The organism is Oerskovia sp. Root918 (assembly GCF_001428945.1).
Lineage (GTDB): Bacteria > Actinomycetota > Actinomycetes > Actinomycetales > Cellulomonadaceae > Oerskovia > Oerskovia enterophila.
The window spans coordinates 1-115047 of the sequence record NZ_LMJG01000002.1 but is presented as its reverse complement, the minus strand read 5'-3'; the positions used below and the strand labels follow the sequence as shown (position 1 = coordinate 115047).

The following is a 115047-nucleotide window of genomic DNA, read 5'->3' as shown; positions in this document are numbered from 1 at the left end:
TCGCGCCCGCGGTCGAGCGCACGGTCGGCAATCTCCTGCCCGACGGCGCCGCACCCGCCGAGCACGTCGCGTCCGGTCGTGCGGGCCCCGGGCGCGCGACGCCGTCGAGAGACGCACTGCCCGGGGGAGGGGCGCCGTCGGGCACGGACCGGCCGTCGGACGCGGACCGACGAGACGCTCCCGGGCTCGTCGACCGGTTCGGGCGCCGCCACCGCGACCTGCGGATCTCGCTGACCGACCGCTGCTCGCTCCGCTGCACCTACTGCATGCCCGCCGAGGGCATGCCGTGGCTGCCCTCCGACGAGCTTCTCACCGTCGCCGAGATGACACGGGTCGCGGCCGTGGCGTTGCGCCACGGGATCGAGGAGATCCGCCTCACGGGCGGCGAACCGCTGCTGCGGCCCGACATCGTCGAGATCGTGGCCGGGCTGGCCGCGCTCCCGGGGGCGCCCGAGATCTCGATGACCACCAACGGGCTGCGCCTCGCGGCGCTCGCGGAGCCGCTCCGCGCGGCGGGGCTCGGCCGCCTCAACATGTCGCTCGACACCCTGCGCCCCGAGCGGTACGCGCGGCTGACCCGCCGGGACCGGCTCGGGCGGGCCCTCGACGGGCTCGCGGCGGCCGACCGGGCAGGCTTCACGGGCACCAAGCTCAACGCCGTGCTCGTGCGAGGGGTCAACGACGACGAGACGGTCGACCTCCTGCGGTTCGCGCTCGAGCGCGGCTACGAGCTGCGCTTCATCGAGCAGATGCCGCTCGACGCGGGCCGGACCTGGACCCGCGAGGGCATGGTCACGGCCGACGAGGTGCTCGCCTCGCTCACCGGGGAGTTCGACCTGGTCCCGGTGCCGACGCGCGGCGCCGCGCCCGCCGAGCGCTGGCGGGTCGACGGGACCGACGCCGTCGTGGGGATCGTGGCGTCGGTGACGCGGCCCTTCTGCGGGGCGTGCGACCGGATCCGGCTCACGGCCGACGGCCAGCTCCGCAACTGTCTGTTCGCCCGTGACGAGACCGACCTGCGCACGATCCTGCGCACGGGCGGCGACGACGAACGGATCGCGCAGGCCCTCGGCCTCGCGGTCCGGGCCAAGGCTGCCGGCCACACCGTCGGCACCGCCGGCTTCGAGCAGCCCGCCCGCGGCATGTCCGCGATCGGCGGCTGACCCACCCTTCCCCCGACCCGCCCACGAGAAGGAGCACCGAGATGCCCGCCATCACCCTGCGCTACTACGCCGCGGCCCGCGCCGCAGCGAACGGCCTGGACGAGGAGGTGATCGAGACCGAGAGCCCGGCCGCCGCCCTCCGCGCGAGCGCGCGACGCCACGGCGAGGCGATGCGCCGGGTGCAGGTCGTCTCGTCCTACCTCCAGGACGGGCGCGCGCTGCGCCCGGAGTCCGCCGCCACCCCCGTCGCCGAGCCCGTGACGATCGACGTGCTCCCGCCGTTCGCGGGTGGGTGAGCCGACGTGCAGAGCGCTCCGACGCACGAGCGCTTCCCGCCGCTCGACGCGCCGGCCGCGACGTTCGTGCCGTGCGGTCACCGGCGCGGGGGGCTCCACGGCCCGGTCACGAGCGGGTGGCTGCTCGCGGCGAGCGTGAGCCAGCTCGCCGTGGCCGTCGTGGTCCTGTGGTGCGGGCTCCGCGCCCACCCGGTCCTGACGGTCCCGGCGGCCGTGAGCATCGCCGCGGTGCTGCTCACGGCCCCCTGGCTCGTCTCGGTCGTCGTCCTGGCGCTCGGGCGAGCGCGGTTCCGGCGCCTCGAGCGGCGCTACGTCGCGTGGCTCGACGGGCTCACGGCCGAACGGAGGGAACTGCACTGCCAGCAGGTCCAGGCCAGGCTCCTGGAGCACGAGGCGGCGCCGCGGCACTGGGTCGTGCCCGCCGACTGGTAGCCGGACGGGCGCCCGACGGATCCTGACCGGCGGTCAGCCGAGCTCGGCGACGAGCCGCGAGGTGAGCGGGACCGCGACCCCGAGGCGGCTCGCCGCGCGCACGACCGCGCCGCCGATCGCGTCGACCTCGAGGGGACGCCCCGCCTGGGCGTCGCGCTCCATCGAGGACCGCGCGCCCGCGGGGAACCTGTCGTAGAGGGCCAGCGAAGCAGCGGGGTCCGCGGGAGCGCCTGAGGCCGCCGCCACGGCCGCGACCTCGGCGACGAGCGTCTCGAGCTCGGACCGGTGGGTCGTGCGCACCTCGCCGATGGTCGCCGCGTACCGCGTGGTGAGCAGGGCGAGCGGGGCCAGGAAGGAGAGCTTGGCCCAGACGAGCGCCGGCTCGTCGGCACGCACGGTCGTCGTGATGCCCGCGCCCGCGAGCAGGGCACGCACCGACTCGACCGCCTCGACGGGCACGTCGCCCGCCGCGAGGTCGATCTCGACGAACGGGCTGCCGTGCACGATCTCTCCCGGGGCGATGCGCGTCGACTCGACCCGGATCGTCGCAGGCACGACGCGCTCGGAGCCGTAGCGGGCTCGCAGCACGTCCAGGTGCTCGACGCCGTTGAGGAGCGGCACGACGACCCCGTCCCCGAGGACCTCCCGGGGGACGAGGTCCAGGGCGTCCGCCAGGCCGGTCTGCTTGACCGCGACGAGAAGCACGTCGACGGGGGAACCGAGGTGCGTCGTCGCCCGGACGGGGACGTCGAAGTCCCCGAGCAGCCCGCTCCGGACCCGGAGGCCGTGCTCGTTCAGCGACTCGGCCGTCGTCTCACGAGCGACGAACCGCACGTCGTCGCCCGCACGGCTCAGCAGCGCGCCGACGAGCCCTCCGACCCCACCGGCGCCCAGGACCGCGACGCTCGTCCGGTCCGTGCTCTCCGCCTCGTCCACGATCCCTGCCACGTCCTGTCCCACCACGGTCTCCCTCGTCCTGACGATCGAGGTCCCAGGAGAACACGCCGGGGCGTCTCATTGGCGCGAGGCGCGGTCCCTGGGGGAGTGAGGGTCGTCACGACCCGGCGCCGGCGCGCTCGGCGCGGTCACCCGGCGCTGGCGTCACGGCGTGGACGGACGGGTCGGGCGTGCGCCGCGTGAACGGACCAGCCGGCGCGCACCGTGTGGGCGGGGCCGGGCGGCGTGTCGGTGGAACGATCCGTGCGGGTGCCTCGTTGGTGCCTACACGACAGCCCGTGGGCGCATACCGGTGCGCAGGTATCGACGCGTGCCCGGGACGGACGACGTGCGGACGACGCACAGCGAGGGACGTGAGCGATGCAGGAGAACCGGACCGAGACCATCCGCCCATGGACGTTCGACGCGCGCTCGGCTGCGGTCTACGGTCTCGTGACGGCCGCGTGGTACAGCGTGCCCGACCTCGTCGAGCGGCGCAGCACCCGGGCCCTGCTCAAGACCGTGTGCGGGGTGTCCGGGATCGCCCTGCTGCTGCGGACCGAGGAAGGCCGGCAGGCGCTCGAGGGCGTCCGGCGGCTGCGCGACACGGTGCGCGAGCCCGGGCGCGACGACGACGCGCGCGTGGGCGGGCCCGCGTCCGTCGCGGGCGCAGCCGCCCCGGGCGAGGGCGACTCGGGCGAGGTCCCGGACAACACGCTGCACGGGCTGACGCCCGTCGAGATCACTCCCGCCGGGAGGACCGCTGTCGCCACCGGGGCCGTCGTGGTCCTCGGGGTCACGACGGCGCTCGCGGTGGTGGGGGAGAAGGTGGCCTACCGGTGGGGTGAGCGCCTGCGCGCTCGCGGGGTGCGCGCGCCGCACGCACGCGTGGGACTGGTGCTCGGTGCGGCGGCGGGGATCCTGGGCGGGCTCGCGCCGGCGTCCGACGCCGACGAGCAGGACTCCGGGATCGACTAGGGCTGGGCCGGATCCCGACCGGCTCAGCCCTGTGCCACCCCGCCTCGGCCACCGGCCCGCCGGCTGCCGAGCCGTCCTGAACGACCGACCGACCGACCGACCGGCCGGCGTTGGCCGTGGGGCGCAGGTCAGTCGAAGAGCGCCGCGAGGCGCGGGAGCCGACGGCGGTTCTCGTCCTCGTCGTCGAAGTCCCAGCTCTCGCCGCTCGGGTCGGACGAAGAACTCTCCTCGCTGTCCTCACCGTCGCGCGACGATGCCCCTGCCGCCCGCGCCGCGTAGTACGCCTCGTCGTCGCGGCTGGTCGCCCGCGTCCAGGCCTCGCCCACGAGTGAGTCGAGCGACTCGTACCCGAACCAGCCGTCGCCCTCCCCGCCCATGCCGAGGACGACCGGGTGCTCGGCGAGAGAGTCCGGGTCCGCGACCGTGCGGGTGAACACGTCTCGCCCTGCGAGCACGAGCCCGTCGCGGAAGTCCATGAACCCGTCGTCGCTGCACCCGCCCTCGATCAGGTAGGCAGCGCCCCACACGGGCCAGGCGTAGGCGGCTGCGCTCATCTCGTCGGCCACGGCCGCGAACGCGAGGATCTCGTCGGGCGCCAGCCGTTCGACGAGCAGGGCGGTCAGCGTGCCGGGAAGCGGGTCGTCCTGCGCGCCGCGGTCGTCGGCCCCCTGCCCTGCGCGGGTCCGAGCGTCGTCGACGAGCTGCCAGAAGGTGTCGTGGTCCATGGCGGGAAATGTAGGGGCCACCACTGACATGCACCCGGCGTGCACCTGACGCGCGCCTGCCGAGCGCCTGGTCGGCGCCGTCACGCCCGCGCTCAAGGGGAGGCCACCGACGTGCGGTGGGTAGCCGCTAGCATCGTCGCGTGCGAGCAACCGTGGGCGTGGTCGTGACCGGGTTCGACCAGGGAGACCTGGTGCGAGAGGCCGTCGAGTCGGTGCTGAGGCAGACCCGTGCACCCGACCAGGTCGTCGTGGTCGACGACGGCTCGACGGACGCACGGTCGCTCGCGGTCCTCGACGCGCTCCGCGCCGACGGCCTGGTGCAGGTCCTGCGCCAGGAGAACGCGGGCGTGAGCGCGGCCCGCAACGCCGGGCTGTCCCGGCTGACCACCGAGCTCGCGGTCGTGCTGGACGGCGACGACCGCCTGGCCGAGACCTTCGTGGAGCGGACCGCAGCCCTCCTCGAGGAGGATGCCGACGTCGTCGGCGCCTCGTCCTGGCTGCGCATGCACGGCGTCGCCCACGCGGTCGCCCGCCCCGCCGGGGGAGCGGCGGTCGACTTCCTCCACCGCAACGCCTCTCCGGCCACCGTGATGCTGCGCCGTGACCGCTGGCGCGCGGCCGGAGGCTACGACGAGCGCATGCGGGACGGGTTCGAGGACTGGGACTTCTTCCTCGCGCTGCTCGCGGCGGGCGGCCGGATCGAGATCGTGCCCGAGGCGCTCGTCGAGTACCGCACGTCCCCGACCTCGGCCAACGTGCGCAGCATGGACAAGCGGATCGCGCTCTACGGTCACCTGGTCGACCGGCACCGCCCCCTGTTCGAACAGCACCTGCGGGCGGTGCTGCTGGCCCAGGAGGCGGCGTCGATCGCGCGGCTCGACGCCTGGGAGCAGCTGGTGCTCGACCACCCGGAGGTCCCGGTCGACGACGCCACCTACGGCGACGGCGGCATGGCCGCGGTCGTGCGGATCGCGACCGCCCGGGCGGCGAGCGCCGGTGCGCCGACGGCCCGGACCGCCGCCTCCGTCCCGGAGGGCTGAGTCAGAGAGCGCCGCTCGCGGCCGTCTCGTCGACGCCGCCCGCGCCGTCGAACGTCAGGAGGCGGTCGGCGACCTTGTCGATGAAGTAGCGGTCGTGGCTCACGACGACCACAGCACCGGGGAAGTGCGCGAGCGCGCGCTCCATGACCTGTGCGCTCGTGAGGTCGAGGTGGTTGGTCGGCTCGTCGAGCACGATCACCGAGGCGCCCGACAGCAGGCACTGCGCGATCGCGACACGGGCGCGCTGCCCGCCCGAGAGCGTGCCGATCTTCTGCTTGAGCTCCATCTCGGAGAACTGCAGCATCGTCAGGAACCGGTTGACGTTCTTCTTGGTCGCGGAGTAGGCGAGCGTGCCCGGGGCCGCGCTGACGGCGTGCGCGACCGTGTCGTCCAGGTCGAGGTCGGCCACGACCTGGTTGTAGGAGACGAACGTCGAGTTCTTCTTCCAGGTGATCTGCCCGGCGTCGGGCGGGACGACCTCGGTGAGCACGTCGAGGAGCGTCGACTTGCCGGACCCGTTCGCCCCGACGACGGCCACGCGGTCGCCCCGGTGCAGCGCGAACGTCAGGTCGCTGAACAACGGGTCACCGCCGAACCCCTTGGTGAGGCCCTCGACCTCGACCAGGCGCTCGCTCACGTGGAGGTCCGCGTAGATCGTGGTGATGATCTGGTCGACCGGGCGAGGGGCCTGGCGCTTCTTGATGTCGGCGAGCTTGCGCTTGAGCCCGCGGCTCTTGTCCTTCGCGGCCTGCTTGCGGGCGTCGCTGGCCTCGACCTCGTACGCGAGCAGCTCCTCCTCGTGCGCGAACTGGCGCTCGATGGTCTTGAGGCGCGACTGCTTGGCGTGCACGTAGTCGGAGTACCCGCCCTCGTACTCGTGCAGGCGGCGGTTCTCGATCTCGACGATCCGGTTGACGGCCCCGTCGAGGAACTGACGGTCGTGCGAGACCACGAGCACCGCGCCCGGGTAGGTCTGGAGCCAGTTCTCGATCCAGCGCACGCCGTCGAGGTCGAGGAAGTTGGTGGGCTCGTCGAGCAGCAGCACGTCGGGACGCTGCACGAGGATCCTTGCGAGCGCCGCGCGGTTGCGCCAACCGCCCGAGAGCTGGTCGACGGGCAGGTCGCGGCGCTCGGCGTCGAACCCGAGGCGCGTGAGGACCGTGTCGATCGTGTTCTCGTACGACCACCCGTCGATCGCGTCCATGCGCTCGAACAGGTCGGCCTGCTCGGTCAGGAGCCGCGTCATCTCGTCGCCGCCGTCGTCCATGAGGTCGGGCTCGGCGAGCCGCTCGCCGATCGCGTCGAGGCGCTCCTGCGTCGCGTGGACGTCGGCGAACAACGCGCTGAGCTCCTCGGCCGCGCTGCGGTGGCCCGCGAGCTCCGAGAACTGCGAGAAGTACCCGATCGTGACCCCGAGGTTGACGTCGACCGTCCCGGCCGTGGGCTCCTTGCGCCCCAGGATGAGCTCGAGGAACGTCGTCTTGCCCGTGCCGTTGCGGCCCACGAGCCCGACGCGCTCGCCCTCGCGGAGCTTGAGGTAGGCGTCGCGCAGCACGACCTTGTCGTCGAACTGCATGCTCACGGCGTTCAGGCGGATCAGGCTCACAGGGGTCCTCTCGGGCTCCGTGCCGCACGTCGGCACGACCCCGAACACTACGCGGGCGGGCTGTCCGCACCCTTGCGGGCTGCCGTACGGCAACCGTTCGTCGCACGTGACCTACCGCTCGTCGCACACCTCGACCGCCCGTCGACGTGACGTGGATCACGGGCCTGCGGTGTCCCTAGCCTTTCCCGGTCGGACGCAACGACGCGACCTGAGGGAGAGAGAACCGATGACCACAGACATCCGATCGACCGCGGAGGCCGCCCCGGACGACGGGCTCTCGCCCGACCCGACCCTTCCGCCCACCGCGGTCCCCGAGTCCGCCCTCGCGCCCCGCTGGAGCTGGCAGAAGGTCGCGCTGTGGACCGGGATCGCGCTGCTCGGGGGCGTGGCCTGGGTCATGCTCGCGCTCGTGCGCGGCGAGACCGTCAACGCCATCTGGTTCGTGTTCGCCGCGGTGTGCAGCTACCTCATCGGCTACCGCTTCTACTCGAAGGTCATCGAGCGGTACATCACGCGCCCCGACGACCGCCGTGCGACGCCCGCCGAGGTGCGCTCGGACGGCAAGGACTACGTCCCGACCGACCGCCGGGTGCTGTTCGGGCACCACTTCGCGGCGATCGCGGGCGCCGGCCCGCTCGTGGGCCCGGTCCTGGCGGCGCAGATGGGCTACCTGCCCGGCACGGTCTGGATCATCGTCGGCGTCATCTTCGCGGGGGCCGTGCAGGACTACGTCGTCCTGTTCTTCTCGATGCGTCGCGGCGGGCGCACGATCGGTCAGATGGCCCGCCAGGAGCTCGGGCGCATCGGTGGCACGGCCGCGATCGTCGCGTCGCTGCTCATCATGCTGATCATCGTCGCGATCCTCGCGCTTGTGGTCGTGAACTCCCTGGGCGAGAGCCCCTGGGGCGTCTTCAGCGTCGCGATGACCATCCCGATCGCCCTGTTCATGGGCGTCTACCTGCGCTACCTGCGCCCCGGGCGCATCACCGAGGTCTCGATCATCGGCTTCGTGCTCCTCATGGCAGCGATCGTGGGCGGCGGCTGGGTCGCGAACACCCCGTGGGGCGCGGACCTGTTCCACCTCGACCGCACGACCATCGCGATCGGCATCATCATCTACGGCTTCATCGCCGCGGTCCTGCCCGTGTGGCTGCTCCTGGCACCGCGCGACTACCTGTCGACCTTCATGAAGGTCGGCGTGATCGTGATGCTCGCGGGTGCGATCGTGATCGTGCGCCCCGAGATCTCGGTCCCCGCGGTCAGCGAGTTCGCGAGCGGAGAGACCGGCCCGGTGTTCTCCGGGTCGCTCTTCCCGTTCCTGTTCGTCACGATCGCGTGCGGCGCTCTCTCCGGCTTCCACGCGCTCATCGCCTCGGGCACGACGCCCAAGCTGCTCGAGAAGGAGCGTCAGACGCGCTTCATCGGGTACGGCGGCATGCTCATGGAGTCGTTCGTCGCGATCATGGCGCTCGTCGCGGCGATCTCGCTCGACCGCGGCATCTACTTCGCCATGAACGCCTCGGCCGCCGCGACGGGCGGGACCATCGAGGGCGCGGTCGCGTTCGTCAACTCGCTCGGCCTGGCCGGAGTGAACCTCACGCCCGACATGCTGTCCTCGACCGCGGCGGCCGTCGGCGAGGAGTCCATCGTGTCCCGCACGGGTGGCGCCCCGACCCTGGCGCTGGGCCTGGCGCACATCATGCAGCAACTGTTCGGCGGCGCCTCGATGATGGGCTTCTGGTACCACTTCGCGATCATGTTCGAGGCGCTGTTCATCCTCACGGCCGTCGACGCCGGGACGCGCGTCGCGCGCTTCATGCTCCAGGACTCGCTCGGCAACGTCGTGCCCAGGTTCCGTGACGTGTCGTGGCGCCCCGGCGTGTGGTTCTGCACCCTGGTCATGGTCGCGGGGTGGGGGAGCATCCTCTACCTCGGCGTGACCGACCCCCTCGGCGGGATCAACACGTTCTTCCCGCTGTTCGGCATCGCCAACCAGCTCCTCGCGGCCATCGCGCTCGCGGTCGTCCTGGCGATCGTGGCCAAGCGCGGACGGTCGTACTTCCGCTGGCTCTGGATCGTCGCGCTGCCCCTCGCGTTCACCGCGGTCGTGACCATCACCGCGTCGTTCGAGAAGATCTTCTCGCCGGTCCCGGCGGTCGGCTACTGGGCCAACCACAACGCGTTCAAGGAGGCCCTGGCCGCGGGCGAGACCTCGTTCGGCACCGCGACCTCGGTCGAGGCCATGGAGGCGGTCGTGCGCAACACGTTCGTCCAGGGCACGCTGTCGATCATCTTCGTGGTCCTCGCGATCGTCGTGATGGTCGCGGCCCTCGTGACGACCGTCAAGGCGCTGCGTGCGGGCGGAGGGGAGAACCACGAGGACGAGCCCGTGGCCTCGCGCCGCTTCGCGCCCGCAGGGCTCCTGACGACCGCGACCGAGAAGGAGATCGAGGCCGAGTGGGCCCAGCTCCCGCCCGAGAAGCGGCCCGTGTCCTCGGGCGCGGGGCACTGACGTGGGGCCCGTGCGCGACGCGCTCGCCCGCGCGGCGAGGGGCGCGGCCTGGTACGTCCGCCAGCTCATGGGCGACGACGCGTACCGGGTGTACGTGGAGCACCGCCGCGCCGCGCACGGGCCCGACGTCCCCGTCCTGACCGAGCGCCAGTTCTGGCGCCAGCGCATGGACGACCAGGACCGCAACCCCGGCGCCCGCTGCTGCTGAGCCGAAGAGGACGGCGACGGTCGCCCTCTCGCCACGGCGAGGGGCACGACGGCGATATCGTCGGGAGGGCCGCCCACCTGCGGTGGTAGGCCCTCCCGGCCCGGCGTCACCGCCGTGCCCGCCCGTACCGGCCCTTGCCCCGCGACTTTCCGGAAGAGGATCTCGACATGTCCGGACCCGCGTTCACCGGTGCCGTCGTCGGCCTGGTCGTCGGCGTCCTCCTCACGGGCGCGCTGGTCCTCGCCTGGCGGCTGGCCCGCGGCACCCGCGAGCTCGGCAGCGACTCGGAGCGCGCGACGTTCCGCACCCTGCACCTCGCGTCGCGCGCCGCCACGCACCTGCGTGACGGTCTCGAGGGCGACGACGTCGGCCGAGCAGCGCGCCACCTGCGTGCGCTGCTGGGCTGCGACGCGCTCGCGGTCGTGACGGCGGACGGCGTCGTGGCCCTCGACGGCCCGGCCCACCTGCTGGCCGAGGCCGAGCGCGTGGGGGCGCGGACCGTCGAGACGGGCAGGCGACAGGTCTACGGGGGCCGCGAGCCGTCGTCGGGCACGCCCTCGCCGGACGGGCCGCTCGAGGCCGTGGGCGCCCCCGTGCTCGCCGGGGGAACCGTGGCCGGCGCCGTGGTCGCGTTCGCGGCGCGCGTGCGCCCGCCGCTCGTGCGCGCCACGGGCGAGGTCGCGCAGTGGTGCGCGGCCCAGCTCGAGCTCGGTGAGCTCGAGACCTCGCGCACCGCGCTGGCCCAGGCCGAGCTGCGCGCCCTGCGCGCCCAGATCAGCCCGCACTTCATCTACAACTCGCTCGGCGCGATCGCCTCGTTCATCAGCACCGACCCCGAGCGGGCGCGGGACCTGGTGCTCGACTTCGCCGACTTCACGCGCTACTCGTTCCGCGGGCGCGGCGACTTCACGACGCTCGCCGACGAGCTGCACAGCATCCACTCGTACGTCGAGCTCGAGCGCGCGAGGTTCGGCGACCGGCTCACCGTGACGCTCCAGATCGCGCCCGAGTCGCTCTCGACCGTCATCCCGTTCCTGAGCGTCCAGCCGCTCGTCGAGAACGCGGTCCGGCACGGCCTCGAACCGCGCGAGGCCGGGGGCACGATCGTCATCAGCGCGCGCGACGAGGGCACCCAGACGGAGATCACGGTCGAGGACGACGGCGTCGGGATGTCGCCCGAGACGCTGCGGGCCCTGCTCGCGTCGGGCTCGCGCGCGACCAACGTCGGTCTGCGCAACGTCGACACGCGCGTGCGCCAGCTCTACGGCGACCAGCACGCGCTCGAGATCGAGACGAACGAGGGCGCGGGTACCCTCGTGCGGATGCGCGTGCCCAAGTCCCAGCCCCAGCACGAGACCGAGGTGAGCAGGCCGTGAACGACGACGTCCCCGCGGCCGCCGGGTTCGGCGAGCCGGCCGGGAGCCCGGGCGGCGTCCGTCGGCCAGACGGCGTCGACGTCCTCGTGGCCGACGACGAACGTCCCGTGCTCGACGAGCTGGTCCAGCTCCTGCGGCGCGACCCGCACGTGCGCTCGGTGCACGGCGTCGCCTCGGGGTCCGAGGCCCTGCGCTGGCTGTCCGAGCACCCCGTGCACGTCGCGTTCCTCGACATCCACATGCCCGGCCTCACGGGGCTCGACCTCGCCCGCGCGCTGTCGCGGTTCTCGGTGCGGCCCGCCGTGGTGTTCGTGACGGCCGACGAGGCCCGGGCCATCGAGGCCTTCGAGGTCGAGGCGGTCGACTACGTGCTCAAGCCCGTGCGGCGCGAACGCCTGGCTCGGGCGGTCGAGCGCGCTGTCGCGGGTCACGCGGCCGGGGGCCGCGCCCCGCTGCGGGACGCGGGCCGGGCGGCGCCCGACGCCCGTGCCCCTGCCGACGAGACCATCGCCGTGACGGTCGGGACCACGACGCGCGTCGTGCTGCGCTCCGCAGTGCGGTGGGTCCAGGCGCAGGGCGACTACTCGCGCCTCGTGACGGACAGCGACAGCTACCTGGTCCGCGAGCCCCTCTCCGACCTCGAGGAACGCTGGGCGGCCGCGGGCTTCCTGCGCGTGCACCGCTCCTACCTCGTCGACCGCTCGGCCGTGACCGCGGTCCGCCTGGGCGGTGCGCACCCCGTCGTGGTCGTCGCGGGGCACGAGGTCCCCGTGAGCCGTCGCATGGCCCCGGCCGTGCGCGACGCGCTCCTCGGCCGTCCCGGAGGACGTCCGTGAGCACCGAGGAGCCCCCGCCGCGGGTCGTCGTCCGTTCGACGGACGAACCGGCCGCCGACCTGGCCGCCGCGACGCACCCGGGGGAGCGGGCGCCGTCGGGCAGCGTGACGCCCCTGGGCGCGGAGACCTCCGGGCCCGACGGCGGCAGCGAACCCGCGGCCGTGTACGCCCGCAGCCTCGCGCGGGCGCAGCTGCGGCTCGCGCTCGCGTGCGTCGTGTCGTTCCTGGCCGTCGTCGCGCTGCTCACGGTCACGATGAGCGCCGTGCCGACGCTGGGCGACGTGCACCTGCTGGGCGTGCCGCTCCCGTGGCTCCTGCACGCCTACGGGTTCTACCCGGTCATCGCGGCGTTCGCGCTCGTGTTCGCGCTCGCCGCCGCGCGCAACGAACGACGCTTCCGCGCCCTCGTGGAGGACGAGTGACCTCGGCGCTGCCGCTCGTCGCGGTCGGCCTGCTGCTGCTCGCGACCGGGCTCATCGGGTTCTACGGGCTGCGCATCTCGCGGACCACGAGCGACTTCTTCGTCGCCTCGCGCACCGTGCAGCCCGTGTGGAACGCGTCGGCCATCAGCGGCGAGTACCTGTCGGCCGGGACGTTCCTGGGCCTGTCCGGGCTCGTGCTGCTCTCCGGGGCCGAGGCGTTCTGGTTCCCCGTCGGGTACGCCGCGGGCTACCTGCTCGTGCTGCTGTTCGTGGCCGGGCCGCTGCGCCGCAGCGGGGCCTACACGATCCCCGACTTCGTCCAGGCACGCCTCGACTCGCTCGCCGCCCGGCGCGTCACGAGCGTCCTGGTGCTCGTCATCGGGTGGCTGTACGTCGTCCCGCAGCTCCATGGCGCCGCGCTCGTCATCACGACCGTGGCCCCCGTGCCGCCGTGGGTCGGGTCGGTCGGGGTCGCCGCGGTCGTGAGCGCCGTGGTCGCCGCGGGCGGCATGCGCTCGGTCACGTTCGTCCAGGCGTTCCAGTTCTGGGTCAAGCTCACGGCGCTCGCGATCCCCGTGGTCTTCCTGCTGGTCGTGCTCGGCGGGCAGGACCTGGCGCTCGACCCGGCCCAGGTCTTCCCGCCCGAGGCCGGGCCACGCTCCTACGACACGTACACGACCGTCTCGCTGCTGCTTGCGCTCCTGCTCGGCACGATCGGACTGCCGCACGTCCTCGTGCGCTTCTACACGAGCCCCGACGGGGTCTCGGCGCGCTGGACCACGGTCGTGGTGATCGTCATGATCAGCGTCTTCTACATGGTCTCGAGCACCATGGGGCTCGTTGCCCGGGTCGTCGCGCCCGACCTGGCCGAGCCCGGCGTCGCCGACACGGTGGCGCTCGTGCTGCCCGCGCGCCTCGTGCCCGGCCTGGGCGGCGAGCTGCTCTCGGCGCTCGTGATCGCCGGGGCGTTCGCGGCGTTCCTCGGGACGTCCTCGGGGCTCGTGGTCTCGCTCGCGGGGGTCGTGAGCCAGGACCTGTTCGGCGGCACGGTCCGCTCGTTCCGCTGGTCCGCGGTCGCGTGCACGATCGTCCCCCTCGCGTTCGCGCTCGTGACCATCCCGCAGGGGCTCGTCACGAGCGTCGGGACGGTGTTCGTGTTCGCGGCCTCGGCGCTGTCCCCGACGATCCTGCTGGGTGTGTGGTGGCGTCGGCTCACGGCGCGCGGCGCGATCGCGGGCATGGTCGTCGGGAGCGCGCTGTGCGCGGTCGCGCTCCTCGTGACCTCGGCGCTGGGGCCCGGCGACGGGCTCGCGCGCAGCCTCCTGGCCCAGCCCGCGGCCTGGACGATCCCGCTCGCGACCGCCACGACGGTCGTCGTGTCCCTGCGCGACCGGCGCGGGCCGCAGCCTCGCACCGACCGTTTCCTGCGGCGGCTGCACGTGCCGGAGCGGGCTCCCGAGCGCTGAGTGCATGGTTCGGCCGCGACTCGCCGGGCGTGTCGCAGCCGAACCATGCACTCGACGTCGGGCGGGCCGGGGCAGCCCCGTTCGTCCACATCGTGTGACCCGGGCAAGCATGTGGGAAGCCGGTGCAAGAATGCGACCGATGCCCTCCACCACCTCCAGACCGAGCGCGTCCTCGGCTGACACGCCCGGCGGTCCCGACGGCGATGCTCCTGTACGCGGCCTCGGCCACCGTGCCCGGGCCACGGACGGCGGCCCTCCCGCCGGACCACCCGTGGTCGGTGGCTCGGCGCCCACCACCGGGCGGTCGGTGCCGGCCGGGTCCCGGCTGTCCACCTGGGCGTCGCTGCGCCGGCTCTACCCGTACGTGCGCCCCGCGGTGCCGCGCCTCGCCGGCGGGCTGCTCTCAGCGCTCGGCGCCAGCCTCGCGGCGCTCGCGATCCCGCAGGTTCTCCAGTCGCTCGTCGAGGGGCCGCTCGCCGCCGGAGCCTCGGCCCACGACCTCCGTGCGCTCGTGGTGCCCGTCGTCCTGGTGCTGCTGCTCGGCGTGGCCGAGGCAGGGTTCGTGCTGCTGCGCCGGAACCTCGTGATGTACCCGGGCACGCGCATCGAGGCAGACCTGCGGCTCGCGTTGTTCAGGCACCTGCAGGACCTTCCCGCGGCGTTCCACGACCGGTGGCCTGGTGGCCAGCTCCTCAGCCGGATCATGGGCGACCTCGGTCTGCTGCGCCGATGGCTCATCTTCGGCCTGCTGCAGCTCGTGGTGAGCGCGGTGACGATCGTCGTGGGCGTCGCGATCCTGCTCTCCACGGTGGGCTGGCTCGGGCTCGTGTACCTCGCCGGTGCCGTGCCGGTCACGGTGATCGCGTTCCGGTTCTCGCGCCGCTACCGGGTCATCGCGCGGCTCTCTCAGGACCAGTCCGGTGACCTGGCCACGACGGTCGAGGAGTCGGTGCACGGCATCCGGGTGCTCAAGGCCTTCGGGCGCGGTGGCAGCGCCCTCCAGTCCTTCACCGGCCAGGCGGAGGAGCTGCGACGCACCGAGATCCGCAAGGCCGGCAACCAGGCCACGGTGACGACGTCGCTGCAGATGATCCCGGAGATCACGCTGGCGGTGTGCCTGGTGCTGGGGTCGATCCTCGCGGTCCGCGGTGACATCACGCTGGGGAGCCTCGTCGCGTTCTTCCTCACCGCCGCCGTGATCAACGGCCCGGTCGTCGACCTCGGCATGACGCTGTCGATGACGCTCAACGCGCGCACCGCCGTCGACCGATTCTTCGAGGTCATGCAGACGCCGAACGACCTCACGGACCCGCAGGACCCGGTCGAGGTCGGCCCGGCTCGGGGGCACGTGGAGCTGCGTGACGTCTCCTTCCGGTTCGGCGACGCGACCGAGCCCCTGCTCTCCCATCTCGACCTGGACCTGCCCGTGGGGACGACGACGGCGCTCGTCGGGCTCACCGGTGCGGGCAAGTCGACCCTGGCGATGCTGGTACCCCGCATCGCGGACGTCACCGGTGGCCAGGTGCTGCTCGACGGGGTCGACGTGCGCGCCATGCGCCGCACGGACGTGCGCCGCGCCGTCGCCGTCGCGTTCGAGGACCCCACGCTGTTCTCCGCCTCGGTGCGGGACAACGTGCTGCTCGGTGTCCCCGAGGTGGGTCCCCACGCGGTGCCCGACGCAGAGCGCGAGCGCCGGCTGCACGAGGCGCTCGAGGTGGCGCAGGCTGGGTTCGTCGCCGACCTTCCGCAGGGCGTCGAGACGCTCATCGGCGAGGAGGGGCTGTCCCTGTCGGGCGGCCAGCGGCAGCGCCTGGCGCTCGCGCGGGCCATCGCCGTGCGCCCCGCGGTGCTCGTGCTCGACGACCCGCTCTCCGCGCTCGACGTCACGACCGAGGAGGCCGTGACCGGCCGGCTGCACGAGGTGCTCGACGGGACCACGACCCTCGTGATCGCGCACCGGCCCTCGACCGTCGCGCTCGCCGACCGCGTCGCCGTCCTGCAGGACGGTCGGATCACCGCCGTCGGCACGCACTCCGACCTCCTGGTCGCCGACCCGCACTACCGGTACGTGATCTCGAGCCTCGAGGAGGACTGGGAGCAGGCCGCGACCCAGGGCGCCCCGGGTGACGGACCCGAGGTCCACGTGGACGACGACCCGAAGGAGGCCCACCCGTGAGCGGACCGACCACCCCGGCCGAAGCGCCCCGTCGGCCCACCGATGCAGCGACCGACGACGCCACGCGGCTCGACCGCGAGACCTCCGCGGCCGTGCGTGCCCGTTCGATGCGACTGCTCGGAGACCTGCTGCGTCCCCGCAAGCGGGCCCTCGCGTGGGCCGGGGTCCTCGTCGTGATCTCCACGCTCGGTCAGGTGGCCGGGCCGTGGCTCGTGTCTCTCGCGATCGACGTCGCCGTCCCCGCCCTCGCGGACGGCCGGGCCGTGCCGCTCGTACTCGTCGGCTCCGCGTATCTCGTGGCCGCCGTCGTGGGCGGGCTGTGCGCGGGCGCCTACGTGCGGTCGGCCGCGCGCATCGCCCAGGGCGTGCTGCTCGCCCTGCGCCGCCGCGTGTTCCGGCACACGCAGCTGCTGTCGCTGGACTTCCACGAGTCGTACACGTCGGGCCGTATCATCAGCCGCCAGACGTCCGACCTCGAGGCCCTTCGTGAGCTGCTCGACGGCGGCCTCACGGGGGTCGTGTCCTCGCTCATGCTCATGCTGTTCACCGGCCTGGGGCTGTGGTTGCTCGACCCGGTCTCGGGGCTCGTGCTCGTCGTGGCGCTCGTGCCCGCGTGGCTGCTCACCCGATGGTTCCAGAAGCACTCGCAGCTGTACTACCGCCAGCAGCGCACCACGTCGGCCCGGCTCATCGTGAAGTTCGTCGAGACGATGACGGGCATGCGTGCCGTGCAGGCGTTCCGTCGCGAGGCCACGACCGAGGCGGAGTATGACCGGCTCGGTGAGGAGTACCGCGACGCGAACCTGCGGATCTTCAGCGTCAACGGGCGGTATCAGCCTGGCCTCGTGCTGATCGGCAACGTCGCCGTCGCTGCGGCGCTCGCCGTCGGCGGGTGGAGGGTCTACCAGGGGTCGCTGGACGTCGGCGTGCTGGTCGCTGCGCTGCTCTACGTCAAGCGGTTCTTCCAGCCGATCCAACAGCTCGGCATGTTCTACAACTCCTTCCAGTCCGCGACGGCGGCCCTGGAGAAGGTGTCCGGGCTCCTGGCCGAGGAGCCCACCGTCGTCGAGCCCACGAGGCCGACGCCCCTGCCGCACGCGCGCGGCGCGCTGCGGCTCGACGACGTGACGTTCCGGTACGGCGACGGGCCGGTCATCCTGCCCGACCTCGACCTCACGATCCCCGCGGGTCAGACGGTCGCGCTGGTCGGCACCACGGGGGCCGGCAAGTCGACGCTGGCCAAGCTCGTCACCCGGTTCTACGACGCCACCGAGGGCAGCGTGCAGCTCGACGGGGTGGACCTGCGTGACCTGTCGACCACGGACCTCCGGCGCGCGGTGGTCATGGTGACGCAGGAGGCCTACCTGTTCAGCGGGTCCGTCCGCGAGAACATCGCGCTCGGGCGGCCCGACGCGACACAGGCCGAGATCGAGGACGCCGCCCGTGCCGTCGGTGCGCACGAGTTCATCATGGCGATGCCCGAGGGCTATGACACCGAGGTGAACAAGCGGGGCGGACGGGTCTCCTCGGGGCAGCGCCAGCTCCTGAGCTTCGCGCGCGCCTTCCTCGCGGACCCGGCGGTGCTCGTGCTCGACGAGGCGACCAGCTCGTTGGACGTCCCGGGCGAGCGGTTGGTGCAGCACGGCCTCCAGACCCTGCTCGCGGACCGGACGGCGATCATCATCGCGCACCGGTTGTCCACGGTGGCCATCGCGGACCGTGTGCTCGTCATGGAGCACGGGCGCATCGTCGAGGACGGTTCGCCCGCCGACCTCGCGGCAGGGAGCGGCCGGTACGCGACCCTGCACGAGGCATGGCGGGAGTCGATGGCCTGAGGCGCGGGCGCCCGTCCCGAGCGCTGAGTGCATGGTTCGGCTGCGACTCGCCGGGCGTGTCGCAGCCGAACCATGCACTCGACGTCGGGCGCCGGGCTAGGGCACGAGCCGGTGCAGGTCGCGCGGGAACAGCGTGACCTCCCGGACGTTCGCCGCCCCCGTCAGGCGAGCCGTCCAGCGCTCGAGGCCGATCGCGAACCCGCCGTGCGGCGGCATGCCGTGCTCGAACGCCTCGAGGTAGGTCGCGTACGCGGCCGGGTCCTCGCCACGGGCCGTGATCGCTGAGACATAGTCCGCGTGCCGGTGCAGCCGCTGCCCGCCCGTGACGAGCTCGAGACCGCGGAAGAGCAGGTCGAAGCTGTTGCTCCACCGCGCGTCGTCGGGCTGGGGGTGCGTGTAGAAGGGGCGCTTGGCCATCGGAAAGCCCTCGACGGCGAGGAAGTCGCTGCCGTGCTCGGCGAGCGCCCACCTCCCCAGGGCGCGTTCGTGCTCGGGGGCCAGGTCGGGCTCGTCCGCGGGCGCGCCGACCAGGGCCAGGGCCTCGGCGAAGTGGATCACCGGGATCTGGTCGGGCACGACCGGGACCTCGAACCCCTGGGCCGCGACCGCTCCTGCCGCGAGCTCGTGCACCCCCGCGACCATGCCCGCCAGGACGTCGCGCAGCACCCGCAGCACGTCGCGGTGGTCGTGCACGAACCCGAGCTCGACGTCGAGCGAGACGTACTCGGCGAGGTGGCGGACCGTGTCGTGCGGCTCGGCGCGGAAGACCGGCCCCACCTCGTACACGCGCTCGAACACCCCGACGAGCTGCTGCTTGTAGAGCTGGGGGCTCTGCGCCAGGAAGGCGGGACCGCCGAAGTAGTCGACCGCGAACACGTCCGCCCCCGACTCGGTCGCCGACGCGACGATCTTGGGAGAGTGGACCTCGGTGAACCCCTGCGCGTCGAGCACCTCCCGGAAGCCCCGCAGCGACGCGGCCGCGACCTCCCACCGGGCGCGCTGGGCGGGATGGCGCCACGCGACCGCCGCGTGGTCGAGCAGGGTCGGCAGCGCCACGTCGAGCGCAGGACGCCACAGCTCGACGGGAGGGGTCCTGGCCGGGTCGGTCAGGGGGACGACGGTCGGCGCGGTGACCTCGATCCCCCCAGGCGCCTGGGCGTTCGCCGTGGCGACCCCGGTCACCTCGACCACGGTCTCCTCGGGCGGCAGGTCTTGTCCGTCTCTCGCGCGCACGACGACCTGGGCGAGGCCCGACCGGTCGCGCAGGACCAGGAAGGTGACCGCAGCGAGCTCGCGGCGGCGGTGCACCCAGCCGCGGAGCGTCACGGACGTGCCGGGCGGCACGGAGGAGAGGTCGGCGGCGAGGGTGCGGGAGCCGGGAAGCGCGACGGGTGGGGTGGGTGGTCTCATGGTTCCTCCAGCAGGCGAAGGCCCGGGAGGAGCGGGCGGGGGCTAGGTCGCTGTGCCACCACTCCTTCGCCGGGAGGTCCCGGCCTCTCGTCGGTACGCCGCACGCGCGGGGGACGCCCGCCCGTGCTGCGAGAGCCGGGCCGAGGGTCGTCACGCCTCACGTCCACCGGTCCCGACCCTACCCACGGTGCAGCCGGGGCGTCGCGGGAATTCTCCGGGCGGACGCCGGGTGCATGGTTCGGCTGCGACACGCTCGGCGAGCAGCAGCGGAACCATGCACTCAGCGTGCGCGGCACCTCCCGTTCACCCGCTCTCGCTACGGTCGCACCATGACCGCAGAGCCCGCCCGGCCCTCTCGGCCCGCCCCGCTCGCCCGGCGCCTGGGGCTGGCCGACAGCGTCGTGATCGGCGTCGGCTCGATGCTCGGCGCCGGAGTGTTCGCGGTCTTCGCCCCGGCGGCCGCCGCGGCCGGGTGGTGGCTCCTCGCGGGGCTCGCGCTCGCGGCCCTGGTCGCCTACGCGAACGCGACGTCCACGGCGCAGCTCGCGGCTCGCTACCCGACGTCGGGCGGGGCCTACGCGTACGGGCGTGAACGCCTGGGGCCGTGGTGGGGTTTCGCCGCGGGGTGGTCGTTCGTCGTCGGGAAGACGGCCTCGTGCGCGGCCATGGCCTTGACCTTCGCGGCCTATGCCGCCCCCGGCGCGCAGCGACCCGTGGCCGCGCTCGTCGTCGTGGCGCTGGTCGCCGTCAACGCCCGGGGCGTGACCCGCACGGCCCAGGTGACGCGCCTCCTGGTCGCCGTGACGGCGCTGGTGCTGGTGCTCGTGGTCGTCGTCGCGTGGCAGGCCCCCGTCGCAGGGGCCGCGCCGGGGGCGGGAGCACCCCTGGGGCCGTACGGGGTGCTCCAGAGCGCGGGACTGCTGTTCTTCGCGTTCGCCGGGTACGCACGGATCGCGACGCTCGGTGAGGAGGTGCGGAACCCGCGGGTCACGATCCCGCGTGCGATCCAGCTCGCGCTCGGGATCGTGGTGGTCGTGTACGTGGTGGTCGGGGTCGGCGCGCTGCGGGCGCTCGGCGTGGACGGCCTCGCCGGCTCGACGGCGCCGCTCGCCGACGTCGTCGGCGCGGCCGGGTGGCCCGGCGGGGACCTGATCGTGCGGGTCGGCGCCGCCGCGGCCTGCGGGGGAGCGCTGCTGGGGCTCGTCGCCGGGGTGGGGCGGACGACGCTCGCGATGGCGCGGGAGGGCGACCTGCCGCGCCCGCTCGCGGTGGTGCACCCGGTCCACCGGGTGCCCGCGCGCGCCGAGGCCGTGCTGGGGGTCGTCCTCGTCGTCCTCGTCCTGGTCGCCGACCTCCGCACGGCCGTCGGGTTCTCGTCCTTCGCGGTGCTGACGTACTACGCGGTCGCCAACCTCGCGGCCCTCACGCAGGGGCCCGACGACCGTCGCCGGCCCCGCGTCCTCCAGGTCCTGGGACTCGTCGGGTGCGTGGTGCTCGCCGCCTCGCTCCCGCCGGCGTCCGTGCTCGCGGGTGGGGCGGTGCTCCTCGTGGGGCTGGCCGGACGAGCCGTCGTCCGGGCCGTCGCGGGGCGGACGCCCAGCCCATGAACCGGCTGCGACGCGTCCGGTCGCGACGTCCCAGCCCTCGCGCCAGGACGCCCGCGGGGTGACGATGGACGTATGTCCAGCGTCGGACCGGTCGTTGTCGGGTATGACGGGTCGCCCTCGGCGACCTCTGCGGTGCGCTGGGCTGCGCGCGAAGCCCGACGGCGCAGCGCCCACCTCGAGGTCGTCTTCGCCCGCGACGCGCACGACTCCCACCTGGAACCCTCGCTGCCGGGCGGAGGGGACGACGCGCAGGCCGGAGCCCGGGCGCTCGCGGACCGCGGCCGTGGCAAGGCGCTCGAGGTCGAGCCGGACCTCGAGGTCGAGGCGACCGTCGAGTACACGACCCCTGCGGCGACCCTGGTCGGGGCGTCGCTCGACGCCTCGGTCGTGGTCGTCGGCTCCGGGGACCACGGGCGGGTGCGCGGCGAGCTCGGCGGCTCGGTGGCGCTCGCGGTCGCCGCCCACGCGCACTGCCCGGTCGTCGTGGTGCACGGCGACGTCGAGGCGTTGCGCGACGTCAACCTGCCCGTCGTGGTGGGGGTCGACGGGTCGGCGGCCTCGACCGACGCGCTGCTCCACGCGGCCGAGGTGGCCGTCTCGCGGCAGGCGTCCCTGCGAGTGGTGGTCGCCTGGTGGACGCGGGCCTCCGCGCATCTCGAGAGCTACGTCGCTGCGGAGTTCCCGCGCGAGCGTGCCGAGCAGGGCGCCGAGCGGCAGCTCGCCGCGGCGCTCGCGCAGGTGCGCGAGGCGTTCGAGGGCATCGAGGTCGAGGGGCAGACGGTCGAGGCCTACCCGGCCCCCGCGCTGGTCAGGGCCTCGGAGGGGGCCGAGCGGCTCGTCGTGGGCTCGCGAGGCAGGGGAGGGTTCGCGGCTCTCGTCCTGGGATCGGTGAGTCACGCGCTGGTGCGTGACGCGCACTGTCCCGTGACGATCGTGCGCTGAGCGCGACCGCCCTTCTCGAGTGATCCCGACCACATCTTCGGGTCCGAGGGTTTCACCCGGTCCAGATGTTTGGTTAGGCTCACCTCTGTGAGCCAGACCTTACCGGGAGCCGACGACGCCACGGCAGCCCAGGACCCCGCCCGACCGGCCCTCGCCGGTGCCGGGCTGAGCCTCGGGTACGACGGGAACGCCGTCGTGCACGACGCCTCGCTGCGACTGCTCCCCGGACAGGTCACCGCGCTGATCGGGCCCAACGGGAGCGGCAAGTCGACGCTCCTGCGCTCGCTCGCCCGGCTCCACAAGCCGCTCGCAGGCACCGTGAGCCTGCCCGACGTCCCCGACGCGCTCGCGCTGCACCCCAAGGACTTCGCGCGCCGCGTGACGCTGCTCTCGCAGAGCAGGCCCACGCCCAACGGCGTGAGCGTGCGCGACGTCGTCGGGTACGGGCGCCACCCGCACCGGGCACGCTTCCGCTCCACGGATCCCGACGGCGCCCGCGCGATCGCCTGGGCCATGGACGTCACGGGCGTCGCGGCCATGGCGGGACGCGGCGTCGACGAGCTGTCGGGCGGCGAGCTCCAGCGTGTGTGGCTCGCGACGTGCCTCGCGCAGGACACGGGCGTGCTGCTCCTCGACGAGCCCACGACCTACCTGGACCTGCGCTACCAGGTCGAGATCCTCGACCTGATGCGCGACCTCGCGGACGATCACGGCGTGGCCGTGGGCGTCGTGCTGCACGACCTCAACCAGGCGGCTGCGGTCGCCGACCACGTGGTCCTGCTCCAGCGCGGCGTCGTCCGCGCCGCGGGCGAGGCCGTGGACGTCCTGACGGCCGACGCCCTGAGCGAGACCTACGGCATCCGCATCGAGGTCACGCACGACCCGCTGACGGGCACGGTGCAGACCGCGCCCGTCGGGCGGCACACGACCCGCAGGCTCGTCGCCGTCCCCTGACGACCGAGCCGACGAACCCCGTGCCGCCGCGCACCCCCGCGCGGTGGCCCACCGAGCCCGACGCCGCCACGGCGCGGGCCGCACCTCAAGGACACAGGACCCCCATGCGAACGACCCTCCGGACCGGCCTGCCCGCCGTCCTGCTCGTGACAGCGCTCACCCTCACCGCGTGCGGCACCACGGAAGAGGCCGACGCCGGCTCGGCCGACGCGACCGCAGCCTCCGACGCGGGCCCTGTCACGTTCACCGATGAGCGCGGCGAGCAGACGCTCGACGCCCCGGCGACCGAGGTCGTCTCGCTCGAGTGGGGCCTCACCGAGAACCTGCTCGCGCTCGGCGTGGACGTGGTGGGTCAGGCCGACGTCGAGGGCTACAACACCTGGGACACCTCGGTGCCCCTCGACGCGTCGACCCCGGACGTCGGGATGCGCGGCGAGCCGAGCCTCGACGCGATCTCGGCGCTCGAGCCCCAGCTCATCGCCGTCACCACCGACACGCCCGACAACGTGATCGACCAGCTCGCGGACATCGCGCCCGTCGTGACGCTGCGCGGCTCGGACGGCACCGACCCGATCGGGTACATGCGCCAGACCGTCGAGACGCTCGCGACCGCGACGGGCACCGAGGACGAGGGCGCCGAGCTGCTCGCGGGCTTCGACACCAAGGTCGCCGAGGGCAAGAAGGCCCTCGACGAGGCCGGCGTCGCGGGCGCCTCGTACGTCATGGCCGACGGCTGGGTCAACAACGGCACCGTCTCGGTGCGCATGTACACCCCCGGCTCGTTCCTCGGCGCGATCGGCGCCGAGCTGGGTCTCGCGAACGCGTGGACCGGCGAGGGCGACCCCGACTACGGCCTCGCGCAGACCGACGTCGAGGGCCTGACCGCGCTGAGCGACGTCCAGTTCGTCTACGCCGCGAGCGACTCCGAGGCAGACCCGTTCGCGGACGGCCTCAAGGACAACGCGATCTGGCAGCAGCTCCCCTTCGTCGCGGCCGGTGACGTGCACCGCATCCCCGACGGCATCTGGATGTTCGGCGGCCCGGCCTCGGCGGGCGCCTACGTCGACGCGCTCGTCGCGGCACTGACCCAGTGAGCACGAGCGCCCCGGGGGAGCTCTCGACGGCCCGGAACGAGGTCCCGGACGACGCCTCGGGACTCCTGGCCCCGCCGGTTCCCCCGGGGCGCTCGCGCGTCCGGTTCCGCCTGACGGTCGCCTCGGCGTTCGTCGTCGCGATCCTCGTCGTCCTGGTGCTGGCCGCGATCCACCTCACGCAGGGGACGGCCGACGTCGGGCTCGGCGACCTGCTGAGGCTCGTCGTGGGCGGCGAGGCCGACGGCGACACGGACCGGACCGTCGCGGCCGTCCTGGTCGCCTCGCGACTGCCACGCCTGCTCGCGGGCCTGCTCGTGGGCGTCTCGCTCGGTGCGGCCGGAGCCGCGCTGCAGTCCGTGGCGCGCAACCCGCTCGCCTCGCCCGACACGCTCGCGGTCAACGCGGGCGCCTACGTCGCGGTCGTGGGCGCGGCCGTGATCGGCGTGACGCTGCCGTTCTACCTCTCGGGGACCCTCGCGCTGGTCGGTGGCCTCGCGGCATCGGGCCTCGTGCTCGTCCTGGCCCGCAGTGGTGCCGCCGGGCCGACCCGGCTGATCCTCGCGGGCTCCGCGATCACCCTGGCCCTGCACTCCCTGACGACCGTGCTGCTCGTGCTGTTCCAGCAGGAGACCATGGGCCTCTTCGCGTGGGGGAGCGGTTCGATCGTCCAGTCCGGCACGTCGCAGGTCGCGCTCGCTGCCCCGCTCGTGGTCGTGGGCCTCGGCGGCCTGATCCTCGTGGCCCACCGCCTGGACCTCCTGGCGCTGGGGGACGACACCGCGACCGTCCTCGGGATCGACGTGCGTGCCACGCGCGTCGTGACGATCCTGCTCGCGGTCCTGCTGTCCGCGACGGCGGTCACGGTCGCGGGCCCGGTCGGGTTCGTGGGCCTGTGCGCCCCGGTGATCGTGCGCCTCGTGGCGCGCAAGGTGCCGGGGCTCAACCGGCACCGCGTGCTCATCCCCCTCTCGGGGATCGCGGGCGTGATCGTCATCCTGGGTGCCGACGTCCTGCTGCGGCTGGTGCTTCCCGGCACCTACGGTGTCGCGGTCCCGACGGGCGTCATCACGACCGTGTTCGGCGCCGCGACGCTCGTGTGGCTCGCGCGCCGCCTCAAGGACTCGGGCCCCGCCGCGGGGACCCGGGCCGCGCACGTCCGGCCGCGCACCGCGCGTCGGACCCTGGTCGTGACGGCCGTCCTGGTCGCGCTCCTGGTCGCGGCCACGATCGCCGCGCTCCTGCTGGGCGACCGGCTCCTGCTCACGGGCGACGTCCTCAACTGGGCCGCCGACCGGGCGGGCAAGCAGGTCTCCTTCGTGCTCGACCAGCGCTTCCCGCGTGCGCTCGCGGCGATCCTCGCGGGTGCCGCCCTGGGGCTGGCGGGAACCGTGGTGCAGGCCGTGTGCCGCAACCCGCTGGCCGAACCGGGGCTGCTCGGCGTGACCGCGGGTGCCGGCCTGGGGGCCGTCGCGGTCGTCCTGCTCGTGCCCGGCGTCGGCATCATGGGCATGTCCGCGGCGGCCGTGGTCGGCGCGCTCGGGACGTTCGCGATCGTCTACCGCCTGGCCTACCGGGGCGGGCTGAGCTCGGACCGCCTCGTGCTCATCGGCATCGGCATGAGCGCGGGGGCCACGGCCCTGACGACGCTCGTGATCGTCGTGGTGGCGCCGTGGAACCTCAACCTCGCGCTCACCTGGCTGTCCGGGTCCACGTACGGGCGCACGCTCGAGCACGTGGTCCCCGTCGTGCTCGCGCTGCTCGTGGTCGTGCCCGTCGCGGTCCTCCACCGGCGCGAGATGGACGTCCTGGCGCTCGACGAGGACACCCCGCGGGTCCTGGGCCTGCGGCTCGACCGCACGCGCCTGCTGCTCCTGGGCGCGAGCGCGGTCCTGACCGCGGCGGCGGTCTGCGCGGTCGGCGTCGTGGGCTTCGTGGGGCTCGTCGCCCCGCATGCCGCGCGTGCCCTCGTCGGTTCCCGCAACGGTCGCGTCATCCCGGTCTCGATGCTGCTCGGGGCCGTCCTCGTGAGCGTCGCCGACACCGTGGGACGCACGGTCATCGCGCCTGCCCAGATCCCCGCGGGCCTGACGACCGCGCTCATCGGTGCGCCGTACTTCGTGTGGCTCCTGTGGCGCAGCCGAGGCCGCGAGGCGTGAGAGTGATCCCGGCCACAGGTGCGGGTCCGGGGTTCACCCGGGCCCAATGTTTGGTTAGGCTCGCCTACGTGAGCCAGACCAGTGTCGTGACCGAGCAGGAGATCTCCCCGTTCCGCATGTTCGACGTGCAGGTGCGACGGGTCGAGCGTCTGGCTCCCAGCTTCCTGCGCGTGACCTTCACGGGCCACGACCTGCACGAGTTCGCCGACAACGGCCTGGACCAGCGCATCAAGCTCGTCCTGCCCGCGGCCGACGGCGGCTACGAGCACCTCGACCGCACGGGCGAGTGGTACGCCGCCTGGCGTGCCCAGCCCGAGGAGCGTCGCAACCCGCTGCGCACCTACACCGTGCGCGCGGTGCGCCCCGAGCTCGCCGAGGTGGACGTCGACCTGGTCCTGCACGGCGACGCCGGCCCCGCGTCCCGGTGGGCGCTCGCGGCGCGCCCCGGCACCGAGGTCGTCCTGCTGGGCCCCAACGGGCTGTGGACGGGCGCGCACGGCGGGGTCGAGTTCTCGCGCCCCGTCCGCAGCCACGCGCTGCTCCTCGCGGGCGACGAGACCGCTGTCCCCGCGATCGCCTCGATCCTGGGGGCCCTGCCTGCGGACGAGGTCGGCGAGGTCTTCCTCGAGGTCCCGCACGCGGGCGACGTCCTGCCCGTCACGGCGCCTGCCGGCGTGAACGTCACCTGGCTCGCCCGCGAGGGGCGCGCCCACGGCGACCTGCTCGTCCCCGCGGTCCGTGAGGCGGCAGACCGTCTGCTCGAGCGCAACGTGTGCGGGGCGACCCACTCGCTCACGTGCGCCGCGCGCGGGCTCGAGCGGCGCGCCGACGGGGCCGGCGACGTGGCCGAGCTCGAGGACGTCGACATCGACACCGGCATCCTCTGGGAGGTCCCCGTGGACGACGACGGCGCGCCCCTCGTCGCGTGCGCCGAGCTCTACGCGTGGCTCGCGGGCGAGGCGTCGGTCATCAAGACGCTGCGGCGCTACCTCGTGTCCGAGCGCGGCGTGGACCGTCGGTCGGTCGCGTTCATGGGGTACTGGCGAGAGGGCCGCGCCGAGGGCTGAGGCTCGAGGGCGCCGTGCCGCCGGGCCGAGCGCCCGCACCCCCTCGCCGCGGGAACCCGCGTCCTCGCTCACCCCACCGGCACGCCCAGCCCCTCGACCAGCTCGATCCCGGGCAGCAGTGCGAGCAGCGCGCCCGGCAGCAGCAGCTTGGAGCGGCGCAGCCCGCTGCCGATCAGCGCGGGTTCGCCGTCCGTGGCGACGGCCGCGTCGAGCAGCACGCGCCACCCGTCGGGGAGCCCGATCGGGGTGATCCCGCCGTGCTCCATGCCGGACTCGGCGACCGCGCGGTCCATGGGCAGGAACGACGCCTTGCGCACGTCGAGCAGCGACCGCACGCGCGTGTTCACGTCGGCCCGGGTCGTGGCTCGCACGACCGCCGCGGCGATCCTCTCGTCGCCCCCGCGTCGTCCGGCGACCAGGACGCAGTTCGCGGAGGCCGCCGGGGGAAGGTTGTGGGCGGCGTTGAGCGTCGCGGTGTCGGCGAGGTCCGGGTCGATCTCGACGACCGCGACCTGCTCGGCGACGCGCGGGTCCTGCTCGGCCCACCGGGCGAGCGCCGCGGCGACCGAGGGGGCGAGGAGCTCGGGCCGGCTCGTCGCCGGGACCCAGTCGAGGTCGCCGAGCGTCGGGAGGGCGAGCGGGCCGCTCGTGGGGCGGCTCATGCGTCGACCAGGACCTGGTAGGTCGGCGTGATGGTCGCGCGCCCGATCGTGTGGAACACGGCGTTCATGGCGACCGCGGTCGCGGTCGTCGAGGGGGTGACGTCGAGCGTCTCGACGTCGAGCGCGTGCACCGCGAACACGTACCGGTGCGGTCTGTCGCCGCGCGGGGGTGCGGCACCCAGGTAGCCCGGCCCTCCGCCGTCGTGCCGGGTCTGCACGGCTCCCGGCGGGAGGTAGCCGCCGCCGGGGGACCCCGCGCCCTGCGCGAGGGTCACGGTGGGCACGGGCACGTTGACGACGGTCCAGTGCCAGTAGCCCGCCGGGGTCGGCGCGTCCATGTCGAAGCAGCTCACGAGGAAGGAGCGCGTGGCCGCGGGGAAGTGGTTCCAGGAGAGCTCGGGCGACCGGTTGTCGCCGTCGGCCGCGTGCGTGCGCGCCATGGGCTCGCCGTCGACGACGTCGTCGCTCGTGACCGTGAAGCGCGGCACCTGGGGCAGGAGCGAGTAGGGGTCGGGGGCGAGGGGGCGGTCGGCGAGGTTCATCGTCCCATCGTGCCCGGTGGGACGGCGAGGAGCCAGGGGTGATAGGGGTCGGCACGGGCGGGCGCCGGCCGGTGATGCGTCCCGCTTGTCCGCCCCAGGAAACCACATGTTGCAGGTTTGTGCGCGTTTAGGCCCCGCTATTGACAAACTCCGTCACCACCCGCAAATCTGAGGACTGCCCGGGCGATCCTCGGGCCACGCAGTGAGTGCCACAGATGCCATGTCACGAGCGTCGATCGCCGCCGGTCCCGGCAGACCCCGGGCGCATCGCCGACCAGAGAGAAGGTCGCCATGCACGCAGTTCCACCACCCGTGAGCCCCGCCAGGGGGCTCCTGCCCGGACGCCGGCCGTCCGCTGCCCGACGGCGGACGGTCGCCTCGGCCACCGCCCTCGCCCTCGCGCTCGGCACGGCTGCCGGGAGCGTCGCCCTGACGGCTCCCGCCGCGGCCGACGCCACCAACGCCAAGCCCGCGGTCGTCCCCACGCTCAAGGAGTGGACGGGAGGCAGCGGCTCGTTCGATCTCGACGCCTCGACCCGGATCGTCGTCCCCGCCGCGCTCGAGGAGATGGGCCGGCAGGTCGCGACGGACATCGCCGAGCTCACCGCCCGCACCGTCCCCGTCGCCCTGGACGCGGCGCCGGACGACGGTGACATCGTCCTCGTCGTCGATCCCGGGCTCGTCCATGCCGCGGGCGGCGAGCGCTTCGCCGAGGAGGGGTACGTCCTCGACGTCGACCCCGAGCGTCTCACCGTGACCGCACCGACCGAGCAGGGTGCCTTCTACGGGACCCGGAGCTTCCTGCAGGTGCTCGTCCAGAGCCCGGGTCGCGGCAGCGTGCCCGTCGGGGAGTCGGTCGACTGGCCCGACTACGCCTCGCGCGGGTTCATGCTCGACGTGGGGCGGCGCTTCTTCACGCCCGAGTTCGTCCGCGACTACATCTCGATGATGAGCTGGTTCAAGCTCAACGAGTTCCAGATCCACCTCATGGACAACGAGATCAGCCCGGCGGGCGGCAACTGGGCCAACGCCCAGGCGGGCTTCCGGCTCGAGTCGGACAACCCCGCGTTCGCGGGCCTCGCGTCGACCGACGGCGCCTACGACCGCGCGGACTGGCAGTCCTTCGAGGACACCGCGGCGGCTCACGCGGTGACGATCATCCCCGAGATCGAGGGGCCGGCCCATGCGCGCTCGGTCGTCCGGTGGAAGCCCGAGCTCGGGACGAACGGCGGCAACTCCGACCACCTGGACCTGAGCAAGCCCGAGGCGACGGCCGTCATGAAGTCGATCTTCACCGAGTTCGCACCGTGGTTCGAGGGACCCGACGTGCACATGGGCGTCGACGAGTACTACGCGTCGCCCGCGCTCTTCCGGGACTACTTCAACACCATGGCTGCCCACGTCCGCAGCCTCGGCAAGCATCCGCGCGCGTGGGGCAGCTTCACCCAGATGCACGGCAACGCGAACGGGTACGACCGTGACGTCACGATCAACTCCTGGAACGGCGGCTGGTACTCGATCGAGTCGGCGTACGCCGACGGCTACCGGTTCCTCAACACCGACGACTCGACGCTGTACGTCGTCCCGTTCGCGAGCTATTACCACGGCAACGGGCTGAACAACCAGTGGCTCTACTCGTCCTGGGCGCCCAACAAGACCGGGAACAAGACCGTGCCCGAGGGGGCCGCGGAGGGGGCCATGTTCGCGGTCTGGAACGACCTCGTCCACGCCGACTACTCGCAGCAGGACGTGCACGGCCTGGTCGAGCTGTCCTTCCCGACGATCGCGCAGAAGACCTGGGACGGGGCGACGCCCGAGCTCACGTTCGCGCAGTTCTCTGCCCTCACCCGCACCCTGGGCCTGGGTCCCGGCATCGAGGTGGTCGACTTCACGCGGGGCGGCCAGCTCGCGGGCGAGCTGAGCCACGGTGCGACCGTGACGGCCTCGTCCTCGGACGAGGGCAACGGTCCCGAGCACCTCACGGACGGCCAGACGACCACGCGCTGGAGCACCCGGTCGACCGAGCCTGCCTCGCTCACCGTGGACCTGGGGTCGGTGCAGACGGTCGGCGCCGTGGAGGCCGACTGGACTGCGGCGGCAGCGGCGAGCTACACGGTCGAGGTCTCGGTCGACGGGTCGACCTGGACGCGGGCGTCCCGGCACCGCAACGAGACCGGGGCGGGGGTGGACCGGGCGACGTTCGCCGCCCAGGAGGCCCGGTACGTCCGGCTGAGCGCGGTCGTCGGCGGTCCTGACGGGGTCGGTGCGTGGCGGCTGAGCGTCCTCGGCCGTCCGGACCTTGCCCTGGGTGCCGTCGCGACGGCCTCGGGCGTCGAGGCGGGGACGACCATGACGGCGGCCAACGTCGTCGACGGTGACCCCTCGACGCGCTGGTCGGCCGACTACGGCGCACAGCCGTGGGTCCAGGTCGACCTCGGCGCGGCCCGCACGGTCGACGAGATCACGCTGCGCTGGGAGGCCGCGTCCGCGACGGCCTACCGTGTCGAGGTGTCGCAGGACGGCGCGTCCTGGTCGCCTCTGGTGACCAGGACCGGGCTCGCAGGTGGTGCGCGCACCGACGTCCTGACCGTCGCGGCGACCACCGCGCGGTACGTCAGGGTGACGACGACGACCAAGAGCCTCAGCCCGTACCTGTCGCTCTACGACCTCGAGGTGCGGGGGGCGGCGCCTGCCGAGGAGGCACAGGTGACCGCCACCGCGACCGTGCGGTGCGTGGCAGGGCGGGCCCAGGTCTCGGTCGACGTCGTCAACGACGACGTGGTGCCCGTCGACCTCGTGGTCACGACGCCGTACGGCAGCCGGAGCTTCTCCGCGCTCTCGCCCGAGAAGCGGGCGCACGTGGCGTTCAGCACGCGTGCCGTGGGTGTCGAGGGCGGCACGGCCGTCGTCGACGTCGCCCTGGCGGGCTCGCCCGAGCAGGCGGGCTCCGTCGAGGTCCCGTTCACCGGTGCCGCCTGCGGCTGACGCCTGCCGAGCACGACGACCGAGGGGTCCGGCCCGCACAGGCCGGACCCCTCGGTCGTCGTGCCGTCTGCCCAGGTCCGCCCAGGTTCGCCCAGGTCCGCCAGGTCTGCCGGGCGGGCTCAGAGGGCACGAGGGTGCCGTCGGTGCGACGTCTGTCACCATGTGCGGGTGCACAAGCGACGCAAGGGGACGACGCAGAGCGTCGTCCTGATCATCCTGGCGGTCATCGCCCCCATCGTGCTGATGAGTCAGCGGCGAGGAAGGGGGTACTTCATCCACGACACAACGATCGCCGTGGAGCTGTTCGGTGCCCTGGCCCTCGTGGCAGCGCTCGGCATCGCGATCACGGTGCGCCGTGGGGGACCGCTCTTCGGGGAGCGGGCCGCGTTCGTCCTCCTGGGGGTGTTCACGGCGGTGGGGGCCGTGCTCGGGGGCTGGCGGACGTTCGACGAGGGGCCGACCGTGCTCACGGTCCTGGGGGTCCTCGCCGGTCTCGTCGCGGTCGGGGTCTATGCGATGCTCGCGATCCGGGCCCTTCCGCGTGCCGAGTGACGTCGGTCGTCGTTCTCTCGAGCGCGGCTTGAGGGTCTGGCCTCGTCCGTGCCGCGCGCGAAGGGCTGGAATCGTTGGAACGGCGCCGATCCCCGACCAAGGCTGAGGTGGCGAGTGAGGCTTCCGGAATGCCCGGATGTCCGGTCGATAGTTGCATGCTCGTCGAACTATCAACCACCACTTGACCCCCTGTGCGGAGCGGCCCGGGCGAGTTGACACCCCCTCGAGGAGGGCGTGTACTGGAAGTGTTCGAACACCTGTTCGAATGTCTTTCGAGCGTGCAGGAGGTGTCATGACCCTGGTCGACGACGCCCTCCTGGAGGCCCTGGGCCGCTCCGCGGTCACCGCTGCGCGCGCGGCGACCGAGGTCCCCGATTCCTTCACGCCCGCACGTCCCGCAGGTTCCACGCACGCGGAGCGGGCCCTGCTCGCCCGGTCGGTGCTGCGCCGCGCCGAGCTCTCTGCCCGGCGGGCGCCGGGGGCCACGGGGGAGGAGAAGCTCCTGCCGGTCCCGGAGGAGCTGTCCGGCCTGCTGCCCTTCGGCGGGCTCCAGCGCGGTACCGCCGTGGTGGTCGACGGCTCCACCTCGCTCCTGCTCGCGCTGCTGTCCGAGGCCTCGCGCACGGGGGCCTGGACCGCGATGGTCGGCTTCCCCCGCCTCGGCGTCCTCGCGGCGGCCGAGGCCGGGATCGACCTCGGCCGCGTCGCGCTCGTCCCGTCCCCGGGACCGGACGCCGCGGCCGCCGTCGCGGCCCTGCTCGACGGGATCGACGTCGTCGTGGTCGGACCGCAGGCCGCACTGACCGACGCCGACCGCCGTCGCCTGACCTCGCGTGCCCGCGAGCGCGGCAACCTGCTCGTCGCGGCGCAGCCCTGGGCCGGTGCGCACGTGGTCCTCACGGTCCGCGCGGGGACGTGGTCGGGCATGGACCAGGGCGCCGGGTACCTGCGCCGGCGCCGGCTGACGGTCGAGCGCAGCGGGCGGGCCGGGGCGGCCCGCAGCATCGAGCGCCAGGTCGAGCTGCCGCTGCGCGCGCACGCCGTGAAGAACCCGCGGCAGGTCGAGAAGACCCCGCCCGGCCTCCGGCTCGTCGGATGAGCACCGAGGCCACGGCCACCCGCACCGCGGTCCTGTGGGTGCCGGACTGGCCGGTCGTCGCGGCCATGGGGTCGGCCCAGGTCCCCGCGCACGTGCCGGCGGCCACGCACGACGGCCGTCGGGTCCTCGCGGTCTCGGCCACCGCCCGGGCGCAGGGCGTGCGCCGGGGGATGCGACGCCGTCGGGCGCAGGAGTGCTGCCCCGAGATCGAGCTGCTCGACGCCGACGACGGCCGCGACGCGCGCGAGTTCGAGCCCGTCGCGCTCGCGGCCGAGACCGTGGTCGCGGGCATCGAGGTCGCGCGCCCGGGACTGCTGCTCCTGCCCTCGGGCGGCCCCGCGCGCTACCACGGCACCGAGGAGCGCCTCGCCCAGGTGCTCGTCGAGCGGGTCGCGCGGGACACGGGTCACGAGAGCCAGGTCGGCGTCGCCGACGGGATCCTCGCGGCCGTGCTCGCGGCGCGGGCCTCGTCGGTCGTGCCCGCCGGGACCTCGCGCGCCTACCTCGCCCCGCGCCCGCTGGGCGAGCTCGCGCACGTCGTCGTGGGTGACGCCCAGCCCGTCGCGCAGCTCGTCGACCTCCTGGGACGGCTCGGGCTGCGGACCTTCGCGGACCTCGCGGCCCTGCCCGCCGCGAGCGTGCTGTCCCGCTTCGGCGACCTGGGTGCGTGGGCCCAGCGCCTGGCCCAGGGCGAGGACCTGCGCCCGCCCGCGAGGCGCCGCATCGAGGCGGACGTGGCCGTCGAGTGCGAGCTCGACCCGCCCGCCGAGCGCGTCGACGTCGCGACCTTCGCGGCCCGGCGCCTCGCCGAGGACCTGCACGCCCAGCTCGTCGAGCGGTCGTCGTCGTGCGGTCGGCTGCGCATCACGGCCCGCACCGAGGACGGGCGCGAGCTCGAACGGACCTGGCGCTGCGACGACGGGGCCATGGGCGGGCTCACCGCAGCCCGGATCACCGACCGCGTGCGCTGGCAGCTCGAGGGGTGGCTCACGGCGTCGCGCGTCGCACTGGGGCAGCGACAGCGCCAGGAGCAGCAGCGACGACGAGGTCCGCGGCGGGGGGCTCGGGGGACCGGGCCGGACGGCGACGTGGCGTACGACGACCCGCCGGACCTGCCCGAGGACCGGCCCTCGCCGCTCGTGCGGCTCGCGATCACGGCGGAGGAGGTCGTGGCCGCGGGGGTCGAGCAGCCGCGCCTGTGGGGCGCGTCGAGCGGCGAGGACGCGCGCGCCCAGCGCGCGCTGGGCCGTGTCCAGGGCCTCCTGGGCGGGGACGGTGTGCTGAGCGTCGTCACGCAGGGCGGGCGCGACGTCCACGACCAGGTGCACCTCGCCCCGTGGGGCGACGCGGCCCCCGCGCCGCGGCGCGCGGACCTGCCGTGGCCGGGGCGCCTGCCCGAGCCCGCGCCGGCCCTCGTGCTGGACGTCCCGGAGGACGTCAGCGTCCTGGACGACGGCGGAGCGCCCGTCCGCGTGGACGTGCGCCTCGCGATGAGCGCACCGCCCGCGACCGTGCGGTGGGAGTCGGGACGTCCGCGCTCGGCCCGCGTGCTCGGCTGGGCCGGGCCGTGGCCGCTCGCCGAACGGTGGTGGAGCCAGGCGCCGCGCCGGCGGGCGTACCTGCAGGTGCTGCTCGACGACGGCCGGGGCGTGCTGCTCGCGAGCGCCCAGGGGCGCTGGACTGTGGAGGCGGTCTATGACTAGGCCCACCGGCTCGGGTGCCCGTGCGGGCGGGGCGCCCCGCTACGCCGAGCTGCACGCGCACTCGGCGTTCAGCTTCCTCGACGGCGCGAGCCACCCCGAGGAGCTCGCGGCCGAGGCGGCGCACCTGGGCCTGTCGGCGCTCGCCGTGACGGACCACGACGGCCTGTACGGCGTGGTCCGCTTCGCGACCGCGGCGCGCGCGGTGTCCTTGCCGACCGTGTTCGGTGCCGAGCTGCACCTGCCCGTCGCGCCGACCCCCGGCGCGGCCCCCGTCCTGGACGCGCCCACGGGCGTGCCGGACCCGCGGGCGTCCCACCTGCTCGTCCTGGCCCGCGGCCCGGACGGGTACCGCAACCTGTCGAGCGCGATCGCGACCGCGCACCTCGCGACGGGTCGCAAGGGCGCGGCCGACTACCGGCTCGACCAGCTCGGGGAGCAGTCGGGCGGCCAGTGGCTGGTCCTCACGGGCTGCCGCAAGGGCGCGGTGCGCTCGGCGCTGCTCACCGAGGGGCCGCAGGCCGCTCGCCGTGAGCTCGACCGGCTCGTCCAGGTCTTCGGCCCGGACAACGTGGCCGTGGAGATCACCGACTCGGGCGACCCCCGCGACAGCGACCTGTGCGACGCGCTCGCCGGGCTGGCCGCGGACGCCCGCCTGCCGCTCGTCGCGACCGGCAACGTCCACTACGCACGTCCCCGCGACGCACCCCTCGCGGGGGCGCTCGCGGCCGTGCGCGCCCGGTCGTCGCTCGACGACATGGACGGCTGGCTGCCGGGAGCCCCCACCTCGCACCTGCGCTCGGCAGCCGAGATGCTCGACCGGCACCGCCGCCACCCGCAGGCCGTGGCCACGGCTGCGGAGCTGGGCGCCGAGTGCCAGTTCGACCTGCGCCTGGTGGCCCCCGAGCTGCCGCCGTACCCGGTCCCGGAGGGGCACGACGAGAGGTCGTGGCTGCGCGTGCTCGTGGAGAGGGGCGCCGCCGACCGCTACGGCCCGCGCGACGCCGAGCACGAGCCCGGTGCCTGGCACCAGATCGACCACGAGCTCGGGATCATCGAGCAGCTCGGGTTCCCCGGGTACTTCCTCATCGTCTACGACCTCGTGGAGTTCTGCCGCGCGCGCGGCATCCTCGCCCAGGGGCGCGGCTCGGCCGCGAACTCGGCCGTCTGCTACGCGCTCGGCATCACGGCCGTGGACGCCGTGAAGCACGGTCTGCTGTTCGAGCGCTTCCTCGCGCCCGAGCGCGACGGGCCGCCGGACATCGACGTCGACATCGAGTCGGTGCGCCGCGAGGAGGTCATCCAGTACGTGTACGAGCGGTTCGGGCGCACGCACGCGGCGCAGGTCGCGAACGTCATCTCCTACCGACCGAAGTCCGCGGTGCGGGACGCCGCGCGGGCCCTCGGGCACGACGTCGGGCAGCAGGACGCGTGGAGCAAGTCGATCGAGCGGTGGGGGTCGCTGCGGGGGCCGGACCCGTCGAGCCCCGCGGCGGACCGGGCGGCCCGGGAGCGTGCCATCGCCCGGCGCGGTGCGCACGGGGCGGCCCCGGCTGGAGCCCCGGCGGGGGCCTCGACCAAGGCCCCCGCAGGGGCGGCCTCGACGCCCGCCGGCCCGCCCGTCGTCGTGACCCGCACCGCGGCCAAGGACGCCCGAATAGCCGAGGTCTGGGGGACCGGCGAACCCCGGCCACGTCAGCAGGGCCGGCAGGGCCCGTCACAGCAGCGCCCGGACCGCCCGCACGCGGGTCACTCCGACTGGACCCCGGACCTGTCGGGTCGCGTCGTCGACCCGCTGGCTCACGACGACGCGGACCGGCGGGACGACCCCACGCTGCGCTCCGACGACCCGCACGACGTCGTGCCCGCCCACCGGCCGCCGTCGGCCGCCGAGGACGGCGAGATCCCGGCCCCGGTGCTGAGCCTCGCGGAGCGCATGCTGCGCCTGCCCCGGCACCTCGGCATCCACTCGGGCGGCATGGTCATGTGCGACCGCCCCGTGATCGAGGTGTGCCCGGTCGAGTGGGCGCGCATGGAGGGGCGCACGGTCCTGCAGTGGGACAAGGAGGACTGCGCGGACGCGGGGCTCGTGAAGTTCGACCTCCTGGGCCTGGGGATGCTCACGGCGATCCGGGTAGCGTTCGAGTTGATCGCCGAGCACGAGGGCCTGGACCTCGAGCTGCACTCGCTGCCCGACGAGGACCCCGCGGTCTACGACCTGCTGTGCGCGGCGGACACGGTCGGGGTGTTCCAGGTCGAGTCACGCGCCCAGATGGCGACGCTGCCGCGCCTGCAGCCGCGCACGTTCTACGACATCGTGATCGAGGTCGCGCTCATCCGCCCCGGCCCCATCCAGGGCGGCTCGGTGCACCCGTACATCAACCGGGCGCGCGGACGGGAGAAGGTCACGTACCTGCACCCGTTGCTCGAGAAGTCGCTCGCCAAGACGCTGGGCGTGCCCCTGTTCCAGGAGCAGCTCATGCAGATGGCGATCGACGTCGCGAGCTTCAGCGCGGCCGAGGCCGACCAGCTGCGCCGCGCGATGGGGTCCAAGCGGTCGGTCGAGCGCATGGAGGCGCTGCACGGGCGACTCCTGGCGGGCATGGCGAGGAACGGGGTCGCCCCGGACGTCGCCGAGCAGATCTTCGACAAGCTCAAGGCGTTCGCGGACTTCGGGTTCCCCGAGTCGCACGCCTACTCGTTCGCGTACCTCGTGTACGCGAGCGCGTGGCTCAAGGTGCACCACCCGGCCGCGTTCTACGCGGGCCTGCTCGCGGCGCAGCCCATGGGGTTCTACTCGCCGCAGTCGCTCGTCGCGGACGCGCGCCGTCACGGGGTCACGGCGCTGCGCCCGGACGTCAACGCGTCGGGCGTCAAGGCGGGGGTCGAGCGGCTGCCTCGCGTGCCAGCGAGCCGGGCGGAGAAGGAGGGGACGCCGTCGGGCAGGGACGTGCGGCCCGACGGCGCCGCGCCCCGACGCGGTCCCCTCGCCCCGCACCCCGCCCCGCCCGACGGCGCCCCGCACCCCGACCTGTCCCTCGCGGTGCGCATGGGGCTGGGGAGCGTGCGCGGGGTGGGGGACCCGGTCGCGGAGGCGATCGTCGCGGCGCGTGCGGACGGACCGTTCACGGACCTGCGCGACCTGGTGCGTCGCGTCGACCTGACCACGGCCCAGCTCGAGGCGCTCGCGACGGGCGGCGCGCTCGAACCCCTGGGCGTGGCCCGGCGCGAGGCACTGTGGGCCGCGGGAGCGCTCGCCCAGGAGGGCCCGGACACGCTGCCGGGGGTCTCGGTCGGGGTCGAGGCGCCCACGCTGCCGGGCATGAGCGAGGTCGAGACCGCGGTCGCGGACGTGTGGGCCACGGGCGTCTCGACCGACTCGTACCCGACCCAGTACGTGCGCCCCGGGCTGCGCAGGGCCGGGGTCATCACGGTTGCGGAGGCGGTCGAGCACGAGGCAGGTCGGCGGGTCGCGGTCGGGGGAGTCGTGACCCACCGCCAGCGCCCCGGGACGGCGGGCGGCGTGACGTTCCTGTCGATCGAGGACGAGACGGGTCTGCTCAACGTCATCTGCACGCCCGGCCTGTGGCAGCGGTTCCGCCGGGTCGCGCGGTCGTCGCCAGCGCTCGTGGTGCGGGGGCGCCTCGAACGGGCCGACGGCGCCACGAACCTCCTCGCGGAGCACCTCGCGCCGCTGTCGTTGCAGGTCGCGTCCCGGTCGCGGGACTTCCAGTAGACCTTCGCTGGCATACTCGGGGCACATGAGGACCGGACCTGCGCGCACCCGCCGTCGATCGATGCCCGCGCTCCTGACCGGGACCGTCGCCACCCTCGTCTTGCTGACCGGGTGCGGGGCGACCCCCGTCACGCCCGACGATCTCCTGGAGGCGCAGGGCGACCTGACGTCGGGCGTCGCGTTCGTGTCCTCGATCGGGCGCTCCGCGATCGATCTGACGGTCGAGCCCGGCGCGCTCGCGGACGGGGCGGACGCACCGAGCGCTGCGCCGCTCACCGTGGCGGTCACGTGCGAGGGCGACGGCGACGCGCACGTCGCCGTCGACGGTGTCCCCCTCGGGACGGTCTCGTGCGGGTTCCGGCGCGGTGACACGGGGTACGTCGCGCTGACGACCGGGGACGAGATGGACCTGCGCCTCGGCCATGGCGTCACCGTCGAGGCGAACACGGGGGCGGCCGTGGCGATGTCGGTGCTGGTCGAGCAGGCGGGCTGACAGGGGTGCCGTCGCTGCGCACCGCGGCCGCGTACGACGGGCGGCGCCCCTGTCGGATTGGCGAGGTCCACGACGAACCGACGACCGAAGACCTCGCGTGGATGCAGGCCCGAGACGTCGACGGACTCTCGATCGGGCCCCCGCGAGGTACGCGCCGGGTCTTTCCGCTGAACTGGGTGGAGGCCTCGGACCGCTGCGGTACCTGGAGATCGTGAGCCCTCGGCCCGTCGGGGCGGTCCCGGCGAGCATCGTCGGCGGGCTCGAGATCCTTTACGTGCAGGGGCGACTCCACGCAGAGCTCGACCTGGCTCGGGCGCAACGACTGCGCAGCCTCACGCTCGCACAGGACCAGGTAGAGGCCCTGTCGTCCGCGCCGGTGCTCGAGCACTGTGGTCTGGAAAGTGCGACGAGGTTCTCGTCAAGCATCTTCGAGGGGTGCGCCACGCTGCGGAGCGCGTTCGTCACCGCCGACAATCGGGCGGCCAACCCCGGCTGGGACTTCTCGGCCCAGGGTGAGTTCCCTCTGGAAAGGCTCACCCTGATGGACGGAGGGGCCCGTAGCCTCGACGGTATCGCAGCCCTGCCGAGGCTCCGCGGGCTCACCATCCTCCCGCGGGAGGACGCGGGGCTCGAGCAGCACCTCGACCTGAGGCCCCTGGCTGCGTGCTCGAGGCTGCGGCGACTCGTCCTTCACCGGAGCGGCACCCTGGACAACGCCCATGTCTTGGACGAGCTGACGGATCTCGAGACGGTGAAGGTCCGGCGAGGAGCCGTGGACCGCACCGTCGAGGACCGGGCGTGGCTCAGGGTGCTGTGACGCGGGTCCGGGCCATCGAGATGCGGCTGACGGGGGTCGTCTCGCCGGAAGACCCCCCAATGGCCGCATCTCGATCGGCCGGACGCGGCCCACCCCGCTTGGCCCCGATCTCCAGGCCCTGCCGTGCGCACCGTCCAGGAACACGGCCCCGGCGCCCCCCTTCCCAGTGGGAGGCCGGCGTCTCGAGCGAGCCCGCGAGGCCGAGCACGAGGTTGTGGTCGCTCTGGGCGCCAGAACGGCCACAACCTCGTGCTCGGCAGCCAACCGCAGGCCGTGACCGTCAGGCGAGCGGCTTGCGCATGCTGAAGTTCGTCAGCGAGACCCCGCGGAGCACGGGTTGGCGCTCCTCGACCACGACGAACCCGTGCTTCTCGAAGAAGGGGCGGGCCGTGAGGCTCGCGTACGTCGTGAGCTCGACGGCGCCGTGCTCGCGGGCCATGCGCGTCACGTGGTCGAGCAGCGCCGAGGCGACGCCGCGGCGGGTCACCCTGGGGTCGACGAACATCATGTCGACGTACCCGCGGTCGTCGACGTCGCTGAACCCGAGGACCTCGTCGCCCTCGACCGCGACGACAGTGTCGGTCTGCAGGCGCTTGACCGCCCAGACGTCGAGCGAGATGTCGTCCGAGCCCCAGGCCGCGATCTGCTCGGGCGAGTAGTCCTTGCTCGCCGTGACACGCACCGCGCGCAGGAACACGCGGAGCGTCGCTTCCGCGTCGGACTCGTCGTAGGCGCGCAGGATCATGGCGTCGAGCCTAGCCCGCAGACGCGCCCGGTCGTGCGCGGTCCGCACCCGCCGACAGCGACCACACCATGCTCACGGTGAGTGCAGTGAGGACGGAGTACATGATCAGGGCGATCCACGAGGCAGCGGACGCGTCGCCCCGGCTCGGTACCCAGACCTCGGCGTCCGGGCCCTGCGTGAGCAGCACGACGAGGGCGTAGACGGCCGCGACGCCCGAGGCGAGCACGAAGGGGCTCATGGCAGCCAGCCAGAGGAGTCGTCGGCGGGTCATGGGTGTCCTGCATCTCGCTCTCGGTGGGGGAAGCTCCGGCGGGCCTCGCTCCGTGCGGGGCGGTCGCCGGCGGGGTGCCGGTCGACCCTATCGCCGACAGGCCCCGTGTCGACCTCCAGGCTCCGCAGAGTCCGGGGATCGAGACGCGTCGCGATCCCCGACGGGCTCGGTGCACGTCGCGGGCCGTCACGCGGGAGGTCAGGGCGCAGGGGGTTCAGGACCCCTCACGACCTGGATCGCTCCCTGGGCGTGCTCGCGTGCCTGCGCGAGCGTCGGGGCTCCCTGGAGTCCGAGCAGCCGTCGCCGGTGGGGTTCGCCGAGGAGGAGCGTGTACAGGGCCTCTGCCCGGGACCGAGCGACCCTGCTGGCCGAGCCGTCGCCGAGCGGTCCGGCCAGCGCCGCGGCGAGCGCTTCGATCGACCCGGCCGGCCCCCGGGCGTAGAACGTCGCGGCGAGGTCGGGGAACTGGGGTGCCTCGGCGATGACGAGCCGGTGCAGCGTGACGGCCTGGTCGCTGTGCAGCGTGTGGACGATCCGGGTCGCGAGCGCCTCCAGGTCCTCGCCGCCGGGCTGGGCCTCGCGCTCGTGCGCGTGCAGGCTCTCGACCGCTGCGACGAAGAGCCCGGCCTTGTCCGTGAACTGCTGGTAGATCGTCCGCTTGGTCACGCCGGCCTCCTTCGCGACGGCCTCGATCGTCGTGGCGTCGAACCCGCGAGCGCCGAAGAGCCGCGTCGCGACGTCGAGCAGCTCGGCGCGGCGGGCTGCCTGCTCGCCCTTGCGTGGGCGCCCAGGGCCGCGCGTCGCGGGAGGTCTCGTCGATCCGTCGTCCGTCGTCGTCATGCGTTAATGATACGGTCACGTTTCATTTATCGCACGCAAGGAGAACGCCGGTGGTTGGACACAGAGTGCTGCACGTCGCCTTCAGCGACGACTGGGAGGCCTGCGAGCGCTTCGGCGAGTACAACGTCGCCACGCGCAACACGTTGTACGAGGTCGCGGGGTTCGTGCATGCGAGCACCCTGTCCGGCCTGCCGTCGGTCCTGCACGGCCCGTACGCCGACGCCTCGATCCCGCTGGTCCTGGCCGTGATCGACGAGGACTCCCTCGCGGACGAGGGCATCGAGGTCGCGTGGGTACCGGCCGAGGGAGCCGGCGCGCCGGTCCCGCGGATCCTCGGTGCCTTCCCGATGGATGGTCGGACGGTCCCGGCGGTCATCGAGCTCGGACGCGCCGACGGGAGGTGGGTGGTCCCGGACCTCTCGGGCTTCTCCGTCCGTCCGTAGCAGGGACGCGGACGAGGGGTGTGCGCCGAGCGGGATCGGCTCCCGCTCAGCGCGCACCGTTCTCGCTCAGCCGACCTCGCTCGTCAGCACTGCTCCCGGCCCGGCACCTCCTGGCCTGGCCCGGCCCCGTTCTTCCGCGCCTCAGCGCACGACGCAGCCCTCACGCCAACGGGTCCACGGGCACGACGACGCAGATCTGGAACGTGTCCCGGCCGCGCCGCAGCAGGTAGCGAAAGCTCTCGGTGTCGGCCTCGCCCGCCCACTCGTCGCGGTAGCTCCAGCGCACGTCGACCCACACGAGGCCGGCGCTCGTGGTCCCCAGGGACCGGATCTGCGCGACCGCGCCGACGAGCCCGCGTTCGCGGTAGCTCTCTGCCGCACCGCGGAACGACTCGCGCACGGTCTCGGCGTCGCTGATGAGGACCGAGGCCTCGTCGGTCACGACCAGCGCAGGGAACGCGTACGTCTCCGCGATCGTGTCGAGGTCGCCGGCCGCGAGCGCCACGCCGTACGAGTTGAGGAAGGCCTGGACGTCGTCGTGGTCGTAGGCGGTCGCGTCGCTGGTGGGGGTCGTCATCCCCTCACGGTAGGCGTGGCGGGCTCGCCCGGCACGAGATGGGCGGGCCCCTCGAGTCCCGCGGTGATCGCGGCGAGCAGCGCGACAGGCCCGACGAGCCCGTCCGACGCCTCGGTCGCTGCCGTCCCGGCGACCTGCGCCAGGAAGTGCGCGAGGACCGGCTCGAGATAGTCCGGCCCGACCTCCAGCTCGCCCTCGACGGACCCGCCCGTCGTGGTCACCACCGCGTGGAACGGTTGCGCGGGGTGCAGGGCCGGGTCCACGAACCGCAGGCGCACGACGACGTCGCGCCCGTCCGCGGTCGCCCTCACGGTCGCGGTCACGCCGTCCTCGTCCCGCCCGACGGCGGGTTCCCCCCACGCAAGGCCGGCGTCGCCGCCCAGCAGGGCGCGGGCCGTCTCGACGAGGTGGATGCCCAGGAAGAACAAGCCGTCGTGCGCCGACCCGGGGTCGGCGGGGCCGGTGACCGTCAGGTCCGTGACCTCCCCGAGCCCGGCCGCCTCGGCGCGCAGCCGCGCGACGCCGGGCACGAAGCGCAGGGCCGAGCACGAGAACAGCACCGCCCCGCTCGCGCGTGCCGCGGCCACGAGCTCCTCGGCGTCCGCGACCGAGGCGGTGAACGGCTTGTCGACCAGCACGGGCAGCCCCGCCCGGACGAAGGGCAGGGCCGCCGTGCGGTGGAGCCGGCCCGCGCGGTGGGCGACGATCACGGCATCGACCGACGTGACGTCGTCGGGCCCACCGGACCGCACCCGTGCGCCCGCCGCCGTGCTCGCCGCGGCGAGCTCCGCGACGCGCCCGGGCGAGCCGTCCGCGAGGACGGTCACCCGGACCCCCGGGAAGCGCTGCTCGACGTTCAGCAGGCGCACGTAGTGGTCGGCGTGCGAGGAGTCGAGCCCGACGAGTGCGACACGGACGTTCTGGGTCATCCGGTCATTCTCGCGGACGGTCGGCGCCCGGTCACCCGCCCCTGCGCCCTGGAGACCTCACCACGCCTGCGCGATGAGCTCGGCGAACAGCTCGCCCTCGTCGACGTCGAGCCCGCGCGAGCGGAACCACGCGCACATGGTCCGGCAGTCGCGCATCAGGAGGTCGGTGCCGTGCGGGTTCGCGACGAGGTCGAGCACCTGCGGCAGGTCGATGATGACGATCCGCTCGCCCTGGGCCAGGACGTTGTACGGCGAGAGGTCGCCGTGCGCGTACCCGTGGGCCGCCAGGACGCCCATCGCGCCGCGGAGCTGGTCCCAGTAGGCCTCGAGCGTGCCGACGTCGGGCCGGACGCGCGCCAGACGCGGGGCCGCGACCCGGCTCGCGGGCGAACCGTCGGCCTGGCCCGTGCTCGCGTGCTCCCCGACGAACTCCATGAGGATCTCGGTCCCGTCGATCTGGACCGGGTACGGGACGGGGGCCCCGGCGGACCACAGCATCGACAGCGCCGCGAACTCGGCGTTGGCCCACTGGGCGGCCGCGGCCTCGCGTCCGTACGAGGACTTGCGCTCGATCGCGCGACGGTCGCGCGATCGCCGGACCTGACGTCCCTCGACGTACGCGGAGTCGCGGTGGAAGGCGCGGTGCTCGGAGCTGCGGTACCGCTTGGCCGCGAGCAGCGAGAACTGGCCGGGCTCGTCGGGCACGGCCCGCTCGAGCAGGAAGACGTCGGCCTCCTTGCCCGTCTTGAGGACGCCGAGCTCGGTGTCGATCGCGGCGTCGGCGATCACGACCCACTCGGGGCGGGGGTCGGGGCCGCGCATGCCCTTCTCGACGCTCGACCACGTGGACCAGCGCTGGTCGGGGTCGAGGTCCGGGTCGAGGTCGGGCGCGTCGTCCTGGGCCACGTCGCCCGGGAAGGGGCGGCCGCGTGAGGCGTCGTCGAAGTTGTCGTGGAAGGCGGCGAAGGCCTCCGCTCCGAACGCGCCGGCGAAGCGGGGGAGTGCGGGAAGATCGGTGTGCTCGTGCACGGTGGGGCTCCTCGGGTGAGGTGAGGAGCCGGGCGTCAGAGGCCGGGGCTCCTCGGGAAGGTGGAGGCGTGGGGAACGACGACGACGGTCATCACGTCACCTCCTCCTTCTCGCGGCCCGGGGGCCTCGCGCTCGCGCCGGACCTTCTCCGGCGGACGTGCCTACCCTCGCACCCGGTGGCGAGGGCAGGCAACGGTATTTCCGCTCAGCCGCCGAACGACTGCACGAGCAGCGTGTACGTGCCGCTCGTGTCGAAACCCATCTGGGTCAGCAGGGACCACACGACGCCGACCACGGCGTACGCGCTGACGGGGATCAGCAGGAGCCACTCGCGCACCGACCCGGCGTTCCCGAGGACCGGGAGCGCGAAGTTCCCGCCCGGACGCCAGATGTCGTTGAGCACGTTGGTGCGCCGCACCCAGCGAGGGGCCTTGAACGTGATGGGCCACAGCAGCGGGCACCCGCCCGTGGTCATGACGTCGCCGATGATGTGGACCGTGACGCCGAGCCCGACCGCGACCGGGAGCCAGTTCCACTCCTCGGGGGCGAGCAGCGCGATGAGGACCGCGATCGTGACCGACCCGATCCATGGACCGAGCCTGCCCCCGCGCGTGAGCTTGAGCGCCTTGAGCGCGAACGCCACGAGCAGGATCGCCACGAACCCCGCGCCGATCGCGACGGTCCCGAACGTGTCCGACTCGATCGTCACGAGCCCCGCGAGCCAGGCGAGGCCCGTGAAGACCGCGATCCCGAGGATCGAGTGCGTGCCGCGGCGGTGGCCGCCCGAGATGGTCTCGACGACGTTCGCGACGCCCTCGGACACGGGCGGCAGCGAGTGCGCGATGGTCCCGGAGTGGTGGTCCGCGTCGGGCAGCAGGGCAGCACCGGCGCACACGATCGCGCCGGTGATGACGCCCACGTCCGAGACGGGGTAGATCCCGAGCGTGTACGGGGCGGTCGAGGTGACCGCCACCCATGCGGCCGCGCCGCAGGCGGCGTGGTGGCCACCCATCATGATGCGTTCGTCCCGTCAGTCGTGTTCGTCCCGCACGAGCGGTTCGCGCGGTCTGTCCCACGCGACAGCACACCCTACCCGGCAGGCACCCACACCCGACCTCACGTCCTGTCAGACCCTGGCGTCTACAGTGCATGGGACACACCGACACCAGGCCTGCACGCACGCACCGGACCGGAGGCACACCGTTGTCGCATCTGCTGGAACGCCCGGAGCCGTCCGAACCCGCTCGCCCGGGGCGGACCGTGCGCCACGCGGTCTTCGGCTCGCCCGTGGGCGACCTCACGGCGATCGGGGGCGCGGACGGGCTCCGGGCCCTGTACTTCGACGCCCACAAGCGTCGCCCCACGGGCGAGACGTTCGGCGAGCGCGACGACGACGCGTTCGAGGAGGTCCGCGTCCAGGTCGGCGAGTACTTCGCCGGCACGCGACGCGCGTTCGACCTCGAGCTCGCCCCGGTCGGCGACGGCTTCCAGAAGAAGGTCTGGGCGCTGCTCGCCCAGATCCCCTACGGCGAGACCCGTTCCTACGGGGACCTCGCGCTCGCGCTCGGCGACAGGAACCTGGCCCGCGCGGTCGGGTCGGCCAACGGCCAGAACCCGCTGAGCATCGTCGTGCCCTGCCACCGGGTCATCGGCGCCGACGGCAGCCTGACCGGGTACGCGGGCGGGATCGAGCGCAAGCAGTTCCTGCTCGCCCTCGAGGAGTCCGACGAGACCCGAGCCAGCCGGCTGTTCTGATGGCCTCTCGCGTCCTGCGGCACAGGTCACCTCACGTCCTGGGCGTGCGGTGCGTCTACCGGACGTGAAGCCCTTCGAACGCGTCGTCGCCGAGCACGGCGCCACGGTCCTGCGCGTGTGCCGTGCGGTCCTCGGCCCCGTGGACGCCGACGACGCCTGGTCCGAGACCTTCCTGTCCGCCCTCACGGCCTACCCGCGCCTCGACGAGGGGGCCAACGTCGAGGCCTGGCTCGTGACGATCGCGCACCGCAAGGCGATCGACGTCACCCGGCGGCGCGCCCGCGCACCCATCGCGGTGCCCGACGTCACCGACCTGCTCCACGAGCCCAGCCGCGACGGGATCCCCGGGCGACGCATCGACCAGGGCGACGACGACCTGTGGCGGGCGCTCGCGGCCCTGCCGCCCAAGCAGCGGCAGGCCGTGGCCTACCACCACGTCGCCGGCCTGCCGTACCAGGAGGTCGCGTCGATCCTCGGGGGCAGCGCGGACGCCGCACGTCGCGCCGCCTCGGACGGCATGGCGACGCTGCGGCGCACGTATCCGGCCGCCCGCTCCTCGTCACCCGCCCCCTCGCCCGCCCGCACCTCGAAGGGAAGTGCCTCATGAGCGACACCTCGCCCCGTCCGACCGACCTGCTCGCCTCCCTCGGGAGGGACCTCGACCGCGGCGTCGCGCCCGACGACGACTCCCGGGCCGCGCTCTCGCGGCTGCACGACCGCCTCGCGGCGGACGCAGCGTCGTCGGGCCTGCTCGACGTCGCCTACCGCACGCTCGACACGCCCGTGGGCACGCTCCTGCTCGCCGCGACCGACCAGGGCGTGGTGCGCATCGCGTTCGACGTCGAGGGGCACGACGCCGTGCTCGACCGCATCGCCCGCACCGTGAGCCCGCGCGTCCTGCGCGCCCCCGGGCGCCTGGACCGGCTCGCGACCGAGATCGACGAGTACTTCGCGGGCGAGCGCCGCGCGTTCGACCTCCCGCTCGACCTGAGCATGGCCTCGGGTCCCTTCCGGCGCGAGGTGCTGACCCACCTGCGCGACATCGGCTACGGGCGCACCGCGTCCTACGCCCAGGTCGCGGTCGCCGCGGGCAGCCCGCGCGCCGTGCGGGCCGTGGGCACGGCGTGCGCCAAGAACCCGCTGCCGCTCGTGGTCCCGTGCCACCGGGTCGTGCGCTCGGACGGCACGAGCGGCAGCTATGCGGGGGGCGCGGAGGCCAAGCGCCTGCTGCTCGCCCTGGAGAGCGCGGCGTGACCCCCCTGCCCGACGGCGTCACGACGGCCCCGCAGGCCGGCGCGCCCGGGGACAGGGCAGGGTCCTGGACGCGCCACGTCCCCGTGGTCCGGCCCTTCGACGCGACCTCGGCGCTCGCGACGCTCGTCGCGCACGCCGTGCCCGGCGTCGACCGCGTCGACGCCGGACGCGGCGAGGTGACCCGGCTCGTCGAGACGGGCTCGGGAACCGTGGCCACGACCGTGCGGCTGACGCCCGACACGCTCGAGGTGCGCGGGGACGGCGGGGACCCGGACGCGGTCCGCGCGCTGGTCGCCCGGTGGTTCGACGCCGACGCCGACCTCGCGACCGTGCACACCGTCCTGGGCGCCGACCCGGTGCTCGCGCCCCTGCTCGCCGAGCGGCCGGGACTGCGCGTCGTCGGGCACCCGTCCGGGTTCGAGGCCGCGGTCACGACCGTCCTGGGCCAGCAGGTCTCGCTCGCGGCGTGCCGGACCTTCGCAGGGCGGCTCGCGGGAGCCTACGGCCGTGAGGGCGACGTCGCGGGCGCAGACGGTCTGCGCCTGTTCCCCGACCCGGACACGCTCGCCGGCGCGCAGGCCGCGGAGCTGCAGTCCGCCGTCGGGATCACGGGCGCCCGGACCCGCACGCTGCTCGCGCTCGCCGCGGCGTGCGCGGACGGGCTCGTGCTCGGGCCCCACGTCGCGGACGACCCCGCGGCGCTCGCGGACACCCGCGCGCGGCTGCTCGCCCTGCCGGGGGTGGGGCCGTGGACCGTCGACTACCTCTCGGTCAAGGTCCTGGGGGACCGCGACGGGTTCGTCCCGGGGGACCTCGTGCTCCGCAAGGCGCTCGGCGGGATCGACGCACGTGCGGCCGCGCGGACGGCCGAGGCCTGGGCGCCCGTCCGGGCCTACGCGCTGTTCCACCTCTGGACGCACACGGCCTACTGACGCCTCGCGACCGGAGCCATACTGGAGGAAGCCTCGGCTCTCGGGAGGGACGCATCATGAGCACCACGACGCACACCGCACCGGACCTCGACGCGCGGGACCAGGACCCGGCGGACGACGACGTGCGCCGTCGGACGCCTGACGGGGGAGCGGCCGGACCCGAGACGACGAGCGGCGCGGACGACGACGTGCGCGACCAGATCGAGGCCGGGGTCCTGTTCGCCAACGGGCGGCTCGCCGGACGCCGGTTCGCCTCCCTCGCGGAGGCCCAGGCCTGGGCGCACCCCGAGCTCGGCGACCAGGTCGTCGAGTTCAACCCGGTCTGCGACTGCTCGGTCTGACCCGGCTCGTCGGTCGCCGGCCCTCCGGGAGGAGCGGCGACCGGCGCGCGTGGGTGGCGTGCGCAAGACTGCACCCCGCGGGCCGACCGGCCCGGCACGAGGGTGCGAGCACGCACACGCGAAGGGCATGCAGATGAGCGACACCGACCTGACCGCGCTGGCCGAGAGCCTGCGCGCCGCCGCCGGCGCCTACTACGACACCGACGAGCTCAGGATGTCGGACGCCGAGTACGACTCGGGCATCGAGCAGCTGCGCATCGCCGTGGCCGCGGACCCCTCGCTCGCGGGGCAGTTCGCCGACCTGCTCGACGCCGTGGCAGCGGGCCAGTCCGCGGGAGGCGACGTCGAGCACCCCACGATGATGGGTTCGCTCGACAAGGCACCCACGCTCGACGCGCTCGACGCCCTGGTGCTCGCGATCGACGGCCCGGTCGTCGTCGAGCCCAAGCTCGACGGGCTCGCGATCCGGGCGCTCTACCGCGCCGGACGCCTCGACCTGGTCGCCACGCGCGGTGACGGACGCACCGGCGAGGACGTGACCGAGCGGGTCCGACGGCTCGAGATCGACGGGCTGCCCGCGCGGCTCGTGGGAGCGGACCTCTCGGTCGAGGTGCGGGGCGAGGTGTTCATGGCCGACGCCCGGTTCCCCGCGGCGCAGGAGGCCCGCGCAGGGCTGGGAGGGGCGCCGTTCGTCAACCCGCGCAACGCCGCCGCCGGCATCCTGCGCAAGGGGGACGCGGCCTACGCGGGGCTCCTGACGTTCGCGGCGTACGACGTGGTGCCCGTGGACGGCTCCCCGGCGACCGTCGCAGACCCGTCGTACAGCGCCCGGCTCACGGTGGTCGAGCAGGCCGGGATCGGCACCGCCCGCGCGCTGGCCCCGTGGCTCGCGGGAGGCGAGCCCGTGGCCCTGACCGGGGAGCCGGGCACGGTCGCGGTGCGCTCGGCCGTGGCCGCGCTCGCCGAGCGGCGCCCGGACCTCGGGTTCCCCATCGACGGGATCGTCGTCAAGGCGGACCTCGACGCCGACCGCGCACGGCTCGGCTCCGGGTCGCGCACCCCGCGGTGGTCGGTCGCGTACAAGTACGAGGCCGAGACCGCCGTGACCCGGGTCGTGGCGATCACGACCGGGGTCGGTCGCACGGGGCGTCTCGCGATCCGCGTCGAGGTCGAGCCCGTGTTCGTGGGCGGCACGACCATCACGTTCGCGACCGGGCACAACGCGACCTGGATGCTCGAGAAGGACGTGCGGGTCGGCGACACCGTGGTCGTCAAGCGCGCCAACGATGTGATCCCGTACATCGAGTCCGTGGTCCTGGACGAGCGTCCGGCCGACTCGACGCCCTGGACCCCGCCCGCGACCGACCCGAACGGCGGCGAGTGGGACAAGAGCACGCTGCTGTGGCGCTCGACCGACCCGAGCCTGTCGGTCGGCGCGACGATCCGGTACGCCGTGAGCCGTGACGCCCTGGACATCGAGGGCATCGGCACGGAGATCGTCGAGTCGCTCGTGGAGCAGGGCCTGGTCGCGGATGTGGCGGACCTCTTCTCGCTCGACGTCGAGACCCTCACGTCGCTGCCGCTCGGCGAGGGCCGCATGCTGGGCGCCAAGAACGCCGTCAAGATCGCCGCGGAGATCGAGCGGGCCAAGGGGGCGGCCTGGAACCGGGTCATCACGGCGCTGGGCATCCGCATGACCGGGCGGACCATGGGACGCCGCCTCGCGGCGGCCATCCCCACGCTCGACCTGCTGCGCGCCGCGACCGCCCTGGACCTGGCGGCCGTGGACGGGGTCGGACCCATCCGGGCCGCAGCGATCCGTGAGGGGCTCGACGACCTCGAAGCCCGAGGGGTCCTCGGACGACTGGCGGCCGCGGGGGTCCACACGGGCACTGCGCCGGACCCGGAGGACACGGTGGTCCTGCCGCTCGCGGGCATGACCGTCGTGGTGTCGGGCGCCGTCCCCGGCTACTCGCGGACCACGGTCGCCGAGCTCGTCGAGGCCAACGGCGGCAAGGCGTCCTCGTCGGTGTCGTCCGCGACGAGCCTGCTCGTCTCGGAGCCCTCGACCTCGAGCAAGTACGTCAAGGCCACGGACCTCGGGGTGCGCATCGTGACGCCCGCGGAGTTCCTGGAGATGGTGGGTTAGCGCTCGCCCGGCCCGTTCCCGCCCTGCGCCCTAGGGTGGGAACGTGACCCGCCAGAGCGCACCCGACGCGGTCGGCCCCGTGATCCCGGCCACCGGCCCGGCGCCGCGGCGCCGCGTGAGCCACCGGCTCGTCGAGCTCGGGGACGGCTTCTTCTTCGTCTTCGCGGGCCTCGCGTCGGTGTGGCTCGCGTGGCTCGTGCTGAGCGAGTCGATCCACATCGGCTGGTTCACGGTCCTCTACGTCGTCGCGGTGTGGCTCGTGATCGCGTACCTGGCCCTGCCACGCCTGCACCGCATCCTCACGACGCTCTACGTGCCCGAGTACTTCATCGGTCGCACCCGGACCGCGAACGGCCTGCTGGGCGACCCCGTCAACCTTGCCCTGCTGGGCGAGGAGGGCCAGGTGCGTGCCGCGATGGAGGCCGCGGGGTGGACGGTCGCGGACGACGTCACGCTGGCCTCGAGCGGGCGGATCGTCGCGGCGACCCTGAGCAGGCGCAGCTACGACCAGGCTCCCGTGAGCCCGTTGTTCCTGTTCGGGCGTCAGCAGGACTTCGCGTACCAGCAGGAGGTCGAGGGCAACCCGTCGCGACGGCACCACATCCGGTTCTGGCGGTGCCCGCCCGACTGGCCGCTGCCCGGGGGACGTCGTGTCGACTGGCTCGCGGCCGGGACCTACGACCGGTCCGTGGGCTTCTCGCTCTTCACGCTCCAGGTCACGCACAAGATCGAGGCGGACACGGACCAGGAGCGCGACCACGTCGTGGCCACGCTCGAGGGAGCCGACGTCGGCGTCGAGGTCGAGGTCATCGAGGACTTCTCGACGGGCTATCACGCGCGCAACGGCGGCGGTGACGCGATCAGGACCGACGGCGACCTTCCCGTGGTCGACGTCCGGGCGGTGGCGGCGCCTGCCGAACGAGTCGCGGACCGCGCCGCGCAGAAGCCTCGCCGCCCGGCCGCCACGACGGCCGGCGCGCTGCTCGTCGTGCTGGGCGTCGTCGCGGACATGATCTGGCTCGCGAACCTCGCGCTGCACTGGGACCAGACGCTGAGGTCGTTGTTCCTGGGCGGCGACGTGACGCAGCAGGACCTCGACGAGGCGTCGGGCCCCCTGCTGGTCGTGGTCGTGGTGCTCCTCTCGCTCGTCGCCCTGTTCCAGCTCTTCCTGGCCTGGCGGGTCTTCAAGGGTCGGACCTGGGCACGCGCCCTGGTCATGGTGCTGGCCGCGATCAGCACCACGTCATCGTTCGTGGGGTGGGCGGTGTCGGGGGACCAGATCACGCTCCGCACCACGCTGTTGACCGTGGCGCTGGACATCCTGGTGCTGCTCACGCTCTCGAGCAGGGACGCCGCGGCCTACACGCGGGACGAGCGGACGGAACGGCGGCTCCGGCGAGAACGCCGGCGCGCGCCCGTGGTGCCCGCCGTCGGGTGACGGTCCCGGCTCGTGCCAGTGCCGTGCCGCTGGCGTGTCGCTGGCGTGCCGCTGGCGTGTCGCGAGGCGATCGGCCGTGCTCGACGAAGGACGCGTGGATATCGTGGCCCGATGGCAGAGGTCAAGCAGTTCCAGGTCACCTTCGACTGTGCGGATCCCGAGCGCGTCGCCCGCTTCTGGTGCGAGGTGCTGGGCTACGTGGTCCCGCCGCCACCCGAGGGGTTCGCCACCTGGGAGGACTTCGCCGGCTCTCTGCCGCCCGCGGACCGAGGGGCCGCGTTCGTCTGCCAGGACCCCACGGGCGTGGGGCCGCGTCTCTACTTCCAACGCGTCCCCGAGGGCAAGGTCGTCAAGAACCGCGTGCACCTCGACGTGCGGGTCGGCACCGGGCTCGTGGGCGCCGAGCGCCTCGCGGCGCTCGAGGCCGAGTGTGCGCGGCTGGTCGCGCTCGGCGCGACCCGCGTGCGCCTGCTGCCGGCCGACGAGGACGAGGAGTCCTGCATCGTGATGCAGGACGTCGAGGGCAACGAGTTCTGTCTCGACTGAGCCGCGGCTCAGAGGCGACCCGTGCCCTGTTGACCCGGCGAGTCGGTGCCGCGTCCGGCGATAGCCGCTCTAGTCGAAGTTCGGGTCGCCGTTGACGTTGAACGTCTCGGCGACCCACGGGAACACCCACGTGAACAGCACGAGCACCACGGCCGCGACCAGGATCAGCGACTGGACGACCTTGGCGAAGCGGTTGCCCGGCAGGTGCCGGAAGATCCACCCGTACATCACTGCACTCCTGGGTCGTTGAGGACTTGCTCGGGCATGCCGTCGGCACGGTCCATCCAGCCGACGAACTTCGCGTAGGTGATCCAGCGGTGGGAGTTGCCGAACTCTCCCAGGGTGGGGGAGTGGCACGTCGTGAGGGTCAGGAGCCGCTCGGTGGGCTCGACGCCGGGCTGGTTCGGTACGGGGGCGATGACGTCGACCTGGCTCGGGAGCACGATCTCGTGGCCCGTGACCTCGTACACGTACCAGGTGGTCGCGGTCTCGACGATGACCTGGTCGCCCTCGACGAGCTCGTTGACGAAGCGGAACGAGTTGCCGTACGTACGCCTGTGCCCGGCGAGCGCGAAGTTGCCGACCTCGCCGACCTGCTGGGTCTGCGTGTAGTGACCGGCGACGGCCTTGTTGAGCAGCGCGGTCGTGGTGCCCTGGACGATCGGCATGGTGTTGTCGGTCTTGCCGTACCAGGCAGGGACGACGAGGGCACCGATGGTCTCGCCCTCGGCCGCGGCCTCCGGGACGGGCGGTGCGTCGGTGCGCAGCTCGCCCGCGACCTGCGGGGCCTCGGGAAGGGTCTCCTGGAACTGGGTCATGATGGTCTGCGCGGCCTGGTTCGACTGGACCGTGGTCCACCACAGCTGCCATACGACGAACAGGCCGAAGATCACGCCGAGGGTGATCAGCAGCTCGCCCAGCACCCCGAAGGCCGCAGAGACGGCCCCGCCGCCGGAACGGCCGTGCGTTCGGTTGCTGGTGTGCCTCACAAGCCCTCTTCTCCGGTCGAGACCGCGGCGCGGATCGAGTCCACAGCCTAGTCGGTCCGGGCGGGCGGGGGCCCGTGCGCGGAGGGTGGAAAGGCCCGTCTCCGCAGGTGAAAGACCGGGGCAGGGGAGGCGGGTGCAGAACAGCGGAGCGGGCCCAGGTTTCCCTGGACCCGCTCCGCTGTTCGCTGTCTCAACGAGTGTCCGGAGGGGGACTTGAACCCCCACGCCCGATAAAGGGCACTAGCACCTCAAGCTAGCGCGTCTGCCATTCCGCCACCCGGACNGCCGTGGCGGAGAACGACGAGTGGGACGATGGCAACACCCCCCCCAGGTTTCCCTGGACCCGCTCCGCTGTTCGCTGTCTCAACGAGTGTCCGGAGGGGGACTTGAACCCCCACGCCCGATAAAGGGCACTAGCACCTCAAGCTAGCGCGTCTGCCATTCCGCCACCCGGACGGGTGTCTTGCTGTGTCCTGCTGCCGGTGCTTCCACCGGGTCCCGCACAACGAAGCGGACCGAGGTTTCCCTGGTCCGCTTCGCGGTTCGCTGTCTCAACGAGTGTCCGGAGGGGGACTTGAACCCCCACGCCCGATAAAGGGCACTAGCACCTCAAGCTAGCGCGTCTGCCATTCCGCCACCCGGACNCTGTCTCAACGAGTGTCCGGAGGGGGACTTGAACCCCCACGCCCGATAAAGGGCACTAGCACCTCAAGCTAGCGCGTCTGCCATTCCGCCACCCGGACAGGTGTCAGGTCCCGGCGTTCCCGCCGGGGGCCTTGCGGGGAAAAACATAACACGTTTCGGGCACCAAGCGTGCATCGGGTCCGTGGGGCAGACTGGGGAGCGGCCCTGGTCCCCGCGCACCGGTCGGTGCAGGTCAGGGCTGGTTTCACCAACCGGATCGTCAGTGGGATGGGGTGCTCGTGGCCGAGGACAAGGACGCACGACAGGACGGCGCCTCGTCGTCGAGCGTGGGGAGCGGGGGTGATCGTCCTTCGGCCTCGGTCAAGCACCTGGCCGGCGCCAGTCCCGCAGCGCGAAAGGTCGCGGGTGCGCGGCGGAACCCGTCGGTCGTCGGCTACGACGACACCGTCCCGGCCTGGCTGCGCACGAGCGCGGGGTGGTCCTGGCGGCTCCTGCTGCTGATCGCGGGCATCGGCGTGATCTTCTACGCGACCGCGCAGGTGCAGATCGTGTTCATCGCGGTCTTCCTGGCCCTGGTCATCACCTCGGTCCTGCGCCCGGTGACCGACTGGTACGCGAAGATCATGCCGCGCGGGCTTGCCACCGCTCTCGCGCTGCTCTCGGCGTTCCTGGTGCTGGGGGGCCTGCTGACCTACGTCATCACCTCGGTCGCGGGACAGTGGGACAAGCTGGCCGGCCAGTTCAACAGCGGCATCGAGAAGATCTTCGACTTCCTGGAGAACGGGCCGCTGCCCGTCACGATCACGTCCGCCGACATCGAGACCTGGATCGAGAACGCCCGCACGTGGATCACCGAGCACGGCGGCGACATCGCGAGCCAGGCCGCGGCGAGCGCGGGCTCGGTGTTCGAGGCCTTCGCGGTCCTCGCGCTCGCGATCTTCTGCACCATCTTCTTCCTGGCCCGGGGCAAGGACATGTGGACCTGGTTCCTCAACCAGCTCCCCGCGCGGTCGCGCGAGACGTGGACCGTGGCCGGCGGGGCGGGCTGGTACACGTTCTCGGGATATGCCCGGGGGACGGTCATCATCGCGCTCGCGGACGGGATCCTCGCCGCGATCGTGCTCGTCGTGCTGGGGGTACCCCTCGCGGCGCCGCTCGCTGTCCTGGTGTTCATCGGCGCGTTCATCCCGCTCATCGGTGCGCCCGCAGCGATGGTCGTCGCCATGGTGGTCGCGCTGGCGGCCAACGGCGTCGTCAACGCGGCCCTCGTGGGTATCTTCATCGCGCTCATCGGGCAGTTCGAGGGCCACATCCTCCAGCCGCTGGTCATGGGCAAGCAGGTCTCGCTGCACCCCGTCGTGGTCGCGCTCGCGGTCACGTCGGGAACGTTCATCGCGGGCATCCTGGGCGCCGTGGTCTCGGTCCCTCTCGTCGCGGTCGCCTGGGCGGTCTTCAGCAAGCTGCGCCGCAAGGACCCGCCCATGGAGGACGAGATCCCCACGGCCAAGGAGATCGCCCTGTCCGGGCGTGAGCGCTCCTCGAACGGAGGGGGCGCCAACGACAAGGAGGCGACGGCCGACGCCTGAGGTGCGCGCCGTCGTCGGGCAGCGACCAGGAAGCCCAGCCCGACGACGCAGCCCACCCCGTGCGGACAGCCCGCCTACTTGAGGCGGAGCCCCGCCCGCACCCGCTCGACCGTCCGGTCGATGCGCGACACCCGCGTCGCGGGGCGCTTGGCGTCCTCGACCCACGCCGCGTACTCGCGCTGGTGCGAGTACGACATCGCCCGGAACGCGTCGAGCACGCCGCCGGCCGCGAGGGCGGCCTCGACGTCGGGGGCCAGGGCGACCACGCGGGGCGCGTCGTCGAGCTCGAGGCGCACGTGCACGGTGTCGCCCGGCCCCTTGCCGATCTGCTCCTGGACCGCCTTGAGGACGCCCAGCAGGTGCGGCCCGCCGTACGTGACCAGCGAGCCGCGGTACGGGACGCCGTCGATCGTCGTCGCGACCGGGACCCGCCCCCTGGTCCCGAACAGCTCCGAGACGTCGCCCGGGAACGCGACGAACGACCCCGCGCCGCGCTCGGAGGACCGGGTGATGACGGCGTCGAACTCGAGCAGGCCGGGGTTCGTCCAGGTGGGCACGCTCCGACGCTAGCCCCGCCGTGCGGCCACGGCACCCGGACTTGTCGTCCAAATCAGTCGCCGCCGTTCGCGGCGACCTGCCACAGTTCTCGCCATGAGCACGAACACCCGGGCGACCGCGAAGAACGCGGCGACCCGCCTGACCACGACCCTCTGGAGCTGGGCCTCGATCCTCGACGCCGGCGCCCGCGAGCAGGCCGAGCGCACCTCGACCATGCCGTTCGTCTACCCGCACCTGGCCCTCATGCCCGACGCCCACCTGGGCCTGGGCGCGACCGTCGGCTCGGTCATCCCCACGCTGCGCTCGATCATCCCCGCCGCGGTCGGCGTCGACATCGGCTGCGGCATGGTCGCGGTCCGGACCCAGTACACGGCCGGCGACGTCGCCGGGCCAGCGCTGCGCGACCTGCGGCTCGCGATCGAGAAGGCCGTGCCCACGAGCGCCGGCTCCTACAACCAGCGCCTGACCGAGACGGCCGAGGCGCGCGTGGCCGAGCTCGAGGCGCTCGCGGACAAGGCCGGCTTCGACCCTGCACGGTACGCAGGGAGCTGGCGCCTGCAGCTCGGGTCGCTGGGGTCCGGGAACCACTTCATCGAGGTCAGCCTCGACGAGGAGGACCGGGTCTGGTTCTTCCTGCACTCGGGGTCGCGCGGGGTCGGCAACAAGATCGCGCAGCACCACATCGCGGTCGCGCGCGAGCTCATGACCCGGTACTGGATCGACCTGCCGGACAAGGACCTCGCGTACCTCGCCGAGGGCACCGACGAGTTCTGGGCGTACATCCGCGAGCTGCGGTGGGCCCAGCACTTCGCGCTGCTCAACCGTGAGGAGATGATGGACCGCGTCGTGGCCGCGTTCGACGCCTGGTCGGGGCTCGCCCCGGTCGAGGAGGCCGAGCGCATCAACTGCCACCACAACTTCACCGAGCGCGAGCACCACTTCCACAAGGACGTGTGGGTCTCCCGCAAGGGGGCCATCCGCGCCCGCGAGGGGGACCCGGGGCTCATCCCGGGGTCCATGGGCACCGCGTCGTACGTCGTCGTGGGCAAGGGGAACCCGCTCGCGCTCGACTCCGCGCCGCACGGCGCGGGACGGGAGTACTCGCGGAGCAAGGCGCGCAAGACCTTCACGCACGAGCAGCTGCGCGAGGCCATGGCGGGCATCGAGTACCGCGACACCGACGCGTTCATCGACGAGATCCCGGCGGCGTACAAGTCGATCGACCGGGTCATGCAGGACGCGGCGGACCTCGTCGAGGTGCGTCACACGCTGCGGCAGATCGTCAACGTCAAGGGCGACTGACCGGCTCACGGGTCGTCGCGCACCGGGGCGTCCTCGCCAGGGGCCAGGCTGGGGCCGTCCCCAGCCCGGCCCGACGGCGGAGCGCACCTTCCCCGCGATGGTGCGCTCCGCCGTCGGGCAGGCAGGGGACGGCGGGACGCGGTGCCGCACGCGCTGCCACGCCCCGAGCCCTTGGCGCTCGGGCGCTCGGCGCGCGTGATCGGCCGGCACGCGACACGCTGACGGCATGAGGATCGGGATTCCAGCCGAGGTCAAGAACAACGAGTTCCGCGTCGCGGTCACCCCGGCGGGCGCCCATCACCTGGTCGCCGCGGGGCACGAGGTCCTGGTCCAGGCCGGGGCGGGGCGAGGGTCGGCCATCTCCGACGAGGAGTTCGCGAGCGCCGGCGCGCGCCTGGTGAGCACGGCCGAGGAGGTCTGGGGGCGCGCCGAGCTCGTGTGCAAGGTCAAGGAGCCCGTGCCCAGCGAGTACCCGCTCCTGCGCGACGACCTGCTGCTCTTCGCGTACCTGCACCTGGCCGCCGACCCCCTCGGCACGGCTGCGCTGCTCGACGCGGGGACGACCGCGGTCGCCTACGAGACCGCCCAGGCGCCCGACGGCACGCTCCCGCTGCTCGCGCCCATGAGCGAGGTGGCCGGGCGTATGGCGACGCAGGTCGGGGCCTATCACCTGATGCGTCCCGCGGGCGGCTCGGGCGTGCTGCTCGGCGGCGTGCCCGGGAGCAGGCCGGGGCGGGTCGTGATCCTCGGCGGCGGGACCGCCGGTCGGCACGCGGCCGAGATCGCGGTCGGGATGCGCGCCGAGGTCACGATCCTCGACCTGTCGCTGCCCGTCCTGCGTGCGCTCGACCAGGAGTTCGCGGGCCACGTGCGGACCGTGGCGTCGAGCGCGTACGCGATCGAGCAGGAGGTGCTCGGGGCCGACCTCGTGATCGGCGCGGTCCTCGTCGCGGGGGCCCGGGCGCCGCGGCTCGTGACGAACGACCTCGTGGCGCGCATGCGGTCGGGGTCGGTCCTCGTCGACATCGCGGTCGACCAGGGCGGCTGCTTCGAGGACACCCGGCCCACGACCCACGACGACCCCACGTTCCAGGTGCACGGCTCGACGTTCTACTGCGTCGCGAACATGCCGGGCGCGGTGCCCGTGACCAGCACGCACGCCCTGACGAGCGCGACGCTGCCCTACCTCGCGCTCCTCGCCGACGGCGGGACGCGAGCGCTGCGGACGGTCCCGTTGCTGCGCAACGGGCTGTCGACCGTGACCGGGACCCTGGTCAACGAGCAGGTGGGCGGGGCGCTCGGCCTGCCCTGGACGCGCGCCGAGGACGTCCTGGGGGAGTGACCTGGGCGTCAGGGGCACAGCGGAGCGGCGCGAGGACCAGCCGTGCCGCGTGGCCCGCCGGGGCCTCGGTCGTCCGGGCGGACAGGGCCCTGTCGGCCCCGCACGCCGAGTGGCATGCTGTCCGGATGGAGCCTTTCGTCCTGTCCAACGAGCACGTCCACCTGGCGATGCCCACCGCTGCGGACGTGGACCGCATCACCGAGCTCTGCCAGGGCGCGGAGATCGCCGCCTGGACCACCGTGCCCAGCCCGTACACGCGGGCGGACGCGGCGGCGTTCATCGAGGAGGTCGTGCCCGAGTCGTGGCGCACCGGCCGTGGGAACACGTGGGCGATCCGCCGACCAGATGCCCCCGAGGGGCCGGTCCTCGGCATGGTGGGGCTCGCGATGGACACCTCGCCCACCCCCGAGAGGTCGGCCGAGATCGGGTACTGGCTCGCACCTGAGGCGCGCGGCGAGGGACTCATGACGGAGGCCGGGCGGATCGTGACCGACTGGGCGTTCGACGACGAGGGGCTCGGGCTCGCACGCATGGTCTGGACCGCGTTCACGGGCAACTGGGCCTCGCGTCGCGTCGCGTGGCGGCTCGGGTTCCGCGTCGAGGGGACGGTGCGGGGCTTCGGCGTCCAGCGGGGCGTGCGCCGCGACGCGTGGATCGGCACCCTCCTCGCCGGCGACCCGCGCGAGCCGGTCGAGCCGTGGCCGTCCGCCGAGGCAGGGGACCGCGTGGGGGCGGACGCGGGTGCGGGGGAGCCGGCGCCACGGGCGTGACGAGCGGGTCCGGGCGGACGGTCGGCGCACGGTCGAGGGCGACCACGCCGGGAAGGGTGTCGTGACCACGGCGCGCGTCGGGCGAAGATAGGACGCATGACGAGCACCCTCGACCCGGCCAACCCCTTCGCCGCGGCGTCCACCCTCCCGTACCAGCTCCCCGACTTCACGACGATCCGCGAGGAGCACTACCTCCCCGCTCTGCGCGCCGGCATGGACGCCGAGCGCGCGGAGATCGAGGGGATCGTCACCAACCCCGAGGCGCCCACGGTCGCCAACACGCTCGAGGCCCTCGAGTCCGCGGGCCGGCTCCTGACCCGTGCGGTCACGGTCTTCTACAACGTCGCGAGCTCCGACTCGACGCCGGGACTCGAGGACATCGAGGAGACCATCGCTCCCGAGCTCTCGGCGCACCACGACGCGATCTACATGGACGCCCGCCTGTACGCGCGCGTCCGTGCGCTCCAGGACGCCGTCGACGCGGGCGACCTCACGCTCGAGGCCGACACGGCCTGGCTCCTGCACACGCTGCTCGTCGACTTCCGCCGCTCGGGCATCGAGCTCGACGCCGCGGACCAGGACCGCCTGCGCGACCTCAACGGGAAGCTGACCTCGCTCGAGGCCGCGTTCGGCCGCAAGCTCCTCGCGGGCGCCAACGCCGCGAGCGTCCTGGTCGACGACGCAGCCGAGCTCGAGGGCCTGCCCGAGGACGCGATCGCCGCGGCGGCCGCAGCGGCCGCGACGCGCGGGCACGAGGGCAAGTACCTCCTCGAGATGCAGCTGCCCACGCAGCAGGGCGTCATCGCGTCGCTCGCGCGCCGCGAGACCCGGGAGCGCGTCCAGCAGGCGTCCATGACGCGCGGCGCGACGGGCGACGACAACGACACGCGCCAGATCGTGATCGACCTCGCGCGCCTGCGCGCCGAGCACGCCCGCCTCCTCGGGTACGACCACCACGCGGCGTACATCGCCGAGGACGCCACGGCCAAGACGACCGGCGCCGTCAACGCGATGCTCTCGCGCCTGGCCCCGGCCGCGGTCGCCAACGCGCGCCGCGAGGCCGGCGACCTCGAGGTCGCGCTCGCCCGCGAGGCAGGCGACGACGCCGAGCTGCGCGCGTCCGACTGGGCCTACCTCGCCGAGCAGGTCCGCAAGGAGCGCTACTCGCTCGACGACGCCGCACTGCGTCCCTACCTCGAGCTCGACCGCGTCGTGACCGACGGCGTGTTCAAGGCCGCGAACCTGCTCTACGGCATCTCGTTCGCCGAGCGCTCCGACCTGGTGGGCTACCACCCCGACGTCCGCGTGTTCGAGGTCTTCGACGGCCCGGTCGGCGAGCAGGACCAGGGGCTCGGGCTGTTCCTGGCGGACTTCTACACGCGCGAGTCCAAGCGTGGCGGCGCGTGGATGAACAACCTGGTCGACCAGAACCACCTGCTCGACCAGCCGCCCGTCGTCGTGAACAACCTCAACATCGTCAAGCCCCCGGCGGGCGAGCCCACGCTGCTCGTGTGGGACGAGGTCATCACGCTCTTCCACGAGTTCGGCCACGCGCTGCACGGGCTGTTCTCGGACGTGCGCTACCCGTCGCAGTCGGGCACCGAGGTGCCGCGCGACTTCGTCGAGTACCCCTCGCAGGTCAACGAGATGTGGGCCTGGGAGCCCACGATCCTCACGTCCTACGCGGTCCACCACGTCACGGGCGAGCCCATGCCTGCCGCGTGGGTGGAGACCATGCTGGCCTCGCGCCTGTTCAACGAGGGCTTCGGGACGACCGAGTACCTCGCGGCCGCGCTGCTGGACCAGGCCTGGCACCAGCTCGCCCCCGAGCAGGTCCCCACGAGCGTCGACGAGGTCCTGCCCTTCGAGGCCGCGGCGCTCGACGCGGCCGGCGTCGGGTTCGCGCCCGTGCCGCCCCGCTACCGCACGACGTACTTCAACCACGTGTTCGGCGGCGGCTACTCGGCCGGCTACTACTCCTACATCTGGTCCGAGGTGCTCGACGCCGACACCGTGACCTGGTTCGAGGAGAACGGCGGCCTGAACCGGGCCAACGGCGACGCGTTCCGCAAGAAGCTGCTCGCGCGCGGCGGCTCGGTCGACCCCATGGTCGCGTTCGCGGACCTGCGCGGCCGCGACCCGGAGATCGCCCCGCTCCTGACGCGTCGCGGGCTCGACGCGTAGTCGTCCCCGCTGCGCCGAGGTGGACCCACGCACGGGTCCACCTCGGCGCCCGGGCGCCCGGAGCGAGCCAGGGTCGGTTCAGGGCAGGGGTGGGGGAGACCCCCGATGTGCCCGACGGGGTGCCCTCCCTAGCCTGGAGGCGAGCCGCCCCGGCGGCCCGCCGGCAGCGGCGCCGTCCGCACCGACCTGACCTGGGAGCCCTGCGACCGACATGACCGTCCTGCCCGACGACGACGACGCCGCCCCCGCGACCCCCGCGGAGGGCGCCGGGCCCCGGCCCGTACCTCGCCGTCGGCGCCGCTGGGTCGTCGTCGTGGTGGTGCTCGTCGCCCTCGTCGTCGGCGGGATCGCCGCGGGCGTCGCGCTCGCGTTCTCCCGGGGTGCGACCTCGACCGCGGGCGAGGTCGAGTTCACGCGCCCGCTCGCGATCCCGCCGCTCGCCGGGTCGAGCCTCGAGGACGGGGTCCGCGTGTTCTCGCTCGACCTGCAGGAGGGCGAGACCGACCTGGGGCAGGGCGGGCTCACTCCGACGCTCGGTGTCGACGGGACGTTCCTGGGGCCGACGCTGCGCGCGACCCGCGGCGAGCAGGTCCGCATCGACGTGACGAACTCGATGTCCGAGACGAGCACGCTGCACTGGCACGGCATGAAGCTGCCCGCGGTCATGGACGGCGGGCCGCACCAGCAGGTCGACCCCGGGCAGACGTGGTCCCCGACGTGGACGATCGCCCAGCCCGCGGCGACGCTCTGGTACCACCCGCACCTGCACGGACGCACGGCCGACCACGTCTACCGTGGCCTGGCCGGCCTGTTCCTGCTCGACGAGCCCGCGGGTTCGCCCGAGGCCGCGGTCCAGGACGCCCTGCCGCACGAGTACGGGGTCGACGACGTGCCCCTCGTGGTCCAGGACAAGAAGTTCCACCCCGACGGCAGGCTCGACGACGCCGACCCCTTCCTGTCGAGCACGGGCGTGCGCGGCGCGGTGGTCCTGGTCAACGGGACGGCGAACCCCTACCTCGACGTCACGACCGAGCAGGTCCGGCTGCGCCTGCTCAACGGGTCCAACGCGCGCATCTACGACTTCGGGTTCGACGACGGCCGCGCGTTCCAGGTGGTCGGCTCGGACGGCGGCCTGCTCGACGCGCCCGTCACGACCGACCGCCTCCAGCTCTCGCCGGGCGACCGGGCCGAGATCGTCGTCGGTCTGGCCCCCGGCGAACGGCCCGTGCTGCGCAGCTTCCCGCAGGAGCTCGGCGCGAACGCCTTCACCGCGCGCTTCGCGGGCGGCGACGACACCCTCGACGTGCTCGAGCTGCGCGCGGCCGACCGGCTCACGCCCTCGGAGCCCGTGCCCGCTCGCCTCGCGAGCCTTCCTGCCGCCGATGCGGCGAGCGCGAGCGTCACGCGCCGCTTCGAGCTCTCGGGCACCGCGATCAACGGCCAGGACATGGACCTGCGCCGGATCGACGAGGTCGTCGACGCCGGCGCGACCGAGGTCTGGGAGGTCACGAGCCTCGACGACTCGCCGCACAACTTCCACGTCCACGACGCCCAGTTCCAGGTGCTCGACGTCTCGGGCGAGGCACCACCCCTCGAGCTCGACGGGTGGCAGGACACCGTCTACGTCCGCCCCGGCAGGATCACCCGGCTCCTGGTCACGTTCGGCACCACGCCCGACGCCGAGCACCCCTACATGTTCCACTGCCACCTGCTCCGCCACGAGGACCAGGGGATGATGGGGCAGTTCGTGGTCGTCGACCCGGCGGCAGCCCCCGGTACGGCGGGGCGTCCCGCCCCGGGCGACGTGCTGCCCGGGGTGAGCGACGACGTCGGGCACGAGGGCGGTCACGCGTCCGCGTCCGACGATCCGCCGCGCGGCGGGACCGGTCCGCGGCGCTCGCCGCTCACCGGCGAGGGACACCACGGCTGAGGTCTGACCACATCCCGGGCGCTCGTGCGTTCGCGGGGCGAGACACCTCGCGAACGCTTCGAGGGCGGCGAACCCACCGGGTACGGTGTGGCCATGACGAGCCACGCCCACTCCGCGAACCCCCCGGCCCACCCGACCGCCGAGGAGGAGGTCGCGCGCATCTGCCAGGACCTGCTGCGCATCGACACGTCGAACTTCGGGGACGGGTCCGGCCCGGGCGAGCGGGCCGCGGCCGAGTACGTCATGGCCTCGCTCCACGAGGTCGGGCTGAGCCCCGAGCTGTTCGAGTCCGCGCCGGGGCGCGCGAGCGTCGTCGTGCGCCTGCCGGGTCAGGACCCCACGCGACCCGCGCTCGTCCTGCACGGGCACCTCGACGTCGTGCCCGCCCAGGCCTCCGACTGGTCGGTCGACCCGTTCGCGGGCGAGGAGAAGGACGGGCTGCTGTGGGGGCGCGGTGCGGTCGACATGAAGGACATGGACGCGATGATCCTCGCGGTCGTGCGCCAGATGGTCCGTGAGGGACGCAAGCCCGCGCGCGACGTCGTCGTGGCGTTCTTCGCCGACGAGGAGGCCGGCGGCACGTACGGCGCGAGCTGGGCCGTGGACCACCGCCCCGAGATCTTCGAGGGCGCGACCGAGGCCATCAGCGAGGTCGGCGGCTTCTCGGTCGACATCGACGGCAAGCGTGCCTACCTGCTCCAGACCGCCGAGAAGGGCATCGCCTGGCTCCGGCTCGTCGCCGAGGGACGCGCCGGGCACGGCTCGCAGGTCAACGCCGACAACGCCGTGACGCACCTCGCGGCCGCGGTCGCGCGGATCGGCGCCTACCAGTGGCCGTACACCATCACGCCCACGGTCGACGCGCTGCTGCGCGGTGTGGCCGAGCTGACCGACCTGCCCTACGACCCCCGCGACGAGGCGAGCATCGACGCGCTCGTCGCGGCCCTCGGCCCGGCCTCGCGGTTCGTCGGCGCGACCGTCCGCCACACGTCCAACCCCACTCAGCTCGGTGCCGGCTACAAGGCCAACGTCATCCCCGGGCGCGCCGAGGCCGCGATCGACGCGCGCCTGCTGCCGGGCCACGAGGACGAGGGCTTCGCGGTCATCGAGGGGCTCGTGGGCGAGCACGTGCGGATCGAGCCCATCCACCGCGACATCTCGCTCGAGGTGCCCTTCGAGGGCGACCTGGTCGACGCCATGATCGCGTCGCTGCACGCCGAGGACCCGGGTGCCACGGTCCTGCCGTACACGCTCTCGGGCGGGACCGACAACAAGTCGCTCGCGCGGCTCGGCATCACGGGCTACGGGTTCGCCCCGCTCCAGCTCCCCGCGGACCTGGACTTCTCGGGCATGTTCCATGGGGTCGACGAGCGCGTGCCCGTCGCGTCCCTGAAGTTCGGCGTGCGCGTCCTGGACCGCCTGCTGCGGACCTGCTGAGGCGACGATCCCTGCCCGTCGGCGAGCCCGGCGGGCAGGGGCGGACGGTCGGGGGTCTCAGAGGGTCGAGCGCACCCGGATGATCTTGCGGCGCAGCCACACGCGCCGCTCACCGCCCACGTACAGGCGCGTGCGCTCGAGCTCCCAGTGCCCGTGCTCGGCCTCGTCGGTCAGGAGGCGGACCGCGTCGTGGCGGCTCACCGACCGGTCGATCGTGAGCACCCGGTACTCGTACTGGCCGCCGTTCTCGGCCCAGCCGGTCCGCTGCCGAGGGGTCGTGCTCGTCATCCGTCACCGTCCACGCGTTCGTTCCGAGCCGGGGGAGCGGTGAGCCGTACCTCACCCTCCCGCCGAGGGATTCCGAGTGCCATTGTGCCTCGCTCAGGTCTACCGTCAGGGTATGACCGCTGACCCGCGCGCCGCTCTCGATCGATTCATCGCGGCCCTCGAGGCCCACTACACCGCGGTCGCCGCTCGCCGTGGCGAGGACGACCCGGCGGTCGACGACGCCTACTACGTGCTCGCCGACGCCTACGAGGTGTACGACGAGGCGCTCGCCCAGGTGCACGGCGAGGCCACCCCGTTCTACCTCGCCGAGGACGACGACGACGAAGGTGAAGACGACGGAGACGACGAGGACGACGAGGGTGACGAGGGCGACGAGCAGGACTTCGACGACCAGGACGAGGAGCTCGACCAGGTCGACCTGACCGACGGGGTCAGCCGCTGACCCTCACCAGCGCTCGGGGTACCCGAGCGGCAGGGCGCTGACGTCGTCGAGCGCGTAGTGCACCGCGTCGGGCAGCTCGAGGTCGCAGGCCGCGAGCGACGCGCGCAGCTGCGCAGGGGTGCGCGCACCGACGATCGCGCTCGACACGGCCGGCCGCTCGAGGAGCCAGGCCAGGGCGACGTCCAGGGGCGCGCGGCCCAGGCCGTTCGCGGCCGTGGCCACTGCCTCCACGATCCCCGACGACTCGCCGTCCAGGTAGGGCTGCACGAACCCGGCGAGGTGCGAGGACGCACCGCGCGAGTCCGCGGGCAGCGAGCTGCGGTACTTGCCCGTGAGGACCCCGCGCCCCAGGGGCGACCACGCGAGCACCCCGAACCCCATCTCGGTCGCAGCAGGCACGACGTCGCGCTCGATCCCGCGCTGGAGCAGCGAGTACTCGAGCTCGACCGCGGCGAGCCCGACGTCGCCGTGCGCGTCGAGCGACGCGGCGGCCCGAGCGGCGGCCCACCCCGGGTGGTTGGACAGGCCCACGTAGCGCGCACGTCCGGTGGTGACCGCGAGCCGCAACGCGGAGAGCGTCTCGGCGAACGGCGTGCGCGGGTCGGGCGTGTGGACCAGGAAGAGGTCGACGTGGTCGGTGCCCAGGCGTTCGAGCGAGGCGTCGAGCGAGTCGAGCAGCGCGCCGCGCGAGGCGTCGACCGTGTTGCCGTCGGCAGTGGTCCGGATGCCTGCCTTGGTGCACAGCAGCACGTCGCGCCGGTCGACCTTGCCCGAGAGGATCGAGCCGATCATCGACTCGCTGTCGCCGCCGCCGTACGAGGCGGCGGTGTCGACGAGGTTCCCCCCGGCGTCGACGAAGTCGCGGAGCTGCTCCGCGGCGTCGATCTCGTCGGTGTCGCGGCCCCACGTCATGGTCCCGAGGCCCAGGGGGGAGACGCGCAGGCCGGTACGACCGAGCTGACGAAGTTCCATGCGCGGCAGATTACCGGCCAGGGGCGCGCCCCGCCCGGACGTGGCGCGCGTCGCCAGGGTGAGGTCCGTCGCTCTGCGCGGACGTGTCCGGGCGGTGTCCTGGAGACGGCCGGCACGTGACGGCTCGGCGACGGTCGTCCCCGCGAGGCCTGTCGGTCCAGGGGAGCGGCGGTACGGCGGGTATCGTGACCGCTCGTGAATGCGTGGGAAGCGATCCTCCTCGGCCTCGTCCAGGGCCTGACCGAGTTCTTGCCGGTGTCCTCGAGCGCGCACCTGCGCATCGTCGGTGAGCTCATCGGCTCGGCCGACCCGGGGGCGGCCTTCACGGCGATCACCCAGATCGGTACCGAGACCGCTGTGATCATCTACTTCCGGCGCGACATCGCCACGATCTGCTCGGCCTGGTGGCGGTCGCTGCGCGGCGCCCACGGCAGCGACTGGCGCTCGCGCATGGGCAAGCACGACCACCACGCGGCCATGGCGTGGTTCATCGCGCTCGGCTCGATCCCCATCGTGGTCCTGGGCCTGGCGTTCCAGGACGCGATCGAGGCGTCGCTGCGCAACCTGTACATCACGGCCCTCACCCTGACGGTCTTCGCCCTGCTCCTCGGGTTCGCGGACCGGGTCGGCGCCAAGACGCGCACGCTCGACGAGCTGACCCCGCGCCAGGCCGTCGGGTTCGGGCTGGCGCAGGCGCTCGCCCTGGTCCCCGGCGTGTCCCGGTCGGGCGGCACCATCACGGCGGGCCTGCTCATGGGCTTCACGCGAGAGGCCGCGGCCCGCTACTCGTTCCTGCTCGCGATCCCCGCGGTCCTGGGCTCGGGGTTCTACCAGCTCGCCAAGTCGGTCACGGGCGAGCCCGTCCCGGGCTCTCCCGGGTTCGGCGCGACGCTCATCGCGACCCTGGTCGCGTTCGTCGTGGGCTACCTCGTGATCATCGCGTTCCTCAAGATCGTCTCGACGTTCAGCTACAAGCCGTTCGTGATCTACCGGCTCGTGCTCGCGGCGGTCGTCGTGGTCCTGCTCACGGTCGGTGTGCTCCAGCCGCTCGCCTGACCCGCTACATCCAGCCGACCTTCTTGAACGCGCCGTAGAGCCCGAAGCAGCCGAGCACCATGATCGCGATGGCCAGGGGATAGCCCAGGGTCCAGTGCAGCTCGGGCATGTGGTCGAAGTTCATGCCGTAGATCCCGCCCACGATCGTGGGGAACACGAGGATCGCGGCCCAGGCGCTGATCGTGCGCATGTCCTCGTTCTGGCGCACCGACACCTGGGACAGGTGCACCGAGAGCATGTCGGACAGCAGGTCGTCGTGCGCGTCGAGGTGGCGGTCGATCCGCTCGACGGTCGACACGAGGCGCTCCATGAGCCGCTTGTCGAACGTGATGCGGGAGCGGGCGCTGCCCGAGACCAGCTCGGGGAGCTCGGCCGTGATGGGCAGCAGCGCGCGACGGGCCTCGGTGATCTCGCGCTTGAGGTCGTAGATGGGCAGGACCGGGTCGGTGCGCCGCCTGGTCTCGAACACGATCTTCTCGACCTCGGCGACCGCGTCGCCGAGCGCGAGCTCGACGTCCGAGGACGTGGACACGAGCGCGAACAGGGCCTCCTCCGCGACGTGGCGGAACCCCGTGCTGCGTCCGTGCGACGGGCCTGTCAGGTGCTCACGCATGCGGTCGTGGACGCCCGCGGTGCCCTTCTCGACCGTGACGACCACGTCGGGGCCCACGAGGAGGCAGAAGCTGCCCGTGCTGACCTGACGGTCCTCCTCGGAGAACGACACGGTGGGCGTGACGACCAGGAGCCAGTCCATCCCGATGTGCTCGACGTGCGCCAGAGGGTGCTTGACGTGGCGCACGTGGACCGGCAGGTGCCCGCGGCCCACCTGGCTCGCGAGCCCGACGCCGAGCGCGTCCGCGGCGCTCACGAAGTCCTCGAGCGTGCGCACCTCGTACCAGCGGGCGCCGCCCGGGTCGGTGCCCGAGGTCTCGCCGCCGCTGCCCGGGCTCCCGCTGCTGCCCGGCGAGTCCTCGGCGTCCGCCCACCGGCCGGACCCGTCCCCGGGGCGGGACACGGGCGTCACGCGCCCGTCGGGCCCCTCGACCCACAGCTCCTTGTACCGGGGGGGCTCCGAGCGCGGGGAGCCCGGTTCCTCGGGCCGTCCTCCGGTGGGACGGGGGTCGTCAGGTCGTGTGGGTTGGCTCACCCCTGCATTCTGGCCCGACGGCGCGGGCGCGCCACCGGGGCGGGTGCGCCCTCGTCGTCGGGCACCTCGACCCGCGGGCACCGCGAAACCCGGGTGACCGTTCGCGGTTAAGGTTGTCGCGTGCACAGCTGGCCCATGCCCCAGATCCCGTCCCTGCCCGGCCGAGGCCTCCCGATCCAGGTGCACGACAGCACCACCGGGGAGCTCGTCGTCGCCGCGGAGGGGGACACCGCGACCATGTACGTCTGCGGGATCACCCCGTACGACGCGACCCACATCGGGCACGCCGCGACCTACGTCGGCTTCGACCTCCTCAACCGCGCCTGGCGCGACGCAGGTCATGCCGTGACGTACGCGTCCAACGTGACCGACGTCGACGACCCGCTGCTCGAGCGCGCGACCGCGACGGGCGTGGACTGGTGGGACCTCGCGGTCGAGCAGACGGCCCTGCTGGCCGAGGACATGACGGCCCTCGGCGTCGTGCCCCCCGAGGTGTACCGCGGCGCGGTCGAGGCCATCCCGGACGTGGTCCAGGCCGTCGAGGCGCTCATCGAGGACGGCTTCGCCTACCGCGTCCCGGTCGAGCCCGGCGCGGGCGGTGACGCCCCCGAGCTGGGCGACGTGTACGCGGACCTGAGCGCCGACGCGCGCTTCGGCGCCGTCTCGCGGCTCAGCCGCGACGACATGGTGCGGCTCTTCGGCGAGCGCGGGGGAGACCCCGAGCGCGACGGCAAGAAGGACCCCCTCGACCCGCTGCTGTGGCGGCGCGAGCGCGTGGGCGAGCCCTCGTGGGACGGCGCGAGCCTCGGCACCGGACGCCCCGGCTGGCACATCGAGTGCGCGGTCATCGCCCGCGACGGACTGGGCCTGCCCTTCGACATCCAGGGCGGCGGCGCCGACCTGCTCTTCCCGCACCACGAGATGTCGACCTCGCACGACCGCCTGCTCGACCACGGGTTCGGTGCGCGCAACCACGTGCACGCCGGTCTGGTCGCCTACCAGGGCGAGAAGATGAGCAAGTCCCGCGGGAACCTGGTGTTCGTCTCGGCCCTGCGCGCCACGGGCGTCGACCCCATGGCCATCCGCCTCGCGCTCCTCGCGCACCACTACCGCTCCGAGTGGGAGTGGACCGACGCCGACCTCCCGGCCGCCGTCGAACGCCTCGAGCGGTGGCGCTCGGCGGTGTCCGGCAACGGTGGACCCGACGCCGACGCGACCCTCGCCGCCGTGCGCGAGGCCCTCGCGAACGACCTCGACGCGCCCACGGCGCTCGCGGCCGTCGACGCGTGGGCCGACGTCTCGCTCGCGGAGGGCCGGGACACCTCGGAAGACACCGAGGGCGCCCCCGGCGTGATCTCGCGGATGGTCAACGCCCTGCTCGGGGTGCGTCTCTAGAGCCTGCCGGACGGCCGGTGCAGCCGGCCGGTGAACGCCGCGGCCCGCGGCGCCTCCCCTGAGGGAGGTGCCGCGGGCCGCAGTCGTCCTGGGCCGCGCTGCCCGGGGCCTTCGCTAGGGCAGCGGCCCGCCCGACCCGTTGTCGCGGCGGCGCAGGTAGCGCTCGAACTCGCGCGCGATCGCCTCGCCGCTCGCCTCGGGCAGCTCGGCCGTGTCCTTGGCCTCCTCGAGCTGCTGCACGTACTCGGCGATCTCGGCGTCCTCGGCCGCGAGCTCGTCGACGCCGTGCTGCCAGGCCACGGCCTCCTCGGGCAGGTCGCCCAGCGGGACGGGGTCCGACAGGAGCTCCTCGACCCGCGCCAGGATCGCGAGCGTGGCCTTGGGGGACGGCGAGTTCGCGACGTAGTGCGGCACGGCCGCCCACAACGACACCGACTGCATGCCGCGCTCGGCGGCCGCGTGCTGGAGCACACCGACGATCCCCGTGGGGCCCTCGTACGAGCTCTGCTCGACGTCGAGGACAGCCCGCAGGCCCACGCTCTCCGACGTGGCCGTCATGGGGATGGGGCGCGTGTGCGGCACGTCGGCGAGCAGCGCGCCGATCGTCACGACGGTCGTGACCCCCTCTCGCTCGGCGATGTCGAGCAGCTCGCGGCAGAACGTGCGCCAGCGCATCGACGGCTCGATCCCGTGCACCAGGACCACGCGTCGCCCGCTGGCGGGCACGGTCACCGCGGTCACGGTCGTGGTGGGCCACGTGATCTCCCGTCGGCCGTCGTCCGAGGTGGTCACGACCGGGCGGTTGACCTGGAAGTCGTGGTACTCCTCGGGGTCGATCGCCGCGATCTCCTCCGCGCCCCAGACGTCGTGCAGGTGCAGGAGCGCGGCGGTCGCTGCGCCCCCTGCGTCGTTCCACCCCTCGAACGCCGCCAGCATCACGGCCTGTCGAGGCTCGTCGGCCGACGACGGAGGCAGGGCCGGGGTGGTCGGCTCGGGCAGGTCGGCCGGGTCGATCGGTTCCGGGGTCTCGTTCATCGTCCCAGCCTAGGCCGCGTGAGCGACCGGACCGGGCAGCACGGGCTCGCGGGCCTCGCCAGCACGCGGGCTAAGGTGGCGGGGACGGCCACGAACCGTCCCCCCGAGCATGGAGAATGCGTTGAACCCCCTGGAAGCACCCGATCTCACCCGTACCGACAGCGCCCCTCGCGAGGCGCTCGCACTGCCACAAGCCGTCCTGTGGGACATGGACGGCACGCTCGTCGACACCGAGCCGTACTGGATCGCCGCCGAGCACGAGCTCGTCGAGGCGCACGGCGGCACCTGGTCGCACGAGCAGGCCCTGCAGATGGTCGGCAACCCCCTGACCGAGTCGGCCACGATCCTCCAGGCCGCGGGCGTCGACCTGCCCTCCGAGCAGATCATCGACTTCCTCATCTCGCGGGTGATCGAGCAGGTCGAGGTCGAGGTCCCGTGGCAGCCCGGTGCGCGCGAGCTGCTCGCCGAGCTCCGGGAGCGCGGCGTGCCGTGCGCCCTGGTGACCATGTCCTACCGCTCGCTCGCCGAGCCCGTCGTGGGCATGACCCCGCCCGGGTCGTTCGAGACACTGGTGTGCGGCGACGAGGTCACGCACGGCAAGCCGCACCCCGAGCCGTACCTCGTGGCGGCCGAGCGGCTGGGCGTCGACGTGACCCGCTGCGTGGCGATCGAGGACTCGCCCACGGGCATCGGGTCGGCGCAGGCCGCCGGCGCGGCGACGCTCGGTGTCGAGGCCGTGGTCCCCGTGCCGGTCCTGCCGGGGCTGAGCCGCACGCCGTCGCTCGCGCTCGTCGACGTCGACATGCTCTCGCGCATCCTCGCGGGCGACGTGGTCGACCTCATCGAGGACTGACGGGCTAGGAAGCGGCCGCCTCCGGGGCGATCCCGAGCGTCAGCTCGATCGCACCCTCGGGGATCTCCGGAGGTGTGCCGCCGAACTGCGGGCACAGGGCCTGGTGCGCGCACCACCCGCACAGCGGGGTCTTGCGCGGGGCCCACTGCCCGCTGCGGGCAGCCTGCGTGATCGAGGACCACAGCGTCCGCACCTGCTCCTCGACCGCCAGGAGGTCCGCCTCCTGCGGCTCTGCGCGCAGCACCTGGCCGTCGCCCAGGTAGACGAGCTGGAGCATCTTGGGGATCTCGCCCCGCTCGCGCCACAGCACCAGGCCGTAGAACCGCATCTGGAACAGCGCCGACCCTTGGTACTGGGGCCGGGGAGTCTTGCCCGTCTTGTAGTCCACGACCCGCATCGCGCCGTTCGGGGCGACGTCGAGCCGGTCCACGATGCCGCGCAGGAGCGGGCCGTCCTCGAGCTGGGTCTCGACGAACATCTCGCGCTCGGCCGGCTCGAGGCGGTTGGGGTCCTCGAGCGTGAAGTAGGTGCCCAGGAGGTTCCCGGCGCCCTCGAGCCACTCCTGGACCGCGCCCTCCGGCGCGCTGCCCGCCTCGCCGGCGCCCGCGAAGAGCTCGGCGTACCGGGGCTCGGCCTCCTGGAGGCGGTCCCACTCGCCCGGGACCATGGCCTGGGCGGCCGCGAGCGTGCGCTCGCCCACCGGGGCGTCGTACAGCCGCTCGAGCACCGAGTGGACCAGGGTGCCGCGCGCGGCCGCAGCGCTGGGCGGCTCGGGGATCCGGTCCACGACACGGAACCGGAACAGCAGCGGGCACTGCATGAAGTCGTTCGCCCGCGACGGCGACAGCGCCGGGCGCCGACGCTCACGGGGGGAGTCGCCGACGGGCTCGACCGTCACGTCGGTGGAGTCGGTGCCGACGAGGTCGGGGGCGAGGGACGTCATGCGTCGAGCCTACGTGTCGACGCCCACACGGCCGCCACGGCCCACAGCACGGGTTCGGCACAGGTGACCGACATAGGGTGTCGACGTGGAGACCACCCCGGCACCGGCCCGTCGCGCCCCCCGAGACCCGCGCCTGACGAAGGGCTGGGTCATCGGCCGGGTGTCGGGCGCGCCCGTCATCCTCACGCCCTCGTGGTTCCTCGCCGCGGCCGTCCTGACGCTCCTGTTCGCCCCGACCGTGCGCAGCTTCGCGCCGGGCCTGGGCGTGGGGATCTACCTGGTCTCGTTCGTGTTCGTCCTGCTGCTGTTCGTCTCGGTCTTCCTGCACGAGGTCGCCCACGCCGTGGTCGCCAAGTCGCGGGGCCACGAGGTCACCGAGCTCGCGGTGACGATCTGGGGCGGGCACACCGCCTACTCGGGGACCTCGCGACGTCCCCTGGACGGGATCCTCATCTCGGTCGTGGGCCCGCTGACGAACCTGCTCCTCGCGGTCGTGTGCTGGTTCGCGTTCCAGGCGCAGCCGACCATGACCGTCCCCGCCCTGCTGCTGTACGCGGCGGCGTTCTCCAACGCGTTCGTGGGCGTCTTCAACCTGCTGCCGGGCCTGCCGCTCGACGGCGGACAGATCCTCGAGTCGGCGGTCTGGGCCGTCACGGGGTCCCGGACCCGGGGCACGATCGTCGCGGGCTGGGTCGGGCGCGTCATGGCCGTGGGCGTGGTGGTGTGGGCCCTGGGCTGGCCCCTGCTCAACGGGTACCAGGTGGACTTCTTCACGGTCGCGTGGTCCGCGCTGATCGGTGCGTTCCTGTGGTCCGGGGCAGGGGCCGCGATCACCAACGGCCGCACGCGCGAGGCGGTCGCGGGTCTCACGGTCGCCTCGCTCGCGTACCCGGCCGTCGCGGTGCCCGTGGCCACCACGGTGTCCGACGCCGTCGCGGCCGCCCAGCGGGCGGGCGCGGGACACGTCGTGCTCACCGACACGCTCGGGCGGCCCGTGGCCTACGCCGACCCCGGGGCCGTCGCGGCCGTGCCCCCCGCCCAGGCCCCGCTCACCCCGGTCGGGGCGGTCGCCGTCGGGCTGCCGCCCACCGCGCAGGTGGACGTGCACCTCGCGGGCCAGGCCATGCTCGACGCCGTGGCCTCCGCGACGCGGGACGCGCCCCTGCTCGTCGTGACGGACGCCGGGCGCGTCGTCGGGCTGCTCGACGTGAGCCACGTCGTCGCGGCGCTCCAGGCCGCGCGCGGGCGCTGAGGGGACCGCGGCCCGCCCACGGGACTCCCGCCCCGGGCGGCCCGACTAGGATGGTCGCCCGTGACCCAAGAGCCCACGCACGACGCGCCCGCCCCGTCCGCCCCGAGCGACGTCCCCGCCTCGCCGGCCCCCACGGCGACCGGTGCCGACGTGCGCCGCGGCCCCCTGCGGCTGGGCGACAAGGTCCAGCTGACCGACCCGCGCGGGCGCCTGCACACCATCACGCTCGCGACGGGTGCCACGTTCCACACGCACCGCGGCTACCTCAACCACGAGGACCTGGTCGGCCTGCCCGAGGGCTCGGTCGTGCGCAACACCGCGGGCATCGAGTACCTCGCGCTGCGCCCGCTGCTGGCCGACTACGTCCTGTCGATGCCGCGCGGCGCGGCCGTGGTCTACCCCAAGGACGCGGGCCAGATCGTCGCGATGGCCGACATCTACCCCGGCGCGCGCGTCATCGAGGCCGGCGTCGGCTCGGGCGCGCTGACCATGTCGCTCCTGCGCGCGGTCGGCGACCAGGGCTCGGTGCACTCGATCGAGCGCCGCGAGGACTTCGCCGCGATCGCGCGCGGCAACGTCGAGCTGTTCTTCGGCGGTGAGCACCCGGCCTGGGAGCTCTCGGTCGGCGACCTGTCCGACGTGCTGCCCCAGGTCGCGGAGAACGGCTCGATCGACCGGGTCGTGCTCGACATGCTCGCGCCCTGGGAGAACCTCGACGCGGTCGCCGACGCGCTCGCGCCCGGCGGCGTGCTGATCTGCTACGTCGCGACCGCGACCCAGCTCTCGCGCCTCGCCGAGGACCTGCGTGCCGACGGGCGCTACGCCGAGCCGTCGGCCTGGGAGTCCCTGGTCCGCGGCTGGCACCTCGAGGGGCTCGCGGTGCGCCCGCAGCACCGCATGGTCGGGCACACGGGCTTCCTGCTCACGGCGCGCCGCCTGGCCGACGGCACGGTCGCGCCGCTGCGCAAGCGTCGCCCCGCCAAGGGCTCGTACCCCGTCGCGGAGGAGTGGACGCCCGAGGACCTGGGCGAGCGGTCGGTCTCCGACAAGCGCGTGCGCCGCGTGCGCCGCGACGTGGGCCAGGGCCCCCAGCTCGACCCGCGCACGGGCCAGCCGCTCGTGCCGGTCCCCGACGACGAGGCCGCGGACGTCGCGGGCCTCGTCGAGGACGACGCCCCCGCGGACACCCTGGACGTTTCGGACGCCGTCGACAACGATTGAGGAACGACGGTCTCAGCAGGGGTGTCCCTGCAGCGGCCGCCCAGGTCTTGTGCGTAAGGTCGAGCCTCGATCACCGGGCTGCCGGAGGTCGGTGACGCGCCGGTGACGGGGTCGACCGCACGACCTCCTGACGGCGCCAGGCGAGAGGGAGAAGCCGGATGACCGAGACACCTGGACTGACACCTGGACAGACCCCGAGCCGTGACGGCGAACGCCAGCAGGCGATCCTGTCGGCCAAGAACGAGCGTCTCGCGGAGGCGCTGCGTGCGGCGCGGGACCAGATCATCGACCTCAAGCGTCAGATCGACGAGCTCGCCAAGCCGCCGGGGACGTACGCAGTCTTCCTCGGGGCCCACCCGGACGGGACGGTCGACGTCTCCGCCGCGGGCCGGAAGATGCACGTGGGCGCGAGCCCCAGCCTCGACCTGTCGACGCTGCACCCCGGTCAGGAGGTCAAGCTCAACGAGGCCATGACCGTGGTCTCGGCGGGTGGCTACGAGCAGGTCGGGGAGCTCGTGACCGTCAAGGAGCTCCTGGGCTCGGACCGTGCGCTCGTCGTCGGGCGCTCGGACGAGGAGCGCGTGGTCCGTCTCGCGGGCTCGCTCGCCGACGCGCCGCTGCGCATCGGCGACTCGCTCACGATCGACACGCGCAGCGGCTTCGTGTTCGAGATCGTGCCCAAGTCCGAGGTCGAGGAGCTGGTCCTCGAGGAGGTCCCGGACATCGACTACTCGGACATCGGCGGCCTGGGCCCGCAGATCGAGCAGATCCGTGACGCCGTCGAGCTGCCGTTCAGCCACCCGGACCTGTTCCGCGAGCACGGGCTGCGCCCGCCCAAGGGCGTCCTGCTGTACGGGCCTCCCGGGTGCGGCAAGACGCTCATCGCCAAGGCCGTGGCCAACTCGCTCGCGCACACGGTCGCCAAGGCGCGGGCCGCGGCGGGCGAGCTCGCGGGCGAGGAGGTCGCCTCGGACCCGGACGGCGCCAAGAGCTACTTCCTCAACGTCAAGGGCCCCGAGCTGCTCAACAAGTACGTGGGGGAGACCGAGCGCCACATCCGGCTGATCTTCGCCCGTGCCCGGGAGAAGGCCTCGCAGGGCACGCCCGTCGTGGTCTTCTTCGACGAGATGGAGTCGCTGTTCCGCACGCGCGGCACCGGGCTGTCCTCGGACGTCGAGACCACGATCGTGCCCCAGCTCCTGAGCGAGATCGACGGCGTCGAGCGCCTCGACAACGTGATCGTCATCGGCGCGTCCAACCGCGAGGACATGATCGACCCGGCGATCCTGCGGCCCGGTCGTCTCGACGTGAAGATCAAGATCGAGCGACCGGATGCGGAGGGCGCCAAGGAGATCTTCGCGAAGTACCTGACGACCGACCTGCCGATCCACCCCGAGGACCTCGCCGAGCACGGGGGCAGCGCCCAGGGGGCGATCGACGCCATGATCACGAGCGTGGTCGAGCGCATGTACTCCCAGGAGGACGAGAACCAGTTCCTCGAGGTCACGTACGCGAGCGGCGACAAGGAGGTCCTGTACTTCAAGGACTTCAACTCGGGGGCCATGATCCAGAACGTCGTGGACCGCGCCAAGAAGTCGGCGATCAAGGACCTCCTGGCGACCGGTCAGCGCGGCATCCGGGTCGAGCACCTGCTCGCGGCGTGCGTCGACGAGTTCAAGGAGAACGAGGACCTGCCGAACACCACCAACCCGGACGACTGGGCGCGCATCTCGGGCAAGAAGGGCGAGCGCATCGTCTTCATCCGCACGATCGTCCAGAAGAAGGGCGACGGGGCGGGGACCGTGGCGCGCACGATCGACACGGTCACGAGCACGGGGCAGTACCTGTAGTACGGGTGCCGGCGCGAGGCGCCACGCAGCACGCCCAGGCCCGACGGCGCAGCACGCCGCCGGGCCTGGCGCGCGTCTCGGGGGTGGCGCACCCGGGGCAGCCCGGGTACGGCGGTCGCCGAGCCGTGGACAGCCCGCCCCGCCGTCGAGACCCCGGCATAGGGTGGTGCTCGTGACCGTGCGACGCGTGATGGGGATCGAGACCGAGTACGGCGTGCTGCAACCGGGGCGTCCGCAGGCGAACCCGATGCTCCTGTCGAGCCAGGTCGTGACGACCTACCGGGCGCTCGCGGCCCGCGCGGACGGAGCCCGCGGCAAGGCCCGCTGGGACTACGACGACGAGGACCCGCTCCAGGACGCCCGGGGCTTCCACCTCCAGCGCGCCGCGGCCCACCCCTCGCTGCTGACGGACGACCCGACCCGGCCCGCGCCGTCGGGCCCCGTGCCCCGGGACCCGGCGGGCGCCGCGTCGTTCCAGGAGGTCGCTCGGCCCACGCACGAGGACTACGACGACCCGAGCGCCGCGAACGTCATCCTGACCAACGGTGCGCGGCTGTACGTCGACCACGCGCACCCCGAGTATTCCTCGCCCGAGGTGACGAACCCGACCGACGCGGTCTGCTGGGACGTCGCGGGCGAGCGCATCATGCTCGCGGCCTCGCGCGAGCTGGGCGCCGTCCCGGGGTCGGAGGTCGCGCTCTACAAGAACAACGTCGACGGCAAGGGCGCGTCCTACGGCACGCACGAGAACTACCTCGTGGACCGGGCCGTGCCGTTCGCGACGCTCGTCGAGCTGCTCACGCCCTTCCTCGTGACACGCCAGGTGTTCACGGGCTCGGGTCGCGTCGGCCTGGGCTCTGTGGGCCAGGAGCCGGGCTTCCAGCTCTCGCAGCGTGCCGACTACATGGAGGCCGAGGTCGGCCTCGAGACGACCTTGCGCCGTCCCATCGTCAACACGCGCGACGAGCCGCACGCCGACCGCCAGCGCTGGCGCCGCCTGCACCTGATCATCGGGGACGCGAACCTGTTCGAGGTCGCGACCTACCTCAAGCTCGGCACCACCTCGCTCGTGCTGTTCGTGGTCGAGCAGCTCGACGCGCTCTCTGCGGTCGAGGGGGCCTCCGACGCCTCGTTGCGTGCCGAGCTCGCGGCCCTGCGCCTGCACGACCCGGTGTCCGACGTGCAGAAGGTCAGCCGCGACCTCGACCTCACGGCGCCGCTCCTGCTCGCGGACGGGCGGCGCCTGACGGCGCTCGAGGTCCAGCGCGTCTATGCCGACGTGGCCCGCCGGGCCGCGGAGCACCTGGGGACGCTCGACGACGAGACCCGCGCCGTCCTGGACCGCTGGGACTCGGTCCTGTCCCGCCTCGGGACGGACCCGGCGTCGTGCGCCCGGGAGGTCGAGTGGGTCGCCAAGCTCCGTCTGCTCGACCGCCTGCGTCGGCGCGACCACCTCGACTGGGACCACCCGCGGCTCGCTGCGATGGACCTCCAGTGGTCCGACGTGCGCCCCGAGCGCAGCATCTACCACCGGCTGCTCGCGGCGGGGGCCGCCGAGCGGCTCGTCGACGAGCGCGCGGTCTCCCAGGCCGTCCACCACGCGCCCGAGGACACCCGGGCGTACTTCCGGGGAGAGGTCATGGCGCGGTTCGGCGACGAGGTCTCGGCCGCGAGCTGGGACTCGGTGATCTTCGACGTCGCGGGGGCCCCCTCGCTCCAGCGCGTCCCCATGCTCGACCCGCTGCGCGGGACCCGGGCGCACATCGGCGCGCTGCTCGAGGCGAGCAAGGACGCCGGGGCGCTGCTCACGGGCCTGTCCGGGACGTCCCGATGACTCGCGCCCACGGCGCGGTCCGGCGCGGACCCGGCCGGAGAGCCTAGGCTTCGAGAAGACGCGGTCCCCGTGCACTGCGGGTCCGCCGCATCAAGGCACGTCAGCACCGCACGTCAGCAGGATCGACACACCCAGGAGGCGAAGATGGCCCAGGAACGCACCAGCGCATCGCACGAGGACCGCCGTCCCGACGACGACGCGACGCCCGCGCCCGTCGCCCCGCAGGCGCAGAGCCGGGACGCGGAGGTCGACTCGCTCCTGGAGGAGATCGACGAGGTCCTCGAGTCCAACGCCGAGTCCTTCGTCAGGGGCTTCGTCCAGAAGGGCGGCGAGTAGCCGAGAGGGGCCGGGAGCTGATGACCATGGACTTCTCCGGGCGTCTGCCGCACGCCTTCACCACCCCGGGCTCCTCGTCGTTCGTGGAGTTCCTCGCGAACCACGCCCCCGACCTCCTGCCCTCCCACCGGGCCGGCACGGCCGGGGCCACGGGGCACGCCGCCGGGTCGGGGGCCCAGCTCGCGCCCCACGCGACCACGATCGTCGCCCTGACCTTCGGGGACGCCGGGCCTGCGGGCTCGGGAGGTGAGGTCGGCGTGGTCATGGCGGGCGACCGCCGCGCCACGATGGGCTCGATGATCGCGAACCGCGAGATCGAGAAGGTCTTCCCGGCCGACGAGTTCTCCGCGGTGGGCATCGCGGGCACCGCCGGGATCGCCGTCGAGCTCGTGCGGCTCTTCCAGCTCGAGCTCGAGCACTACGAGAAGATCGAGGGCGCGCTGCTCTCGCTCGACGGCAAGGCGAACCGGCTCTCGACCATGATCCGCCAGAACCTCGGTCTCGCGATGCAGGGGCTGGCCGTGGTGCCGTTGTTCGCGGGCTTCGACCTGGACCGCGGGACGGGCCGCATCTTCTCGTACGACGTCACGGGCGGGCGCTACGAGGAGCGGGACCACCACAGCGTGGGCTCGGGCTCGGTCTTCGCCCGCGGCTCGCTCAAGAAGCGCTGGCACCCGGGGCTCGACGCCCAGGGAGCGGTGCACGTCGCGGTCGAGGCGCTCTACGACGCGGCCGACGACGACTCGGCGACGGGCGGCCCCGACGCCGTCCGGCAGATCTGGCCCGTGGTCGTCACCGTGACGGCCGACGGGTACCGGCGCGTGCCCGACGACGAGCTCGCCGCGGTCGCCGCGCAGATCGTCGCCGAGCGCACCGAGCAGGCCGACGGGAACCGCGCCGCGCGCCCCCGGGCGCCACGGACCGCAGGACAGGGAGGTGACGCACAGTGAGCATGCCGTTCTACGTCTCGCCCGAGCAGCTCATGAAGGACCGGGCGGACTTCGCGCGCAAGGGCATCGCCCGCGGCCGCTCGGTCGTCGTGCTCGCCTACGACCAGGGCATCGCGTTCGCGACGCACAACCCGTCGAGGTCGCTGCACAAGATCTCGGAGATCTACGACCGCATCGCGTTCGCGGCCGTGGGCAAGTACAACGAGTTCGAGAACCTGCGGGTCGCGGGCGTGCGCTACGCCGACCTGCGCGGCTACTCCTACGACCGGGCCGACGTCAACGCGCGGGGGCTCGCGAACGCCTACGCGCAGACGCTCGGCACGGTCTTCACGACCGAGTCCAAGCCCCTCGAGGTCGAGCTGGTCGTGGCCGAGGTGGGCCCGAGCCCCGCGCAGGACCAGATCTACCGCCTGTCCTACGACGGGTCGGTCGCGGACGAGACCGGGTTCGTCGTGATGGGCGGCCAGGCCGAGCAGCTCGGCCGAGACCTGGGCGAGGCGTGGCACCCCGGGATGACGCTGCCCGAGGTCTTGCGCCTCGCGGTGTCGACGCTCGGGGGTGCGGACGCGCGTGACGCCCCGGAGGGCGAGCAGGCCATCCCCGCGAGCCAGCTCGAGGTCGCGGTGCTCGACCGCACGCGCCCCCGGCGGGCGTTCCGCCGGTTGACCGGCACGGTGCTGTCCGGACTGCTCGAGCAGAAGCCAGAGGAGGCTCCGCATGGACCGTAGGATCTTCGGTCTCGAGACCGAGTACGGCGTGACGTGCGCGTCCGACGACGGGCGCGGGCTCTCCGCGGACGAGGTCGCGCGCTACCTGTTCCGCAAGGTCGTCGCGTGGGGCCGGTCGTCGAACGTGTTCCTGCGCAACGGGTCTCGCCTGTACCTCGACGTCGGGTCCCACCCCGAGTACGCGACGGCCGAGTGCGACGACGTACGCCAGCTCGTGGCCTACGACCGGGGCGGCGAACGCATCCTCGAGGGGCTCGTCGCGGACGCCCAGGAGAGGCTCGAGCACGAGGGCCTGCCCGGCCGGATCCACCTGTTCAAGAACAACACCGACTCGGCGGGCAACTCCTACGGCTGCCACGAGAACTACCTCGTGCGCCGCCAGGGGGACTTCTCCCGGCTCTCCGACGTGCTGGTGCCGTTCCTCATCACGCGCCAGGTGCTCACGGGGGCGGGCAAGATCCTCGCGACGCCGCGCGGGGCGATCTTCGCGCTGTCGCAGCGCGCGGACCACATCTGGGAGTCGGTCTCGAGCGCGACCACGCGCTCGCGCCCCATCATCAACACGCGCGACGAGCCCCACGCCGACGCCGAGCAGTACCGGCGCCTGCACGTGATCGTCGGGGACTCGTCCATGGCCGAGACCACGACCATGCTCAAGGTCGGGGCGACCGACCTGATCCTGCGCATGATCGAGGCCGGGGTGCCCATGCGGGACATGGCGCTCGAGAACCCCATCCGGTCGATCCGCGAGATCAGCCACGACATGACGGGCCGTCACCCCGTGCAGATGGCGAACGGGCGCACCGTGACCGCGGTGGACCTGCAGGGTGAGTACCTCCAGCGGGTCAAGGAGTACGTCGACGCGAACGAGACGCCCACGCCCGTCGTCAAGCAGGTCCTGGACCTGTGGGAGCGCGGGCTGCGGGCGCTGGAGACCGACGACCTCTCGCTCGTCGACCGCGAGCTCGACTGGGTCATCAAGCTCAAGATCCTGCGGCGCTACCAGGAGAAGCACGGACTGGAGCTCGACGACCCGCGCATCGCGCGGCTCGACCTCGCCTACCACGACATCTCGCGCACCGAGGGCCTGTACAACATGCTCGCGGCGCGCGGCATGGTCGAGCGGATCACGACCGACCTCGAGGTCTTCGAGTCCACGGCCGTCCCGCCCCAGACGACGCGCGCCAAGCTGCGGGGCGACTTCGTCCGCAAGGCGCAGGAGGCCCGCCGCGACTACACGGTCGACTGGGTGCACCTCAAGCTCAACGACCAGGCGCAGCGCACGGTGCTGTGCAAGGACCCGTTCCAGAACGTCGACGAGAGGGTCGAGCGGCTCATCGAGTCGATGTGACGAGCGGTCCGCCCGCGGGACGGACCGAGCACCGGCCGGGGAGCCTCCACCGTTAAGGTGGTGGCTCCCTGTCCCGTCCGCCCGAGGAGCGTCGTGCGTCGTGTGTCCCGCCGGTCTGCGGCCGTCGTCCTGGGCCTGCTGGTCGCGGTGTCCGCCGCCGGTTGCGCCGAACCGACGGGGAACGCGGCTCCCGCCCACACCGAGGTCGCGGTCTCGGGTCTGCTCGGCGAGCCCCCCGTGGTCGCGTTCGACCAGCCGCTGACGATCCCCGAGACGCGGTCCGAGGTCCTCGTGCCCGGGACGGGCGAGGCCCTCGTCGAGGGACAGCCGGTGCTCCTGAACATGTACGCGGTCGACGGGCGCGACGGGTCGGTGATCCAGAGCACGTTCATCGACGCTCCCGCGCCGCACGAGCTCACCGACGAGGACCTCGGGTCGGCGGTCGTCGACGCGCTGGCGGGCCAGCGCGTCGGTGCCCGCGTCCTGTACCTCGAGGAGACGGACGACGTCCCGGTCGTGCTCGTGATCGACGTGCTGCCCTCCCGGGCGAGCGGGGAGGCGGTCGCGCCGGTCGAGGGGCTCCCGGTCGTGACGCTCGACGCCGAGGGCGCCCCGACGGTCGAGGTGCCTGCGGGCACGGCCCCGCCGGGCGACCTGATCGTCCAGCCTCTCGTGCGGGGCGGCGGCGTGCAGATCGAGGCGGGCCAGGTCATCACGGTCCGCTTCACGGGGGTCGCGTGGTCCACGGGCGAGGTCGTCGACTCGAACTGGACGCCCGGGGCCCTGCCCGCCTCGACCATGGTCGGCATCGGCCAGATCATCGAGGGGTGGGAGCAGGGTCTGCTCGAGCAGAGCGTCGGCAGCCAGGTGCTGCTGGTCGTCCCCCCGTCGCTCGCCTACGCGGGGACCGCCAAGCCGTACGCGGACGAGACCCTGGTCTACGTCGTGGACGTCCTGGACGCACACTTCCCGGTGGTCGACGAGACCCCGGGCTCCGAAGGTCAGACGGAAGGTCAATAGCTCATGTCGGTCACGGTCCGTGTCATCCCCTGCCTGGACGTCGACGCCGGTCGCGTCGTCAAGGGGGTCAACTTCGAGAACCTGCGGGACGCGGGCGACCCGGTCGAGCTCGCGGCCCGCTACGACGCCGAGGGGGCCGACGAGCTGACGTTCCTCGACGTCTCGGCGTCGTCGGGTAACCGCGAGACCACGTACGACGTGGTGCGGCGCACGGCCGAGCAGGTCTTCGTGCCGCTCACGGTCGGGGGCGGTGTGCGCACCACGGACGACGTGGACAAGCTGCTGCGCGCGGGCGCGGACAAGGTGGGCGTCAACACGGCCGCGATCGCCCGTCCCGAGCTCATCGCGGAGATCGCGGACCGGTTCGGCAGCCAGGTGCTCGTGCTCTCGGTCGACGCCCGTCGCGTGACCGGCGAGACCCGCACCGAGTCGGGCTACGAGGTGACCACGCACGGCGGCCGCCGCGGCACGGGCATCGACGCCGTCGAGTGGGCTGCGCGCGCGGCGCGGCTGGGGGCGGGGGAGATCCTGCTGAACTCGATGGACGCCGACGGCATGACGAGCGGGTTCGACCTGGAGATGTTCGCGGCCGTGCGCCCCGAGGTGAGCGTCCCGCTCATCGCGAGCGGAGGAGCGGGCACCCCGGAGCACTTCGCGCAGGCGGCTCAGGCAGGGGCCGACGCGGTCCTCGCGGCGAGCGTCTTCCACTTCCGGACGCTGACGATCGGCGACGTCAAGGCGCACATGCGCGAAGCGGGCGTCCTGGTCCGCTGAGGTCCGGTCGTGGGGCGCGCCGGGAGGTCCCGGCGCGCCCCACGCGCCCCCCGCGCACCCGAGGGGGCAGAACGAGCAGAGCGCCCGACGGCGTCACTCGCCCGAGCGCGGACCCGGCACCACGGCGTCGAGCGCCGCACGGTCGGCGACGTCGCCCTGGAGGGTCAGACCCGCGTGGGGGCCTCGGCCGAACGCGTGGAGCACGAGCTCGCCCACCTCGCCCGTGACGACCACCGTGCCGGGCAGACGGCCGTCGTCGGTCGGCCGTGTCGGCGGGGCCTTGACCGCGAGGCGCGGGCCGCCGGGCACCACGAGCACGACACCCACGGGGGACCGCCGGTAGAACAGGCGCGCGCCGCGCCGCAGCTGCGCCCACAGGGCGTCCTCGAGCCCGGGGGAGAGGTCGCGCGGCTGGTCGGCCGCAGCGCCGGCGCCTCCTGGGCCTCCGGCCCAGGTGCCCCGCCGCACGTCCTCGGTGTGCACGAAGTACTCGACGAGGTTCACGAGGTTCCCGGCCCACGACCACGGGCTCCACGAGGCGGGCGCCTGCTCGATGCGCGCGAGCAGCGCGGCGTACCCACCCGGTGCGAGCGCGGTCGCCGCGAGGTCCTGGAGCCTGGAGTCGGACCAGTCGTGCAGCGGGCCGCCGTTCGCGCCCGCCTGGGTCCAGGGCTGGTGCTCGCGCAGGATCATGTGTGCGGCGAGGTGACGTGTCTGCCACCCGTCGCACAGGGTCGGGGCGTCGGGGCCGGCCTGGGTGAGTGCGTGGACGAGGGAGGCGCGCTCGTGGGCGTGCCAGGCGGTGGGCTGCATCAGGCCATGCTCGCACGCGGGACGGAGTGTCCCGTGTGAGAAGATCGTGCCAACCCCCACGAAAGACGAGGATCGTCCGTGTCCGCGCGACGGAGCACCCCCACGAACACCACGCCTCGGACCCAGGACGCGCCCACCGGCGCAGCGCCCGGCCGTCCGGACGGCGCCAGCCCGCACCAGCCCTCCTCCACCGGCGGAGCCTCCCGTCCTGGCCGTGCGCCGTCCGCGGGACGTGGCGCAGCCGATGGACCAGGGACGTCCCCCGGGCCCGCGGCGCGCGAACGGCACGCCCTGACCGGCTCGCGGACCCGCCGCTCGCTCCAGCTCATGGGGCGCGGCATGCGGTCGGAGTGGCGCGTCTACGTCCTGGCGATCACGGCCTCCGCGCTGTTCGGCGCGACGACGGTCCTCATCAGCCTCGCGGTCGGCCGCGTGACGGACGAGGTCGTCGTCCCGGCGCTCGCAGGCGACGCGGACGCGCGCGACGACCTGTGGGTCGCGGGCCTCGTCCTGGTCGCGATCGCGCTCACGCTCGCGCTCACGGTCGCCGGTCGCCGTATCTTCGCGGGCTACGGCTACGCGAACATCCAGGCCGGGCACCGCACCGCGGTCACGCACCAGTACCTGCGCCTGCCCATGTCGTGGCACCGGGCGCACCCGGCGGGCCAGCTGCTGTCGAACGCGAACTCCGACGTCGAGGCGGCCACGGGCGTCTTCAACCCGCTGCCCTTCGCGCTCGGCGTGGTCGTGATGATCGGCGTGTCGGCGGTCATGCTCTTCCGCATCGACGTGTGGCTCGCGTGCGCCGCACTGGTCGTGATCCCGCTCGCGATCGTGGTCAACGTCGTGTTCCAGAAGTACATGTCGCCTGCGATCACGCACGCGCAGCAGCTGCGGGCCGAGGTCTCGGACGTCGCGCACGAGAGCTTCGAGGCCGCCCTGCTGGTCAAGTCGCTCGGCACCGAGGCCCGCGAGGAGCAGCGTTTCGCCGCGCGGACCGACGAGCTGCGGGCCGCCAACGTCCGGGTGGGCGTCGTGCGGGCGTTCTTCGACCCGGTCATCGAGCTCTTGCCCTCGCTCGGCACGCTCCTGGTGCTGGGCGTGGGGGCCGCGCGCGTCGCGGCCGGTGCGGTCGACACGGGCGAGGTCGTGACGGCCGCCTACCTGCTGACCATCATGGCCGTCCCGGTCCGTGCGTTCGGCTGGGTCCTGGGCGAGCTGCCGCGCGCGCTCGTCGGCTACGAGCGCATCGCGAGCGTGCTCGACGCGCCGGGCATCCCGGTCGCGGGCGAGCAGCGGCTGCCCGCCGCGACGGGCGGTGCCGCGGTGCGGTTCGAGGGCGTGGGCGTCGACGTGCGAGCGGGGGGCCGCGACGTCACGCTGCTCGACGACATCGAGCTCGACCTGGCCCCGGGCCGCACGGTCGCGGTCGTCGGGCCCACGGGCGCGGGCAAGACCACGCTCGTCTCGCTCCTGGCGCGCCTGTCCGACCCCACGCGCGGCCGGGTGCTCATCGACGGCGTGGACGTGCGCGAGGCGCTCGCGTCCGACCTGACGGGTCAGGTCGCGCTCGTCGCGCAGTCGACCTTCATCTTCGAGGACACGGTGCGTTCCAACGTGACGCTCGCGGACCAGGGCGAGGGCCCCACCGACGAGCAGGTGTGGGACGCGCTGCGCCTGGCCAAGGTCGACGACGTCGTCTCCCGCCTGCCCGGTGGTCTCGACTCGCCCCTGGGCGAGCGCGGCTCGAACCTGTCGGGCGGGCAGCGTCAGCGGCTCGCGATCGCGCGCGCCCTGGTGCGCTCCCCGCGCCTGCTGGTGCTCGACGACGCGACCTCCGCCGTCGACCCGCGCGTGGAGCAGCAGATCCTCGCGGGCCTGCGCGGCGAGGGCCCTACGGCTCAGGGCCCGACGGCGGAGCACCCCACGGTCGTCATGGTCGCCTACCGCATGTCGAGCGTCGCGCTCGCGGACCAGGTCGTCCACGTCGAGTCGGGGCGCGTGGTCGACGTCGGGACGCACACCGAGCTGCTCGCCCGCGACGCGGGCTACCGGGAGCTCGCCACGGCCTACCAGCGCGAGGCCGAGCGCCGGGCCGAGGCCGAGGCGGAGGAGCTCGACGGGCCGGACGGGCTCGACGGGACGGCGAGCCGCGGCGACCGGGAGGACGTCGAACGCCGTGAGCAGGAAGAGACCGACGAGATCGTGCGCCACGCCGAGGAAGGGACCGTGACCGAGTGAGCACCACCACCACACCCACGTCGGCTCGCGGCCGCCGCCGCGGGGCCAAGGCCAAGCCCGAGGTCGTCGTCGAGGACGCGACCGGCGCCCGGATCGCCTCGGCGAGCTCGCTGGGCGTCTTCGCGACCCTGCGCAAGGGCGTCCAGATGTCGCCAGAGATCCTCGTGGGCATCTGGGGAACGCTGCTCCTGGCCGTCGTCGCGGCCCTCGGGCGGATCGTCGTCCCCATCACCGTCCAGCAGACGGTCGACAGCGGCATCATGGCCCCGGGTGGTCCCGACACGAGCCGGGTGGCGCTGCTGGTCGGTGCCGCCGCGCTCGTCCTGGTGGTCGCGGGGTTGTGCTCGGCGCTCGTCAACGTCCGGCTCTTCCGCTCGACCGAGGCGGGGCTCGCGAGCCTGCGCGTGCGGGCCTTCCGGCACGTGCACGACCTCTCGGTCCTCACGCAGAGCACCGAGCGTCGCGGGGCCCTGGTCTCGCGCGTCACGAGCGACGTCGACACCATCTCGCTGTTCGTCCAGTGGGGCGGCATCATGCTGCTCGTCTCGGTGCTGCAGATCGGTGCCGCGACGCTCCTCATGGCGTTCTACTCGTGGCAGCTCACGCTGCTCGTGTGGGCCTGCTTCGTGCCGCTCTTCCTGATCCTCCGCCCCGCCCAGGGCCGCGTCAACGGCGCCTACACGGCGCTGCGCGAGCGCGTCGGCGCGATGCTCGGGGCCATCTCCGAGTCGGTCGTGGGCGCCGAGACGATCCGCGCCTACGGCGTCGGGGAGCGCACCGCGCGCCGTGTGGACGCCGCGGTCGAGAGCACGCGCAAGGGCATGGTCCGCGCGCAGGTGCTCGTCTCGACGGTCTTCTCGAGCGGCGTGCTCGTCGCGAACCTCGTGCTGGCCGTCGTGGTGGTCGTCGGTACGCTGCTCGGCATCGACGGGTCCATCACCGCGGGTCAGCTGCTCGCGTTCCTCTTCCTGGTCCAGCTCTTCACGGGGCCGGTGCAGATGGCCACCGAGATCCTCAACGAGCTGCAGAACGCCGTCGCGGGCTGGCGTCGCGTGCTGGCCGTCGTCGAGACTCCCGTCCAGGTGGTCGACAAGGGCGCCCAGGGCGTGCGTTCTCCCCGGGGTCCCGCGCACGTGCGGCTCGAGGACGTCCGGTTCGCCTACCCCGACGGCCCCGAGGTGCTGCACGGCGTGGACCTCGACTTCCCGGCCCGTACCTCGGTCGCGGTCGTGGGCGCGACGGGCTCGGGCAAGACGACGATCGCCAAGCTCGTCACCCGGCTCATGGACCCCACGTCCGGCGCGGTCCGGCTCGACGGGGTGGACCTGCGCGACCTGTCGGCGGCGAGCCTGCGCGAGCGCGTGGTCCTCGTCCCGCAGGAGGGGTTCCTGTTCGACGGGACGCTCGCCGAGAACATCGCCTACGGCGTGCGGGACACGTCGGCAGGTGCCCCGGGTGCCCCGGACGAGGCGGGCACGGGCGAGACCCCGGCGCAGACCGCGGCCCGGCACGCGGACCGCATCGACGCCGCGGTCGCCGAGCTCGGCCTGACCGACTGGGTCGCGGACCTGCCGGACGGGCTGGGCTCCGCCGTCGGGCAGCGTGGTGAGGCTCTGTCCGCAGGCGAGCGACAGCTCGTCGCGATCGCCCGTGCGTACCTCGCCGAGGCCGACCTGCTGGTCCTCGACGAGGCGACGTCCGCGGTCGACCCCGCGACCGAGGTGCGTATCGCCCGAGCCCTCGACTCGCTGACCGCAGGACGCAGCACCATCACGATCGCGCACCGGCTCTCGACCGCCGAGGCCGCGGACCTCGTCGTGGTCGTCGACGCGGGCCACGTGGTCGAGGTCGGGCCGCACGCCGAGCTCGCGGCCGCGGGCGGCGTCTACGCCTCGATGCACGCGTCCTGGGTCGCGCAGACCCGATGACCGAGCAGCGGGGCGAGCGGGCCCCCGACGGGGACGGTCCCGGCGGACGGACGGCCTCCCGGGCCGCCCGGACCGCTGAGCGGGACGGGGACCCGGGGACCCTGGGGATCTGGCAGGATTCTCGGGTGCCCCAGAACACCGCCCAGCCCGTCCCCGCAGACCAGCCCCTCGCCGCCGAGGGGGCCCGCGACGTCGCCGACACGCTGCCCGCACCGCTCGCCGCCCGTCTCAAGCGGGACGCGGACGGGCTGGTCGCCGCGATCGTCCAGCAGCACGACACGGGCGAGGTGCTCATGCTCGGCTGGATGGACGACGAGGCGCTGCGCCGGACGCTGACGACGGGACGCGTGACCTTCTGGTCGCGCTCGCGGCAGGAGTACTGGCGCAAGGGCGACACGTCGGGCCACGCGCAGTGGGTCAAGTCCGTCGCGATCGACTGCGACGGTGACGCGCTCCTGGTCCGTGCCGACCAGGTGGGCGCGGCCTGCCACACGGGCGCCCGCACGTGCTTCGAGGCCGGCGGCGACCTGGGCGCTGCGGTGGGCCACCGCCCCGAGAACGAGACCTCCGAGGAGAAGACGCTGTGACCGGCTCGACGCCCCCGATCGACCCGACCGCACCCGTGGTCCCTGCGGCCGGCCTGCCCTGGGGCGAGACCTGGCCCGCGGTCGAGGGCTTCCGTGCGCTCGCGACCTCGCGTCGCGTGGTCCCGGTGGTGCGCCGCCTCCTGGCCGACGACGTCACGCCCGTGGGCCTGTACCGCACCCTCGCGCAGGGGCGGCCCGGGACGTTCGTGCTGGAGTCCGCCGAGGTCGACGGAAGCTGGGCGCGCTACTCGTTCGTGGGGGTCGCGTCGCGTGCGACGCTCACGGCGCGCGACGGCCAGGCCGTCTGGACCGGAGACGTGCCCGCGGGCGTCCCGACCACGGGCGACGTCGTGGACGTGCTCGAGCGGACGCTCGACGCGCTGCGCACCCCCGCGATCGACGGGCTGCCGCCCCTGACCGGCGGACTTGCGGGTGCGCTGGGGTGGGACGTCGTGCGTCACTGGGAGCCCACGCTGCCCGCGAACGCACCCGACGAGCTGGGCGTGCCCGAGGTCACGCTGTGCCTCGCGACCGACCTCGCGGTCGTGGACCACCGCGAGGGCAGCGTGTGGCTCGTGGCCAACGCGATCAACTTCGACGACACCGACGAGCGCGTCGACGAGGCGTACGCCGACGCGGTCTCGCGCCTCGACCGCATGCAGCGCGAGCTCGTGGCGGGGACCGGGGGAGGATCGTCGGCCGCGGTGGTCGCGGACGTCGCCGAGCCGGAGCTCGAGTTCCGCTCGACGCGCGAGGAGTTCGAGACCGCGGTGCTCGCGGGCAAGGACGCGATCCGTGACGGCGAGGTCTTCCAGATCGTGATCTCGCAGCGGCTCGACCTGGACTGCCCGGCCTCGCCGCTCGACGTCTACCGGGCCCTGCGGACCATCAACCCGAGCCCGTACATGTACTACTTCCAGCTCACGGACGCCGACGGCTCGGACTTCGCGGTGGTCGGCTCGAGCCCCGAGACGCTCGTCAAGGTCGACGACGGGCACGTGGTCACGTTCCCGATCGCGGGGTCGCGCCCGCGCGGTGCGACGCCCGAGCAGGACGTCGCGCTGGGCGAGGAGCTCCTCGCGGACCCCAAGGAGCGTGCCGAGCACCTCATGCTCGTGGACCTCTCGCGCAACGACCTGGTGAAGGTGTGCGAGCCGGCCTCGGTCGAGGTCGTCGAATTCATGGTGACCAAGCGCTTCAGCCACATCATGCACCTGTGCTCGACCGTGGTCGGGACGCTGCGCCAGGGGGCCAGGGCGCTCGACGTGCTGCGCGCGACGTTCCCCGCGGGCACGCTCTCGGGCGCGCCCAAGCCGCGGGCGATCGCCCTGATCGACGAGCTCGAGCCGGCCTCGCGCGGGATCTACGGCGGGACCGTCGGCTACTTCGACTTCGACGGCAACATGGACATGGCCATCGCGATCCGCACCGCCCTGATCCGCGACGGACGCGCGAGCGTCCAGGCCGGGGGCGGGATCGTGGCCGACTCGGTGCCGGCCCTCGAGTACGAGGAGTCGCGCAACAAGGCCGCCGCGGCGGTCCGAGCGGTCCAGCTCGCGGCCCGGCTGCGGAGCCTGGCGTGAGCGGCCCCGGAGCGACCGTGCCCGCCGCCCAGCCGGCCGCAGGGGCGGCCCGGACGCCCCGCTCGTGGCGGCTCGCCCGCCGCAGCGCGATCCTGCTGCTGCTCGTGCTCGGCGCCGGCGCCCTCGCGGCGGCCGCCCCGACGTGGCTGCGCACCTCGGGGGCGACGGCCCTCGACGCCGACGTCCAGGTGCACGTCACCGGGACCACGGCGGCGCCGGGAGTGGGCGCGGGGGCCCTGGTCGTCGTGGCCGCCGCCCTGGCGCTGGGACTCGTGGGCCGGGTCGGGCGCTGGGTCGTCCTGGTCGTGGCCGCGGCGAGCGGCGTCGTCGTGAGCGCGTCGGCCGCCGCGATCCTGCGCGACCCCGTGCCCGCAGCGACGTCGGCGGTCGCCGAGGCGACCGGCGTCACCGAGATGACGAGTGCCGTGACGCTCACGCCCTGGCCCGCGGTGGCGCTTGCGGTCGGCGTGCTGGTGGTCCTCGCGGCCGTGTGGGCCGCGGTCTCCTCGCCCACGTGGGGGCGCGTGTCCGCGCGCCACGAGATCGTCCGGCCCGACGCCGGGACGCCCGTCGACGGACCCGCGGCGTCCGCCGTCGCGGCCGGGACGGGCACCCCCTCGAGCCCCACGACGACGGCCTCGGCGGCCCAGGCGGCAGGGCGCACCGAGGTGGCACCGGCCGACGAGCCCGACGAGCAGGAGACGTGGGACTCGTTGACCCGCGGCGAGGACCCCACAGACCGCTGAGCATCACCTCCCGTCCGCACGAACAGACCGACCGGCGTCCGATAGGCTGGACGCACATCTTGACGAAAGGCACACCCCCATGGCCGAGAAGACGCCGCAGACCACCGAGATCTCCTACCTGCCGCCGTCGGCACCTCCCACGAACCACGGTCACACCGTGGCGGCGTGGTTCACCATGATCGGCATCATCGTCGGTGCGGTCGTCGCCGGGGTCGCCGTGGCGATCGCCGCCGTGTGGATGTTCTGGGTCGGTATGGGTGTCGTCGCGCTCGCGCTCGTCGGCGGCCTGGTCCTGCGCAACATGGGCTACGGCCAGCCGAAGGCCGCTCAGAGCTGACGTCGCCCGGGCGAGAGCCCGGACCGTCGCCGCGCGCCGCGCACCCCCCCGGGGTGCGGGGCGCGTGCCGTACCACCGGTAGACCCGGGCGTGACCCGGCCTTCCCAGCAGAGAGCAGACGTCCCATGAGCTATCCCCCCACCCCTCCGACGGACCCGTACCGTCCCGCCGGCGAGGAGCCTGAGGGAACGGGCCAGCAGGGCCCGGTACCTCCCGCGTACCCGGGCTACCCGCAGCAGAGCCCGTCTCCCTACGGCGCCCCGGCGCCCGGCACGCCGGACAGCGGGTACCCGCAGTACGGTGCGCCCGCGCAGCAGCCGCCCTACGCTGCCCCGCAGCAGCCGTACGGTGCACCTGGTCAGCCGCCCTACGGCGCCACGCCGTACGGCGCCGCGCCGGTACCCGGCGGTGCCTACGGGTACTTCCCCCGCAACGACCTGGGGATCTGGGCTTTCGTGCTGGGCATCGCGTCGATCGTCCTGTCCTGCGGATTCTTCACCGGGATCCCTGCGGTCATCGTCGGGAGCAAGGCCAAGCGGGCCGTGGCGGCGGGCGAGGCCAACAACGGTGGTCTCGCGCTCGCCGGAGTGATCCTCGGCTGGGTCGGGATCGTGCTCTCGGTCCTCGGCCTGATCCTCGTGATCGCGATCGTCGCCTCGCCCGACTTCCAGGCCGGCTTCCAGGAGGGGTACTACGGCTGAGCCGCGAGCGGCGGGCCCCGTGGGCGGTGAGCCCGCGGGGACGTCTGCCGTGCCCGTCGGCCGGTGGCGAGCCGGCGTAGCGCCGCTCGTCGCCGGCGGCGTCGTCGCGGGGGCGACCCTCGTCCTCGCGCTCGTGGACCCGCACGAGGGCGGCTATCCGCTGTGCCCCCTCCTGGCGCTCACGGGCTGGGCCTGCCCCGCGTGCGGGGGGCTGCGGGCCACCCACGACCTCGCGACGGGCGACATCGCCGGGGCCTGGGCCATGAACCCCCTGTGGGTGGTCGTCGTGCCGTTCCTCGTCGTGGCCTGGGTCCTGTGGCTGCGTCGAGCCTGGACCGGTACCCGTGCCCGAGCGGTGCCCGCGTGGGCGGGCGTGGTCGCCCTGGTGGTCCTGGTGGGCTTCGGCGTCGCGCGGAACATCCCCGCGATGGTGCCGTTCCTCGGGCCGTCCTGACAGGTCGTCAAGGGTCTGGCGCGCATCTCGCGGGGTGACACGTGTCCCTGGTCACTCTCGGGCGGCCCTACGATGGCAGGTATCTCCCTGTCAATGGTTCGCGGAGAGACGCTGCAGACGACTCGTCACGGTCGCGGCAGCGGACCCGCGTACCTGAGCTGGCACGGAGTCGACGACGAGCACGGGGAGATATCACATGACGGTTCTGGAGGACATCGTCGCGGGAGTCCGCGAGGATCTTGCGGAGCGCCAGGCGAAGACCACCCTGGACGAGCTGAAGGAGCGCGCCGCCCGCGCGCCCGGCGCCCTCGACTGCGTCAGCCGCCTCAAGGCCGAGGACGCTGTCGCTGTCATCGCCGAGGTCAAGCGGTCGAGCCCCAGCAAGGGGAACCTGGCGGCCATCGCGGACCCGGCCTCGCTCGCCTCGGAGTACGAGAAGGGCGGCGCGGCCGTCATCTCGGTGCTGACCGAGCAGCGCCGCTTCAACGGCAGCCTCGCGGACCTCGACGCGGTCCGTGCGAAGGTGGACATCCCCGTCCTGCGCAAGGACTTCGTCGTGACCCCGTACCAGGTCTGGGAGGCTCGGGCCCACGGCGCGGACCTCGTCCTGCTGATCGTCGCGGCCCTCGAGCAGACGGTGCTGACGTCGCTCGTCGAGCGGGTCCACTCGCTCGGCATGACGGCTCTCGTCGAGGTGCACACGCTCGACGAGGTCACGCGCGCGATCGACGCGGGTGCCCGGGTGATCGGGGTCAACGCGCGCGACCTCAAGACGCTCGAGGTCGACCGGACCACGTTCGCACGACTGGCCCCGGCCATCCCGGACGAGCTGGTCCGGATCGCCGAGTCGGGTGTCCGCGGACCGCACGACGTGATGGACTACGCACGGTCGGGGGCGCACGCCGTCCTCGTCGGCGAGGCCCTGGTCACGGACGACGCTCCGCGCGCCTCGGTCGCCGACCTCGTGGCGGCGGGCTCGCACCCGTCCCTGTGGTCCGTCCGGCCTTGATCCCACCCCAGACAACGTAGATCCCGCACCGAGGAGGTCAGGCCGCGTGCCCGACGCAACACCTTCCCTGCAGAACCAGCAGGGCCCGTACTTCGGGGACTTCGGCGGACGGTTCGTCCCGGAAGCGCTGATCGCCGCGCTCGACGAGCTCGAGGCCGAGTACCGCAAGGCGGTCGTCGACCCGACGTTCCAGGACGAGCTCGCCCGGCTCCACCGCGAGTACACGGGCCGCCCCAACCCCCTGACGGAGGTGCCCCGCTTCGCGGAGCACGCCGGGGGAGCGCGGGTGTTCCTCAAGCGTGAGGACCTCAACCACACCGGCTCGCACAAGATCAACAACGTGCTCGGGCAGGCCCTGCTGGTCAAGCGCATGGGCAAGAAGCGCGTGATCGCCGAGACGGGGGCCGGGCAGCACGGTGTCGCCACGGCCACGGCCGCCGCACTCATGGACCTCGAGTGCGTGGTCTACATGGGCGAGGAGGACACCGAGCGCCAGGCGCTCAACGTCGCGCGCATGCGGCTCCTCGGCGCGACGGTGGTCCCGGTGACCATCGGTTCGCGCACGCTCAAGGACGCGATCAACGAGGCGCTGCGCGACTGGGTCGCGAACGTCGACTCGACGCACTACCTGCTGGGGACCGTGACCGGCCCTCACCCGTTCCCGGAGATGGTCCGCGACTTCCACCGGATCATCGGCGAGGAGGCGCGCGCTCAGATCCTCGACCGGATCGGGCGGCTTCCCGACGCCCTCGCGGCGTGCGTGGGCGGCGGGTCGAACGCGCTCGGCCTGTTCAACGCGTTCCTCGACGACAAGGACGTGGCGCTCTACGGCTTCGAGGCCGGAGGAGAGGGCGTCTCGACGGGCAAGCACGCGGCCCGGTTCAGCGGGGGCGCCCCCGGGGTGCTCCACGGTGCCCGGTCCTACCTGCTCCAGGACGAGGACGGGCAGACCCTGCCCAGCCACTCGATCTCGGCCGGGCTGGACTACCCGAGCGTGGGCCCGGCCCACTCGTGGCTGCACGACCTGGGCCGCGCGACCTACGAGCCCGTCTCGGACGTCGAGGCCATGGAGGCCTTCCGGCTCCTGTGCCGTACCGAGGGGATCATCCCGGCCATCGAGTCGGCGCACGCGCTCGCCGGTGCGCTGCGGATCGGCCGTGAGGCACGGGCCGCGGGCAAGGAGGACACCGTGATCCTGGTGAACCTCTCCGGGCGCGGGGACAAGGACGTCGCGACGGCGGCACGGTGGTTCGACCTGATCGACGCGGACACCGTGGTCGACGGCGAAGGGAGCAGCTTGTGAGCGCGACCGTCGGAGGCGTCCAGGCGCCCCATCGCACCGCGGCGCTGATCGAGGAGCTGTCCGCCCAGGGGCGCGCTGCCCTCATCGGCTACCTGCCCGTGGGCTACCCGAGCGTCGAGGGGACGGTGGAGGTCGCGAAGGCGCTCGTCGAGTCCGGCGTCGACATCATCGAGCTCGGCCTGCCCTACACGGACCCCGTCATGGACGGTCCCGTCATCCAGCGGGCGGTCGAGCACTCGCTCGAGGCCGGCACGCGCGTCCGCGACGTCTTCACGGCCGTCCAGGCCGTGGCTGCGCTGGGCGTGCCGGTCCTGGTCATGACCTACTGGAACCCGGTGCTGCGCTACGGCGTGGAGAGCTTCGCACGCGACCTGGCCGCGGCCGGTGGCGCCGGGCTCATCACGGCAGACCTCATCCCGGACGAGGCGGGGGAGTGGATCGCAGCCGCGGACGCGCACGGTCTCGACAAGGTCTTCCTCGTCGCCCCGAGCTCGACCCCCGAGCGCCTGCGCCTCACGGCTGCCGCCTCGCGCGGCTTCGTCTACGCGGCCTCGACCATGGGCGTGACCGGGGTCCGGTCCGAGGTCGGCAGCAAGGCCGAGGAGCTGGTCGCGGCGACGCGGGCAGCGGGCGGCGAGCACGTGTGCGTCGGTCTCGGCGTCTCGACCGGTGCGCAGGCCGCGCAGGTCGGTCGCTACGCCGACGGCGTGATCGTCGGTTCCGCGTTCGTCCGCCCGCTCCTGGGCGACGAGCCCTGGGAGGAGCGGCTCGAGAAGGTGCGCGAGGTCGCTCGCGACCTCGCGCGCGGTGTCCGCTCCGCTCGGTCGAGCGACGAGACCTCCGGGAAGGTGACGTCATGAACGGGCTCGTGTCCGCCGTCGGGCCGCTGGTCGCCTCGATCCCCAGCCCGTCCCAGCACACCTGGTACCTGGGGCCCTTCCCGCTGCGCGCCTACGCGCTCGCGATCCTCGCCGGTATCGCCGTCGCGGTGTGGCTCACCCGCAAGCGGTGGGCCGAGCGCGGCGGCGACCCCGACGACGTCCTGGAGATCGCCTTCTGGGCCGTGCCGTTCGGGATCGTCGGCGGGCGCCTCTACCACGTCATCTCGACGCCGGACCCGTACTGGGGACCGGACGGCGACCCGCTCAAGGCGCTGCGGATCTGGGACGGCGGCCTCGGGATCTGGGGGGCCATCGCGCTCGGCGCGGTGGGTGCCTACATCGGCTGCCGGCGCCAGAAGGTGAGCTTCGCGGCGTTCGCCGACGCGCTCGCACCAGGGCTGCTGCTCGCCCAGGCGATCGGCCGGCTCGGCAACTGGTTCAACCAGGAGCTGTTCGGCAGCGCGACCACGCTCCCGTGGGGTCTGCAGATCTCCGACCAGTACCTCCCGGCAGGCTACGAGTCCGGGACGCTGTTCCACCCGACGTTCCTCTACGAGCTCCTGTGGAACGTCGCTGCGGCGTTCCTGCTCATCTACCTCGACCGTCGCTTCAGGTTGGGTCATGGTCGGGTATTCTGGCTGTACGTTCTCTTCTACACGCTTGGCCGCGTGTGGATCGAGATGCTTCGCATCGACACGGCCGAGCTGGTGCTCGGCCTCCGACTGAACGTCTGGACCTCCATCCTGGTCGGAGTCGGTGCGTTGATAGCGTTTATCGTTATCGGGCGCCGACACCCAGGGCGCGAAGAGACAGTATCGCTCGATGCTGCGGAGCCCGAGCAGGCAGGTGCTGGCCGACCCGACCCAGGTCACTGAGGCACCCGTCTTTTCATAGGCGAACCCGCTGGACAACCGTCCAGATGGTTCAGTCATGTCCGTTGGGCCGATGAAGTCCCACAATCCCCCAAGTTGGATCAAAGCCCGGCCCATGGCCGGGCGCCTGTGAGGACGGTGTTGATGACCACGCCGCTGCACCGGGCTGCTGCGCCTTCGGCACAGGGCCTGTATGACCCTGTGGCCGAGCACGACGCGTGCGGCGTCGCCTTCGTGGCGACGCTCCGCGGCACACCCGGACGCGACATCGTTGACGCGGGGCTCACGGCCCTGCTCAACCTGGACCACCGCGGCGCCGTCGGCGCCGAGGAGAACAGCGGAGACGGGGCAGGCATCCTGACCCAGATCCCCGACGCCTTCGTGCGGGACGTGGTCGACGTGGACCTCCCGCCGGCCGGGCACTACGCGATCGGCATGGCCTTCCTTCCCCAGGACGCGGAGGCCGCCGCCGAGGTCGTGCGACAGGTCGAGGCCATCGCGGCCGAGGAACGACTCGTCGTCCTCGCGTGGCGCGACGTCCCCGTGACCGCCGACCTCGTGGGGCCGAGCGCGCGGGCCTCCATGCCGACGTTCCGCCAGCTCGTCGTGGCGGACCTGACGCGGGAGCTGTCCGGGCTCGACCTGGACCGGCGCACCTATCGCCTGCGCAAGCGCGCCGAGCACGAGCTCGGTCTGTTCTTCGCCTCGTTGTCGTCCCGCACGCTCACCTACAAGGGCATGCTGACCGTCGCGCAGCTCGAGCCGTTCTTCCCGGACCTCTCGGACCCGCGCTACGCGAGCGAGCTCGCGCTCGTCCACTCGCGCTTCTCGACCAACACGTTCCCGTCCTGGCCGCTCGCGCAGCCGTTCCGCATGATCGCGCACAACGGCGAGATCAACACGGTGCGCGGCAACCGCAACTGGATGGCCGCGCGTCAGGGCATGCTCGCGAGCGACAAGCTGGGCGACCTCGCCCCGCTGCTGCCCGTGTGCTCCGAGGGGTCGAGCGACTCGGCGAGCTTCGACGAGGTGCTCGAGCTCCTGCACCTCTCGGGCCGTTCCCTGCCTCACGCCGTCCTCATGATGGCGCCCGAGGCCTGGGAGAACCACGCCGAGATGGACCCGGACCGCCGGGCCTTCTACGAGTACCACTCCACGCTCATGGAGCCGTGGGACGGGCCCGCCTGCCTCAACTTCACCGACGGGACCCTCATCGGTGCCGTGCTGGACCGCAACGGGCTGCGCCCGGGGCGCTACTGGGTGACCGAGGACGGCCTCGTCGTCCTGGCCTCCGAGGCCGGCGTCCTGGACCTCGACCCGGCCACGATCGTCCGCAAGGGGCGCCTCGAGCCGGGGCGCATGTTCCTCGTCGACACCGGCCAGGGCCGGATCATCGAGGACGAGGAGGTCAAGGGCCAGCTCGCCGCCCAGCGCCCCTACGCGCAGTGGGTCGCCGAGAACTCGGTCTACCTCGAGAACCTGCCCGAGCGCGAGCACGTGGCGCACAGCCCCGCCTCGGTCCAGCGTCGTCAGCGCGCCTTCGGGTACACCGAGGAAGAGCTGCGGATCCTGCTGACCCCCATGGCGAGCACGGGTGCCGAGCCGCTCGGCGCGATGGGGACGGACACGCCCATCGCGGTGCTGTCCAGCCGTCCTCGCCTCCTGTTCGACTACTTCACGCAGATGTTCGCGCAGGTGACCAACCCGCCGCTCGACGCGATCCGCGAGGAGCTGGTCACGTCGATCGGCGGTGCGATCGGTCCTGAGCCGAACCTCCTGGACGACAGCCCGCTGCACGCGCGCAAGCTGATCCTGCCCTTCCCGGTGCTGGACAACGACGAGCTCGCGAAGATCCTGCGCGTCGACCGCGACCCGGGCCTCGAGGGCATCTTCCGGGCTGTCACGGTCAAGGGGCTCTACCCCGTCAGCGGCGGGGGAGAGGCTCTGCACGCGCGGCTCGAGGAGATCTTCGCCGAGGTCGACGCCCACGTCGCCGACGGCGCGAGCTTCATCGTGCTCTCCGACCGCGACTCCAACCAGGAGCTCGCGCCCATCCCGTCGCTGCTCCTGTCGAGCGCGGTGCACCACCACCTGCTGCGCAGGCACACCCGTACCCAGGTCTCGCTCGTCGTGGAGGCCGGGGACGTCCGGGAGGTGCACCACGTGGCGCTCCTCATCGGCTACGGCGCCGCGGCGGTCAACCCGTACCTCGCGATGGAGTCCGTCGAGGACCTCGCCAAGTCCGGGTTCGTCACGGTCGAGCCGGAGAAGGCGGTCAAGAACCTCATCAAGGCGCTCGGCAAGGGCGTCCTGAAGGTCATGAGCAAGATGGGCATCTCGACCATCTCCTCGTACCGCGGGGCACAGGTCTTCGAGGCGCTCGGTCTGTCGCACGAGCTCGTCGCGGACTACTTCGCAGGCACCACGAGCCGTCTGGGAGGCATCGGTCTCGACGTGCTCGCGGCCGAGGTCGCGGCCCGTCACGCCGAGGCCTACCCGGCCTCGGGCAACCATCAGGCGCACGTCCGTCTCACCACGGGCGGCGAGTACCAGTGGCGCCGTGACGGCGAGGAGCACCTGTTCGACCCGGAGACGGTCTTCCGGCTGCAGCACGCGACGCGTGAGCGCCGGTACGACATCTTCCGCCAGTACACGCAGCGCGTCGACGACCAGTCGACGCGTCTCATGACGCTGCGCGGGCTCCTGGAGTTCAAGGACGGTCAGCGCCCGGAGATCTCGATCGACGAGGTCGAGCCGGTCAGCGAGATCGTCAAGCGCTTCAACACGGGCGCCATGTCGTACGGCTCGATCTCGGCCGAGACGCACGAGACCCTGGCCATCGCCATGAACCGCCTGGGTGGTCGCTCGAACACGGGCGAGGGCGGCGAGGAGCCGGAGCGTCTGTACGACCCGGAGCGTCGCTCGAAGGTCAAGCAGATCGCCTCGGGCCGGTTCGGCGTCACGTCGGAGTACCTCACCGCGGCGGACGACATCCAGATCAAGCTCGCCCAGGGTGCCAAGCCCGGCGAGGGCGGTCAGCTGCCCGGGCACAAGGTCTACCCGTGGATCGCCCGGACCCGGCACTCGACGCCGGGCGTCGGGCTCATCTCGCCGCCGCCGCACCACGACATCTACTCGATCGAGGACCTGGCGCAGCTCATCCACGACGCCAAGAACGCGAACCCGTCGGCTCGTGTGCACGTCAAGCTCGTGAGCGAGTTCGGCGTGGGGACGGTCGCGACCGGTGTGTCCAAGGCGCACGCGGACGTCGTCCTCATCTCGGGGCACGACGGCGGCACGGGCGCGAGCCCGTTGACCTCGCTCAAGCACGCGGGCACCCCGTGGGAGCTCGGCCTGGCCGAGACCCAGCAGACGCTCGTGCTGAACAACCTGCGCGACCGCATCGTGGTGCAGGTCGACGGGCAGATGAAGACGGGCCGCGACGTGGTCGTCGGTGCGCTGCTCGGTGCCGAGGAGTTCGGCTTCGCGACCGCTCCCATGGTCGTCTCCGGCTGCGTCATGATGCGCGTGTGCCACCTGGACACCTGTCCGGTGGGCGTCGCCACCCAGAACCCCGAGCTGCGGGCACGCTTCACGGGCAAGCCCGAGTTCGTCGTGAACTTCTTCGAGTTCATCGCCGAGGAGGTGCGCGAGCACCTGGCACGCCTGGGGTTCCGGTCGATCGAGGAGGCCGTGGGCCACGTCGAGGCGCTCGACACCCGGCAGGCGATCGAGCACTGGAAGGCGCAGGGTCTCGACCTCGCGCCCGTGCTCGAGAAGCCTCAGCCGCTCGAGGGCTCGTCGCTGCGCAACACGACGACCCAGGACCACGGCCTCGACAAGGCGCTCGACAACCAGCTCATCACGCTGGCCGCCGACGCCCTGGAGAACCGCGAGCCGGTCCGGATCGCCCTGCCGATCCGCAACGTCAACCGCACCGTGGGCACCATGCTCGGTCACGAGGTGACCAAGCGGTACCGCGGCGAGGGGCTGGCCGACGACACGATCGACGTCTCCCTCACGGGGTCCGCCGGTCAGTCCATGGGGGCGTTCCTGCCCCGCGGCATCACGCTGCGTCTCTTCGGCGACGCGAACGACTACGTGGGCAAGGGCCTCTCGGGTGGACGCATCATCGTCCGTCCGGACCGCTCGGCAGTCCTCACGGGGTCGAGCAACGTCGTGGCGGGCAACGTCATCGGCTACGGCGCGACGTCCGGGCAGATCCTCCTGCGCGGGCTCGTGGGCGAGCGCTTCGCGGTCCGCAACTCCGGGGCGACGCTCGTCGTCGAGGGGGTGGGCGACCACGGGCTCGAGTACATGACCGGTGGTGCGGTGCTGATCCTCGGCCCGACCGGACGCAACCTCGGCGCGGGCATGTCCGGAGGGACGGCCTACGTGCTGGACCTGCGGCCCGCGGCCATGAACACCGCTGCGGTCGCGACGGGCGAGCTCCTGCTCGACCCGCTCGACGACGCGGACGCGGCTCTCGTCGAGGGCCTGGTCCGCACGCACCTGGAGGAGACGGGCTCGACGGTCGCGGCCGAGCTGCTCGAGGACTTCGACGCTGCGCGTGCTCGCTTCACGCGCATCCTGCCCGCCGAGTTCGCCCGCGTGCGCAAGGCGCTCGCGCAGGCCGAGCTCGACGGGCTCGACCCCGCCGCTCCCGGCGTGTGGGACCAGATCTTGGAGGTGGCTCGTGGCTGATCCCCGTGGATTCCTGAAGGTGCGGGAGCGCGAGCTCCCGCCCAACCGTCCGGTCGAGGTCCGGCTGCGCGACTGGCGGGACGTGCACGAGCACCTGGTCGAGGGGCAGCCGTTCCTCAAGGAGCAGGCGGGCCGCTGCATGGACTGCGGCATCCCGTTCTGCCACCAGGGCTGCCCCCTCGGGAACCTCATCCCCGAGTGGAACGACCTGGTCTGGCGCGACCAGTGGGCCGAGGCCAGCGAACGGCTGCACGAGACCAACAACTTCCCGGAGTTCACGGGACGTGTGTGCCCGGCGCCGTGCGAGTCGAGCTGCGTGCTCGGCATCAACCAGCCGGCCGTGACCATCAAGAACGTCGAGGTCTCGATCATCGACGAGGCGTTCGCCCGCGGGCTGGTCACGCCGCAGGTGCCGCAGCGTCTGACGGGGTCGACGGTCGCGGTCGTCGGTTCGGGGCCCGCGGGCCTGGCCGCGGCCCAGCAGCTCACCCGTGCCGGTCACACGGTCGTCGTCTACGAGCGTGACGCGGCGATCGGCGGTCTGCTGCGGTTCGGCATCCCGGACTTCAAGCTCGAGAAGCTGCACATCGACCGTCGCCTGGCGCAGATGGAGGCCGAGGGCACCCGCTTCCGCCCGGGCGTCGAGATCGGCGTGGACATCACCTGGGACGAGCTGCGACGTCGCTTCGACGCCGTGGTCCTCGCGACCGGCGCGACGGTCCCGCGTGCCCTGCAGGTCCCGGGCAACGACCTCCCTGGCGTGCACTTCGCCATGGAGTTCCTGCACCAGGCCAACACGGTGGTCGCGGGCGGCGTGGTCGAGGACCAGATCCTCGCGACGGGCAAGAACGTGATCGTCATCGGTGGCGGCGACACCGGCTCCGACTGCCTGGGCACCTCGCTCCGGCAGGGGGCGGCGAGCGTCACGACGCTCGCGATCGGCAAGAGGCCGCCGCTCGAGCGTTCGGCGACGCAGCCCTGGCCGACCGACCCGATCCTCTTCGAGGTCTCCTCCTCGCACGAGGAGGGGGGCGAGCGGGCCTACCTGGCGTCGACGGTCGACTTCCTGGCGGGCGAGGACGGTCGGGTGCGCGCCCTGCGCGTCGCCGAGACCGAGTACCTCCCGGACGGGCGTCGCGTCCCGAAGGCCGGCACCGAGAAGGAGATCCCTGCCGATCTCGTGCTCGTGGCCATGGGCTTCACGGGACCGGAGACCCAGACGCTCTCGGCGCAGTCGGAGATCGGGCTCACGGCTCGTGGCCTGGTCGCACGCGGCGACGACTTCGCGACCACCGTTCCCGGCGTGTTCGTCGCCGGTGACGCGGGACGCGGGCAGTCGCTCATCGTGTGGGCCATCGCCGAGGGTCGTGCCGCGGCCGCGTCGGCCGACGCGTACCTGCAGGGACGCACCGAGCTCCCTGCCCCGGTGCGCGCATCGACCGTGTCGCTGAGAGCATGACAAGAGTGTGAGACGCGCCCCGGCGTCCGCGAGGACGTCCGGGGTGGAGACGGGGCCCAGGCAGGGGCCCGAGGCGGTCCGGTTCCGCCGGACACGAAGGAACAACGAGGCTGGAGAAATGCGCAGAGCAAAGATCGTTTGCACCATCGGACCCGCGACCGAGTCGAAGGAACAGCTCCGGGCGCTCGTCGACGCCGGGATGGACGTGGCGCGGATCAACCGCAGCCACGGCAGTGCCGAGGAGCACGAGGCCGTCTACCACGGCGTGCGCGAGGCCGCGACGGCATCGGGCCGTTCCGTGGCTGTGCTCGTCGACCTCCAGGGGCCTAAGATCCGCCTGGGTCGCTTCGGCGGCGACGAGAAGCACTGGCTCAACGAGGGCGACATCTTCACGATCACGACCGAGGACGTCGTGGGCACCAAGGAGCTCGTCTCCACGACCCACAAGGGCCTGCCCGGAGACGCGCGCGTCGGCGACCCGATCCTGATCGACGACGGCAAGGTGCTCGTCCGCGTCACCGCGGTCGAGGGCCCCCAGGTCGTCACCCGTGTCGAGGTGGCCGGACCGGTCTCCAACAACAAGGGTCTGAACCTGCCGGGTGTCGCGGTCTCCGTGCCGGCGCTGTCCGAGAAGGACCGCGACGACCTGCGCTGGGCGCTCCGCCTCGGTGCGGACATCATCGCGCTGTCGTTCGTCCGTTCTGCGGCCGACTTCGACGACGTCAAGACGATCATGGACGAGGAGGGCCGCTCGGTCCCCGTCATCGCCAAGATCGAGAAGCCGCAGGCCGTCGAGAACCTCGCGGAGATCATCGACGCGTTCGACGGCGTCATGGTCGCCCGTGGTGACCTCGCGGTCGAGCTCCCGCTCGAGCAGGTCCCGCTCGTGCAGAAGCGCATCGTCGAGCTCGCTCGTCGCAACGCCAAGCCGGTCATCGTGGCGACGCAGGTGCTCGAGTCCATGACGAACTCGCCGCGCCCCACGCGCGCCGAGGCGTCGGACTGCGCCAACGCGGTCCTCGACGGGGCCGACGCCGTCATGCTCTCGGGCGAGACGAGCGTGGGCGACTTCCCGATCCTGACGGTCGAGACCATGGCCCGCATCATCGAGGCGACCGAGGAAGCCGGTCGTGAGCGCATGGCGCCGCTCGGCTCGACCCCGCACACGCGCGGTGGCGCCATCACGCGTGCCGCTGCCGAGATCGGTGAGGTCCTGGGTGCGAAGTACCTCGCGACCTTCACGCAGTCGGGCGACTCGGCGCGACGCATGTCGCGTCTGCGCTCGTCGATCCCGCTGCTCGCGTTCACGCCGCGCGAGCACGTGCGCAACGTCCTGTCGCTCACGTGGGGCACCCAGTCGTACCAGGTGCCCGAGGTGGCGAACACCGACGCGATGGTCGGCCAGGTCGACACGACCCTGCAGGCCAACGGCCTCGCCGAGGTCGGCGACCTCGTGGTCGTCGTCTCGGGCGCCCCGGTGGGCCAGCCCGGCACGACGAACTCGATCCTCGTTCACCGGATCGGTGACAGCACGGACGTCTGATCCGCGCTGACAGTTCGACGAAGGCCCCGGTGGCCGGCCGCGCTCCTCGCGCGACCGGCCACCGGGGCCTCGTCGTTGCGGAAGGAGGGCAGGCTCGGGCGATGCTCCACCGACAGGACCGACCGACAAGGCCCACGAGAATTGCCTGGGGAGCCGGCGCGCGCAGCGGCTAGTCTCCCGGGATGCGCTTCCTCCCCTCGTCTCTCGACCCCGCGGTGGTCGCCTCGATCGACGACCGCCTCGAGACTCTCACCGTGACCGAGCGCGTCGCGATCCCGTGGGCGGTCGAGAGCGGGAGCAGGGCGTGGGGCTTCCCGTCGCCCGACAGCGACTACGACTGCCGGTTCGTGTACGTCCGCGCTCCCGAGGACTACCTCGGGCCGTGGCCGCGCCGCGACGTCCTGGAGACCCCGCTCGACGCGGTCCTCGACGTCAACGGCTGGGACCTCGTCAAGGCGGTGCAGCTCCTGGTGAAGGGGAACGCGACGATCGTCGAGTGGTTGGAGTCGGGGATCGTGTATCGCGGCGACGAGGACTTCCGCGACGGTCTGCGGGCGCTCGCCTCCGACGTCGTCGACCGTGGAGCCCTGGTCCGGCACTACGCGTACCTCGGCAGTCGGCAGCGCGACCGGTGGGAGGGCGGTGACGTCTCCCTCAAGAAGGTCTTCTACGCGTTGCGGCCCGCCGCGGTGCTGCGGTGGCTGCGGGTCCACCCGGACGCGAGCAACCCACCCCTCGACCTGCTCACCCTGCTCGCGCAGGGTGAGGCCTCGTCGACCGTGCAGGATGCCGTCGGCGAGCTCGTCGCGCTCAAGGCCGTGACCCGCGAGATGGGGACGGGAACGGCCGGTGCCGCGATCGGCCGGTTCGTGACCGAGGAGCTCGAGCTCGCGCACGGCGGGACGCGAGGTCTCGAAGAAGCGCAGTGCTCGCGGGGCGAGGCGTGCGAGCGCGCCGAGCAGTACTTCCGGGCTGCGGTCCGGACGTTCGCTCCGGCGGACCTCGTCGGGGCCTGACGCCCTCGCGTCAGGCCCCGAGTGCCAGGTGCACCGCGAGCGCGAGGATCACCAGGCCGCCCACGGCAGCGGTGACGCGCTGGCCGGTGTCGTTCGTGAGGGCGCGCCCGAGCACCGCGCCACCACCGGCGACGAGCATCTGCCAGCTCGCGGACGCGACGAACGCCGCGAGCACGAAGACCGCTCGCTCCGCGCCCGTCGCGTCGGGGCTCAGCGCGCCACCGGCCACGAGGACGGCGAAGTAGATCACGGTCGCGGGGTTGACCAGGGTGAGGCCGAGCAGCGTCGCGTAGGCCCGCACGGGAGTGGTGTCGGCGGTTGCCGGACGGGGCGTGGCGCCGTCGGGCAGGACGCGCTGGAGCGCGGGGCGGAACGTGCGCCACGCGAGGACGGCGAGGACCGCGACCGACGCCCAGGTCAGCGGCGTGCGGACGGCTGCGACGAGCGGGGCGACGACGGCCCCCGCGACGACCGCGACCGTCGCGTAGATGCCGTCGGCCGTCGCGGTGCCGAGGCCCGCGGCCGCCCCGACCGCGAACCGGGTGCGCGCGGTGAGCGTCACGAGGTAGACGGCGATCGCGCCCACCGGGATGGCGATCGCGTAGCCCGCGACGAGCCCGGCGAGCAGTGCGCTCGTCATGGCACCGGGCGAGGTCGCCGGGGCCGGGGCTCCTGCTGCCTGCCCGCTGGTCGCGTGGTCGCAGCGGGCAGCGGCACGAGGAGGGGCGTCGTCGGCATGGATCGAGGATCGCGCGCAGGCCGGGGAAGGTCAAGGGATATCGGCTCGCCGCGTGAGGTCCGGTACCTGTCCGGACGGGCATGCTCAGGCGTGTCTGTCGCCGGTGCCGCGCGGGACGTCAGCCGAGGAGAGCCGCGGCGGCCGCGGCCCCCACCGAGGCGCCGAGCACGAGTCCCGTCACGACCTCGCGGCGGGAGTGGTCGTGCACCGCGAGGCGGGAGAGCCCGACGACGACCGCGACGGCCAGGAGCGCGGCCGCCAGCCACCAGGACAGGGCCGTGGAGACGCCCGCGGCGACCGAGAACACGGCGGTGTGCACCGAGGCGCGCACGAACGGGGTGACCAGGGCGATCGCGACGATCCCCGCGAGGTAGGCCGCGAGGAGCCGGGGGAGCAGGGGAGGTGCTCCCGCGAGGTGCAGGACGAGGATCGCCGCGACCTCGATGACGAGGAGCCCCGCGAAGACCACGAGGCGCTGGGCCCGGGGGCGCACGTGACGGGACTCCAGGACCTCGGCCCGCGCGAGCCCGTGGACGAACAGGTAGGGCAGCCCGCCGCAGAGCAGGACCGCGAGCACCACGTAGCGCGCGCCGGCCAGACCGGGCGACGCGTACAGGGCCGCGGCCAGGACGAGAGCCGCGACCGTGTAGCCCGGCGCGAGGACCTCCGTCACGACGACGGCCCAGCGGGGTGGGGCAGCGGTGACCGCCCCTCCGGCCGGGGGCGTCATCGCGGCTCCTGCTCGGTGCCGAGGACTCCGGCGAGCACGACCGCGCGCTTCTCGCTCGTCTGCTCACGGAACGCCCTGCCCAGGTGGCGCAGGGCGTGGTCGTCCTCGGCCCAGGCGCTCCAGTCCGCGGGGACCTCTGGTCGCTCGTCCATGCCGCGCCGGGTCGCGGCGAGGTCGATCTGCAGCGCCCGCAGCACGGGCTCGGGCGCGTCGCCGACCAGGGACCGGACCTGCGCGGCGTCCTGGGGGGCCGAGTAGCGGGCCAGCGTCGCGAGCGCGTCCATGATCTCGATGGTCCGGTGGTACTCGGCGACCTCGGGGCGCACGGACGACAGGCGGGACTCCGCGACGGCGTCGACCAGGTGCGCGTGCAGCGCGCTCAGGTCGGCCCGGCGGCGTCGCCGGGTCCGAGCGGCCGAGAGCAGGTGCCCCATGATCCCGAGCGTGAGCAGGATGCTCGACGCCGCGATCAGGTACCGCGTGCGGATCCCGAGGAGCCGGTACTGCTCGATCGCCCCCGGCTCCTGCAGGACGATGTTGACGGCGCTCAGGAGTGCCCACAGCACCCCGACGAACGCACCCGCGGCGGCGAGGTCCATGCCCCAGCGGTCGCTGCGGGGACGGTCCTGCCGGTTCCGGACGGTCGAGACGCCGAACGTCGCCGTGGCCCAGAGGAACGCCCCGTAGTACGCGGCCCAGTACAGGGCCATCCAGGGCTTGCCGCCGGTCTGCAGGTCGAAGTCCTGCCGCTCCCACGGGCCGTTGAGCGCGAAGACGAGCACGAGCACCCCGACGACCCCGACGATCCCCGAGGCGAGGTACGTCGGACGAGGCCGAGGCCCCTGGGTGCCCTGGACCCACGCCGCGATGCACAGGCAGCCGGCGACGAGCAGGGCGTGCTTGGCGAGCTCGTGGGCGCCGGGGGGCGCGTGCTCGAGCAGGAACGACTCGACCTGGCTGATGCGCAGCGCCGAGGCAGCGGCCACGAGCGCGAGCCCCCAGGTCAGGGCGTAGTCCCCGCGGTGCTGCGATCGGTGGCGCAGAGCCGTCCAGAGCGCGGCCCCGGCGAAGAGAGCGAAGGCGAGCAGGGTCACCGGTACCGCTCCATGCCGGCGAGGCGGTGCGCGACACCGCCCGTGGCCTCGATCGACATCATGAGCTCGCTCGCGATCGACTCGGCACGGTGCTCGACCGGGTCCTCGTAGCGGTTGCGTCGCTGGGGTCCGGGCGGCGGGGCGTCGGGGTCGTCGCACGCGTCGAGGATGTGGACCAGCTCGTGCGCGATGATGTGGTGCCGGTGGCGCTCGGACAGGGTCGCCTCGGAGTTGACGATGATCTTCTCGCCGTCGGGCATGCTCAGCCACATCCCCGAGATCCCCTCGCCCAGAGGTCCGTCGACGACGTCGATGGGCCGCTCGCGCAGGGTCGCGACGATGCGCCGGGCGTCGTCGATGCTGCGGGCTCGGTCGAGTCCTGCCGCGGTCAGGCGGGTGCGATGCTCGTTCACGACTCGTCGACGGGATCGACGGCCGGGAGCGACTGCATCCGGCGCATCTGGTCCAGGAGCTGGGTCACGGCGCGCACGTTCTCCGCGGACAGGCCCTCGGCGCGCAGCGCGAAGGCCTCGACGCCGTGGTCGTTGAGGGCGAGCCGGAGCTCCTTCTTGGGGTCCTCTCCCGTGTCGAGGAGGTCCTTGGGCTCGACGCCGAAGTACGCCGCGAGGCCTTCGATGATGCGCAGCGAGGGCGACGTGCGGTGGCCGCCGCGGAGCGCGCTGAGGTAGGCCTCCTTGACGGCGTAGCCGTGCTCGGTCATCCAGCTCGCGACCTCGCGGTTGGTCGCGCCGCGTCCGGCACGCTGTCGGGTCGCGAAGAGCTCGTTGAGTCGGTGCTGGAACGCGCGGCTGAGCCGCTCGCCCGGAGGGTTCTCGTGTGTCGTCACCTCTCGATTGTCCCAGGAACGGGCGGGTGCTGGTGGCACTCCGCAGGGAGAGATCTCACAGGCCCGACGGCGGGGCTCGCCGCGACCGGTCCGGTGCCGCGCGGGCTGGGCCGGGTGGACGTGCGTGGGTGCGGACGGGGATCAGGGGCACCGTTCGTGACGATGTGGTGCAGTTCACATGAGAGCTCTCTCATCTGCGGGAACTTCGACCTCGAGGCGACTTTGCCGTCAGTAGAGTACGGGTGTCGTAGCTCGTGACGGTCGAGGCCTTGGGGGTCGTGCGTCCCGTCCGAGCGCGCCCGCGCGGCGCTTCCGGGGGAGCAGGGGGTCCCCGGAAGGCGCCGCTGTCGGTTGCGCACGAGCGGCCCGCGGCGACCGCCGCTCCCACGCGCGGGCGGCGCGACGCGCTCCCACGGCGAGCCGGACCCCGCACCCCACCAGGACCAGGCCGGTCGGCGTGTCGGTGAGCCGGACGATCCCCCGAGCCCGGCTTCCGACGGCTTCCCCGCACCGCCGAGGTACCCCTGCGCCCGGCCCCAGGAGGACGCGTCGCTGGTCGGTCCCCGGCCGGGGCGCGCGACAGTTTGTGCGCCAGAACCGACAGGTTATGCAAACCGGCTCGGCGCCTCGTCGGGTGTGGGCTGTGATGAGTTCGTTACCAGTCGCCCTCGGGCGCCACCCACCGGTCGTCGGGCGTCGCAGCCCTGCGCGGAGGTGGTCGCGACCCGGGACGTCGTCCACGCCTTCTCCGTATCGACGGTGAGGGCGAGCGGCCTCGTCCCTGCGACAGCTCGTGGACAGTCGAAGGAGACACGCAGGTGGACAGACCGAACGGCATCAGGGAGACGCGCGTGCTCAGGTCGTGGAACGACTTCTCGGAGAGGCGTCCGGCCGTCGCGCAGTTCGTCGTCTTCTCGCTCCTGAGCACCGGCATGACCGTGCTCCAGCTGGCGCTCATGCCGCTGATCAAGTGGATCTTCACGATGACGCCGCTCGTGGAGCAGTCGTTCCAGGCGTTCGCCGTGAACACGAATGCCGACGGCTCGACCTTCTTCATCTTCGACTACGCGGCGGGGGCGCTGCCGGACGGCGGCGGGGGGCTCGCCTACTTCCTGGCGGTGCAGATCACCCTGCTCGTCGCCCAGGTCATCAACTTCTTCGCCCAGCGCAACATCACCTTCAAGTCGAGCACGAACATCTGGCGCGCAGCGGCCTGGTACACGGTCGCGTACGTGGTCATCACGTTTGCCGCCGCAGCGCTCCAAGGGTTCTACAAGGACCCGATCTACCAGTTCATGGTCGAGCGCTGGGGCAGCACGGGGGAGGCCGGGGCCGACGTCGTCACGATGATCGTCAACGCGCTGATCTCGGTCGTCGTGTACTTCCCGATCCTCAAGATCATCTTCAGGCAGGAGCCCGGGCCGGGTAGCGACGGTGACGGCGACTCCGGCCCGGTGCCGGACGCCGTCGAGCGGGTCCCTGCCCACGCGACGTAGTCCCCGTCGCGGAGCCGGACCGTCGCGGACCGTCCGGACGAGCAGGCGAGACAGAACCACACCAGTACACCCGCGAGCCGCACACGTGCCGCGGGGCGAACGGAAGCAGACCATGACGGAAGAACTGACGACGCTCGAGAAGGCCGCACTCCTGAGCGGGGAGAGCGTCTGGGAGACACGTGCGGTACCGCGGCACGGGATCCGGACGCTGTGGCTGTCCGACGGGCCTCATGGCGTCCGCAAGCAGACGGGCTCGGCCGACCACCTCGGTCTCGGCGCCTCGCAGCCCGCGACCTGCTTCCCGACCGCGGCCACGGTCGCCAACAGCTGGGACCCCGAGCTCGCGCGGTCCGTGGGTGAGGCGCTCGGTGCCGAGGCCGCCGACCAGGGCGTCGACGTTCTGCTCGGCCCGGGGCTCAACGTCAAGCGCAGCCCGCTGTGCGGGCGCAACTTCGAGTACTTCTCCGAGGACCCGCTGCTCTCCGGACGTCTCGCGGCAGGCTACGTGCGCGGCATCCAGTCGCGCGGCGTCGCGGCCTGCCCCAAGCACTTCGCGGCCAACAGCCAGGAGCTGCGTCGCATGACGAGCGACTCCGTGGTCGACGAGCGGACGTTGCGCGAGATCTACCTGACGGGCTTCGAGGTCGTCGTCCGTGAGTCCGCGCCGTACTCGATCATGTCGAGCTACAACCTGCTCAACGGCACCTACGCCAACGAGAACCCGTTCCTGCTCCAGCAGGTCCTGCGCGACGAGTGGGGGTTCGACGGGGCCGTCGTGACCGACTGGGGCGGTGGCAACGACGCGGTCGAGGCCGTGCGTCGCGGCGGGACGCTCGAGATGCCGTCGCCGGGGCTCGACTCCGCCGCGCAGATCGTGGACGCAGTCGGTCGAGGCGACCTCGACCTGGCCGACCTCGACGCGCGGGTCGAGGAGATGAAGGTCCTCGTGAGCCGGATCGGGGGAGCGAGCCGCGAGGTCGACCCTGACGCCCACCACGAGCTCGCGCGCACCGCTGCCGAGCAGAGCGCCGTGCTGCTGCGCAACGAGGACCGTATCCTGCCGCTCGCCGCGGGCACCCGGGTCGCGGTCGTGGGCGACTTCGCGTCCACGCCGCGCTACCAGGGGGCCGGCTCCTCGGTCGTCAACCCGACCCGGCTCACGACGGCGCTCGACGCGCTCGCCGGCTCCGACCTCGAGGTCGTCGCGACCGCACAGGGCTTCACGCGCGGCGGGGCGTCGGACCCGACGCTCGTCGCCGAGGCCGTCGACGCGGCCCGGTCGGCCGACGTCGTCCTGCTCTACCTGGGGCTCGACGAGATCAGCGAGTCCGAGGGCCAGGACCGCTCGCACCTGCGGCTTCCCTCGAGCCAGGTCGAGCTCCTGGCGCGGATCTCCTCGGTCACGAGCCGGATCGTCGTCGTCCTCAGTGCAGGTTCGGTCGTCGAGGTGCCCTGGCTCTCGCAGTGCTCCGCCCTGGTCCACGGCTACCTCGGCGGGCAGGGCGGCGCCGAGGCGGTGGCCCGGGTGCTGACCGGTGCGGTGAACCCGTCCGGTCGCCTCGCGGAGACGTACCCCGTCCGGCTCGAGGACACCCCGACGTACCGCTACTACCCGGGCGAGGGGGTCGACGCCGAGTACCGCGAAGGCCCCTACGTGGGCTACCGCTACTACTCGAGCGTCGGTGCGCCGGTGGCCTTCCCGTTCGGGTTCGGGCTGAGCTACACCACGTTCGCGTACGCGGACCTCGAGGTCGACGCCGAGGGCGTGACGTTCACCCTGACCAACACGGGGGACGTCGCGGGAGCCGAGGTCGCGCAGCTGTACGTGGGCCGACGGGAGACCGACGGCGTGCACCGCCCCGTGCGCGAGCTCAAGGGCTTCGCGAAGGTCTACCTCGAGCCGGGGGAGTCCCAGCGCGTGCGCATCGCGTTCGACCGCTTCACCTTTCGCCACTTCTCGACGGCGACGGGAACCTGGGAGACCGAGGGCGGCACGTGGTCCCTCGAGGTCGGCTCCGACGTCGAGACCGTGCTGCTCGCGGCCGAGCACGTCCGGACGGGAACCGTTCCCGGCGCCGCCGCGACGGCCGTGCCGCAGCAGTACCGGACCGGTGCGGTCACGGACGTGCCCGACGACGTGTTCGCTTCCCTCCTGGGTCGCCCGCTGGCAGCCAGGGGCCGAGCGACCGGGCCGCTCGGGGTCAACAGCCCCCTGTCGGACCTGGAGCACGCGCGCAGCCCCCTGGCCCGGCTCGCATACCGCGAGCTGGCGCGACGGATCGCCCGCGCCGAGGCCAAGGGCACCCCCGACCTGAACCTGCTGTTCCTGCGCGGGATGCCGTTCCGCGCCATCGCGAAGATGACGAACGGCGCCGTGAGCATGGACATGGCCGCCGCGCTGGTCACGATCGTCAACGGCCGCTTCTTCCGGGGCGTCGGAGACCTCGTCTCGGCGTTCTTCCGGAACCGACGGTCCACCCGCCGCATGCGCTCCGAGCTGGCGCGCCGATGAGCGGCGAGACGGAGGCGGCCCCGACGCCGACCCCGGAGACGACGTCGACGACCACGGCCCAGACCCCGCTCTCCGGGGGCAAGCCCCGGATGTTCGGTCGGTTGCGGGTGGGGTGGTCGTCGTTCGCGGAGCGTCGGCCGGGGTTGGCTCAGTTCGTGGTGTTCTTCGTGTTGAGCAATGGTGTGACGGT

Annotated in this window: 101 protein-coding genes, 4 tRNA genes and 1 pseudogene (1 of these 106 only partly in view); 75 read left to right on the top strand and 31 right to left on the bottom strand. The window is 73.1% G+C overall.

Translation table 11 applies throughout. The features are described from left to right. The 3 genes in view from moaA to ASE27_RS05300 are tightly spaced (at most 41 nt apart) and all read left to right on the top strand, a layout consistent with a single transcriptional unit that may run on beyond the window. Positions 1–1163: the 3' portion of a GTP 3',8-cyclase MoaA gene (gene moaA / locus ASE27_RS05310; protein WP_255354696.1), read on the top strand. The gene continues 7 nt to the left of window position 1, outside the view; 1163 of the gene's 1170 nt are visible here — the last part of the coding sequence; its start codon lies off the left edge, out of view; it ends in the stop codon at positions 1161–1163. A 41-nt stretch (positions 1164–1204) separates the two neighbouring features. Next, positions 1205–1459 carry a hypothetical protein gene (locus ASE27_RS05305; RefSeq protein ID WP_056647077.1) on the top strand — a complete coding sequence of 85 codons (255 nt, stop codon included), beginning with the start codon at positions 1205–1207 and terminating at the stop codon, positions 1457–1459. 6 nt (positions 1460–1465) lie between these two features. Then, positions 1466–1891 (top strand): hypothetical protein, encoded by a 426-nt coding sequence (locus ASE27_RS05300; RefSeq protein ID WP_056647072.1) that lies wholly within the window; start codon positions 1466–1468, stop codon positions 1889–1891. Between the two features lie 33 nt (positions 1892–1924). Here ASE27_RS05300 and ASE27_RS05295 read toward each other — a convergent pair whose 3' ends face one another. Beyond that, positions 1925–2854 carry a ketopantoate reductase family protein gene (locus ASE27_RS05295; protein ID WP_200960580.1) on the bottom strand — a complete coding sequence of 310 codons (930 nt, stop codon included), beginning with the start codon at positions 2852–2854 and terminating at the stop codon, positions 1925–1927. Positions 2855–3208: 354 nt separating this feature from the next. On the opposite strand from ASE27_RS05295, the gene ASE27_RS05290 reads away from it, so the two are divergent. Beyond that, positions 3209–3805, top strand: a complete 597-nt coding sequence (locus ASE27_RS05290; protein WP_056647070.1) for a hypothetical protein — start codon at positions 3209–3211, stop codon at positions 3803–3805. A 128-nt stretch (positions 3806–3933) separates the two neighbouring features. Here the strand turns inward: ASE27_RS05290 and ASE27_RS05285 are convergent, their stop codons facing one another. Then, a complete protein-coding gene (locus ASE27_RS05285; RefSeq protein ID WP_056647067.1) occupies positions 3934–4530 on the bottom strand; it encodes a DUF4240 domain-containing protein in 597 nt (198 codons plus the stop codon). Between the two features lie 140 nt (positions 4531–4670). On the opposite strand from ASE27_RS05285, the gene ASE27_RS05280 reads away from it, so the two are divergent. Next, entirely contained in the window at positions 4671–5570 is a 900-nt protein-coding gene (locus ASE27_RS05280; RefSeq protein ID WP_056647063.1) for a glycosyltransferase family 2 protein, read from the top strand. Position 5571: 1 nt separating this feature from the next. On the opposite strand, the gene ASE27_RS05275 is transcribed toward ASE27_RS05280, so the two are convergent. Further along, a complete protein-coding gene (locus ASE27_RS05275) occupies positions 5572–7176 on the bottom strand; it encodes an ABC-F family ATP-binding cassette domain-containing protein (protein WP_056647060.1) in 1605 nt (534 codons plus the stop codon). A gap of 226 nt (positions 7177–7402) precedes the next feature. Here ASE27_RS05275 and ASE27_RS05270 point away from each other — a divergent pair, with 226 nt between their 5' ends. From ASE27_RS05270 to ASE27_RS05235, 8 genes are all read left to right on the top strand, one after another. After that, the gene (locus ASE27_RS05270; RefSeq protein ID WP_056647058.1) at positions 7403–9688 is read left to right on the top strand and encodes a carbon starvation CstA family protein; all 2286 of its coding nucleotides are present in this window, start codon (positions 7403–7405) and stop codon (positions 9686–9688) included. Positions 9689–9698: 10 nt separating this feature from the next. Next, positions 9699–9896, top strand: a complete 198-nt coding sequence (locus ASE27_RS05265) for a YbdD/YjiX family protein (protein WP_369800645.1) — start codon at positions 9699–9701, stop codon at positions 9894–9896. A gap of 167 nt (positions 9897–10063) precedes the next feature. Further along, positions 10064–11272 carry a sensor histidine kinase gene (locus tag ASE27_RS05260; RefSeq protein ID WP_056647051.1) on the top strand — a complete coding sequence of 403 codons (1209 nt, stop codon included), beginning with the start codon at positions 10064–10066 and terminating at the stop codon, positions 11270–11272. Between the two features lie 86 nt (positions 11273–11358). Then, a complete protein-coding gene (locus ASE27_RS05255) occupies positions 11359–12108 on the top strand; it encodes a LytTR family DNA-binding domain-containing protein (protein ID WP_056647308.1) in 750 nt (249 codons plus the stop codon). Then, complete coding sequence (locus tag ASE27_RS05250; RefSeq protein WP_157257390.1) at positions 12105–12530, top strand: heavy metal transporter; 426 nt, start codon at positions 12105–12107, stop codon at positions 12528–12530. Before ASE27_RS05255 ends, ASE27_RS05250 begins: the two co-directional genes overlap by 4 nt. Next, entirely contained in the window at positions 12527–13996 is a 1470-nt protein-coding gene (locus ASE27_RS05245) for a cation acetate symporter (RefSeq protein ID WP_056647048.1), read from the top strand. The genes ASE27_RS05250 and ASE27_RS05245 overlap by 4 nt, the downstream gene beginning before the upstream one ends. 139 nt (positions 13997–14135) lie before the next feature. Further along, a complete protein-coding gene (locus ASE27_RS05240) occupies positions 14136–16172 on the top strand; it encodes an ABC transporter ATP-binding protein (RefSeq protein ID WP_082608570.1) in 2037 nt (678 codons plus the stop codon). Continuing rightward, positions 16169–18007 (top strand): ABC transporter ATP-binding protein, encoded by a 1839-nt coding sequence (locus ASE27_RS05235; protein WP_056647043.1) that lies wholly within the window; start codon positions 16169–16171, stop codon positions 18005–18007. The genes ASE27_RS05240 and ASE27_RS05235 overlap by 4 nt, the downstream gene beginning before the upstream one ends. 96 nt (positions 18008–18103) lie before the next feature. On the opposite strand, the gene aspS is transcribed toward ASE27_RS05235, so the two are convergent. Continuing rightward, positions 18104–19417 (bottom strand): aspartate--tRNA(Asn) ligase, encoded by a 1314-nt coding sequence (gene aspS / locus ASE27_RS05230; protein WP_056647040.1) that lies wholly within the window; start codon positions 19415–19417, stop codon positions 18104–18106. 329 nt (positions 19418–19746) lie between these two features. Between aspS and ASE27_RS05225 the strand changes: the two genes are divergently transcribed. The 6 genes from ASE27_RS05225 (at position 19747) to ASE27_RS05200 (ending at position 27237) form a co-directional block, all read left to right on the top strand. Beyond that, entirely contained in the window at positions 19747–21024 is a 1278-nt protein-coding gene (locus ASE27_RS05225) for an APC family permease (RefSeq protein ID WP_056647038.1), read from the top strand. A gap of 72 nt (positions 21025–21096) precedes the next feature. Further along, entirely contained in the window at positions 21097–21966 is an 870-nt protein-coding gene (locus ASE27_RS05220) for a universal stress protein (protein ID WP_056647034.1), read from the top strand. An 87-nt stretch (positions 21967–22053) separates the two neighbouring features. Further along, positions 22054–22920: an ABC transporter ATP-binding protein gene (locus ASE27_RS05215; RefSeq protein WP_082608569.1), complete on the top strand. Its 867-nt coding sequence runs from the start codon at positions 22054–22056 to the stop codon at positions 22918–22920. Between the two features lie 104 nt (positions 22921–23024). Further along, entirely contained in the window at positions 23025–24014 is a 990-nt protein-coding gene (locus ASE27_RS05210; protein WP_056647031.1) for an ABC transporter substrate-binding protein, read from the top strand. After that, positions 24011–26170 (top strand): iron ABC transporter permease, encoded by a 2160-nt coding sequence (locus ASE27_RS05205; RefSeq protein WP_082608568.1) that lies wholly within the window; start codon positions 24011–24013, stop codon positions 26168–26170. Before ASE27_RS05210 ends, ASE27_RS05205 begins: the two co-directional genes overlap by 4 nt. A gap of 116 nt (positions 26171–26286) precedes the next feature. Further along, entirely contained in the window at positions 26287–27237 is a 951-nt protein-coding gene (locus tag ASE27_RS05200; protein WP_056647297.1) for a siderophore-interacting protein, read from the top strand. Between the two features lie 68 nt (positions 27238–27305). Here ASE27_RS05200 and ASE27_RS05195 read toward each other — a convergent pair whose 3' ends face one another. Both ASE27_RS05195 and ASE27_RS05190 read right to left on the bottom strand, forming a co-directional pair. Beyond that, positions 27306–27899, bottom strand: a complete 594-nt coding sequence (locus tag ASE27_RS05195) for a YbaK/EbsC family protein (protein ID WP_056647028.1) — start codon at positions 27897–27899, stop codon at positions 27306–27308. Continuing rightward, entirely contained in the window at positions 27896–28441 is a 546-nt protein-coding gene (locus ASE27_RS05190) for a YbhB/YbcL family Raf kinase inhibitor-like protein (protein ID WP_056647025.1), read from the bottom strand. Before ASE27_RS05190 ends, ASE27_RS05195 begins: the two co-directional genes overlap by 4 nt. 291 nt (positions 28442–28732) lie before the next feature. Here ASE27_RS05190 and ASE27_RS05185 point away from each other — a divergent pair, with 291 nt between their 5' ends. The 7 genes from ASE27_RS05185 to ASE27_RS05155 all read left to right on the top strand — a co-directional run bounded on the left by ASE27_RS05185 (position 28733) and on the right by ASE27_RS05155 (position 39823). Next, complete coding sequence (locus ASE27_RS05185; RefSeq protein WP_082608567.1) at positions 28733–31426, top strand: discoidin domain-containing protein; 2694 nt, start codon at positions 28733–28735, stop codon at positions 31424–31426. 168 nt (positions 31427–31594) lie between these two features. Next, positions 31595–31978 carry a hypothetical protein gene (locus ASE27_RS05180; RefSeq protein ID WP_157257389.1) on the top strand — a complete coding sequence of 128 codons (384 nt, stop codon included), beginning with the start codon at positions 31595–31597 and terminating at the stop codon, positions 31976–31978. A gap of 292 nt (positions 31979–32270) precedes the next feature. Then, positions 32271–33077 carry a hypothetical protein gene (locus ASE27_RS05175; protein ID WP_056647015.1) on the top strand — a complete coding sequence of 269 codons (807 nt, stop codon included), beginning with the start codon at positions 32271–32273 and terminating at the stop codon, positions 33075–33077. Further along, entirely contained in the window at positions 33074–34780 is a 1707-nt protein-coding gene (locus tag ASE27_RS05170) for a DNA polymerase Y family protein (protein ID WP_056647011.1), read from the top strand. The genes ASE27_RS05175 and ASE27_RS05170 overlap by 4 nt, the downstream gene beginning before the upstream one ends. Next, the gene (locus ASE27_RS05165; RefSeq protein WP_056647008.1) at positions 34773–38513 is read left to right on the top strand and encodes an error-prone DNA polymerase; all 3741 of its coding nucleotides are present in this window, start codon (positions 34773–34775) and stop codon (positions 38511–38513) included. Before ASE27_RS05170 ends, ASE27_RS05165 begins: the two co-directional genes overlap by 8 nt. A 25-nt stretch (positions 38514–38538) precedes the next feature. Further along, the gene (locus ASE27_RS05160) at positions 38539–39006 is read left to right on the top strand and encodes a hypothetical protein (protein ID WP_157257388.1); all 468 of its coding nucleotides are present in this window, start codon (positions 38539–38541) and stop codon (positions 39004–39006) included. A gap of 211 nt (positions 39007–39217) precedes the next feature. After that, on the top strand, positions 39218–39823 hold the full coding sequence (locus ASE27_RS05155) for a hypothetical protein (protein WP_056647002.1): 606 nt from the start codon (positions 39218–39220) through the stop codon (positions 39821–39823). Between the two features lie 280 nt (positions 39824–40103). Here the strand turns inward: ASE27_RS05155 and ASE27_RS05150 are convergent, their stop codons facing one another. The 3 genes from ASE27_RS05150 to ASE27_RS05140 form a co-directional block, all read right to left on the bottom strand. Then, the gene (locus ASE27_RS05150; RefSeq protein ID WP_056646999.1) at positions 40104–40568 is read right to left on the bottom strand and encodes a GNAT family N-acetyltransferase; all 465 of its coding nucleotides are present in this window, start codon (positions 40566–40568) and stop codon (positions 40104–40106) included. 10 nt (positions 40569–40578) lie between these two features. Continuing rightward, entirely contained in the window at positions 40579–40839 is a 261-nt protein-coding gene (locus ASE27_RS05145) for a hypothetical protein (protein ID WP_157257387.1), read from the bottom strand. A gap of 198 nt (positions 40840–41037) precedes the next feature. After that, positions 41038–41679 carry a TetR/AcrR family transcriptional regulator gene (locus ASE27_RS05140; RefSeq protein ID WP_056646991.1) on the bottom strand — a complete coding sequence of 214 codons (642 nt, stop codon included), beginning with the start codon at positions 41677–41679 and terminating at the stop codon, positions 41038–41040. Positions 41680–41729: 50 nt separating this feature from the next. Between ASE27_RS05140 and ASE27_RS05135 the strand changes: the two genes are divergently transcribed. Next, entirely contained in the window at positions 41730–42122 is a 393-nt protein-coding gene (locus ASE27_RS05135; RefSeq protein ID WP_082608566.1) for a DUF952 domain-containing protein, read from the top strand. A gap of 160 nt (positions 42123–42282) precedes the next feature. On the opposite strand, the gene ASE27_RS05130 is transcribed toward ASE27_RS05135, so the two are convergent. The 4 genes from ASE27_RS05130 to ASE27_RS05115 all read right to left on the bottom strand — a co-directional run bounded on the left by ASE27_RS05130 (position 42283) and on the right by ASE27_RS05115 (position 45672). After that, entirely contained in the window at positions 42283–42699 is a 417-nt protein-coding gene (locus tag ASE27_RS05130; protein ID WP_056646986.1) for a hypothetical protein, read from the bottom strand. Next, complete coding sequence (locus ASE27_RS05125) at positions 42696–43628, bottom strand: Gfo/Idh/MocA family protein (protein ID WP_056646983.1); 933 nt, start codon at positions 43626–43628, stop codon at positions 42696–42698. Before ASE27_RS05125 ends, ASE27_RS05130 begins: the two co-directional genes overlap by 4 nt. A gap of 57 nt (positions 43629–43685) precedes the next feature. Next, positions 43686–44657, bottom strand: a complete 972-nt coding sequence (locus ASE27_RS05120) for a serine protein kinase RIO (RefSeq protein WP_235535362.1) — start codon at positions 44655–44657, stop codon at positions 43686–43688. A 205-nt stretch (positions 44658–44862) separates the two neighbouring features. Continuing rightward, positions 44863–45672 carry a metal-dependent hydrolase gene (locus ASE27_RS05115; RefSeq protein WP_056646980.1) on the bottom strand — a complete coding sequence of 270 codons (810 nt, stop codon included), beginning with the start codon at positions 45670–45672 and terminating at the stop codon, positions 44863–44865. Between the two features lie 245 nt (positions 45673–45917). Between ASE27_RS05115 and ASE27_RS05110 the strand changes: the two genes are divergently transcribed. From ASE27_RS05110 to ASE27_RS05075, 8 genes are all read left to right on the top strand, one after another. After that, positions 45918–46412, top strand: coding sequence for a methylated-DNA--[protein]-cysteine S-methyltransferase (locus ASE27_RS05110; RefSeq protein ID WP_056646977.1), 495 nt, complete (start codon positions 45918–45920; stop codon positions 46410–46412). A gap of 64 nt (positions 46413–46476) precedes the next feature. Next, positions 46477–47019: an RNA polymerase sigma factor gene (locus ASE27_RS05105; protein WP_056646975.1), complete on the top strand. Its 543-nt coding sequence runs from the start codon at positions 46477–46479 to the stop codon at positions 47017–47019. Beyond that, positions 47016–47666 carry a methylated-DNA--[protein]-cysteine S-methyltransferase gene (locus tag ASE27_RS05100; protein WP_082608564.1) on the top strand — a complete coding sequence of 217 codons (651 nt, stop codon included), beginning with the start codon at positions 47016–47018 and terminating at the stop codon, positions 47664–47666. Before ASE27_RS05105 ends, ASE27_RS05100 begins: the two co-directional genes overlap by 4 nt. After that, entirely contained in the window at positions 47663–48598 is a 936-nt protein-coding gene (locus ASE27_RS05095; protein WP_235535361.1) for a DNA-3-methyladenine glycosylase, read from the top strand. The genes ASE27_RS05100 and ASE27_RS05095 overlap by 4 nt, the downstream gene beginning before the upstream one ends. A gap of 56 nt (positions 48599–48654) precedes the next feature. Beyond that, positions 48655–48939: a hypothetical protein gene (locus ASE27_RS05090; RefSeq protein ID WP_056646973.1), complete on the top strand. Its 285-nt coding sequence runs from the start codon at positions 48655–48657 to the stop codon at positions 48937–48939. Positions 48940–49072: 133 nt separating this feature from the next. After that, positions 49073–51088: an NAD-dependent DNA ligase LigA gene (gene ligA / locus ASE27_RS05085; RefSeq protein ID WP_162259217.1), complete on the top strand. Its 2016-nt coding sequence runs from the start codon at positions 49073–49075 to the stop codon at positions 51086–51088. Positions 51089–51131: 43 nt separating this feature from the next. Next, the gene (locus ASE27_RS05080; RefSeq protein WP_235535360.1) at positions 51132–52526 is read left to right on the top strand and encodes an LssY C-terminal domain-containing protein; all 1395 of its coding nucleotides are present in this window, start codon (positions 51132–51134) and stop codon (positions 52524–52526) included. Between the two features lie 111 nt (positions 52527–52637). Then, positions 52638–53072, top strand: coding sequence for a VOC family protein (locus ASE27_RS05075; protein ID WP_056646968.1), 435 nt, complete (start codon positions 52638–52640; stop codon positions 53070–53072). Positions 53073–53141: 69 nt separating this feature from the next. Here ASE27_RS05075 and ASE27_RS20560 read toward each other — a convergent pair whose 3' ends face one another. The 6 genes from ASE27_RS20560 to ASE27_RS05050 all read right to left on the bottom strand — a co-directional run bounded on the left by ASE27_RS20560 (position 53142) and on the right by ASE27_RS05050 (position 54804). Continuing rightward, the gene (locus ASE27_RS20560; protein ID WP_169834197.1) at positions 53142–53300 is read right to left on the bottom strand and encodes a hypothetical protein; all 159 of its coding nucleotides are present in this window, start codon (positions 53298–53300) and stop codon (positions 53142–53144) included. Continuing rightward, positions 53300–54061, bottom strand: coding sequence for a class E sortase (locus ASE27_RS05070; RefSeq protein ID WP_056646967.1), 762 nt, complete (start codon positions 54059–54061; stop codon positions 53300–53302). Before ASE27_RS05070 ends, ASE27_RS20560 begins: the two co-directional genes overlap by 1 nt. Positions 54062–54259: 198 nt before the next feature. Further along, positions 54260–54344, bottom strand: a tRNA-Leu gene (locus ASE27_RS05065). Between the two features lie 88 nt (positions 54345–54432). Next, positions 54433–54517, bottom strand: a tRNA-Leu gene (locus ASE27_RS05060). Between the two features lie 103 nt (positions 54518–54620). Further along, positions 54621–54705: transfer RNA gene (locus ASE27_RS05055), tRNA-Leu, on the bottom strand. 14 nt (positions 54706–54719) lie between these two features. Next, a tRNA-Leu gene (locus ASE27_RS05050) sits at positions 54720–54804 on the bottom strand. 270 nt (positions 54805–55074) lie between these two features. Here ASE27_RS05050 and ASE27_RS05045 point away from each other — a divergent pair. Continuing rightward, a complete protein-coding gene (locus ASE27_RS05045) occupies positions 55075–56292 on the top strand; it encodes an AI-2E family transporter (RefSeq protein ID WP_082608580.1) in 1218 nt (405 codons plus the stop codon). Positions 56293–56366: 74 nt separating this feature from the next. Here the strand turns inward: ASE27_RS05045 and ASE27_RS05040 are convergent, their stop codons facing one another. Then, entirely contained in the window at positions 56367–56849 is a 483-nt protein-coding gene (locus ASE27_RS05040) for a YdeI/OmpD-associated family protein (RefSeq protein WP_157257385.1), read from the bottom strand. Between the two features lie 94 nt (positions 56850–56943). Between ASE27_RS05040 and ASE27_RS05035 the strand changes: the two genes are divergently transcribed. From ASE27_RS05035 to ASE27_RS05010, 6 genes are all read left to right on the top strand, one after another. Next, positions 56944–58152, top strand: coding sequence for an RtcB family protein (locus ASE27_RS05035; protein ID WP_056646963.1), 1209 nt, complete (start codon positions 56944–56946; stop codon positions 58150–58152). A gap of 226 nt (positions 58153–58378) precedes the next feature. Continuing rightward, complete coding sequence (ald, locus tag ASE27_RS05030; RefSeq protein ID WP_056646960.1) at positions 58379–59494, top strand: alanine dehydrogenase; 1116 nt, start codon at positions 58379–58381, stop codon at positions 59492–59494. Between the two features lie 125 nt (positions 59495–59619). After that, positions 59620–60264, top strand: a complete 645-nt coding sequence (locus ASE27_RS05025; protein ID WP_056646957.1) for a GNAT family N-acetyltransferase — start codon at positions 59620–59622, stop codon at positions 60262–60264. A gap of 96 nt (positions 60265–60360) precedes the next feature. Beyond that, the gene (locus ASE27_RS05020; protein ID WP_056646954.1) at positions 60361–62448 is read left to right on the top strand and encodes a M3 family metallopeptidase; all 2088 of its coding nucleotides are present in this window, start codon (positions 60361–60363) and stop codon (positions 62446–62448) included. Between the two features lie 211 nt (positions 62449–62659). After that, the gene (locus ASE27_RS05015; protein ID WP_157257384.1) at positions 62660–64378 is read left to right on the top strand and encodes a multicopper oxidase family protein; all 1719 of its coding nucleotides are present in this window, start codon (positions 62660–62662) and stop codon (positions 64376–64378) included. A 93-nt stretch (positions 64379–64471) separates the two neighbouring features. Further along, positions 64472–65815: a M20/M25/M40 family metallo-hydrolase gene (locus tag ASE27_RS05010; protein ID WP_056647283.1), complete on the top strand. Its 1344-nt coding sequence runs from the start codon at positions 64472–64474 to the stop codon at positions 65813–65815. A 57-nt stretch (positions 65816–65872) separates the two neighbouring features. Here ASE27_RS05010 and ASE27_RS05005 read toward each other — a convergent pair whose 3' ends face one another. Further along, positions 65873–66103, bottom strand: a complete 231-nt coding sequence (locus tag ASE27_RS05005; RefSeq protein WP_056646951.1) for a DUF5703 family protein — start codon at positions 66101–66103, stop codon at positions 65873–65875. A gap of 112 nt (positions 66104–66215) precedes the next feature. Here ASE27_RS05005 and ASE27_RS05000 point away from each other — a divergent pair, with 112 nt between their 5' ends. Continuing rightward, the gene (locus tag ASE27_RS05000) at positions 66216–66545 is read left to right on the top strand and encodes a hypothetical protein (RefSeq protein ID WP_056646948.1); all 330 of its coding nucleotides are present in this window, start codon (positions 66216–66218) and stop codon (positions 66543–66545) included. Between the two features lie 3 nt (positions 66546–66548). On the opposite strand, the gene ASE27_RS04995 is transcribed toward ASE27_RS05000, so the two are convergent. Next, a complete protein-coding gene (locus tag ASE27_RS04995; protein ID WP_056646945.1) occupies positions 66549–67517 on the bottom strand; it encodes an aldo/keto reductase in 969 nt (322 codons plus the stop codon). A 195-nt stretch (positions 67518–67712) separates the two neighbouring features. On the opposite strand from ASE27_RS04995, the gene ASE27_RS04990 reads away from it, so the two are divergent. After that, positions 67713–68573, top strand: coding sequence for an undecaprenyl-diphosphate phosphatase (locus tag ASE27_RS04990; RefSeq protein WP_056646941.1), 861 nt, complete (start codon positions 67713–67715; stop codon positions 68571–68573). A 4-nt stretch (positions 68574–68577) separates the two neighbouring features. Here the strand turns inward: ASE27_RS04990 and ASE27_RS04985 are convergent, their stop codons facing one another. Then, positions 68578–69720, bottom strand: coding sequence for a CorA family divalent cation transporter (locus ASE27_RS04985; RefSeq protein WP_235534546.1), 1143 nt, complete (start codon positions 69718–69720; stop codon positions 68578–68580). A 120-nt stretch (positions 69721–69840) separates the two neighbouring features. Here ASE27_RS04985 and mshC point away from each other — a divergent pair, with 120 nt between their 5' ends. Continuing rightward, positions 69841–71115, top strand: coding sequence for a cysteine--1-D-myo-inosityl 2-amino-2-deoxy-alpha-D-glucopyranoside ligase (gene mshC, locus ASE27_RS04980; protein ID WP_056646936.1), 1275 nt, complete (start codon positions 69841–69843; stop codon positions 71113–71115). A gap of 114 nt (positions 71116–71229) precedes the next feature. On the opposite strand, the gene ASE27_RS04975 is transcribed toward mshC, so the two are convergent. After that, positions 71230–72150 (bottom strand): PAC2 family protein, encoded by a 921-nt coding sequence (locus tag ASE27_RS04975; protein WP_082608563.1) that lies wholly within the window; start codon positions 72148–72150, stop codon positions 71230–71232. Between the two features lie 121 nt (positions 72151–72271). Between ASE27_RS04975 and ASE27_RS04970 the strand changes: the two genes are divergently transcribed. Beyond that, entirely contained in the window at positions 72272–73003 is a 732-nt protein-coding gene (locus ASE27_RS04970) for an HAD family hydrolase (RefSeq protein WP_369818987.1), read from the top strand. Between the two features lie 4 nt (positions 73004–73007). Here ASE27_RS04970 and ASE27_RS04965 read toward each other — a convergent pair whose 3' ends face one another. Continuing rightward, complete coding sequence (locus ASE27_RS04965) at positions 73008–73946, bottom strand: PD-(D/E)XK nuclease family protein (protein WP_056646930.1); 939 nt, start codon at positions 73944–73946, stop codon at positions 73008–73010. An 85-nt stretch (positions 73947–74031) separates the two neighbouring features. On the opposite strand from ASE27_RS04965, the gene ASE27_RS04960 reads away from it, so the two are divergent. From ASE27_RS04960 to hisF, 10 genes are all read left to right on the top strand, one after another. Continuing rightward, positions 74032–75198 (top strand): site-2 protease family protein, encoded by a 1167-nt coding sequence (locus ASE27_RS04960; RefSeq protein WP_235535358.1) that lies wholly within the window; start codon positions 74032–74034, stop codon positions 75196–75198. 60 nt (positions 75199–75258) lie between these two features. Then, entirely contained in the window at positions 75259–76419 is a 1161-nt protein-coding gene (locus ASE27_RS04955; RefSeq protein WP_082608561.1) for a tRNA (adenine-N1)-methyltransferase, read from the top strand. A gap of 158 nt (positions 76420–76577) precedes the next feature. Beyond that, the gene (gene arc, locus ASE27_RS04950) at positions 76578–78269 is read left to right on the top strand and encodes a proteasome ATPase (RefSeq protein ID WP_056646927.1); all 1692 of its coding nucleotides are present in this window, start codon (positions 76578–76580) and stop codon (positions 78267–78269) included. A 190-nt stretch (positions 78270–78459) separates the two neighbouring features. Further along, the gene (gene dop / locus ASE27_RS04945; RefSeq protein WP_056647274.1) at positions 78460–80103 is read left to right on the top strand and encodes a depupylase/deamidase Dop; all 1644 of its coding nucleotides are present in this window, start codon (positions 78460–78462) and stop codon (positions 80101–80103) included. A 144-nt stretch (positions 80104–80247) separates the two neighbouring features. Then, on the top strand, positions 80248–80439 hold the full coding sequence (locus ASE27_RS04940; RefSeq protein WP_056646924.1) for a ubiquitin-like protein Pup: 192 nt from the start codon (positions 80248–80250) through the stop codon (positions 80437–80439). A 20-nt stretch (positions 80440–80459) separates the two neighbouring features. Then, positions 80460–81389: a proteasome subunit beta gene (gene prcB / locus ASE27_RS04935; RefSeq protein WP_056646921.1), complete on the top strand. Its 930-nt coding sequence runs from the start codon at positions 80460–80462 to the stop codon at positions 81387–81389. Continuing rightward, a complete protein-coding gene (prcA, locus tag ASE27_RS04930; protein WP_056646918.1) occupies positions 81386–82117 on the top strand; it encodes a proteasome subunit alpha in 732 nt (243 codons plus the stop codon). The genes prcB and prcA overlap by 4 nt, the downstream gene beginning before the upstream one ends. Next, positions 82107–83468: a Pup--protein ligase gene (pafA, locus tag ASE27_RS04925; protein ID WP_056646915.1), complete on the top strand. Its 1362-nt coding sequence runs from the start codon at positions 82107–82109 to the stop codon at positions 83466–83468. Before prcA ends, pafA begins: the two co-directional genes overlap by 11 nt. A 93-nt stretch (positions 83469–83561) precedes the next feature. Then, positions 83562–84488, top strand: coding sequence for an FKBP-type peptidyl-prolyl cis-trans isomerase (locus tag ASE27_RS04920; protein WP_231907827.1), 927 nt, complete (start codon positions 83562–83564; stop codon positions 84486–84488). Between the two features lie 3 nt (positions 84489–84491). After that, a complete protein-coding gene (hisF, locus tag ASE27_RS04915) occupies positions 84492–85262 on the top strand; it encodes an imidazole glycerol phosphate synthase subunit HisF (RefSeq protein WP_056646912.1) in 771 nt (256 codons plus the stop codon). 93 nt (positions 85263–85355) lie between these two features. Here hisF and ASE27_RS04910 read toward each other — a convergent pair whose 3' ends face one another. Beyond that, positions 85356–86075, bottom strand: coding sequence for a TIGR03085 family metal-binding protein (locus ASE27_RS04910; RefSeq protein WP_056646909.1), 720 nt, complete (start codon positions 86073–86075; stop codon positions 85356–85358). Between the two features lie 339 nt (positions 86076–86414). Between ASE27_RS04910 and ASE27_RS04905 the strand changes: the two genes are divergently transcribed. The 16 genes from ASE27_RS04905 to ASE27_RS04830 all read left to right on the top strand — a co-directional run bounded on the left by ASE27_RS04905 (position 86415) and on the right by ASE27_RS04830 (position 107439). Next, complete coding sequence (locus ASE27_RS04905; protein ID WP_235534542.1) at positions 86415–88316, top strand: ABC transporter ATP-binding protein; 1902 nt, start codon at positions 86415–86417, stop codon at positions 88314–88316. Between the two features lie 92 nt (positions 88317–88408). Next, the gene (locus ASE27_RS04900) at positions 88409–90244 is read left to right on the top strand and encodes an ABC transporter ATP-binding protein (protein ID WP_056647265.1); all 1836 of its coding nucleotides are present in this window, start codon (positions 88409–88411) and stop codon (positions 90242–90244) included. Positions 90245–90447: 203 nt separating this feature from the next. After that, complete coding sequence (hisI, locus tag ASE27_RS04895) at positions 90448–90831, top strand: phosphoribosyl-AMP cyclohydrolase (RefSeq protein ID WP_056647261.1); 384 nt, start codon at positions 90448–90450, stop codon at positions 90829–90831. Beyond that, positions 90828–92414, top strand: a complete 1587-nt coding sequence (locus ASE27_RS04890) for an anthranilate synthase component I (protein ID WP_369800643.1) — start codon at positions 90828–90830, stop codon at positions 92412–92414. The genes hisI and ASE27_RS04890 overlap by 4 nt, the downstream gene beginning before the upstream one ends. Next, entirely contained in the window at positions 92411–93160 is a 750-nt protein-coding gene (locus tag ASE27_RS04885; protein ID WP_056646906.1) for a Trp biosynthesis-associated membrane protein, read from the top strand. Before ASE27_RS04890 ends, ASE27_RS04885 begins: the two co-directional genes overlap by 4 nt. Positions 93161–93239: 79 nt before the next feature. Next, the gene (locus ASE27_RS04880; RefSeq protein WP_056646903.1) at positions 93240–93497 is read left to right on the top strand and encodes an HGxxPAAW family protein; all 258 of its coding nucleotides are present in this window, start codon (positions 93240–93242) and stop codon (positions 93495–93497) included. A gap of 125 nt (positions 93498–93622) precedes the next feature. Further along, the gene (locus tag ASE27_RS04875) at positions 93623–94198 is read left to right on the top strand and encodes a DUF4190 domain-containing protein (protein ID WP_056646901.1); all 576 of its coding nucleotides are present in this window, start codon (positions 93623–93625) and stop codon (positions 94196–94198) included. Positions 94199–94247: 49 nt separating this feature from the next. Beyond that, entirely contained in the window at positions 94248–94652 is a 405-nt protein-coding gene (locus ASE27_RS04870; protein ID WP_056647256.1) for a DUF2752 domain-containing protein, read from the top strand. Between the two features lie 196 nt (positions 94653–94848). Beyond that, positions 94849–95661, top strand: a complete 813-nt coding sequence (gene trpC / locus ASE27_RS04865) for an indole-3-glycerol phosphate synthase TrpC (protein WP_056646898.1) — start codon at positions 94849–94851, stop codon at positions 95659–95661. A gap of 46 nt (positions 95662–95707) precedes the next feature. Continuing rightward, complete coding sequence (trpB, locus tag ASE27_RS04860) at positions 95708–96964, top strand: tryptophan synthase subunit beta (RefSeq protein WP_056646895.1); 1257 nt, start codon at positions 95708–95710, stop codon at positions 96962–96964. After that, positions 96961–97824, top strand: a complete 864-nt coding sequence (trpA, locus tag ASE27_RS04855; RefSeq protein ID WP_056646892.1) for a tryptophan synthase subunit alpha — start codon at positions 96961–96963, stop codon at positions 97822–97824. The genes trpB and trpA overlap by 4 nt, the downstream gene beginning before the upstream one ends. After that, entirely contained in the window at positions 97821–98720 is a 900-nt protein-coding gene (gene lgt, locus ASE27_RS04850) for a prolipoprotein diacylglyceryl transferase (protein ID WP_056646889.1), read from the top strand. Before trpA ends, lgt begins: the two co-directional genes overlap by 4 nt. A 141-nt stretch (positions 98721–98861) precedes the next feature. Then, entirely contained in the window at positions 98862–103421 is a 4560-nt protein-coding gene (gltB, locus tag ASE27_RS04845; RefSeq protein ID WP_056646885.1) for a glutamate synthase large subunit, read from the top strand. Beyond that, on the top strand, positions 103414–104880 hold the full coding sequence (locus tag ASE27_RS04840; protein ID WP_056646882.1) for a glutamate synthase subunit beta: 1467 nt from the start codon (positions 103414–103416) through the stop codon (positions 104878–104880). Before gltB ends, ASE27_RS04840 begins: the two co-directional genes overlap by 8 nt. 118 nt (positions 104881–104998) lie before the next feature. Beyond that, positions 104999–106423: a pyruvate kinase gene (gene pyk / locus ASE27_RS04835; protein WP_056646879.1), complete on the top strand. Its 1425-nt coding sequence runs from the start codon at positions 104999–105001 to the stop codon at positions 106421–106423. A 182-nt stretch (positions 106424–106605) separates the two neighbouring features. Continuing rightward, positions 106606–107439 carry a nucleotidyltransferase domain-containing protein gene (locus ASE27_RS04830; protein WP_056646875.1) on the top strand — a complete coding sequence of 278 codons (834 nt, stop codon included), beginning with the start codon at positions 106606–106608 and terminating at the stop codon, positions 107437–107439. A gap of 10 nt (positions 107440–107449) precedes the next feature. On the opposite strand, the gene ASE27_RS04825 is transcribed toward ASE27_RS04830, so the two are convergent. From ASE27_RS04825 to ASE27_RS04805, 5 genes are all read right to left on the bottom strand, one after another. Then, complete coding sequence (locus ASE27_RS04825) at positions 107450–108079, bottom strand: LysE/ArgO family amino acid transporter (RefSeq protein WP_056646872.1); 630 nt, start codon at positions 108077–108079, stop codon at positions 107450–107452. 217 nt (positions 108080–108296) lie between these two features. Next, positions 108297–108908 (bottom strand): hypothetical protein, encoded by a 612-nt coding sequence (locus ASE27_RS04820; protein ID WP_056646868.1) that lies wholly within the window; start codon positions 108906–108908, stop codon positions 108297–108299. Next, complete coding sequence (locus ASE27_RS04815) at positions 108905–110002, bottom strand: DUF6545 domain-containing protein (protein WP_056646864.1); 1098 nt, start codon at positions 110000–110002, stop codon at positions 108905–108907. The genes ASE27_RS04820 and ASE27_RS04815 overlap by 4 nt, the downstream gene beginning before the upstream one ends. Continuing rightward, the gene (locus ASE27_RS04810; RefSeq protein WP_056646861.1) at positions 109999–110415 is read right to left on the bottom strand and encodes a hypothetical protein; all 417 of its coding nucleotides are present in this window, start codon (positions 110413–110415) and stop codon (positions 109999–110001) included. Before ASE27_RS04810 ends, ASE27_RS04815 begins: the two co-directional genes overlap by 4 nt. After that, a complete protein-coding gene (locus ASE27_RS04805) occupies positions 110412–110849 on the bottom strand; it encodes a hypothetical protein (RefSeq protein ID WP_056646858.1) in 438 nt (145 codons plus the stop codon). The genes ASE27_RS04810 and ASE27_RS04805 overlap by 4 nt, the downstream gene beginning before the upstream one ends. Positions 110850–111667: 818 nt before the next feature. Here ASE27_RS04805 and ASE27_RS04800 point away from each other — a divergent pair. The 3 genes and pseudogenes from ASE27_RS04800 to ASE27_RS20830 form a co-directional block, all read left to right on the top strand. Then, positions 111668–112345 carry a hypothetical protein gene (locus tag ASE27_RS04800; RefSeq protein WP_200955890.1) on the top strand — a complete coding sequence of 226 codons (678 nt, stop codon included), beginning with the start codon at positions 111668–111670 and terminating at the stop codon, positions 112343–112345. Positions 112346–112457: 112 nt separating this feature from the next. Next, a complete protein-coding gene (locus tag ASE27_RS04795; RefSeq protein WP_056646854.1) occupies positions 112458–114857 on the top strand; it encodes a glycoside hydrolase family 3 C-terminal domain-containing protein in 2400 nt (799 codons plus the stop codon). After that, positions 114854–115047 (top strand): annotated as a pseudogene (locus tag ASE27_RS20830) (hypothetical protein); the annotation flags it as partial. The gene ASE27_RS04795 and the pseudogene ASE27_RS20830, both read left to right, overlap by 4 nt.

Coding starts and splice junctions, on each gene's coding strand:
- dop (WP_056647274.1), top strand. CDS start 78,460: ATGGGGATCGAGACCGAGTACGGCGTGCTGCAACCGGGGCGTCCGCAG.
- ASE27_RS05015 (WP_157257384.1), top strand. CDS start 62,660: ATGACCGTCCTGCCCGACGACGACGACGCCGCCCCCGCGACCCCCGCG.
- ASE27_RS05185 (WP_082608567.1), top strand. CDS start 28,733: ATGCACGCAGTTCCACCACCCGTGAGCCCCGCCAGGGGGCTCCTGCCC.
- ASE27_RS05025 (WP_056646957.1), top strand. CDS start 59,620: ATGGAGCCTTTCGTCCTGTCCAACGAGCACGTCCACCTGGCGATGCCC.
- ASE27_RS05035 (WP_056646963.1), top strand. CDS start 56,944: ATGAGCACGAACACCCGGGCGACCGCGAAGAACGCGGCGACCCGCCTG.
- ASE27_RS05000 (WP_056646948.1), top strand. CDS start 66,216: ATGACCGCTGACCCGCGCGCCGCTCTCGATCGATTCATCGCGGCCCTC.
- ASE27_RS05305 (WP_056647077.1), top strand. CDS start 1,205: ATGCCCGCCATCACCCTGCGCTACTACGCCGCGGCCCGCGCCGCAGCG.
- ASE27_RS05260 (WP_056647051.1), top strand. CDS start 10,064: ATGTCCGGACCCGCGTTCACCGGTGCCGTCGTCGGCCTGGTCGTCGGC.
- trpC (WP_056646898.1), top strand. CDS start 94,849: ATGACGGTTCTGGAGGACATCGTCGCGGGAGTCCGCGAGGATCTTGCG.
- ASE27_RS04820 (WP_056646868.1), bottom strand. CDS start 108,908: ATGACGCCCCCGGCCGGAGGGGCGGTCACCGCTGCCCCACCCCGCTGG.
- ASE27_RS05125 (WP_056646983.1), bottom strand. CDS start 43,628: ATGACCCAGAACGTCCGTGTCGCACTCGTCGGGCTCGACTCCTCGCAC.
- ASE27_RS05210 (WP_056647031.1), top strand. CDS start 23,025: ATGCGAACGACCCTCCGGACCGGCCTGCCCGCCGTCCTGCTCGTGACA.
- ASE27_RS05175 (WP_056647015.1), top strand. CDS start 32,271: ATGACCCTGGTCGACGACGCCCTCCTGGAGGCCCTGGGCCGCTCCGCG.
- pyk (WP_056646879.1), top strand. CDS start 104,999: ATGCGCAGAGCAAAGATCGTTTGCACCATCGGACCCGCGACCGAGTCG.
- ASE27_RS05115 (WP_056646980.1), bottom strand. CDS start 45,672: ATGATGGGTGGCCACCACGCCGCCTGCGGCGCGGCCGCATGGGTGGCG.
- ASE27_RS05150 (WP_056646999.1), bottom strand. CDS start 40,568: ATGATCCTGCGCGCCTACGACGAGTCCGACGCGGAAGCGACGCTCCGC.
- ASE27_RS05200 (WP_056647297.1), top strand. CDS start 26,287: ATGTTCGACGTGCAGGTGCGACGGGTCGAGCGTCTGGCTCCCAGCTTC.
- ald (WP_056646960.1), top strand. CDS start 58,379: ATGAGGATCGGGATTCCAGCCGAGGTCAAGAACAACGAGTTCCGCGTC.
- ASE27_RS05020 (WP_056646954.1), top strand. CDS start 60,361: ATGACGAGCACCCTCGACCCGGCCAACCCCTTCGCCGCGGCGTCCACC.
- ASE27_RS04995 (WP_056646945.1), bottom strand. CDS start 67,517: ATGGAACTTCGTCAGCTCGGTCGTACCGGCCTGCGCGTCTCCCCCCTG.
- aspS (WP_056647040.1), bottom strand. CDS start 19,417: ATGAGACCACCCACCCCACCCGTCGCGCTTCCCGGCTCCCGCACCCTC.
- ASE27_RS05010 (WP_056647283.1), top strand. CDS start 64,472: ATGACGAGCCACGCCCACTCCGCGAACCCCCCGGCCCACCCGACCGCC.
- ligA (WP_162259217.1), top strand. CDS start 49,073: ATGAGCGACACCGACCTGACCGCGCTGGCCGAGAGCCTGCGCGCCGCC.
- ASE27_RS05220 (WP_056647034.1), top strand. CDS start 21,097: ATGTCCAGCGTCGGACCGGTCGTTGTCGGGTATGACGGGTCGCCCTCG.
- ASE27_RS05285 (WP_056647067.1), bottom strand. CDS start 4,530: ATGGACCACGACACCTTCTGGCAGCTCGTCGACGACGCTCGGACCCGC.
- ASE27_RS05190 (WP_056647025.1), bottom strand. CDS start 28,441: ATGAACCTCGCCGACCGCCCCCTCGCCCCCGACCCCTACTCGCTCCTG.
- arc (WP_056646927.1), top strand. CDS start 76,578: ATGACCGAGACACCTGGACTGACACCTGGACAGACCCCGAGCCGTGAC.
- ASE27_RS04830 (WP_056646875.1), top strand. CDS start 106,606: ATGCGCTTCCTCCCCTCGTCTCTCGACCCCGCGGTGGTCGCCTCGATC.
- ASE27_RS04905 (WP_235534542.1), top strand. CDS start 86,415: ATGCGGTCGGAGTGGCGCGTCTACGTCCTGGCGATCACGGCCTCCGCG.
- ASE27_RS04975 (WP_082608563.1), bottom strand. CDS start 72,150: ATGAACGAGACCCCGGAACCGATCGACCCGGCCGACCTGCCCGAGCCG.
- ASE27_RS04940 (WP_056646924.1), top strand. CDS start 80,248: ATGGCCCAGGAACGCACCAGCGCATCGCACGAGGACCGCCGTCCCGAC.
- ASE27_RS05130 (WP_056646986.1), bottom strand. CDS start 42,699: ATGACGACCCCCACCAGCGACGCGACCGCCTACGACCACGACGACGTC.
- ASE27_RS05005 (WP_056646951.1), bottom strand. CDS start 66,103: ATGACGAGCACGACCCCTCGGCAGCGGACCGGCTGGGCCGAGAACGGC.
- prcB (WP_056646921.1), top strand. CDS start 80,460: ATGACCATGGACTTCTCCGGGCGTCTGCCGCACGCCTTCACCACCCCG.
- gltB (WP_056646885.1), top strand. CDS start 98,862: ATGACCACGCCGCTGCACCGGGCTGCTGCGCCTTCGGCACAGGGCCTG.
- ASE27_RS05140 (WP_056646991.1), bottom strand. CDS start 41,679: ATGACGACGACGGACGACGGATCGACGAGACCTCCCGCGACGCGCGGC.
- ASE27_RS05090 (WP_056646973.1), top strand. CDS start 48,655: ATGAGCACCACGACGCACACCGCACCGGACCTCGACGCGCGGGACCAG.
- hisF (WP_056646912.1), top strand. CDS start 84,492: ATGTCGGTCACGGTCCGTGTCATCCCCTGCCTGGACGTCGACGCCGGT.
- ASE27_RS20560 (WP_169834197.1), bottom strand. CDS start 53,300: ATGTACGGGTGGATCTTCCGGCACCTGCCGGGCAACCGCTTCGCCAAG.
- ASE27_RS04795 (WP_056646854.1), top strand. CDS start 112,458: ATGACGGAAGAACTGACGACGCTCGAGAAGGCCGCACTCCTGAGCGGG.
- pafA (WP_056646915.1), top strand. CDS start 82,107: ATGGACCGTAGGATCTTCGGTCTCGAGACCGAGTACGGCGTGACGTGC.
- ASE27_RS05270 (WP_056647058.1), top strand. CDS start 7,403: ATGACCACAGACATCCGATCGACCGCGGAGGCCGCCCCGGACGACGGG.
- ASE27_RS05100 (WP_082608564.1), top strand. CDS start 47,016: ATGAGCGACACCTCGCCCCGTCCGACCGACCTGCTCGCCTCCCTCGGG.
- ASE27_RS04910 (WP_056646909.1), bottom strand. CDS start 86,075: ATGCAGCCCACCGCCTGGCACGCCCACGAGCGCGCCTCCCTCGTCCAC.
- ASE27_RS05165 (WP_056647008.1), top strand. CDS start 34,773: ATGACTAGGCCCACCGGCTCGGGTGCCCGTGCGGGCGGGGCGCCCCGC.
- ASE27_RS04965 (WP_056646930.1), bottom strand. CDS start 73,946: ATGACGTCCCTCGCCCCCGACCTCGTCGGCACCGACTCCACCGACGTG.
- ASE27_RS04880 (WP_056646903.1), top strand. CDS start 93,240: ATGGCCGAGAAGACGCCGCAGACCACCGAGATCTCCTACCTGCCGCCG.
- ASE27_RS05170 (WP_056647011.1), top strand. CDS start 33,074: ATGAGCACCGAGGCCACGGCCACCCGCACCGCGGTCCTGTGGGTGCCG.
- ASE27_RS04875 (WP_056646901.1), top strand. CDS start 93,623: ATGAGCTATCCCCCCACCCCTCCGACGGACCCGTACCGTCCCGCCGGC.
- ASE27_RS05290 (WP_056647070.1), top strand. CDS start 3,209: ATGCAGGAGAACCGGACCGAGACCATCCGCCCATGGACGTTCGACGCG.
- ASE27_RS05225 (WP_056647038.1), top strand. CDS start 19,747: ATGACCGCAGAGCCCGCCCGGCCCTCTCGGCCCGCCCCGCTCGCCCGG.
- ASE27_RS05195 (WP_056647028.1), bottom strand. CDS start 27,899: ATGAGCCGCCCCACGAGCGGCCCGCTCGCCCTCCCGACGCTCGGCGAC.
- lgt (WP_056646889.1), top strand. CDS start 97,821: ATGAACGGGCTCGTGTCCGCCGTCGGGCCGCTGGTCGCCTCGATCCCC.
- ASE27_RS05145 (WP_157257387.1), bottom strand. CDS start 40,839: ATGACCCGCCGACGACTCCTCTGGCTGGCTGCCATGAGCCCCTTCGTG.
- ASE27_RS05075 (WP_056646968.1), top strand. CDS start 52,638: ATGGCAGAGGTCAAGCAGTTCCAGGTCACCTTCGACTGTGCGGATCCC.
- ASE27_RS05240 (WP_082608570.1), top strand. CDS start 14,136: ATGCCCTCCACCACCTCCAGACCGAGCGCGTCCTCGGCTGACACGCCC.
- ASE27_RS04825 (WP_056646872.1), bottom strand. CDS start 108,079: ATGACGAGCGCACTGCTCGCCGGGCTCGTCGCGGGCTACGCGATCGCC.
- ASE27_RS05160 (WP_157257388.1), top strand. CDS start 38,539: ATGAGGACCGGACCTGCGCGCACCCGCCGTCGATCGATGCCCGCGCTC.